At 33.9% G+C, this 115,343-nt stretch carries 117 protein-coding genes (2 of these 117 running past the window's edge); 36 read left to right on the top strand and 81 right to left on the bottom strand.

Going from position 1 to position 115,343, the window contains the following annotated elements; genetic code table 11:
- The 14 genes from A8975_RS07910 to A8975_RS07845 form a co-directional block, all read right to left on the bottom strand.
- Positions 1 to 112, bottom strand: partial view of a glycoside hydrolase family 99-like domain-containing protein gene (locus A8975_RS07910; RefSeq protein ID WP_134199597.1) — the 5' portion only. It extends 968 nt beyond the left edge of the window; 112 of the gene's 1,080 nt are visible here — the first part of the coding sequence; the start codon lies at positions 110 to 112; its stop codon lies off the left edge, out of view.
- On the bottom strand, positions 109 to 690 hold the full coding sequence (locus tag A8975_RS07905; RefSeq protein ID WP_208325364.1) for a class I SAM-dependent methyltransferase: 582 nt from the start codon (positions 688 to 690) through the stop codon (positions 109 to 111). Before A8975_RS07905 ends, A8975_RS07910 begins: the two co-directional genes overlap by 4 nt.
- A gap of 204 nt (positions 691 to 894) precedes the next feature.
- Positions 895 to 1,575 carry a sulfotransferase family 2 domain-containing protein gene (locus A8975_RS07900; RefSeq protein WP_134199593.1) on the bottom strand — a complete coding sequence of 227 codons (681 nt, stop codon included), beginning with the start codon at positions 1,573 to 1,575 and terminating at the stop codon, positions 895 to 897.
- Positions 1,572 to 3,695, bottom strand: a complete 2,124-nt coding sequence (locus A8975_RS07895; protein WP_134199591.1) for a class I SAM-dependent methyltransferase — start codon at positions 3,693 to 3,695, stop codon at positions 1,572 to 1,574. Before A8975_RS07895 ends, A8975_RS07900 begins: the two co-directional genes overlap by 4 nt.
- The gene (locus A8975_RS07890) at positions 3,688 to 4,383 is read right to left on the bottom strand and encodes a sulfotransferase domain-containing protein (RefSeq protein ID WP_134199589.1); all 696 of its coding nucleotides are present in this window, start codon (positions 4,381 to 4,383) and stop codon (positions 3,688 to 3,690) included. The genes A8975_RS07895 and A8975_RS07890 overlap by 8 nt, the downstream gene beginning before the upstream one ends.
- Positions 4,380 to 5,618, bottom strand: coding sequence for an ABC transporter ATP-binding protein (locus tag A8975_RS07885; protein WP_134199587.1), 1,239 nt, complete (start codon positions 5,616 to 5,618; stop codon positions 4,380 to 4,382). The genes A8975_RS07890 and A8975_RS07885 overlap by 4 nt, the downstream gene beginning before the upstream one ends.
- A 203-nt stretch (positions 5,619 to 5,821) precedes the next feature.
- Positions 5,822 to 6,172, bottom strand: coding sequence for a four helix bundle protein (locus A8975_RS07880; RefSeq protein ID WP_134199585.1), 351 nt, complete (start codon positions 6,170 to 6,172; stop codon positions 5,822 to 5,824).
- 231 nt (positions 6,173 to 6,403) lie between these two features.
- Positions 6,404 to 7,249: an ABC transporter permease gene (locus A8975_RS07875; protein ID WP_134199583.1), complete on the bottom strand. Its 846-nt coding sequence runs from the start codon at positions 7,247 to 7,249 to the stop codon at positions 6,404 to 6,406.
- 83 nt (positions 7,250 to 7,332) lie between these two features.
- The gene (locus tag A8975_RS07870) at positions 7,333 to 8,259 is read right to left on the bottom strand and encodes an NAD-dependent epimerase/dehydratase family protein (RefSeq protein WP_134199581.1); all 927 of its coding nucleotides are present in this window, start codon (positions 8,257 to 8,259) and stop codon (positions 7,333 to 7,335) included.
- 136 nt (positions 8,260 to 8,395) lie between these two features.
- On the bottom strand, positions 8,396 to 9,376 hold the full coding sequence (locus tag A8975_RS07865) for an SDR family oxidoreductase (RefSeq protein ID WP_134199579.1): 981 nt from the start codon (positions 9,374 to 9,376) through the stop codon (positions 8,396 to 8,398).
- Between the two features lie 135 nt (positions 9,377 to 9,511).
- Complete coding sequence (locus A8975_RS07860; protein WP_134199577.1) at positions 9,512 to 10,804, bottom strand: nucleotide sugar dehydrogenase; 1,293 nt, start codon at positions 10,802 to 10,804, stop codon at positions 9,512 to 9,514.
- Positions 10,804 to 11,394, bottom strand: a complete 591-nt coding sequence (locus A8975_RS07855) for a sugar transferase (protein ID WP_243832961.1) — start codon at positions 11,392 to 11,394, stop codon at positions 10,804 to 10,806. The genes A8975_RS07860 and A8975_RS07855 overlap by 1 nt, the downstream gene beginning before the upstream one ends.
- 1 nt (position 11,395) lies before the next feature.
- Entirely contained in the window at positions 11,396 to 13,873 is a 2,478-nt protein-coding gene (locus A8975_RS07850; protein ID WP_131508229.1) for a polysaccharide biosynthesis tyrosine autokinase, read from the bottom strand.
- A 2-nt stretch (positions 13,874 to 13,875) separates the two neighbouring features.
- On the bottom strand, positions 13,876 to 14,673 hold the full coding sequence (locus A8975_RS07845; RefSeq protein WP_131508228.1) for a polysaccharide biosynthesis/export family protein: 798 nt from the start codon (positions 14,671 to 14,673) through the stop codon (positions 13,876 to 13,878).
- A gap of 104 nt (positions 14,674 to 14,777) precedes the next feature.
- On the opposite strand from A8975_RS07845, the gene A8975_RS07840 reads away from it, so the two are divergent.
- The 9 genes from A8975_RS07840 (at position 14,778) to A8975_RS07800 (ending at position 25,532) form a co-directional block, all read left to right on the top strand.
- Complete coding sequence (locus A8975_RS07840) at positions 14,778 to 16,640, top strand: ABC-F family ATP-binding cassette domain-containing protein (RefSeq protein ID WP_131508226.1); 1,863 nt, start codon at positions 14,778 to 14,780, stop codon at positions 16,638 to 16,640.
- Between the two features lie 14 nt (positions 16,641 to 16,654).
- Positions 16,655 to 17,419 (top strand): O-methyltransferase, encoded by a 765-nt coding sequence (locus A8975_RS07835; RefSeq protein WP_134199575.1) that lies wholly within the window; start codon positions 16,655 to 16,657, stop codon positions 17,417 to 17,419.
- Positions 17,420 to 17,498: 79 nt separating this feature from the next.
- Positions 17,499 to 18,182 (top strand): ABC transporter ATP-binding protein, encoded by a 684-nt coding sequence (locus A8975_RS07830; RefSeq protein ID WP_129761373.1) that lies wholly within the window; start codon positions 17,499 to 17,501, stop codon positions 18,180 to 18,182.
- A gap of 251 nt (positions 18,183 to 18,433) precedes the next feature.
- On the top strand, positions 18,434 to 19,009 hold the full coding sequence (locus A8975_RS07825) for a cob(I)yrinic acid a,c-diamide adenosyltransferase (RefSeq protein WP_129761374.1): 576 nt from the start codon (positions 18,434 to 18,436) through the stop codon (positions 19,007 to 19,009).
- A gap of 230 nt (positions 19,010 to 19,239) precedes the next feature.
- On the top strand, positions 19,240 to 19,461 hold the full coding sequence (locus tag A8975_RS07820; RefSeq protein WP_010177336.1) for a DUF2795 domain-containing protein: 222 nt from the start codon (positions 19,240 to 19,242) through the stop codon (positions 19,459 to 19,461).
- A 172-nt stretch (positions 19,462 to 19,633) separates the two neighbouring features.
- A complete protein-coding gene (secA, locus tag A8975_RS07815; RefSeq protein WP_134199573.1) occupies positions 19,634 to 22,987 on the top strand; it encodes a preprotein translocase subunit SecA in 3,354 nt (1,117 codons plus the stop codon).
- Between the two features lie 145 nt (positions 22,988 to 23,132).
- A complete protein-coding gene (locus A8975_RS07810; protein ID WP_134199571.1) occupies positions 23,133 to 24,116 on the top strand; it encodes an SMP-30/gluconolactonase/LRE family protein in 984 nt (327 codons plus the stop codon).
- Between the two features lie 96 nt (positions 24,117 to 24,212).
- A complete protein-coding gene (locus A8975_RS07805; RefSeq protein WP_243832960.1) occupies positions 24,213 to 24,935 on the top strand; it encodes a thioredoxin family protein in 723 nt (240 codons plus the stop codon).
- Positions 24,936 to 25,043: 108 nt separating this feature from the next.
- Positions 25,044 to 25,532, top strand: coding sequence for a hypothetical protein (locus A8975_RS07800; protein WP_134199569.1), 489 nt, complete (start codon positions 25,044 to 25,046; stop codon positions 25,530 to 25,532).
- A 154-nt stretch (positions 25,533 to 25,686) separates the two neighbouring features.
- Here A8975_RS07800 and A8975_RS07795 read toward each other — a convergent pair whose 3' ends face one another.
- The 4 genes from A8975_RS07795 to A8975_RS07780 form a co-directional block, all read right to left on the bottom strand.
- A complete protein-coding gene (locus tag A8975_RS07795; protein ID WP_134199567.1) occupies positions 25,687 to 26,379 on the bottom strand; it encodes a peptidoglycan DD-metalloendopeptidase family protein in 693 nt (230 codons plus the stop codon).
- Positions 26,380 to 26,468: 89 nt separating this feature from the next.
- A complete protein-coding gene (locus tag A8975_RS07790; RefSeq protein WP_134199565.1) occupies positions 26,469 to 28,049 on the bottom strand; it encodes a hypothetical protein in 1,581 nt (526 codons plus the stop codon).
- 18 nt (positions 28,050 to 28,067) lie between these two features.
- A complete protein-coding gene (locus tag A8975_RS07785) occupies positions 28,068 to 28,640 on the bottom strand; it encodes a hypothetical protein (protein ID WP_134199563.1) in 573 nt (190 codons plus the stop codon).
- A complete protein-coding gene (locus tag A8975_RS07780) occupies positions 28,621 to 29,172 on the bottom strand; it encodes an RNA polymerase sigma factor (protein ID WP_129761381.1) in 552 nt (183 codons plus the stop codon). The genes A8975_RS07785 and A8975_RS07780 overlap by 20 nt, the downstream gene beginning before the upstream one ends.
- Positions 29,173 to 29,359: 187 nt before the next feature.
- Here A8975_RS07780 and A8975_RS07775 point away from each other — a divergent pair, with 187 nt between their 5' ends.
- The gene (locus A8975_RS07775) at positions 29,360 to 29,935 is read left to right on the top strand and encodes a DUF2911 domain-containing protein (protein ID WP_129761382.1); all 576 of its coding nucleotides are present in this window, start codon (positions 29,360 to 29,362) and stop codon (positions 29,933 to 29,935) included.
- A gap of 17 nt (positions 29,936 to 29,952) precedes the next feature.
- On the top strand, positions 29,953 to 31,029 hold the full coding sequence (gene meaB / locus A8975_RS07770; RefSeq protein WP_134199561.1) for a methylmalonyl Co-A mutase-associated GTPase MeaB: 1,077 nt from the start codon (positions 29,953 to 29,955) through the stop codon (positions 31,027 to 31,029).
- Here meaB and A8975_RS07765 read toward each other — a convergent pair.
- A complete protein-coding gene (locus tag A8975_RS07765) occupies positions 31,024 to 31,965 on the bottom strand; it encodes an NAD-dependent epimerase/dehydratase family protein (protein WP_134199559.1) in 942 nt (313 codons plus the stop codon). The two genes, meaB and A8975_RS07765, sit on opposite strands and share 6 nt — an antisense overlap.
- 101 nt (positions 31,966 to 32,066) lie before the next feature.
- On the opposite strand from A8975_RS07765, the gene A8975_RS07760 reads away from it, so the two are divergent.
- The 3 genes from A8975_RS07760 to A8975_RS07750 are packed head-to-tail and all read left to right on the top strand — an operon-like array spanning position 32,067 to position 35,030.
- Positions 32,067 to 32,780, top strand: coding sequence for a glycosyltransferase family 2 protein (locus tag A8975_RS07760; RefSeq protein ID WP_129761385.1), 714 nt, complete (start codon positions 32,067 to 32,069; stop codon positions 32,778 to 32,780).
- Complete coding sequence (locus tag A8975_RS07755) at positions 32,780 to 33,418, top strand: lipid-A-disaccharide synthase N-terminal domain-containing protein (protein ID WP_131508202.1); 639 nt, start codon at positions 32,780 to 32,782, stop codon at positions 33,416 to 33,418. The genes A8975_RS07760 and A8975_RS07755 overlap by 1 nt, the downstream gene beginning before the upstream one ends.
- On the top strand, positions 33,396 to 35,030 hold the full coding sequence (locus A8975_RS07750) for an ArnT family glycosyltransferase (protein WP_134199557.1): 1,635 nt from the start codon (positions 33,396 to 33,398) through the stop codon (positions 35,028 to 35,030). Before A8975_RS07755 ends, A8975_RS07750 begins: the two co-directional genes overlap by 23 nt.
- Here A8975_RS07750 and A8975_RS07745 read toward each other — a convergent pair.
- The 3 genes from A8975_RS07745 to A8975_RS07735 are packed head-to-tail and all read right to left on the bottom strand — an operon-like array spanning position 35,020 to position 37,193.
- Complete coding sequence (locus A8975_RS07745; RefSeq protein WP_129761388.1) at positions 35,020 to 35,589, bottom strand: phosphatase PAP2 family protein; 570 nt, start codon at positions 35,587 to 35,589, stop codon at positions 35,020 to 35,022. The two genes, A8975_RS07750 and A8975_RS07745, sit on opposite strands and share 11 nt — an antisense overlap.
- Positions 35,590 to 35,817, bottom strand: coding sequence for a hypothetical protein (locus A8975_RS07740; RefSeq protein WP_129761389.1), 228 nt, complete (start codon positions 35,815 to 35,817; stop codon positions 35,590 to 35,592). It abuts the gene before it with no gap.
- Between the two features lie 2 nt (positions 35,818 to 35,819).
- The gene (locus A8975_RS07735) at positions 35,820 to 37,193 is read right to left on the bottom strand and encodes an MATE family efflux transporter (protein ID WP_134199555.1); all 1,374 of its coding nucleotides are present in this window, start codon (positions 37,191 to 37,193) and stop codon (positions 35,820 to 35,822) included.
- A gap of 408 nt (positions 37,194 to 37,601) precedes the next feature.
- Here A8975_RS07735 and A8975_RS07730 point away from each other — a divergent pair, with 408 nt between their 5' ends.
- Positions 37,602 to 38,549, top strand: a complete 948-nt coding sequence (locus tag A8975_RS07730; RefSeq protein ID WP_131508194.1) for a PD40 domain-containing protein — start codon at positions 37,602 to 37,604, stop codon at positions 38,547 to 38,549.
- A 181-nt stretch (positions 38,550 to 38,730) separates the two neighbouring features.
- Here the strand turns inward: A8975_RS07730 and A8975_RS07725 are convergent, their stop codons facing one another.
- The 4 genes from A8975_RS07725 to A8975_RS07710 all read right to left on the bottom strand — a co-directional run bounded on the left by A8975_RS07725 (position 38,731) and on the right by A8975_RS07710 (position 43,328).
- Positions 38,731 to 39,678, bottom strand: a complete 948-nt coding sequence (locus A8975_RS07725; RefSeq protein WP_134199553.1) for an NAD(P)H-dependent flavin oxidoreductase — start codon at positions 39,676 to 39,678, stop codon at positions 38,731 to 38,733.
- Positions 39,679 to 41,298 carry a S8 family serine peptidase gene (locus A8975_RS07720; RefSeq protein ID WP_134199551.1) on the bottom strand — a complete coding sequence of 540 codons (1,620 nt, stop codon included), beginning with the start codon at positions 41,296 to 41,298 and terminating at the stop codon, positions 39,679 to 39,681. It lies immediately after the preceding gene.
- A 32-nt stretch (positions 41,299 to 41,330) separates the two neighbouring features.
- Positions 41,331 to 42,518: a tRNA 2-thiouridine(34) synthase MnmA gene (gene mnmA / locus A8975_RS07715; RefSeq protein ID WP_134199549.1), complete on the bottom strand. Its 1,188-nt coding sequence runs from the start codon at positions 42,516 to 42,518 to the stop codon at positions 41,331 to 41,333.
- Between the two features lie 99 nt (positions 42,519 to 42,617).
- Positions 42,618 to 43,328, bottom strand: a complete 711-nt coding sequence (locus A8975_RS07710) for a toxin-antitoxin system YwqK family antitoxin (protein WP_134199547.1) — start codon at positions 43,326 to 43,328, stop codon at positions 42,618 to 42,620.
- A gap of 59 nt (positions 43,329 to 43,387) precedes the next feature.
- On the opposite strand from A8975_RS07710, the gene A8975_RS07705 reads away from it, so the two are divergent.
- On the top strand, positions 43,388 to 44,380 hold the full coding sequence (locus A8975_RS07705) for a fasciclin domain-containing protein (RefSeq protein ID WP_134199545.1): 993 nt from the start codon (positions 43,388 to 43,390) through the stop codon (positions 44,378 to 44,380).
- A 100-nt stretch (positions 44,381 to 44,480) separates the two neighbouring features.
- Here A8975_RS07705 and yidC read toward each other — a convergent pair whose 3' ends face one another.
- The 3 genes from yidC to argS all read right to left on the bottom strand — a co-directional run bounded on the left by yidC (position 44,481) and on the right by argS (position 49,958).
- Complete coding sequence (gene yidC, locus A8975_RS07700) at positions 44,481 to 46,382, bottom strand: membrane protein insertase YidC (RefSeq protein WP_134199542.1); 1,902 nt, start codon at positions 46,380 to 46,382, stop codon at positions 44,481 to 44,483.
- A gap of 68 nt (positions 46,383 to 46,450) precedes the next feature.
- Positions 46,451 to 48,091: a CTP synthase gene (locus tag A8975_RS07695; RefSeq protein WP_134199539.1), complete on the bottom strand. Its 1,641-nt coding sequence runs from the start codon at positions 48,089 to 48,091 to the stop codon at positions 46,451 to 46,453.
- Between the two features lie 91 nt (positions 48,092 to 48,182).
- The gene (gene argS, locus A8975_RS07690; protein WP_134199537.1) at positions 48,183 to 49,958 is read right to left on the bottom strand and encodes an arginine--tRNA ligase; all 1,776 of its coding nucleotides are present in this window, start codon (positions 49,956 to 49,958) and stop codon (positions 48,183 to 48,185) included.
- A gap of 634 nt (positions 49,959 to 50,592) precedes the next feature.
- Between argS and A8975_RS07685 the strand changes: the two genes are divergently transcribed.
- Both A8975_RS07685 and A8975_RS07680 read left to right on the top strand, forming a co-directional pair.
- Positions 50,593 to 52,677, top strand: coding sequence for a tetratricopeptide repeat-containing sensor histidine kinase (locus tag A8975_RS07685; protein ID WP_134199535.1), 2,085 nt, complete (start codon positions 50,593 to 50,595; stop codon positions 52,675 to 52,677).
- Between the two features lie 43 nt (positions 52,678 to 52,720).
- Positions 52,721 to 53,353: a chromophore lyase CpcT/CpeT gene (locus A8975_RS07680; protein WP_134199533.1), complete on the top strand. Its 633-nt coding sequence runs from the start codon at positions 52,721 to 52,723 to the stop codon at positions 53,351 to 53,353.
- On the opposite strand, the gene ctlX is transcribed toward A8975_RS07680, so the two are convergent.
- Together ctlX and A8975_RS07670 are read right to left on the bottom strand one after the other, a co-directional pair.
- On the bottom strand, positions 53,350 to 54,282 hold the full coding sequence (ctlX, locus tag A8975_RS07675; protein ID WP_134199531.1) for a citrulline utilization hydrolase CtlX: 933 nt from the start codon (positions 54,280 to 54,282) through the stop codon (positions 53,350 to 53,352). The two genes, A8975_RS07680 and ctlX, sit on opposite strands and share 4 nt — an antisense overlap.
- 81 nt (positions 54,283 to 54,363) lie before the next feature.
- Positions 54,364 to 54,762, bottom strand: a complete 399-nt coding sequence (locus A8975_RS07670; RefSeq protein ID WP_129761402.1) for a hypothetical protein — start codon at positions 54,760 to 54,762, stop codon at positions 54,364 to 54,366.
- 157 nt (positions 54,763 to 54,919) lie between these two features.
- Between A8975_RS07670 and A8975_RS07665 the strand changes: the two genes are divergently transcribed.
- Positions 54,920 to 56,659 (top strand): M14 family metallopeptidase, encoded by a 1,740-nt coding sequence (locus A8975_RS07665; protein WP_134199529.1) that lies wholly within the window; start codon positions 54,920 to 54,922, stop codon positions 56,657 to 56,659.
- Here the strand turns inward: A8975_RS07665 and A8975_RS07660 are convergent.
- Positions 56,656 to 57,237 (bottom strand): NUDIX hydrolase, encoded by a 582-nt coding sequence (locus tag A8975_RS07660; protein ID WP_129761404.1) that lies wholly within the window; start codon positions 57,235 to 57,237, stop codon positions 56,656 to 56,658. The genes A8975_RS07665 and A8975_RS07660 overlap by 4 nt on opposite strands.
- Positions 57,238 to 57,363: 126 nt before the next feature.
- Between A8975_RS07660 and pyrE the strand changes: the two genes are divergently transcribed.
- Both pyrE and A8975_RS07650 read left to right on the top strand, forming a co-directional pair.
- Positions 57,364 to 58,008: an orotate phosphoribosyltransferase gene (gene pyrE / locus A8975_RS07655; RefSeq protein WP_134199527.1), complete on the top strand. Its 645-nt coding sequence runs from the start codon at positions 57,364 to 57,366 to the stop codon at positions 58,006 to 58,008.
- 27 nt (positions 58,009 to 58,035) lie between these two features.
- On the top strand, positions 58,036 to 58,431 hold the full coding sequence (locus A8975_RS07650) for an SRPBCC family protein (protein ID WP_134199525.1): 396 nt from the start codon (positions 58,036 to 58,038) through the stop codon (positions 58,429 to 58,431).
- Here A8975_RS07650 and A8975_RS07645 read toward each other — a convergent pair.
- Positions 58,428 to 59,159, bottom strand: a complete 732-nt coding sequence (locus tag A8975_RS07645) for a biotin--[acetyl-CoA-carboxylase] ligase (RefSeq protein WP_134199523.1) — start codon at positions 59,157 to 59,159, stop codon at positions 58,428 to 58,430. The two genes, A8975_RS07650 and A8975_RS07645, sit on opposite strands and share 4 nt — an antisense overlap.
- A 96-nt stretch (positions 59,160 to 59,255) precedes the next feature.
- Between A8975_RS07645 and rsfS the strand changes: the two genes are divergently transcribed.
- The 6 genes from rsfS to A8975_RS07615 all read left to right on the top strand — a co-directional run bounded on the left by rsfS (position 59,256) and on the right by A8975_RS07615 (position 64,018).
- Complete coding sequence (rsfS, locus tag A8975_RS07640; protein ID WP_134199521.1) at positions 59,256 to 59,627, top strand: ribosome silencing factor; 372 nt, start codon at positions 59,256 to 59,258, stop codon at positions 59,625 to 59,627.
- A gap of 10 nt (positions 59,628 to 59,637) precedes the next feature.
- Positions 59,638 to 61,566 carry an ATP-dependent zinc metalloprotease FtsH gene (ftsH, locus tag A8975_RS07635; RefSeq protein ID WP_134199519.1) on the top strand — a complete coding sequence of 643 codons (1,929 nt, stop codon included), beginning with the start codon at positions 59,638 to 59,640 and terminating at the stop codon, positions 61,564 to 61,566.
- Positions 61,567 to 61,679: 113 nt separating this feature from the next.
- The gene (locus A8975_RS07630) at positions 61,680 to 62,288 is read left to right on the top strand and encodes an LUD domain-containing protein (RefSeq protein ID WP_129761410.1); all 609 of its coding nucleotides are present in this window, start codon (positions 61,680 to 61,682) and stop codon (positions 62,286 to 62,288) included.
- The gene (locus tag A8975_RS07625) at positions 62,289 to 63,110 is read left to right on the top strand and encodes a phosphatidate cytidylyltransferase (protein ID WP_134199517.1); all 822 of its coding nucleotides are present in this window, start codon (positions 62,289 to 62,291) and stop codon (positions 63,108 to 63,110) included.
- Positions 63,100 to 63,750: a phosphatidylserine decarboxylase family protein gene (locus tag A8975_RS07620; protein WP_134199514.1), complete on the top strand. Its 651-nt coding sequence runs from the start codon at positions 63,100 to 63,102 to the stop codon at positions 63,748 to 63,750. Before A8975_RS07625 ends, A8975_RS07620 begins: the two co-directional genes overlap by 11 nt.
- 1 nt (position 63,751) lies before the next feature.
- The gene (locus A8975_RS07615) at positions 63,752 to 64,018 is read left to right on the top strand and encodes an acyl-CoA-binding protein (RefSeq protein WP_129761413.1); all 267 of its coding nucleotides are present in this window, start codon (positions 63,752 to 63,754) and stop codon (positions 64,016 to 64,018) included.
- A 1-nt stretch (position 64,019) separates the two neighbouring features.
- Here the strand turns inward: A8975_RS07615 and A8975_RS07610 are convergent, their stop codons facing one another.
- The 37 genes from A8975_RS07610 to rpsL all read right to left on the bottom strand — a co-directional run bounded on the left by A8975_RS07610 (position 64,020) and on the right by rpsL (position 88,062).
- Positions 64,020 to 64,934, bottom strand: a complete 915-nt coding sequence (locus A8975_RS07610; RefSeq protein ID WP_131508162.1) for a dimethylarginine dimethylaminohydrolase family protein — start codon at positions 64,932 to 64,934, stop codon at positions 64,020 to 64,022.
- 68 nt (positions 64,935 to 65,002) lie between these two features.
- On the bottom strand, positions 65,003 to 66,289 hold the full coding sequence (locus A8975_RS07605; RefSeq protein ID WP_131508160.1) for a citrate synthase: 1,287 nt from the start codon (positions 66,287 to 66,289) through the stop codon (positions 65,003 to 65,005).
- A gap of 173 nt (positions 66,290 to 66,462) precedes the next feature.
- Complete coding sequence (locus A8975_RS07600) at positions 66,463 to 68,007, bottom strand: glycogen synthase (RefSeq protein ID WP_134199512.1); 1,545 nt, start codon at positions 68,005 to 68,007, stop codon at positions 66,463 to 66,465.
- 141 nt (positions 68,008 to 68,148) lie between these two features.
- Positions 68,149 to 69,438, bottom strand: a complete 1,290-nt coding sequence (gene eno / locus A8975_RS07595) for a phosphopyruvate hydratase (RefSeq protein WP_131508157.1) — start codon at positions 69,436 to 69,438, stop codon at positions 68,149 to 68,151.
- A 155-nt stretch (positions 69,439 to 69,593) separates the two neighbouring features.
- Positions 69,594 to 70,697, bottom strand: a complete 1,104-nt coding sequence (carA, locus tag A8975_RS07590; protein WP_131508155.1) for a glutamine-hydrolyzing carbamoyl-phosphate synthase small subunit — start codon at positions 70,695 to 70,697, stop codon at positions 69,594 to 69,596.
- Between the two features lie 85 nt (positions 70,698 to 70,782).
- Positions 70,783 to 71,256 carry a 50S ribosomal protein L17 gene (gene rplQ, locus A8975_RS07585; protein WP_129761419.1) on the bottom strand — a complete coding sequence of 158 codons (474 nt, stop codon included), beginning with the start codon at positions 71,254 to 71,256 and terminating at the stop codon, positions 70,783 to 70,785.
- Positions 71,257 to 71,319: 63 nt separating this feature from the next.
- Positions 71,320 to 72,312 carry a DNA-directed RNA polymerase subunit alpha gene (locus A8975_RS07580; protein WP_129761420.1) on the bottom strand — a complete coding sequence of 331 codons (993 nt, stop codon included), beginning with the start codon at positions 72,310 to 72,312 and terminating at the stop codon, positions 71,320 to 71,322.
- 95 nt (positions 72,313 to 72,407) lie between these two features.
- Positions 72,408 to 73,013, bottom strand: coding sequence for a 30S ribosomal protein S4 (gene rpsD, locus A8975_RS07575; protein ID WP_129761421.1), 606 nt, complete (start codon positions 73,011 to 73,013; stop codon positions 72,408 to 72,410).
- 170 nt (positions 73,014 to 73,183) lie between these two features.
- Entirely contained in the window at positions 73,184 to 73,567 is a 384-nt protein-coding gene (gene rpsK / locus A8975_RS07570) for a 30S ribosomal protein S11 (protein WP_129761422.1), read from the bottom strand.
- Between the two features lie 105 nt (positions 73,568 to 73,672).
- Positions 73,673 to 74,047: a 30S ribosomal protein S13 gene (rpsM, locus tag A8975_RS07565; protein ID WP_129761423.1), complete on the bottom strand. Its 375-nt coding sequence runs from the start codon at positions 74,045 to 74,047 to the stop codon at positions 73,673 to 73,675.
- Between the two features lie 2 nt (positions 74,048 to 74,049).
- Entirely contained in the window at positions 74,050 to 74,166 is a 117-nt protein-coding gene (gene ykgO, locus A8975_RS07560; protein ID WP_008269159.1) for a type B 50S ribosomal protein L36, read from the bottom strand.
- Positions 74,167 to 74,170: 4 nt separating this feature from the next.
- Positions 74,171 to 74,386, bottom strand: coding sequence for a translation initiation factor IF-1 (gene infA, locus A8975_RS07555; RefSeq protein WP_007094967.1), 216 nt, complete (start codon positions 74,384 to 74,386; stop codon positions 74,171 to 74,173).
- Between the two features lie 11 nt (positions 74,387 to 74,397).
- Positions 74,398 to 75,756 (bottom strand): preprotein translocase subunit SecY, encoded by a 1,359-nt coding sequence (gene secY / locus A8975_RS07550; RefSeq protein WP_131508153.1) that lies wholly within the window; start codon positions 75,754 to 75,756, stop codon positions 74,398 to 74,400.
- Positions 75,757 to 75,769: 13 nt separating this feature from the next.
- On the bottom strand, positions 75,770 to 76,222 hold the full coding sequence (gene rplO, locus A8975_RS07545; protein WP_129761425.1) for a 50S ribosomal protein L15: 453 nt from the start codon (positions 76,220 to 76,222) through the stop codon (positions 75,770 to 75,772).
- Between the two features lie 12 nt (positions 76,223 to 76,234).
- A complete protein-coding gene (rpmD, locus tag A8975_RS07540; RefSeq protein ID WP_129761426.1) occupies positions 76,235 to 76,417 on the bottom strand; it encodes a 50S ribosomal protein L30 in 183 nt (60 codons plus the stop codon).
- Positions 76,418 to 76,428: 11 nt separating this feature from the next.
- Positions 76,429 to 76,953, bottom strand: a complete 525-nt coding sequence (rpsE, locus tag A8975_RS07535) for a 30S ribosomal protein S5 (RefSeq protein ID WP_129761427.1) — start codon at positions 76,951 to 76,953, stop codon at positions 76,429 to 76,431.
- Positions 76,954 to 76,959: 6 nt separating this feature from the next.
- Entirely contained in the window at positions 76,960 to 77,316 is a 357-nt protein-coding gene (gene rplR, locus A8975_RS07530; protein WP_129761428.1) for a 50S ribosomal protein L18, read from the bottom strand.
- A 10-nt stretch (positions 77,317 to 77,326) separates the two neighbouring features.
- Positions 77,327 to 77,869, bottom strand: a complete 543-nt coding sequence (rplF, locus tag A8975_RS07525; protein ID WP_131508151.1) for a 50S ribosomal protein L6 — start codon at positions 77,867 to 77,869, stop codon at positions 77,327 to 77,329.
- Positions 77,870 to 77,886: 17 nt separating this feature from the next.
- The gene (rpsH, locus tag A8975_RS07520; protein ID WP_129761430.1) at positions 77,887 to 78,285 is read right to left on the bottom strand and encodes a 30S ribosomal protein S8; all 399 of its coding nucleotides are present in this window, start codon (positions 78,283 to 78,285) and stop codon (positions 77,887 to 77,889) included.
- A gap of 70 nt (positions 78,286 to 78,355) precedes the next feature.
- Entirely contained in the window at positions 78,356 to 78,625 is a 270-nt protein-coding gene (gene rpsN, locus A8975_RS07515) for a 30S ribosomal protein S14 (protein ID WP_129761431.1), read from the bottom strand.
- A 3-nt stretch (positions 78,626 to 78,628) separates the two neighbouring features.
- Positions 78,629 to 79,180, bottom strand: a complete 552-nt coding sequence (gene rplE, locus A8975_RS07510) for a 50S ribosomal protein L5 (protein WP_129761432.1) — start codon at positions 79,178 to 79,180, stop codon at positions 78,629 to 78,631.
- A gap of 2 nt (positions 79,181 to 79,182) precedes the next feature.
- The gene (gene rplX, locus A8975_RS07505; RefSeq protein ID WP_134199510.1) at positions 79,183 to 79,494 is read right to left on the bottom strand and encodes a 50S ribosomal protein L24; all 312 of its coding nucleotides are present in this window, start codon (positions 79,492 to 79,494) and stop codon (positions 79,183 to 79,185) included.
- Positions 79,495 to 79,506: 12 nt separating this feature from the next.
- Positions 79,507 to 79,875 (bottom strand): 50S ribosomal protein L14, encoded by a 369-nt coding sequence (gene rplN, locus A8975_RS07500; protein WP_129761434.1) that lies wholly within the window; start codon positions 79,873 to 79,875, stop codon positions 79,507 to 79,509.
- A gap of 2 nt (positions 79,876 to 79,877) precedes the next feature.
- Positions 79,878 to 80,135 carry a 30S ribosomal protein S17 gene (rpsQ, locus tag A8975_RS07495; RefSeq protein ID WP_073085362.1) on the bottom strand — a complete coding sequence of 86 codons (258 nt, stop codon included), beginning with the start codon at positions 80,133 to 80,135 and terminating at the stop codon, positions 79,878 to 79,880.
- Positions 80,136 to 80,152: 17 nt separating this feature from the next.
- A complete protein-coding gene (gene rpmC / locus A8975_RS07490) occupies positions 80,153 to 80,344 on the bottom strand; it encodes a 50S ribosomal protein L29 (RefSeq protein ID WP_129761435.1) in 192 nt (63 codons plus the stop codon).
- A gap of 10 nt (positions 80,345 to 80,354) precedes the next feature.
- Positions 80,355 to 80,774 carry a 50S ribosomal protein L16 gene (rplP, locus tag A8975_RS07485; RefSeq protein WP_129761436.1) on the bottom strand — a complete coding sequence of 140 codons (420 nt, stop codon included), beginning with the start codon at positions 80,772 to 80,774 and terminating at the stop codon, positions 80,355 to 80,357.
- 18 nt (positions 80,775 to 80,792) lie between these two features.
- On the bottom strand, positions 80,793 to 81,512 hold the full coding sequence (gene rpsC, locus A8975_RS07480; RefSeq protein ID WP_129761437.1) for a 30S ribosomal protein S3: 720 nt from the start codon (positions 81,510 to 81,512) through the stop codon (positions 80,793 to 80,795).
- Positions 81,513 to 81,521: 9 nt separating this feature from the next.
- Positions 81,522 to 81,929: a 50S ribosomal protein L22 gene (gene rplV / locus A8975_RS07475; protein WP_129761438.1), complete on the bottom strand. Its 408-nt coding sequence runs from the start codon at positions 81,927 to 81,929 to the stop codon at positions 81,522 to 81,524.
- A gap of 8 nt (positions 81,930 to 81,937) precedes the next feature.
- Positions 81,938 to 82,216 (bottom strand): 30S ribosomal protein S19, encoded by a 279-nt coding sequence (gene rpsS, locus A8975_RS07470; RefSeq protein ID WP_008269180.1) that lies wholly within the window; start codon positions 82,214 to 82,216, stop codon positions 81,938 to 81,940.
- 10 nt (positions 82,217 to 82,226) lie between these two features.
- Entirely contained in the window at positions 82,227 to 83,054 is an 828-nt protein-coding gene (gene rplB / locus A8975_RS07465; RefSeq protein WP_134199508.1) for a 50S ribosomal protein L2, read from the bottom strand.
- A 10-nt stretch (positions 83,055 to 83,064) separates the two neighbouring features.
- On the bottom strand, positions 83,065 to 83,355 hold the full coding sequence (rplW, locus tag A8975_RS07460; RefSeq protein WP_129761440.1) for a 50S ribosomal protein L23: 291 nt from the start codon (positions 83,353 to 83,355) through the stop codon (positions 83,065 to 83,067).
- Positions 83,356 to 83,362: 7 nt separating this feature from the next.
- Complete coding sequence (gene rplD, locus A8975_RS07455) at positions 83,363 to 83,992, bottom strand: 50S ribosomal protein L4 (RefSeq protein ID WP_131508147.1); 630 nt, start codon at positions 83,990 to 83,992, stop codon at positions 83,363 to 83,365.
- Entirely contained in the window at positions 83,992 to 84,609 is a 618-nt protein-coding gene (rplC, locus tag A8975_RS07450; RefSeq protein ID WP_129761442.1) for a 50S ribosomal protein L3, read from the bottom strand. The genes rplD and rplC overlap by 1 nt, the downstream gene beginning before the upstream one ends.
- A gap of 127 nt (positions 84,610 to 84,736) precedes the next feature.
- A complete protein-coding gene (gene rpsJ / locus A8975_RS07445; protein WP_007650482.1) occupies positions 84,737 to 85,042 on the bottom strand; it encodes a 30S ribosomal protein S10 in 306 nt (101 codons plus the stop codon).
- Positions 85,043 to 85,054: 12 nt separating this feature from the next.
- Positions 85,055 to 87,181, bottom strand: coding sequence for an elongation factor G (gene fusA, locus A8975_RS07440; protein ID WP_131508145.1), 2,127 nt, complete (start codon positions 87,179 to 87,181; stop codon positions 85,055 to 85,057).
- A gap of 5 nt (positions 87,182 to 87,186) precedes the next feature.
- A complete protein-coding gene (gene rpsG, locus A8975_RS07435; RefSeq protein WP_131508143.1) occupies positions 87,187 to 87,663 on the bottom strand; it encodes a 30S ribosomal protein S7 in 477 nt (158 codons plus the stop codon).
- A 24-nt stretch (positions 87,664 to 87,687) separates the two neighbouring features.
- Entirely contained in the window at positions 87,688 to 88,062 is a 375-nt protein-coding gene (rpsL, locus tag A8975_RS07430) for a 30S ribosomal protein S12 (protein WP_019386263.1), read from the bottom strand.
- Between the two features lie 171 nt (positions 88,063 to 88,233).
- Here rpsL and A8975_RS07425 point away from each other — a divergent pair, with 171 nt between their 5' ends.
- The 5 genes from A8975_RS07425 to rlmB all read left to right on the top strand — a co-directional run bounded on the left by A8975_RS07425 (position 88,234) and on the right by rlmB (position 97,324).
- On the top strand, positions 88,234 to 89,922 hold the full coding sequence (locus A8975_RS07425; protein ID WP_134199506.1) for a POTRA domain-containing protein: 1,689 nt from the start codon (positions 88,234 to 88,236) through the stop codon (positions 89,920 to 89,922).
- A gap of 100 nt (positions 89,923 to 90,022) precedes the next feature.
- The gene (locus A8975_RS07420) at positions 90,023 to 93,280 is read left to right on the top strand and encodes a SusC/RagA family TonB-linked outer membrane protein (RefSeq protein WP_134199504.1); all 3,258 of its coding nucleotides are present in this window, start codon (positions 90,023 to 90,025) and stop codon (positions 93,278 to 93,280) included.
- A 12-nt stretch (positions 93,281 to 93,292) separates the two neighbouring features.
- Positions 93,293 to 94,714 carry a SusD/RagB family nutrient-binding outer membrane lipoprotein gene (locus A8975_RS07415; protein WP_134199502.1) on the top strand — a complete coding sequence of 474 codons (1,422 nt, stop codon included), beginning with the start codon at positions 93,293 to 93,295 and terminating at the stop codon, positions 94,712 to 94,714.
- A 174-nt stretch (positions 94,715 to 94,888) separates the two neighbouring features.
- Positions 94,889 to 96,529 carry an aryl-sulfate sulfotransferase gene (locus tag A8975_RS07410; RefSeq protein WP_134199500.1) on the top strand — a complete coding sequence of 547 codons (1,641 nt, stop codon included), beginning with the start codon at positions 94,889 to 94,891 and terminating at the stop codon, positions 96,527 to 96,529.
- 60 nt (positions 96,530 to 96,589) lie between these two features.
- Positions 96,590 to 97,324, top strand: coding sequence for a 23S rRNA (guanosine(2251)-2'-O)-methyltransferase RlmB (rlmB, locus tag A8975_RS07405; RefSeq protein WP_131508133.1), 735 nt, complete (start codon positions 96,590 to 96,592; stop codon positions 97,322 to 97,324).
- Here rlmB and A8975_RS07400 read toward each other — a convergent pair.
- A complete protein-coding gene (locus A8975_RS07400) occupies positions 97,321 to 98,079 on the bottom strand; it encodes a rhomboid family intramembrane serine protease (protein ID WP_134199498.1) in 759 nt (252 codons plus the stop codon). The genes rlmB and A8975_RS07400 overlap by 4 nt on opposite strands.
- Before the next feature lie 88 nt (positions 98,080 to 98,167).
- Between A8975_RS07400 and A8975_RS07395 the strand changes: the two genes are divergently transcribed.
- On the top strand, positions 98,168 to 99,448 hold the full coding sequence (locus A8975_RS07395; protein WP_134199496.1) for a replication-associated recombination protein A: 1,281 nt from the start codon (positions 98,168 to 98,170) through the stop codon (positions 99,446 to 99,448).
- On the opposite strand, the gene A8975_RS07390 is transcribed toward A8975_RS07395, so the two are convergent.
- Genes A8975_RS07390 through radC form a run of 4 tightly spaced genes read right to left on the bottom strand, consistent with a single transcriptional unit; the run spans position 99,445 to position 103,030 of the window.
- The gene (locus A8975_RS07390) at positions 99,445 to 100,317 is read right to left on the bottom strand and encodes a hypothetical protein (RefSeq protein ID WP_134199494.1); all 873 of its coding nucleotides are present in this window, start codon (positions 100,315 to 100,317) and stop codon (positions 99,445 to 99,447) included. The genes A8975_RS07395 and A8975_RS07390 overlap by 4 nt on opposite strands.
- 36 nt (positions 100,318 to 100,353) lie before the next feature.
- Entirely contained in the window at positions 100,354 to 101,040 is a 687-nt protein-coding gene (locus A8975_RS07385; RefSeq protein WP_129761453.1) for a YjjG family noncanonical pyrimidine nucleotidase, read from the bottom strand.
- Positions 101,030 to 102,331 carry a polysaccharide deacetylase family protein gene (locus tag A8975_RS07380; RefSeq protein WP_134199492.1) on the bottom strand — a complete coding sequence of 434 codons (1,302 nt, stop codon included), beginning with the start codon at positions 102,329 to 102,331 and terminating at the stop codon, positions 101,030 to 101,032. Before A8975_RS07380 ends, A8975_RS07385 begins: the two co-directional genes overlap by 11 nt.
- The gene (gene radC / locus A8975_RS07375; RefSeq protein ID WP_134199490.1) at positions 102,332 to 103,030 is read right to left on the bottom strand and encodes a RadC family protein; all 699 of its coding nucleotides are present in this window, start codon (positions 103,028 to 103,030) and stop codon (positions 102,332 to 102,334) included. It lies immediately after the preceding gene.
- A 68-nt stretch (positions 103,031 to 103,098) separates the two neighbouring features.
- Here radC and A8975_RS07370 point away from each other — a divergent pair, with 68 nt between their 5' ends.
- A complete protein-coding gene (locus A8975_RS07370; RefSeq protein WP_134199488.1) occupies positions 103,099 to 103,548 on the top strand; it encodes a DUF1569 domain-containing protein in 450 nt (149 codons plus the stop codon).
- A complete protein-coding gene (locus A8975_RS07365) occupies positions 103,548 to 104,135 on the top strand; it encodes an FMN-binding negative transcriptional regulator (protein ID WP_134199486.1) in 588 nt (195 codons plus the stop codon). Before A8975_RS07370 ends, A8975_RS07365 begins: the two co-directional genes overlap by 1 nt.
- Positions 104,136 to 104,143: 8 nt before the next feature.
- On the opposite strand, the gene A8975_RS07360 is transcribed toward A8975_RS07365, so the two are convergent.
- From A8975_RS07360 to A8975_RS07350, 3 genes are all read right to left on the bottom strand, one after another.
- Entirely contained in the window at positions 104,144 to 104,800 is a 657-nt protein-coding gene (locus A8975_RS07360; protein ID WP_134199484.1) for a hypothetical protein, read from the bottom strand.
- A 163-nt stretch (positions 104,801 to 104,963) separates the two neighbouring features.
- A complete protein-coding gene (locus A8975_RS07355) occupies positions 104,964 to 106,319 on the bottom strand; it encodes a UDP-N-acetylmuramate--L-alanine ligase (RefSeq protein ID WP_134199482.1) in 1,356 nt (451 codons plus the stop codon).
- Between the two features lie 135 nt (positions 106,320 to 106,454).
- Complete coding sequence (locus tag A8975_RS07350) at positions 106,455 to 107,195, bottom strand: tetratricopeptide repeat protein (protein ID WP_134199480.1); 741 nt, start codon at positions 107,193 to 107,195, stop codon at positions 106,455 to 106,457.
- 181 nt (positions 107,196 to 107,376) lie between these two features.
- On the opposite strand from A8975_RS07350, the gene A8975_RS07345 reads away from it, so the two are divergent.
- A complete protein-coding gene (locus tag A8975_RS07345) occupies positions 107,377 to 113,475 on the top strand; it encodes an alpha-2-macroglobulin family protein (RefSeq protein ID WP_134199478.1) in 6,099 nt (2,032 codons plus the stop codon).
- A gap of 35 nt (positions 113,476 to 113,510) precedes the next feature.
- Here A8975_RS07345 and A8975_RS07340 read toward each other — a convergent pair whose 3' ends face one another.
- The 3 genes in view from A8975_RS07340 to obgE are tightly spaced (at most 29 nt apart) and all read right to left on the bottom strand, a layout consistent with a single transcriptional unit that may run on beyond the window.
- Positions 113,511 to 114,230 (bottom strand): SDR family oxidoreductase, encoded by a 720-nt coding sequence (locus A8975_RS07340; protein WP_134199476.1) that lies wholly within the window; start codon positions 114,228 to 114,230, stop codon positions 113,511 to 113,513.
- Positions 114,231 to 114,237: 7 nt separating this feature from the next.
- Positions 114,238 to 114,756: a DUF4136 domain-containing protein gene (locus tag A8975_RS07335; protein WP_134199474.1), complete on the bottom strand. Its 519-nt coding sequence runs from the start codon at positions 114,754 to 114,756 to the stop codon at positions 114,238 to 114,240.
- Between the two features lie 29 nt (positions 114,757 to 114,785).
- Positions 114,786 to 115,343, bottom strand: the 3' portion of a protein-coding gene (obgE, locus tag A8975_RS07330) for a GTPase ObgE (protein WP_134199472.1). 456 nt of this gene lie beyond the right edge of the window; 558 of the gene's 1,014 nt are visible here — the last part of the coding sequence; its start codon lies off the right edge, out of view; the stop codon is at positions 114,786 to 114,788.

Genomic DNA, 115,343 nt, shown 5'->3' with positions numbered 1-115,343 from the left:
TAGTAACATTAGTCCACTCAGTAAAACCCTTTCCCCACCAAGCATCATTTTCTGGTATAGGATGAAACTGAGGCAACACAAAAGCAATTGCACGCAATTTTTTATCTATCATAATGGTTTCTTCATTACTATAATTTCTATATACTCTGCTCGAATACCGTACTTCAAATCATCAATATAAACAATTTCACAGTCAGCACCTGTATGTGTTTCTATAAAGTCTTTAATATCATAACCCCAATGAAAAGTTACTGGTGATCCTTTTTTATCTACCGGGTTACCATGCCATTCAGGTTCAAATAAAAACTCCGGACTTCCATCTGGATTTTTGGTAGCCCAACGCTGTGTTTTTTTATGCTTATTAATAATGGGTACTGAAAAAATATGTGCACCTCCTGGTTTTAAGGTTCTATAAATCTCTTGAAATGCTTTTTTTGGTTCGTAAATATGTTCCATAACATCAGAAGTAACTACCAAATCAAATGCTTCGTCATCAAAAGTTTGCTGCTCTAAATCTTCATGACGTACACCATTTACATAACTTCCTAAAGAGGCTTCTGGAAAAAATTGAGTTTCAACATAGTGTTTTGCTTTAGCTTGTAACAACACACTATGCCCTCTTTTTCCTGGTGAAGACTCGTGGATGAACAACTCACTCCAATTAGGGTAATAATTTTTAATAGTTTGCATTAAAGCTCGCTCTCTAGGTATACATCCACAATTACTACATTTAAAATGGTCTCGTAACCATGAGTTCCTCGCTACAAACAAAACATCCTGCTCACAACAAGGGCAAAAACCAGACTGCTTAAAAAAGAAGGCGCCTATACGGTTTTCGTAAAGAACAGATAATTTTAACCTAATATGCTTTTTTATTTTTTTAAACATTCTCTATCACATTAGTTTTTTCAAAACATAAAGTCCTTTTCTGTTATCCTCAAAACTATACCCAAACTGAAGTATATCTTCTTTATACAATTGTGATACTAATGCCTTTTCTGAATTTGTATAAAACAATGAATAATCTTTTTTTCGTTCGCTTTTATTTTGAAAGACATTAAATTCTTTACTTATATCAAGAGAAGACAACACTTTTTTTATATCCATAGAAAAATTTTCAAACCGCCCAATATAGTCAGGCTTGTATACTCCGTGTGTTTCAAAAAAATTAGTCTGCGGCAATAAATGATCTCCTAAATAATTACTATTAGAAGAATTATTTAAAATATCATGAAACGCACTTGCTTTATTTAAAAAATCCTTAAAACTACCTTGTACTCCAGAAAACTTCTGTACAAAATTATAATCTGAATATGCCCTATCCCAAGGGTTTCTAACAAACACAAACTTAAAATAGTTACTCCATTGTTCTTCTGTAACTAATTCTGTTTCCAAAAGCTGTTTTGCTGTAGCATGTTGCATATGAAGCTTACGCTTAGGACACCAACCAAAAAGTCTTTCATAATCTGGATTATTGAAATGAAACTTTACTTTTGGGTAAAAAAAAGAATTAATACTAGTTCCTGCTGTTTTTGGAATATGGATAAAAATACATTTGTGTTTATGTGATATCATAAAAAACCTTTCTTAATTAAAACACTTTTCACATACCAAACATCAGTTCTCGAATCATAAATATCTCTCTGTATGTGCTCTGAAACAATTTTAAAACCAAACGCACTCAATTCAGCTTTAAAGCTCTGAATTGTGCCATGTTCTTCTTTGCTCTCTACTTGTTTACCCTCAGAGAAATTCCATAGATCATTTGTATTAGGCGCAATATCAATAGTCAAAAGAAACTCACCTCCCTTTTTTAGTAACTTTGCTGCCTTTTTTAACATCTTTAAACGTGTCTCTCTTGGCATATGTTCTATAACCGATATTGAATAAATACAATCATATCGTTTGTAAGTTCTATACTTAGTAAAATCTTTATGTTTAGATACAATATTCTTTTCAAAATAACTGTAGTCCAAATAACCCCATTCATTCCAATTTTCCTTATCCTTTAAATGTCGTACAGTTGGGTGTAAATCTACTGTAGTGACTTGCATTCCCATGTCATTAAGACATATTGGCACTGGACAAACACCAGCGCCTATATCTAAAACCTTTAGATTAACTTTATGCTCTAGCTGCTCTAATATCCATGTATATTCAAAAACTCTTGGATAATGCGCAGTATAAAAGCTAAAATGATGCCTTGACACATCTACAAGATACTGCAACAAATCAGGTCGTTCAACTTCTTTATATGCTTTGTTTAAATATAAAGACCCTATATCTCGTTGATGACTATATTCATTAACAGTACCTACCAAGACAGAAACATCCCTATATTTTTTTACAATTGCTAGTTCATCAAACTTATTGTAATTAGAAACCTCATTTATAATCGCATTGTGAAAATGTGTAATAGTAGACGTATATCCTGAAACTTCGTTGTATGCTCCAATAACTATTCTCGAATTTGCCTTTTCCACTATCCCTTTTACAATTTCCTTAAATACATTAGGGTCACTTTGATGTATTAAAACATCAAAACAAAAAACAATATTTGCATCTTCTATTAAATCATCTGAAATAGAAGCAACCTCAAACCTCCAATCTGGCCTTTTATTTCTTCCAATCATTACAGCCTCTTTAGAAACATCTAATCCTATATAATTCTTAAAAGGCATGTCTTTCATTAGCTCTAAATCGCCACATCCTACATCTACTATATTCTGTGATGTTTTACCATAGGTCAATCGCTTAATTAATGTTTTTTTTAACTCCAGCACCTCACCTCTAGACCCAACTCCACTCCCTAAGCTTGGACATATTTTATATCTATAATCCCAAAACAAAGAATTACTTAATCCTTTTTCTAAATCTTTATTTATCCGTGAGTTAATTAATGCTATTGCTTCTTTAACTTCACTCTTATTTTTAGGTTTTACCTGCATATGTTCATCTACTTCTTGATGAAAATGCACTATCTTAGGTTGAACATTATGTACATTAGGTATATGAATTGGGTAATTCCATTCTATACCTAGATGAGTCACCTGCTTCTTTAAACTACTCATTGCCAAAGCAAAACCAACTTGGTCAGCATGTTTACTATATGCATCGGTAAACAAACTCTCTTGCTCAATACAAAGACTAGCATAATTAATCCATTGTGGAGCTAATTGCTTTAAAAACTCTTTTTTAATTATATACAAACCACCGTTGCAATTATTCCAATCAGTTAATTGCTCCCCGTCCAAGGGAAAACTGCTTTCTATCTGGGTAATTGGCAATTCATTTTTATCAAAAATGGCTTGTAAGATTTCTAGAGGTGGATTGGGAAAATCTACAACCTTGGCATAAACGTCATCTACAAAACCAATGCCACTTATGTCTATAACCGCTGTATCGCAATCCGTTAAAAACACATAATCATAATCATCTTCCTTTACAAAAGTTTCTAATTGCACTAATTTATTACAATACTTATTTTTAGGATCAAAAGCAGCCTTATATATTAGATGTACACCTAAAGACTCTAAATAAGAAGTATAATCCTTCGGCAACTCCGAAACAATATGTATGTATATACTCTTTGGTTCAATTCCTACAGCAAGCAAGTTAACTAGCCATATATAATTTTGTACAGCCATTAATGGCGTATAATCCAATACACAAGAGAAAAAAAACTTTCTATTCATTTTTAAACAAATAATCTTTATTAGTAAGTTGAGAATAAAAGAAATCTAAATCATCCCTACTGAAAAGAGATTCCCAACTATTAATTTTTGCTGCGTTAGGTTTTAAACCAACTTTACTCTTAATTGGGTCTATTTTTGTATTTCCAAAAACTTTTTCTTTATAATATTTAATTGGGAAAAACTTTTTATTAATCTGGTTATAAACTTTGTGCGGATTATTTTTTAAATCTTCAAAACTTAAATAGAAAATATTTCTATTATTTAATTCAAGCCAACTATCTATATGCTTTTCCCAATGTTGTATAATATTCATTTTAGGATACATTTTTTGTCCTGTACCTCCAAACCAATCAATATCTTTTCTTAAATAATCACTAAAAGAAATACCTTTCCAATCAGTATTATAAAACCCTGAATTCCATAGCGAGGCAATTACTGCTCTACCATCTCTATATATATAAATTGTCTTTTCAGATATTTCAGTCTTATCAGGAAAAAAATGAGACCCAAACAGCTTATGATAAGGCTCTCCTTCCTCTAATAATATTTTATTTGACCAATGTCCGTAATAAATAGAACCCTCCGAAGATAAGTCGTGATTTTGGTAGAAGTTTTTTGCCAAAAAAGCTTCTAAAAAATGAGTCCCACTTCTTGGGTGAGAATATATTTTAATATAATTATTCTTCATATTTTATTTAAATCCCAATCTCCATAAAATTGTATTGGTGAATGCCCTGTCGGCACTCCTACTACATTAATTGACTTTATATTAGAATCATAATAATAGATATCACCTCTTGCCCCATTTGTCTTAATCTCATTTATTGCAACTCCAATAGTATAAGTTCCTTGTCCCAATATTAGATTATCTATTTTAGCTGTAATATCAACTATTCCTTTTTCATTAAATATATTATTTGAAATAACCGAATAAAAATTAGCAACTTGCTTAGCGTCTTTATCAATAAATGAGAAATTAACAAAGTAATCCCTAGTTTCATGACTCACATTAAGTTTTAATCTTAAAACATATGACTTATTAAATTCAAGGCTAACAAACTTTTCATTATTATTTAGCGCTCTATTATCTTTATAAATGTTGAATTCTTTTAGCTTAATCAAACCATTTCCGCCAATGATTTTGTCAGTATTTTGAAACTCATTATAATACTTTTCAATCCCACTAGAAACATTAACACTATTTTCTATTGATTCACCATGCTTCAGTAGAATAATTTTATTAGCTATTCTTGCAACTTGAGGCATAGTATGGGATACAAAAATCACAGCAGTAGTTTTTAGCAATTCTCCAATTCTAGTTAAACATTTCATTCTAAACCCAACATCACCCACAGCCAATACCTCATCAATAATCAATACATCAGGTTCCATTTGGGCTGCTACTGCAAAGCCCAAGCGCACTTTCATCCCACTACTGTAATGCTGCACTGGCATATCTATAAACTCATCAAGCTCTGCAAAAGCAATAATAGCCTCCAACTTGCTGTCAATCTCTTTTCGGCTAAACCCTAAAACAGCACCATTGTTATAAATGTTTTCACGCCCAGTAAGTATAGGGTTAAACCCTGCACCCAACTCAATCAATGCGCCCACGCGCCCTCTTATGGTAACTTTACCAGCATCAGGGTTAATAAGCCCATTCAATATCTTTAGCAACGTACTTTTACCAGCTCCATTATGCCCAATTAAGCCCAAACACTCTCCGCGTCGCAACTCAAAATTAATATCCTTAACCGCCCAAAACTCCTTAGCTCGCAATTGGCTCTCCTCTTGCGATCCTCGTATCCCACTCAACAAGTCCTTAACACCATACCACAAGCTCGTCTTTAGGTCCTTGCAAAACTTTTTGCTCAAACCCTCAACCTTAACAAGAACCTCGTTATTATGTTGTATGTTACTCATTAGTTATTTAATTTAAAATCGTTTAGTCGTGAATCGGATAGTCGTGAATCGGATAGTCGTGAATCGTGAATCGGATAGTCGTTTCACTACTCACTACTCACTTTTCACGCCTCCACGTCTCACTACTCACTTTTCACGTCTCACTACTCACTTTTCACGTCTCACTACTCACTTTTCACGTCTCACTACTCACCACTCACTCCTCACGTCTTCCTCCTCACATAATTCCTATATCCCAACAATAGTTGTTTCACATCAATCAACAAATCATTTAAAATAGTATTAGGCTCTGAAAACTTCAAACGCAATACAATTAAATACTGTGTTTCCAATTCAGCAACAGAACCTAAAGCAATATTTATAAATTGCAACAACTCCTTATCGCTTTTTCTAGCACTCCCTTCAGCAATATTGGAAGGAATAGAAACAGCAGCTCTACGCATTTGCGAAATCAAACCATATTTTTCTTCATCAGGAAACAATGTCGTCCAGTCATAAACCTCAACCACTAGGTCCATGCTTTTCTTCCACACATCTAAATCCTTATGATTCATATCTTTATTTTCTTTAATATTTTATCGTGAATCGCATAATCGTGAATCGAAAATCGCATAGTCGTGAATCGTGAATCGGATAGTCGTTTCACTACTCACTTTTCACGTCTCACTTCTCACTCCTCACATCTCACTTTTCACGTCTCACTCCTCACGTCTCACTACTCACTTTTCACTACTCACTTTTCACTACTCACGTCTCACTCCTCACTACTCACTCCTCACGTCTCCCTACGCACTCAACCGCTCCACAATAATTGGAATCGCAATACGATACATCACCAACCCCAAAAACAATAAAGGCACACAAGCAGCAATAACCACTATAAAGTAGCTTAAAAACTCTGGCGAAAACCCAACTACCAAATCGCGCGTGGTTAAAATAATAGGCGTTATAGGATTATACATCATAACCGTTCTCATAAGTCCAGCATCAGGAATAGCATACACTACAGGAGTAGCATACATTAAAAACTGCATACCAAACGTAATAATCTTACCAATATCTTTATACAGTAGCCCCAAAGGCGTTAAAAACAACCCTACGGTAGTCCCAAAAAGAACAGCTGCCAAAATAGCAAAAGGCACTAGCAGTAAGCTCCAATGAAACCCAACCCCAAAGGCAAACACAAAAAACACTAAAAGCAAAAGCTTAATAAAGCTATCAAACAACAGTTTATAAACCCCTGAAAGCAACAAGGCTTCTTTAGGGAAGTTAATCTTGGTAAGTATTCCTTTTGCAGCATTTGTATTTTGCATTGGCGAATTAATTGCTGCCACCATAATAGACCATATCAATGTACCTGAAAAGGCATACACAGGATAAGGCACACCTGTATCCGACAAGCGAACAGTACCACTATTGTTTAAAAAAATCCATACCAAAGCAGTACCTATAGGCATTACAAAAGCCCAAATAATTCCAAGGTAAGATTGTCGGTACTGGGCTTTAATGTCACGTTCTGCCAATTGTCTCGCTAAAAAACGCGAGCGCAACATATCTCCCAAACTCGCTTTAAGTAAAGCACCAAATTTTATAGTACGTTCTTTTTGATAAACTCTTGTTTCTAAAGCCATTAATGCAAAGCGTAGTTATACTGTTCTTGTTTGAAGCTAATATACTAAAACACCTATTAAACTTAAGGGAATTACGTAATTTATTACAAACTCCTGTAATAATTAATCATCACTTGTAAGCCTTCGTCTATAGATACCAACTCCCTGTTTAGTACTGCTTTCATCTTGGTAATATCAGGACACCGACGTTTCATATCGCCTTCCTTTAAAGCAGGCAAGTGCACAATCTCTGAGGACGACCCTGACAACTGAACAATACGTTTAGCAAGATCTATAATACTAATCTCTAAATCGTTACCAATATTTAAAACGTCATTCACATATAGATTCTCTTCAAAAGCTTTAATACAAGTGTCTACATTGTCATCTATAAAACAAAACGAACGGGTTTGGTCACCAGGACCATTAATACATATCGGTTTATTCTTAAGAGCTAACTTCACAAAACGCGGAATCACAAAATCCTGACTTTGTTGAGGGCCATAAGTATTAAAGAAACGAAAAATAGTATAGTCTAAATGATATTCTCTAGCATAGGCTTTCATAAAGGCTTCACCCACATTCTTTACTATAGCATAAGGCAGTCTAGAGTTTAAAGGTGTTGTTTGTTCATTCTGCGGAATCTCAAATGGCTCTCCATACACTTCAGAAGAACTGGAATAAAACACGCGTTTCACACCTGAGTTTTTGGACAAGGACAGTATATTTTTTATTCCTTCTATATCATCCAAAACATCTATAGGATGCTCCAAAGTACGTTCAACCCCTACTACTGCTGCATAATGAAATACATAGTCAAAATCAAAACGTCCAAAAATGGGCACAATATCTTCATAGGTATTAATATCTGCTTTTATAAACTTAACGTTATCGGTTTTGGGTACTTTTTCTAATTTTCCTGTTGAAAGATTATCTACACATAAAATAAAATGTTCAGGGTGTTGTGCCAATTTAGAAGCCAAAGCGCTTCCTAACTGACCTGCCCCTCCAGTAATTAATAGTTTTGCCATGTATGCGTTTCAGTAAGTATGATTAATAGCTTTCCAGTTCGTAACAGTCTATTAACAGATTGTCAACGAATACTTTAGACGAATATAACAAAAATATTGAAAGAAAAAACCTATACTACTGATTGATAACACAATACTAACCCATAAACCAGTCTAAAGTAACCTTTAGACCTTCTCTAACGGTAAACTGTGGAGCATAACCTAATAAATTTTGGGCTTTACTAATGTCAGCCAAGGAGTCTCTTACATCACCTAATCGTGGCGGTCCATAAATAGCCTCCACATCAGATTGGGCTGAAGTTTTTAAGGCACCCCACAAGTAGTTTAAATCAATACGTTCACCGCAAGCTACATTAAACACTTGGTTCTTGGCAGCTTCTGAAGCAAAAAAACCTCGCACATTGGCTTGCACTGCATTGTCCACAAAAGTAAAATCGCGTGTTTGCTTACCATCACCATTGATGGTTGGTGACTTTTGATCTTTAATGGCCTGCATAAACAAAGGAATTACTGCAGCATAAGCACCATTGGGACTTTGCTTGGGCCCAAAGACATTAAAATAACGCAACCCGATAACATCAGTACCATAGGTAGTACCAAACACATTAGCATACAACTCATTAACATACTTAGTCACTGCATAAGGTGACAAGGGATTACCGATAATACCTTCTACTTTAGGTAGGTTCTTACTATCTCCGTAAGTCGAACTAGAGGCTGCATATACCATGCGCTTAACGGTAGTGCTTTCTTTAAGTGCTATCATCATATTTAAAAACCCAGTAATATTTACCGCATTGGTTGTAGCAGGATCATTAATTGATCGTGGCACTGAGCCTAAAGCTGCCTGATGGCTCACATAATCTATACCATTCATAGCCCGTTTACAGGTATCCAAATCTCTAATATCTCCTTCAATAAGTTCAAAAGCAGAGTGAGACACAAACTCACTTAAATTCTCTTTATACCCATTGGAAAAATTATCTAGTACCCTAACGGTTTTAGCATTGTATTTTAGTAAATATTCCACCAGATTAGAGCCTATAAAACCTCCGCCTCCGGTAACTAAAAAAGACAGTTTAGATAAATCTTGGGTATGATATGCGTTTTCGTACATGTTTTTGTATTGTTTACTGCATTGTTATGTTCTATACTTATTGTCAGTCGAGCCTATCGAAGCCCTCCAAACTTTCCACTCCTCACTACTCACTATTCACTCCTCACGTCTCACTTCTCACGTCTCATTCCTCACTTACAACCTCGCATCAACTAATACCTTAGGCAACAAGGACTTTACATCAAACACAACCCCAATATCTGATTTCAATTGACTAATATCCAAACTTAAAAATGAATTATGAGACACTGCTAATATAATCGCCTCATAAGCATCAGACAGTTCAGCTTCAGAACACAACAAATCTAATCCATATTCATGCTTTACTTCACTTTTGGATGCCCAAGGATCATACACATCTACATCAACTTGATACGATTGAAACTCTCGTATAATATCAATAACACGTGAGTTTCTAATATCAGGACAATTCTCTTTAAAGGTAATACCTAACACCAAAGCTCTAGACCCCTTAATGGTTGCTCCTTTTTTAATCATCATCTTCACTGTTTCTGAAGCCACATAGCTACCCATGCTGTCATTCATTTTTCGTCCTGCCAATATAATCTCAGGAGTGTAACCACTCTCAATAGCTTTTTGCGCCAAATAATAAGGGTCAACACCTATACAATGACCTCCAACCAAACCTGGAGTGAATTTTAAAAAGTTCCATTTGGTTCCTGCAGCCTCCAACACTGCTTGCGTGTCAATATCTAAGAGTCTGAATATTTTTGAGAGTTCATTCACAAAGGCGATATTAATATCTCTTTGGGAGTTTTCAATCACTTTTGCTGCTTCTGCCACCTTAATAGAAGGCGCCAAATGTGTTCCTGCAGTAATAATAGACTTATACAAATCATCTACTCGCTTAGCGATTTCAGGAGTAGACCCTGAAGTCACTTTTAATATTTTAGTTACTGTATGAGTTTTATCCCCTGGGTTAATTCGCTCTGGAGAATATCCAGCAAAAAAACTTGTATTAAACACTAGCCCTGATTCACGCTCTAGTATAGGCACGCAAATATCTTCAGTCACACCTGGATATACAGTAGATTCATAAATTACAATATCGTCTTGCTTTAGTACAGCGCCAACAGTTTCGCTGGCTTTAACCAAAGGTGTGAATATAGGCTTGTTTAAAGCATCAGTAGGTGTTGGCACAGTAACAATATAAATGTTAGACCCTGCAATCATATCCTTATCAGATGTTACAAACAATCCTTTTTCAGCATGCTCATCATAAGTAAGTACCGCTTTTAATTCATCCGTTTCTACTTCTAAGGTTTGATCGTTCCCTTCTTTTAGTTCAGCAATTCTAGCAGCATTAATATCAAAACCTACAACATGATATTGCTTAGCAAATTCAACTGCTAATGGTAAACCTACATAACCAAGTCCTATAATGGTTATTCTATCTGTTTTGGGCATCATTTAAGTTTTATTGATTGTAAAATATATCTCAAATCTAAAGAAAAACTCCAATTCTGCACGTATTTTTTATTGATTTCAACCTTATCTACCCAAATAATCGTTCTATTGTAAGTTTCTGGGTCAGACTGCATTGCCAAAAGCACATCTTCATCTTTATACTTTATTGTAGCGGGTCCTGTAATACCTGGTTTAACTTTTAAAATAACTCTATCCTCTCCTATTAACTCATCAGCAAATCCTTGAACATCTGGTCGCGGCCCCACAAAACTCATATGACCAAAGAGCACATTAAACAGCTGCGGCAACTCATCTAACTTACTGTTTCGTAAAAAGCCACCAAACGTTGTAGCACTTTGATGCAAACGCCCTAAGTAATGAGGCTCTTTCTTTAAAGTCCTAATTTTATATATTTTAAAAAGCTTACCGTTTTGACCAACACGTTTTTGAGAAAACACGCCCCATTGCTGAGTATCTATACTAGATATTAAAATCAAGACCAAAATAGGCACAATCAAAAAAGGGAAAATCAGGATGCTTAAAAGAAAGTCAAAACATCGTTTTATTCTAAGCTGAGGTTTAGTAATCAAACTAAATGCGTTTTAAAAACATTTTAAACTTAGTCCAGACAGAAGCATTATCACTTTCATGATAAGCATTACCATAAACTCCATATCCATAACCGTAGCCATAACCGTAGCCATAACCATAGTTGTGATTGGTTTTATGCTTATAGAAGTTAAGCACAAAACTTATGTTTTTAAGTTCGCCTGCTCTATGCTTTGCATTTACAAGTTGCAACATTCCTTTTTTAGTATAATCCAATCGAATCATAAATATTGTTGCATCAGCAAATGAACTTAATTGCAGCGCATCTGTAACTAAACCTAAAGGAGGTGTATCAAGAACAATAAGATCATAGTCTTCGCGTAAAGAGGTTATTAAATTACTAAGCTTAGAACTCATTAATAACTCTGAAGGGTTTGGTGGTATAGGTCCCGAAGGGATAATCTCCAAATTAGGAATTTCAGTCTTAAACTTTACATCCTCTAATGTAGCTTCATCAATAATATAATTAACAATACCCTTATCATTCGCAATATTAAAATCACCAAATATCTTTGGTTTACGCAAGTCTAAACCTAACAAAACGGTCTTTTTACCACTTAAGGCATAGGCTGTTGACATATTAATGGAGCAAAACGTTTTTCCCTCTCCACTAACTGAAGACGTAACCATTAAGGTACGTCCATTACCCCCTTTTTGTTTGCTATAAATAAATTGCAAGCTAGACCGTATGGCTCTAAAAGACTCCGCTACTGCAGACTTAGGTTTTTCAAAAACAACTAAATTGTTCTTATAATTATACTTTCCAATCAGTCCTAAAATTGGAATTTTAGAAAGCTGTACAACCTCATCCGACCCATGAATGGTGTTATCTAATAAAAAGAGTACAAAAATTAAAAACATCGGAATGAAGAACCCAAGCATTAAAGCCATCATATAATTAAGACTCTTATTTGGACCTATTAGCCCTCCTCCAATATCTTTAGCTTCATCAATAACTGAAATATCCGAAACACTAGCTGCTTTAACAATAGCAGCTTCTCCTCGCTTAGCTAAATATACATCATAGGCCTGTTGACTTAAATTAAGCTTACGCTCAATCTTTAAGTACTCTTGTTGGTCTTCAGGGAGTTTGCTAAGCTCAGCTTCTAGGGCATATATCTCTCTATTTATTGTATTGATGTTAGAGCTAATGGTGTATTTAGTAGCATCAATAGCTTCTAACAACACATTCTTTTCAGAGTCTATTTTTCGATCAATATCATTAAATAACACATTACCTTCTTTAGCTACATACTCAAGATTTTGACGCTCAACAGATAACGCAATAATTTTACTCACTCCTGACACGATATTACCTTCCAAAATACCTACAGAGCTTGGTGCTGCTATTTTACTGTAGTCACCAGTTTTAGTTCTTAAATAAGTTTCAAGCGCATCTAAATAGTTCAATTTAGTTTCTTCTGCTTCCTTTGCGGTATCATACCCTCTTAGCTTGCTAAGGGTTTCTGTCATTTCACGATTAACATCAAACACCTTATTTTTCTTCCTAAAGTCGTTCATCTCATCTGTAACGTCTTTAAGATCAATATTTACCGCATTTAAACTACTATCAATAAACTTAATGGTATTAGTGGCATATTGGTTTTTTCGCTCTAATTCAGTACGCTTTAATATTGCTGTTGTGGTATTTAAATAGTCTACTATTTTACTTTTATTAAAACCACTCATAGCTAACTTCAATACTGATGAGGATTCTTTAGAATAAGGCGATATATCTACTGCATTTTTATAACTATTTACAACACTATCAAAATTCAAAAACTGAATATAAAACTCTGTTCCTGGCAGTGTGCGTTTATTGGGACGTAGTGTTAATGTTGCATTTAGAAATGGCAACTTAACTGGTTCTCCTAATTTAAATTGTTGTTTAAACTCTCCTACTGGAACATCAACCGAATACTTTGCTTTATCAAGGTAACGCTGCACTTGTCGTCTACCAGACTCAAAATTCATCACTACCTCATATTCTGTTTCAGTAAGAAATCGAATTAGAATAGGTTGTCCAAGGATTTGCCCTCTACTTTGATCTATATTAACAACAAAAGGAGCATCTTTATAGATATCTACTTTTCGGTACTTCCCTTCAACAAGGTAATTTAAATAAAACTGCAAGGAATCAACAACTAACTCATTGTGTCGCCTCGTATTAATGGTTGTCATTATTTTACCTACTTTTCCTGAGACACCTCCCCAATTAAAGGAGATACTTGTATTGGCTGTAAAAAAAGGATTCTGTTCGTTTTCAACCGAAATTAACGACTCTAATTTATATACATTTTGTTTTCTAACATTAATCCAGTAGGCCACAATGAGACCAATACCAATAGATAAAACAATTAGCTTCCAAAGATTTAAGGCTTTAAACAAAAACCCTTTAAAATCAAAACTTAAGCCTTTTTCTACGGTGTCGTCTATATCGTAATATTCCTCACTCGACATTTCTAGAGTCTGTTAATTAATAAAATAGTGGTTGTAACAAGAGACATTACCGCTACAATAGAAGCTAAAGTTTCACGACCTGTAGTTCCTGTTCCCCAAGATTTTTGCTTAAGGGGTTTTACATAAATCATATCATTAGGCATAATGTAGTAGTATGGTGAATCCATTACCTTAATATCAGTAAGATCTACATGATGGATTTCTTGACCATGAGGATATTGACGTATAATCAAAACATCCTTTTTATCACCTGTAACTGGTATTTCCCCTGAACTAGCAATAGCCTCAAAAATATTTACTTTATCTTTAAAGATAACCTGCACACCTGTATTACCAATTTCTCCCATAGTTGTATATCGCAACCCTGCTAACTTTACACTCACAAAAATATTTGCGGTTTCTTTAAACTGTTCTTTTAAAAGCAATTCTTCAATCATACCTTGTATCTCTTCAAGCGTATACCCCAAAACATTTAATTTTCCTAGTTGTGGAAAACGTATATTCCCATGATCATCTACTGTAAAGCCATCAAAATACGCACGCTCTTCACTTGTAGCTTGTAACACACCTGCTTCACTTATAGGATTAAAAATAGAGGCATTATTTTGATCAAGCACCTTTATTCGAATGTTTAACACATCGTTAATTTGCACCCTGTAAGGTTTAGGTTGTTCCTTAGCCAATTGAAGTGTATCAGAAGACGACTCATCTTTAGTTTGTAAATACAGTGTATCTTTATGTGGAATACAAGAGGTAAAACCAATTGCCATGAGTAACACTAGCAGTAAACATCTATTCATAGTTGCGTAACTTGTTGCCTCACAAATATAATCCATCAACAGGAATATCAAAACTATTCCTTCTTTTTTTAAGGATTATCCCGTTATTTGCAAAAAAATGACTTTTGAATTACTTAACCGTTGAACATATCTCAAAATCTTATGGAGTACTGGAACTCTTCAGTGACATTTCTTTTAGTATCCATAAAGATCAAAAAATAGCTTTCGTTGCTAAAAATGGCAGCGGAAAAACCTCTATCCTTAATATCATCTCAGGGGCAGACAGCCCTGATTCGGGTCAGGTGATTATGCGTAATGGGTTACGGGTTTCCTTCTTGTCGCAAACCCCAAACTTTGGGGACAGCAAAACTATTGAAGAGGCCATTTTTAATGCAGACCTACCCATACTCAACATCATATCCAATTATGAAAAGGCCTTACAAAACCCTGAGGACACTGAAGCCTACCAAAAAGCCTTTGAACAAATGGACATCCATAATGCCTGGGAGTTTGATGTGCAGTACAAACAAATTCTGTTTCAGTTAAAGCTAGAAGATATCCATCAAAGCATCAGCAAACTATCTGGTGGTCAAAAAAAGCGTTTAGCTCTTGCAAAAGTGCTTATCAATACACCTGATTTACTTATTCTAGATGAGCCAACCAACCACTTAGACCTTGAAATGATTGAGTGGCTAGAGCAGTATTTTGCAAAAGCGCAAATGACACTGTTTATGGTCACACACGACCGCTACTTTTTGGAGCGCGTTTGTAATGAAATTATTGAACTAGATCATGGCAAACTCTACACCTACAAAGGCAACTACTCCTACTATTTAGAACAAAAGGAAGCTCGAATTGCTTCTGAAGAAGTTGAAACAGGAAAAGCCAAACAACAGTACAAAAAGGAGTTAGAATGGATGCGCAGACAACCTAAAGCGCGTACCACGAAATCAAAATCTAGAATTGACGACTTCTTCGATATAAAATCCAAAGCGCACCAACGCCGAAAAGACCACCAAGTGCAATTGGAACTCAACATGGAACGCCTTGGTAGTAAGATTGTGGAACTACACAAAGTTTCAAAAGCCTATGAAAACAAAACTATTCTTAACGGCTTTGACTATGTCTTTAAAAAAGGTGAACGTGTAGGTATTATTGGAAAAAATGGTACCGGAAAATCCACATTCCTTAACATGCTAACCAAAACCATAGCTCCCGACTCAGGTAAAGTTGTTATTGGTGACACCGTAAAGTTTGGGTATTACACGCAATCAGGGATTAAAATAAAACCTGAACAAAAAGTCATTGATGTTATTAGGGAATTTGGTGAGTACATCCCGTTAAAAAAAGGACGTCAAATTAGTGCACAGCAACTCTTGGAGCGTTTTCTATTTGATAGAAAGAAGCAATACGACTTTGTTGAAAAACTTAGTGGTGGTGAACAAAAGCGTCTGTACTTATGTACTGTACTTATTCAAAATCCTAATTTTTTAATTCTGGATGAGCCAACTAATGACTTGGATATTGTGACTTTAAATGTGTTGGAAGACTTTTTGCTTGACTTTCCAGGATGTTTAATTGTGGTTTCTCACGACCGTTACTTTATGGATAAAATTGTAGACCACCTTTTTGTGTTTAATGGCGATGGTACCATTACTGATTTCCCAGGAAATTATACCGATTATAGGGTTTACGAAAGCTCTACTCCTCCTGAAACTTCACCTAAGGAAACTACTAAAGTTACAGAAAGCCAAAAGCAAAACGAGGCACAAAAACTTTCATACAACGAGCAAAAAGAACTCAAAAACCTTGAAAGTAAGATTCGTTCTTTAGAACTTGATAAAAAAGCACTTGAAGCTAAGTTTAACGACACAAGCTTATCTCAAGATAAAATCAATGCGTTATCGCAATCGCTTCAAGACATTATTGATGAGATTGCTACCAAAGAAAGCAGGTGGTTTGAACTCTCAGAAAAACTAGAATCCTAAGACGCAAGACTCGTATGCATCAAGTGATTCAATATATAAAATTCTTATTTAAATCCACCAACCAACATGGTGTACACTCGCCTTTTGTATTTGACTTGGTTACTAAATGTTTTTACGACACTACTAACTATCCTGACTACGAAAAGCTTAAATCCTACAGACAAAGTCTACTGAGAAATGACAGTTTAGTTTCAGTAACCGATTTAGGTTCTGGATCTAAACGCACAACATCTAATACTCGACAAATATGTGCCATTGCAAAAACATCAGGCACTACTTACAAACGTGCTAAACTGCTTTACAGGTTATCGCATTATTTTAAATTTAAGTCTATACTTGAACTTGGAACATCGGTTGGCATAGCAACCCATGCATTACATCTTGGAAATCCTAATGCAACACTTACAAGCATTGAAGGTTGCCCTAACCTAGCGCTACTTTCAAAAACAAGATTTACCAACCAACCAAATATTACTATCATTTATGGAGCATTCGACGAGCAGATTCCGCTTTTAAAAACTTCAAACTACGATTGTATTTTCTTTGACGGCAACCATACTAAAGATGCAACATTGCACTATTTTGAAGCCTTACTACCAAAAGCTACAAACGATACTGTCTTTATTTTTGATGATATCTATTGGTCTAGAGGTATGACTGAAGCTTGGGAAACTATAAAGCAACATCCTAAAGTCACAGTAACTATTGACACCTTTTTTTGGGGCTTTGTGTTTTTTAGAAAAGAGCAAGCCAAAGAACATTTTACCATAAGACTGTAACAAGATTGTTGTTTTAGCGTCATATTAATCGCAAATATGTATCTTGCATAGCAACTATAGTTCAACTAAAAAAGTGATAATGGGTAACGTTATAGAAATACGTGATATTGTTAGAGATTTTCAATTAGGTCAGGAAACCGTACATGTTCTTAAAGGCATCGACCTAGACATTGAACGCGGAGATTATGTCGCTATAATGGGACCTTCTGGATCAGGAAAATCCACGCTTATGAACTTATTAGGCTGTTTAGACACACCAACATCAGGTTCTTACAACCTTAACGGAAAAGATGTAAGCAAAATGAGTGATGACGAACTTGCTGATATTAGAAACAAAGAAATTGGTTTTGTCTTTCAAACTTTTAACCTCTTACCACGTACCACAGCATTAGACAATGTAGCATTACCTATGGTGTATGCTGGTGCTTCTAAAAAAGAACGTGTTGCAAGAGCCGAAGAAGTACTAAACGATGTAGGTCTTGCTGACCGAATGGACCACAGACCTAATCAGCTTTCTGGTGGTCAACGTCAACGTGTTGCTGTAGGTAGAGCTTTGGTTAACAAGCCTTCTATAATACTTGCTGATGAGCCAACAGGTAATCTAGATTCTAAAACCGGATACGAAATCATGAATCTTTTTGATGAGATACACAAAGCAGGAAATACCGTTATAATGGTTACTCACGAAGAAGATATTGCTGCTCATGCAAAACGCGTTATTCGTTTACGTGATGGTATTATTGAAAGTGATACTAGAAACTAATTGTCATGCTTTGGATACTTTTAATTTTAGTTGGTGCTTTTATTCTTGTTAAAACTATTTTCACAAACAATCAACGCTTAAGGGAACGTCGTAATAAAGACACTATGTTTAATAAACGTCGGTTTAGACGTTAAAACATCCTTTACAATTTTCCAATAGAACTTTTAAATCTTACCTTGCATTTGCAAATTCCAAGATTCGGTTTAGCACACCTACCTCTTGTAATTCAGTAAACCCTGAAAGTTTAAAATATGAAAGTATACACAAAAACCGGAGACAAAGGCACAACAGCTCTGTTTGGTGGTACACGAGTACCAAAACACCATATAAGAATTGAAAGCTATGGCACTGTTGATGAGTTAAACTCCTACATTGGCCTGCTTAGAGACCAAGACATCAATACACACTACAAAAACGTATTAATACAAATACAAGATCGCTTATTTACTGTTGGCGCTATTTTGGCTACCGACCCTGAGAAGGCTATTTTAAAAAACGGAAAGTCTCGATTAAACATTCCTAAAATTTCTGAAGAAGATATTACTACTCTAGAGCAAGAAATGGACACCATGGATGCTGCGTTACCACAAATGACACACTTTGTATTACCAGGAGGTCACCAAACCGTGTCATTCTGTCACATTGCACGCTGTGTGTGCCGTAGAGCCGAACGTTTAGCGTCTGCACTTAATGACTTAGAACCTTTTCAATCGGAAACTTTAATGTATTTAAACCGCTTATCTGACTACCTTTTTGTGTTGGCACGAAAGTTGACTTATGACTTGCAAGCCGAAGAAGTAAAATGGATTCCGAAAAAAGAATCGTAACATTTTTTGGGTATTTAAAAAACTTTGCTTTATTGATACTATCAAGTTCAAGAATTAGCAAATAGTTATACGCTCTTTGATTAATGACAATGTACTATTTAAACTGTAAAAAAAGCACTACAAAACACTTTGTAACGTACTCAGTTTAAACAAAACATTAAATAATTCATTTTTTTCTTGACTTTTTGAACTAAAAATTTATTTTTGCAAAAAATTAAAACGCATAAGAAATGTATTGGACACTAGAACTAGCATCTTATTTAAGTGATGCACCTTGGCCAGCAACTAAAGACGAATTAATAGATTACGCCATCCGTACAGGAGCGCCTCTGGAAGTAGTTGAAAACTTGCAGGCTATTGAGGATGAAGGTGATTCTTATGATTCTATTGAAGAAATCTGGTCAGACTATCCTACGGATGAGGACTACCTCTGGAACGAGGACGAATATTAAACAAAATCAAAAAGAATAGTTAAAAAGTCTCATAATGAGACTTTTTTTGTGGACTATCCTTTTAAAAAACATAACACAAACCCTATCTTTGTAAGCCTTACTAAAGCAAACCAAAGATTACAATAACAACTTAAGACCGTATTACTTCGGTCTCATAAAAAATAGACTACATATGAGTTTTTTAGATTCAGTTTTAAAAGTATTTGTAGGTGATAAATCTAAACAAGATGTAAAATCCATTACACCTATTGTTGATAAGATTAAAACCTTTGCAAGTGCTCTTGAACAATTATCACACGATGAATTAAGAGCCAAAACCGATGCTTTTAAAGCTAAAATAGCAGAAGCGAGACAACCACTTCTAGAAAAAAAGGAACAACTCCTTAAACAAGCCGAAACTACTGAAGATATTGACGAGAGAGAAGACATCTACGTTGAAGCCGATAAAATAGAAGACGACATCTACCAAGTTACTGAAGATGTACTTAACGACATACTACCTGAAGCCTTTGCTGTAGTTAAGGAAACCGCTAAGCGTTTTGTAAGCAATACTGAAATTACTGTAACTGCAAGTACGTTTGACAGAGAACTTTCAGGAAGTAAAGAATACATTACTTTAGAAGACGATAAAGCAATTTGGTCAAACTCTTGGGATGCTGCTGGCAAAGCCATCACTTGGGATATGGTACATTACGATGTACAGCTTATTGGTGGTGTAGCAATGCACCAAGGTAAAATTGCCGAAATGCAAACTGGTGAAGGTAAAACTCTTGTTGCAACCCTACCTGTTTACCTTAACGCATTAGCAGGAAAAGGTGTTCATCTAGTTACTGTAAACGACTATCTAGCAAAACGTGATAGCGCGTGGATGGCTCCAATTTTTGAGTTCCATGGTTTAAGTGTTGACTGTATAGACTATCACCAACCTAACTCAGCTGCTCGTAAAAAAGCTTACATGGCAGACATTACTTATGGTACAAACAACGAGTTTGGTTTTGATTACCTAAGAGATAATATGGCACACTCACCAGACGACTTGGTACAGCGTCCGCATCACTACGCTATTGTGGATGAGGTGGATTCGGTATTGGTTGATGATGCACGTACACCTTTAATTATTTCTGGTCCAATTCCGCAAGGAGACAGACATGAGTTTACTGAGTTAAAACCAAAAGTTGATAATATTGCTGGTGTACAACGTAAAATGCTAACTGGTGTTCTTGCCGAAGCAAAAAAATTAATTGCTGAAGGCGACACTAAAGAAGGTGGCTTCTTATTGTTGAGAGTGTACAGAGGTATGCCAAAAAACAAAGCATTAATTAAGTTTTTAAGTGAAGAAGGGATTAAACAACTCCTTCAAAAAACTGAAAACTACTACATGCAGGATAACAATAGAGAAATGCCAAAAATTGATGCTGAGCTTTACTATGTTATCGATGAAAAAAACAATCAGGTTGAATTAACTGATAAAGGTGTTGAATTCCTTTCAGGTGAAGATGATCCAAACTTTTTTGTGATGCCTGAAATAGGTGTTGAAATTGCTAAAATTGAAGCCCAAGGTCTTTCAAAAGAAGAAGAAGCTGAAGCTAAAGAAGATCTCTTTAGAGATTTTGGTGTAAAATCTGAACGTATTCATACGCTTAACCAATTACTTAAAGCGTACGCTTTGTTTGAAAAAGACATTCAATATGTTGTTATGGACAACAAAGTAATGATTGTTGATGAGCAAACAGGTCGTATTATGGATGGTCGTCGTTATAGCGACGGACTTCACCAAGCTATTGAAGCCAAAGAAAATGTAAAAATTGAAGACGCAACTCAAACTTTTGCAACGGTTACACTTCAAAATTACTTTAGAATGTACCGCAAACTTTCTGGTATGACAGGTACAGCTGTTACCGAAGCTGGTGAGTTTTGGGAAATCTATAAATTGGACGTGGTTGAAATCCCAACCAACAAACCTATTGCAAGAGATGATAGAGAAGATTTGGTTTACAAAACCAAACGTGAAAAATACAATGCTGTAATTGATGAAGTTACCGCCTTATCGCAAGCTGGTCGTCCAGTACTAATTGGTACCACATCAGTAGAAATTAGTGAGCTTTTAGGAAAAATGTTATCCATTAGAAAAGTACCTCACAATGTCCTGAATGCAAAATTGCATAAAAAGGAAGCTGATATTGTTGCTGAAGCTGGTAAAGCAGGACAAGTAACCATTGCCACCAATATGGCTGGTCGTGGTACTGACATTAAGTTAAGCGAAGACGTAAAAGCTGCTGGTGGATTAGCTATTGTTGGTACTGAGCGTCATGACTCGCGTCGTGTAGACAGACAGTTACGTGGTCGTGCAGGTCGACAAGGAGATCCAGGAAGTTCGCAATTTTACGTGTCTCTTGAAGATAACTTAATGCGTTTATTTGGTAGTGAGCGTATTGCGAAAATGATGGATAGAATGGGATTACAAGAAGGTGAAGTAATTCAGCATTCTATGATTTCAAAATCTATTGAGCGTGCTCAGAAAAAAGTAGAAGAAAACAACTTTGGTGTTCGTAAACGTTTATTAGAATATGATGACGTAATGAATGCACAACGTGAAGTGGTTTACAAACGTCGTCACCACGCATTATTTGGTGAGCGCTTAAGAGTGGATTTGGCAAACATGATTTACGATACTTCAGAAGGTATTGCACAAACCAACAAAGACGCTAACGACTTTAAAAACTTCGAGTTTGAGCTTATTAGATACTTCTCAATGAGTTCGCCAATTACTGAAGCAGAGTTTTCTAAACTTTCAACTCAAGACATTGCAGGGAAAATCTATAAAGCGGCATTTGAACATTATCGTGAAAAAATGGAGCGTAATGCAGAAATTGCATTCCCTGTAATTAAAAATGTATACGAAAACCAACGTGATAAATTTAAGCGTATCGTTGTTCCTTTTACTGATGGTGTAAAGAACTTACAAGTAGTTACCGATTTAGAAAAAGCTTACGAAACCAACGGTAAGCAACTTATCAACGATTTTGAAAAAAATATTACTTTGGCTATTGTTGATGATTCTTGGAAAACGCACTTACGTAAAATGGATGAGCTTAAACAGTCTGTACAATTAGCTGTTCATGAGCAAAAAGATCCTTTATTAATCTATAAGTTTGAAGCTTTTGAATTGTTTAAGCAAATGCTAGACCAAGTTAATAAGGATGTGATTTCATTCTTGTTTAAAGGTGAATTACCTACAGAAACGCAAAACACCATTCAGGAAGCTAGAGCTAGAAGAAAAGAAAATCTTGAAACTTCTAAAGAAGAAATTCCAAATATGGATGAGCGTTCTGCGCAAAACAGAGCTGCAGGTAACACACAACGTCAACCAGAAGTTATTGAAACTATTGTTCGTGATAAACCAAAAATTGGTCGTAACGATAAAGTCACTATAAAACACGTTATGAGTGGTGAAAATAAAACTGTAAAATACAAACAAGCAGAACCCTTAATTGCTAAAGGTGAATGGGTTTTGATTGAAGAGTAAAACCTTATAAATAGTTTATCATAGTCCTGATACATTTATGTGTCAGGACTTTTTATTTGTATAAATATAGTACAAGGGATTGCGCATTTACTAGTAATCAAAACCACGGTTTTTGAGTATTTTTATCACCAAAACAAACTTGAAAATGCAGATTAAAACCATAACAACTTCTCTACTCTTTTGTATCGCCTTATCAATAATCAGTTGTAAAGAAGCTACAACAACAGCTTTAAACACTAGTAACACATTAAAACACAAAGCTGTTTTAGAATACCAAATACGATCAAAATTAGGAGAAGGCTCGTTTTGGAACTACAACACCCAAGAACTCTATTGGGTAGATATTCAAGGTAAAACATTACATATTTACAACCCTAAAACCAAAACCAATAAAAGCTTATCTATGCCTTCCATGATTGGGACAGTTGTTCCTTCAACTCAAAGCAACAAAGCCATTACAGCTTTACAAGATGGGATTTACAGTATTGACACGAACACAGGAGATTTACAACTACTTTCAGATGTAGAACAAGCTATAACTACCAATCGTTTTAATGATGGAAAATGTGACCCAAGTGGTCGTTTTTGGGTAGGTTCTATTGCCTTTGATGAAACTCCACACGCTGCAAAACTGTATATGTTGGACAACAACCAAAATGCCATTTTAAAAAAAGATAGTGTTACTATATCCAACGGAATTGTTTGGACCAAAGACAAAACCACTATGTATTATATCGATACGCCAACAAGCGAAATAAAAGCTTACGATTATAATGATGCTACAGGAGCTATATCAAATGAACGTGTTGCAGTAAAAGTGAGTGATACACTTGGTTATCCTGACGGAATGACCATTGATGAACACGATAACCTTTGGGTTGGTTTATGGAATGGAAGTGCTGTTGGGTGCTTTAACCCTAAAACTGGTAATTTGATTACAAAAATTGAAGTTCCTGCGCTTAATGTAACATCTTGTGCCTTTGGTGGTAAAAACCTAGACACGCTTTACATTACCACAGCAACCAAAGATATGGGTACTGAACAACTAAAACAGTTTCCATTAGCTGGTTCAGTATTTAAAGCTGTTCCTGGAGTAAAAGGTGTAAAAGGACATTTTTACAAAGAGTAACTCTTTGATAATTTGTTTTTTAAAAAAAATAAACGATATTCGTTCCGCTAAATAATCATTTTTTTTAAAGACAATAACTCTAACCAAATCAAAACCATGAAAAAAACTGCCTCTATTTTAATGATGCTATTAAGCATCACGATGTCATTTGCTCAAACAGAACTTACTGATGATGACGCTGAAGCAAAGCTTCTTGTTAATAACGACAGATTAATTGTACTAGACTTTTATGCTACTTGGTGTGGACCATGTAAGCGCATGGAACCTATCATTAAAGAGTTAGAAGCAAAATATAAAGATAAAGTTGACTTTTATAAAGTTGATGTTGATAAAAACAAAGTAGATGATGCGTTAAATGTTACAGCAATGCCTACGTATTTTTTCCTTAAAAACAGCTCTAATTTAGAAGTTGTTGAAGGCGCAATGAGTAAAGCTGAAATGGAAGACTTGATTCTAAAACATATGGGTGGCGCTGTTGCTTCTAGTTCATCAAACACTATTGATCTTGACGACTTTAGTCAATCCAATATTGACAAATATTGGAACTCCTCTAACAGCTTAAACAGTTTAGCTTGGAATGCCTACGAAAATTATAGTGACATCAAAATTCTATTAAAAGCTATTAAAGCTGTAGAACGTTCAATTGAACTAGACCGAAATTCCCATAATACTGATACATACGCTGCGTTGTTATACAAAACTGGAAATTACACCAAAGCTTTAAAAATGGCAAAGGAATCTATTGACATTGCTAAATCAAGTGGAGAAAACTATCAAATAACCACTGAACTTATTGAAAAAATTATTGATGAGATGTAAAGCTTAAAGGCCATTCATTAAACATATAACTTATCAAAAGCTTAACCTTTTTTATAAAAATAGTCGACCTTCGTTTAACTGTCCATATCTTTATTATTTGTAAAACATTTGAAAAAAGCGTTCCAAATACTAATTATTGTAATGATTTCAGTTTCTTGTTCCAATTCAAAAAAAGGAATTATAACTGAAAACAGAACTCTTTATGTGTTCGACTTTGATTCTCTAAAAAGAACAGAAAACTACAAACTGACAATTGAAATTAGAGATACTATAACCAAATACAAATATCAAAATTTGACTGACGAAAGTAAAAATATGGATGTGTTTTACATTCCGAAAACTAAAATATTAAAATTTGCAATGTGGAAATACATTCCAAAAAATAGCGAGAATTTTAAAGGACTTTCGCTTTCCAAAACTGAATTCGTGAATTACGAAATGCAAGAACCAGAAACCGACGGAACTGGACCTATTTTGTTCAATCCTGAATACGGCATTTTAGGAATTGGCAATGTAATGGCGCCGAATTTTGTTTATTTAAAAAATCAATCGGATTCAAAAATTTTAGATAATATAATTGAAAAATTAACTGAATAAAAAAACGTTTTACAACACCGTGTATAATTAATGGCTAGTTCGAGCTTGCTTACGAAAATCCTCGCGGATTTTCTATTCGGTTTGTATTTGCTAAATTAGGTGCTTAAACACGCCAGTAATCATACACAAACCGTTAAACGAACCCTTCAAAAAATTACTCCAGTTTCAACAACACATTTGGGTTTGGGCAATTACTTAAATAATACTCTAAATCTTGTTTTGAGCTTACTCCTGGATAATCACCTAGATACTCACCAATATCTTTTATAATTTGAAAATGCAAGTGCGGAGGATAATCGCCATTTACGGTAGCATCGCCAAGTGTTGCTAATTGTTCTCCTTGTTTAAACTGTTGTCCTACACTTAACTGTTCAATTGACGTAGTACTTAAATGTCCATATAAAGTATAAAAAACCTTTCCATCGATGGCGTGTTTTAAAATGATAGTTGGTCCATAATCTCCAAAATTGGTGTTGTTTTTAAAACTATGCACTACTCCATCTAAAGGCGAAAGAATTTCTGTACCAGCAGCAATCCAAAGGTCAATTCCTAAATGAATGTTGCGTTCGGTTAGTGGATTTTGTTCGTTAAAATGTGTACTACGCTGGTAAATGTTTCGCACTTCGTTATAACCTCCAAAGGCAACCAACCCATTATGCTTGCTTATATGCGTATTGACAAATGCTTCAAGCTTTGAAGATGAAGATACATCAACCGATTGCAGTAAGGTATTGTGTTTAGAAAGATCTAAAGGAATGTACTGTGAATTTGAAATTGAAGCATCTAGTACTCGAAGTGGTTTTGTACTAATGCGTTCTAAAAAATCGTGGAATGTGTTTGAGGGCATTTCAAAAAAATATTTCTATAAAAATACACTTTTTTGAAACGTATAGCCTTTATTCAACTGTAAGATTTCTGTTCATACAGAAAGCTTGATTATTGCATTATAACATGGCTAAATTTAGCATTAACCACAATTGTTTTATTACTATTTGGACTATTGGTAGAAAACGACGATGTATTTTTAGCATCTTGCTTTTCTGGATGAGTAAAACGTGTTCGATCTCCTTTATACTGCAAGTTGAATGCTGTTTTTGGTAAACTTATAAGCGCATCGCTATTTTCTAACACCAAATTGATATTATTAAACGAATCGTTGATTTTTGAAATGGTTAAATCTCCAAAACTACCATCAATAATTGCATTGCCATTTAAATTGTCGAGACTAATGTTTGATGAGTTAGAATTTAATACAATTCTGTTTACTTGCTTTACATGTGCTTTATCCACATAATTTAGTTTTAACTCACCTTGACTCCAAGTGTCAATTAACACAGGTGAATAAGATACATTGATGGAAGTCTCGCTTCCATCAATGTGATTTGCTACTAATGTAGAGTGTGAAATATCTGCTCTTAAGTTTTTAATAACCGAAGTAAACTTCAACTCACCATGTCTTACGTTTAGGTTTAGTTTAGCATCTTTAGGCATTTTTATTTTAATGGTCTTTTTTACCTTACCACTTCTTGCCTCAAGTGTTCTAGACAGTTCAACACGACGCTTTTCGTTGCGTTCCATACGCTCTTCAAGACGTTCAGCTAAATGAGCTTGTCTTTCAGCGTGAGCTTTTTGGCGCTCTTCAAAACGTTTTGCAATTTCTGCACTACGCTCTTCCATTTGTTTAGCACGTTCTTCCATTTGCTTACCGTGTTTTGCTTCCCACTCTTCCATACGTTTAGCATACTCTTTTCCCCATTGTTTGTCAAACTTCTTGCTCCACTCTTTTAGTTTCACTTCATAATCTTCACCAAACTGCTTACCATACTCTTCTCCCCATTTTTGCATTTCCTTTTCGTAGTTATCAAAATCAACTTTAGAAAATTCTTTTGCCCAAGCTTTCATTTTATCCTTGTACTCTTTTCCATACTTTTCCTCATACTCTTTACTCCATTTTTCAAGGTATTTTTCACCATCTTTTTTGTAGGCTTCGGTATCAAAATGTACTGAATGAATCCCTTTTGGTAATTCAGGTAATTTTGGAAGCTTAGGAAGTTTTGGCAATTCCATTTCTGGCATTTCAGGTAGCTCAGGTATTTCGGGTAACTCTGGCATTTCAGGTAATTCAGCCAATTCAAATTCAAGCTCTCGTAAGGCATCAAATTCGAAATTGTTGTCAAACTCAAATTCAAACCCTTCCATGTTAAAGTTTCCCCATACATTTCGGCTTCCTTTAGAGCTTATACTTACATTTTTTCCTGAACCTTCAACGCTTATATTCCAGTTTTCAAGTGCTTTTTTAAGCTCTTCCTTTGAAAGTTTATCGCTTTCTATATATGCTTCAACCTCAACAAGATCTTTATTCCATGTATCGATTTCAATTTGCACATAGCTAGTGTTTAAATCTATGGTAACGTCTTTATCTACTTTTATAGATTGAGATATTTTATTTAACTGTTGCTGTGCAGTAACACTAATGGTAGCACACAACATAAACAACATTAATTGTATTGTTTTCATTTGTTCGTTTTTATTGCTTTAAGCATTATCCTGACTCATTTCTGAGTCGTTTAAATCTTTTAACTGTTCTTTTAAGCGATACAATAAATTAAGTCTTAATTTTAAGTTATCTATCAAGGCACTTACAGTAAGCTCGTTTGGTCCATTTTCGGTTAGTTCAACCGAAAGTCTATCGTACTCTTTATTGAGTTCTTCAAGACGTAGCACGTAGCTATCAAACAATTCTTTATTTTCTGAAGTGAGCTTTACGTTGGATAATTCTAAGTTAATATTAGCCAGATAGTAGTCTTCAACCTTTTTTAAATCGGGTGAAATATCACCAAGCGACTTTAAATTGGATACCACTTCTTCCTTACCATTTAAAGGCTCAATTGGAGGTACATTATAAAATTTATATGCTCCAAAACCCATCCCAATAAGAATAACAACACTTGCCGCTATTTGCATTATACTGAAACGTTTTTTGATTGTTTTTTGCGGTTGTGCGTCATCTAGCTTCTTTAAAAAACGGGCTTCATGTCCTTTAGGCATTTTTTGATTGGAAACCTTTGGTTCGTCTTTAAAGAGTTCTCTAATATCTTGTTGTGCCATTACTTGTTAGTGTTAACAGTTCTTTTAATTTTACTTTTCCTCTAGACAGTTGCGTTCGAGAAGCGACTTCGCTAATACTTAAAATTTCAGATATTTCCTGATGGTCGTATCCTTCAACCAAATACAGCATAACTACGTATTTATACTTTTCTGGCAGCTTTTTTATAGCTTCTTTTACTTCGTCTAGTGTTATTGTATCTTCAACAAACCAGTTGTCATCATTATCATCAACTACCTTTAGGTGCACCTCTTCCAACTGCAACAAATGCTGTTTTTTGGATTTAAGTAAATCGATACTTTTATTGATAACAATACGTTTTAACCAAGCTCCAAAAGTAACCTCTGCTTTGTATTGATGTAGTTTAGCAAAAGCTTTTATAAAGGCTTCCTGAACGATATCTTCAGCTTCCATAGAGTCCTTTACAAATCGCATTGCCACAGCATACATACCATCACAATACTGATTGTAAATTTGTAGTTGTGCAGCACGATTATTTTGCTTGCATTTTTCAATAATTTCAACTTGAAACATGCGTTAGTTGATCTTTTGGTTATTGGTTTAGTTCTCTATAAAGACGATACAAAACATACAGTGTTGCAAAATTTACCTCTTTTTTTTAAAATGACACCAAATTATTATAAATGAACGTTAAATAGATAGTCTTTAGTTGTTTTTGATATATCTTTAGCACTTAATTTTAAAATTCGAATTTTTAGGTATGAACACGTTTTTAAAACGAATCCTTATTGTTTTAACTTTAGTCGCTGTAGGACTATTTTTATACTCTTATTTTGTTGAAAATATTTTTTCTAAACGCTTGAGTCCAAAAGATAATGTAGAATACAAACTCAACGATTTACAAGTTGAAGTGTTTTACAACAGACCTTCAAAAAAAGGAAGGGAAATTTTTGGCGGACTTGTACCTTATAACCAAGTATGGCGAACAGGAGCCAATGAAGCGACAACTTTTGAAACCAACAAATCGCTTTATGTAAAAGGAATTGCTATACCTAAAGGCATTTACACGCTTTGGACAGTACCAAAAGACAGCTCTTGGCAAGTCATTTTTAATAAAAAACTATATCCATGGGGAGTTGATGAGCAAATGAAGCCAATGAGAGAACCTCAACACGATATACTTGAAATTGAAGTTCCTACTGAAGAGCTCAACACTACTGTTGAACAATTTACCATTGGTTTTGATAATACTACAGGTGACCTTCACCTTACAATGGCTTGGGATAAAACAAAAATTGCCGTACCTTTAACTGTAATCAAAGATTCAATTGAATAAAGGTAAGACATTATAACTTGGCTAAGAACACTAAATCATCGTCTGCTTTACACGAAAAGAAAGGAGTTTCAGAGTCTGAAATTACAAACAAGGATTCTATTGAAACCATAAAAAAGCGAAGGCGTCATCAACCTTCTGCCGAAGCATTGGCTCAAGGTATTATAAAAGGTGACATTACGTATTTAAGCAGAGCCATAACTTTGGTAGAGAGCTCTAACCCTTTACATTTAGAAAAAGCCAATACTATTATAAAACACTGTTTGCCTTATGCCAACAAATCAGTAAGAATAGGTATAACAGGAGTTCCTGGAGTTGGTAAAAGCACGTTTATTGAAGCTTTTGGTTCGCAACTCACAACAAATGGTAAAAAAGTAGCTGTTTTGGCAGTTGACCCTAGTAGTAGCTTAACCAAAGGCAGCATTTTGGGAGACAAAACTCGAATGGAAGATTTGGTAAAAGACCCAAATGCTTTTATACGACCTTCTCCTTCTGGTTCCTCGTTAGGTGGTGTTGCCAGAAAAACTAGAGAAACTATTATTTTATGTGAAGCAGCAGGTTTTGACACCATTATTATTGAAACGGTTGGTGTTGGTCAAAGTGAAACTGCTGTTCATAGTATGGTAGACTTTTTTCTACTGTTAAAACTTGCAGGAGCTGGTGATGAACTTCAAGGTATTAAACGTGGTATTATTGAAATGGCAGATACCATTGTTATTAATAAAGCAGATGGAGACAACCTAAAAGCTGCTAAAATTGCCAAAGTAGAATTTAATAGAGCATTGCATTTATATCCTGCTAAAGCTTCTGGTTGGCAACCAAAAGTCACACTATGTAGTGCTTTACAACAAGAAGGTATTGACACTATTTGGGATATTATAAATGACTATGTTGAAGCAACCCAAAAGAACAATTATTTTGAACATCATAGAAACGAACAAAATAAATTTTGGCTACTACAAACAATTGAAGACCGTTTAAAATCTGATTTCTTTGGAGATTCAAAAATAAAAGAAGCACTCAAATCTCAGCTTGAACTTATAGAAAATGGTAAAACCACTCCATTTGCTGCTGCAGAATATATATTGAGTTTATGAAAAATTGGCTTTAAACCATTCTACTTGAGCTTTTACAGCTTCTAACAATGTAGTTTGCGGATTGTAGTTCAACAACTTTCTTGCTTTATCGATATTTGCTTTAGTACGCAATTGGTCTCCAGGACGCTTAGGGATGACATTAATTTTTATAGACTTACCTAAAACAGCTTCAACAGCTTCAATACCTTCTTGAGTGGTGTGTTCTACCTCAGTTCCTAGATTAATGATTTCACCATTGACCTTATCTTCATTACCAATTACACTCACTACACCATCTACAATGTCGCCTACGTAAGTAAAACTTCTAAGGTGTTTATCACTGCCTTCATACAACGGAAACGCTTCGTCCTTCAACCCTAAATCTATGAGTTTTGTGTACATTTTTTCAGGACGCTCTCTTGGACCAATAACAGAATACAACCTTAATGAGCATGATTTTAATTGCTTTTCTCTACTTTTTTGAAGTACTAACTGCTCAGCAGCTAATTTAGTAACACCATAGTGAGATGCTGGTTTTGGCGCAATACTTTCAGGGAAAGTCGCTTCTAAACCATAAATTGAAGAGGTTCCAATATTTACAAATAATTTAAGGTTGTTACACTGTAAAGCGTAATCCATTAAATTTTTAGTCGCTATTATATTATTGCTAAAATAGTCTTCAAACGTAGAAGTTGATGAAATACCTGGTTGAGCAGCATAGTGAAAAATATAGTCGATGTCTTTAGGTAACACTTCAGCAAGGTCAGAATCTCTTAAATCTTTTTTCAAGATTGAAATGCCTTTTTGGGTTAAAGCATCAGCATTTAATTGCTTTAATTCCAGACTGTAATAATCATTAAAATTATCAATTCCTAAAACATCATGCCCTAAAGCTTTAAGTCTTTCAGCTGTGTGAGAGCCAATAAAACCGACAGCTCCTGTAACAAGTATTTTCATTTTATTAGTTTAGAGATTGCAAATTAACAATTATTCCATTAAAAAGAATAATTTCAGTTTAGTTAAAAAACAATACTTTTGTAGCAACTAACTTTTAACAGATGAATTACAAATTCACTATCATAGTTCCTGTTTATAATGAAGAAGATAATTTAGAGAGAGTTGAAAAGGAACTACTAGCTTACACGAAAATCGCTTCCTTACCTACAAAAATTTTATTTGTAAATGATGGCTCAAAAGATAGCAGTCAGCAACTTATTGAAGATATTTGCAATAGAAACGCTGCTTTCAACTACATTTTGTTTGAAGCTAATAGAGGTTTAAGTGCTGCTATAAAAGCTGGGTTTGATTATGCTGACACTGAACTTGTAGGTTATATAGATTCTGATTTACAAACTGCTCCTGAAGATTTTAATTTACTTTTAAAACATATTGACACTTACGATTTAGTAACTGGTGTAAGAGCAGACCGAAAAGATAGTTTTGTAAAAAACATGTCGTCTAAAATTGCTAATGGTATTAGAAGAGCTTTTACCAAAGACGGAATGGATGATACTGGTTGTCCTTTAAAAGTTATTAAAACCGAATATGCTAAGCGTATTCCTATGTTTAAGGGTTTACATCGTTTTTTACCAGCAATGATATTATTGCAAAACGGTAAGGTTACCCAAATTCCTGTACGTCATTTTCCAAGAATTGCTGGTACTGCAAAATTTGGTTTATGGAACCGATTACTTGGACCACTTATGGATTGTTTTGCTTACTTATGGATGAAAAAAAAGTACATCAACTATACAGTTTCTAAACAAGGTTAATGAACGATTGGTTGATATATTGCATAGGTTTTATCGCTCAGATTTTATTCTCTTCGCGCTTAATAATACAATGGATAACTTCTGAGAAACACCAAAAAGTAATAACTCCAACCTTATTTTGGACCTTAAGCTTAATTGCCTCTTTTTTACTCTTTATATATGGCTACCTTAGAGATGATTTTGCCATTATGCTAGGACAAGGGTTAACCTATTTTATTTATATACGCAATTTGCAATTACAAGGCGAATGGGAGAAATTCCCAAGAGTAATGCAATACATTTTACTTGGTGCTCCTACTCTAATTGCCATATATTACTTTAACAACAATGTTATTGATAGAGATGTTTTATTCAAAAATGAAGCTATTCCAACCTGGTTGTTAACCTTAGGTATTGTATCTCAAATTATTTTCACGTTTAGGTTTATTTACCAATGGATTTATTCTGAACGCAAAAAGCAATCGTCTCTTCCTTTTGGATTTTGGATGTTGAGCTTAATAGGTTCTTTGCTAATTCTTATTTATGCCGTTTACAGAAGAGATCCTGTGTTATTTATAGGTCATGGTCTTGGTTTAATGATCTATGCCAGAAATTTATTCTTAATAAAAAAATCAAATGCTAAAGAAACTACAGCATAACCCTATACTTACCATAACAATTCTTGTCCTAATAATGTTAGCGTTTGGTGTGCAATATCTTTCAGTAAGCATTATGGAAGCACGTAATTTTATCACTGCCAGAGAAATGCTAACAGATGGTAATTGGCTCCTTACAACCATGAATGGTGAAGCCAGATATGAAAAGCCTCCTTTACCAACTTGGTTAGTTGCTTTTTTTGGGATGATTTTTGGAATAAAAAACCTACTAGCTATTCGCTTTCCTGCTATTATATTTATAGCAATCACAGGTGTTTTTACCTACTTACTTTCTAATAAACTTTTAAATAATAAAAACCACAGTTTAATTAATGCTTTAATTGTAGTGACTTCCTTTTATGTTATTGGAATTAGTATTGAAGCTCCATGGGATATTTTTACTCATGGGTTTATGTTAATGGCTATTTATTTTCTATTTCAATACTTACAAGGCACTCCAAACAATTTCAAAGCAATTCTTTTAGCTGGTTTGTTTTTAGGATGCTCAATACTTTGTAAAGGTCCAGTTTCTTTTTATGCCTTATTACTGCCTTTTTTAATTGCTTATGGAATGGCTTTTAAATTCACTGCTATAAAAAAACAGATATTACCATTATTAGCTTTTTTAATCATTGGACTCATAGTTGGCGGTTGGTGGTACTTGTATGTAAGAGTTAACGATCCTGCAACCTTTACTGCGATTGCTGAACGAGAAACAGGAAATTGGTCTAGTTACAATATAAGACCATTTTACTATTACTGGAGCTTTTTTACACAAAGCGGAATTTGGACTACCCCTGCTTTTATTAGCTTATTATATCCCTATTTAAAGCGAAGAGTGAGTAATACTAAAGCCTATAGGTTTAGTTTTATTTGGACCATTGCTGCTGTTATTTTGCTTTCATTAATTCCTGAGAAAAAATCAAGATACCTAATGCCTGTTTTAATTCCTTTAGCTATTAACACTGGTTTTTATATTGAATATCTCATAAGATGCTTTAAAGGTTTAAAGGACAAGCGCGAAACTATACCTGTGTATTTTAATTTTGGACTTATAGCCTTAATTGGTTTAGCGTTTCCTATTGTAGGTTATTTATTTTTAGGCGAAAAGCTTTCGGGTTATATGTTTCCTTTTGCCATAGCTTCCATAACCTTAGTTTTATTAAGTGTACTAATTTTTGTTCAGTTGAAACTAAAAAACATGGAAAAGGTATTTTACCTCACTATTTTCTTTTTTGCTGCATTATTAATATCTGGTTTACCGCTTTCAACAGCTTTAATAGACAATAATTACAAACCTATTTCAAACTTAAAAGAAGACACTAAAAAAGAAGCTATAAACGTGTATGGTTTTAATTATATCTCACCTGAAATGATTTGGCAGTTTGGTGATAAAATCCCAAATATAACTCAAGAAGATGGCACAATAAATTTTCCTGACGAACCAGTGTTTGGGATGCTTGCTAATGGTATAAGCCCTGAACATCAAGAACTCTTACTCGCTAAATACCACATTGAAAAAGTTGCTACTTATGACCTCAACACTTCAGCTAAAGACAGTAAAAGTTATAGAGGACGATTGGTAAACACCTATTATATTCTTACTAAGAAGTAAAGCGTTTAGCTAAGTACTTATTGAGTTTATAAAACCCAAAACCTGATAGCGCGCCAAAAATCATTCCGCAGAAAATATCCAACGGAAAATGCACTCCTATATACACTCTACTGTAAGCCATTGCTGCTGCCCAAAATAGCATTAAAAAGATAAGATACTTGTATTTATGTTTTAACATTAAACCTGTAAATACAGCTACAGCCATTGAGTTAGAGGCATGACCTGAGAAAAAACCATATCTACCACCACAAGAAGGTTTTACCAATCGCATTAATGAATTTACGGTCTCGTCATGGCAAGGTCTAAAACGTTCAAAGCCATATTTAAATAAGTTGGTAACTTGGTCAGTAAAAGACACCATAAGTGCTACAACCAAAATAGTTATTAAAAACGTTTTTCGATCGTGGTTTTTAAACATTAAGTATAGTAAAATGGCATAAAGAGGAATCCAGTAAAATTTTGTGGTATAAAACATCCAAAATCCATCCCAAGACTCAACGCCTAAATTGTTTAAAAACAGGAATAATTCTTTATCGTATTCTATTAATTGGTCTATCATCTAATCGTTGTATTGTTCTATTTCGCTATCGTAAAAATCGGTAGCTGCCTGAATTAAGTTTTCAATTTCAGACTCTAATTCTCTTTGATCGTGTTCATCAAATTCTTCTAACCATTCTACCTCATCATTTTCTAAATTAATAATAAACCTAGGAAAATCGGTATGAATAATATATATAGCATTAGGAAATTGGGTATTGTCTCCAAGTATAAATTTAGGCAGTTCCATAATTATGCTGTTTTAATGAGTTTGTTAGTTAAATAATTAAATCGAATATACAATAAAATTGCTGCAGTTGTTAAACCTGCTAAAAGCCCTAGCCAAATACCAAAACTCCCATAGACTTCTTCTTTCCCTAAAAAATAGCTTATAGGAAATCCAATAACCCAATACGAAATAAAGGTAATTATAGTTGGTATTTTTACATCTTGCAAACCTCTTAAAGCACCTAAAACAACAACTTGAACACTATCACTTATTTGAAAAATTGCTGCTGCAATTAAAAGCGTTGACGCGATACTAACCACTTCGGTATTATCAACAAGGTTTACAGCATCGTCATAATCTACATACAGTTTTGGTAGATGATTGTGAAACAAAAAGAAGCAAATACCAAAGCAAATAGCAAGTATTGTTGCCAATAAAAATATAGAAATGGCGATTCTGCGTAGTTCTAAAAAGTTATTCAAGCCTTTTTGGTTTCCTACTCTCACCATTGCAGCAACACTAAGTCCCATTGCTACCATAAATGTCATTGACGATAAGTTAAGTGCAATTTGGTTTGCCGCTTGTGGGTTTTTACCTAGTAAACCACTCAACCATATAGCTGCTGTAAAAATGGCTACTTCAAAAAACATTTGCATTGCGCTAGGTGTTCCTAAATTAATCAGTTTGTTAAGCATTAGTTTATCTAATACAAAAAACTTGATATTAGTTACAAAAGCTTTAGATTTTTCTTTTTTACTCAATAATATCCAAATAAACGCCACCATTACAAATCGCGAAATCAATGTTCCATAAGCAGCTCCTACAATACCCAACTCAGGAAAACCAAATTTCCCAAAAATGAGCAAATAGTTAAAAACAACATTTACAATATTAGCTATCAATGTAGCATACATAGGATATTTTGTCATTGACAAACCATCACTAAACTGCTTAAATGCTTGAAAAACTACTAACGGAATTAAAGAAAAGGCAACCAAATTTAGATATGGAATTGCCAACTCAACTACCTCAATAGGTTGCTTCATTAAATACAAAAGCGGTTTAGCGAAAAACACCATTAAAAACAATGAAATACCTAGTATTGTACATAAAAACAATCCATGTTTAAAAGCCGATTTTCCATTTTTAAAATCATTGGCTGCATCAGCTTCAGCTACAAGAGGTGTAATGGCTGTTGAAAACCCAATACCTAAAGACATAGCAATAAACATAAAGCTATTACCAAGTGAAACTGCAGCCAACTCAGCAGTTCCTAATTGGCCAACCATAATGTTATCAATAAAACTTACAAAAGTATGTCCAAGCATGCCCAACATTACAGGAGCAGCAAGTTTCCAGTTGTATTTGAATTCTTTAGTATAATTAGATAAAACCACCTATGCTTTTTTGAGGTTTCAAAGGTATGCCATAGAAAACTATATAAGAATTTTCCACTGAATATTTTTCAAAAAACCTTTATGAATATTGAATATCAAGCAATTATATAATCAGATTGTTAATAAGTTACTTTAGTATAATTTCTATAAATCAGTTAAAAGCAATATTTTTATCAAAGTTATTTTCAATGTAAATTATCAATGTTTACTTAGTATATATTGAAAATAAAGAAACTTTTTTAGCTATTATTTTAGAGGGATTTAAAAAATTAATGACGTTAAAAAACGTTTCAATAAAAAGAGGGTATTTCTACCCTCTTTTTTTATGGCTTTAGCCTTGTTATAAATTAACATATTTTTAAAATCTGCCAATGCTAAGGTTTTGTAAATTGCTTAAAAGCACAAACAATGAAACACATTACCCTTAGTATCATTTTTCTTTACAGCTTATTTTCGTTTTCTCAATCATCAACTGAAGATGTTATAGAGCCTTTTTTAGAAGACATCGTATCTCAGTTTCCTAATGTTAGAGATTTAGCCATTTCTCCCAACGGAAAAGAAGCAGTATTTTCTGCACAAAGTTTTATGGGAGACATTTCAGCATTGATGATTGTTAGTAAAACTGATACCAAATGGAGTAACCCTGAAATCATCTCATTTTCTGGACAGTATAATGACATCGAACCTTTTTTCTCAAATGATGGTCTTAAGTTATTTTTTGCATCGAACAGACCTATGGACAACACATCTACAACTGTAAAAGATTTTGATATTTGGTATGTTGAACGTGCTTCTACTGAAGCTTCTTGGTCTGCACCTATTAATTTAGGCGCTCCTGTAAATACTGAAATGGACGAGTTTTATCCTGTGGTTACAAATTCAAACAACCTATATTTTACATTAGATAATCCTTCTCTTAAAAGAAAAGACGACATATACATTAGCGAATTTAAAAATGGAGCATATACACAACCTAAACCTTTAAGTGACTCCATTAATTCTGAAGGTTATGAGTTTAATGCTTTTATAGCTCCTGATGAATCTTTTATAATCTATACTTGCTATAATCGTGATGATGGTTATGGTAGTGGTGATTTATATGTAAGCTACAAGCAGGAAAATGGCGAATGGAGTATTTCTAAAAACATGGGACAAAAAGTCAACTCCAACAAAATGGAATATTGCCCATTTGTTGATACTCAAAATGGCATTTTATACTTTACAAGTAAACGATTAAAAATGACTAGCTTTGAAGAAAAACAAAGCATTGAAGATTTAAAAACTATTTTTTACAGCTATGAAAATGGTTTAAGTAGATTGTATAAAATCTCTATTACAAACCTTATCAAGAAATAATTTAATCTATTGATTTTTCTTTTAGGTTTATACTTGCTCACAAATGTCAGTTCGAGTGATTTTTTTGATAAAAAATCGTATCGAGAACCTTTTTAAGCATTAAATTCTTATTCTCGATATAAATTTTACTCATTTTCAATCGTAAAATTCACTCGAATCGACAGAATTTTTAATGAATAACCTAAAACATCTCGTTTTTGATATTTTCTTTGGCTTCTCTGTATTCTTCAACAATATCAGTTACAATTTCAGCTACAGGTTTTATATCATGAATTAAGCCGGAAATTTGCCCAATTTCGAGTTCACCTTCAATAAGGTCGCCTTCAAACATACCTTTTTTTGCTCTTGCTCTACCTAATAAGGTTTTCAACTCTTCAACCGTTGGTCCTTTTTTGTATAATTCCTGAACGTCGTTATAAAACTTATTTTTAACTAATCGTACAGGAGCCAACTCTTTTAAAGTTAATTGCGTGTCACCTTCTTTAGCGTCAACAACAACATTTTTAAAGGCAGCATGTGCCGATGATTCTTCACTAGCTACAAATCGTGTTCCTATTTGAACACCATCAGCACCTAAAACCATAGCTGCAAGCATCGCTTTTCCTGTGGCAATACCACCTGCTGCTATTAATGGAATTTGCAATTGCTCTTTTACCATAGGTATTAAAGTAAGTGTAGTTGTTTCATCTCTTCCATTATGACCTCCAGCCTCAAATCCTTCAGCAACAATTGCATCTACTCCTGCATCTTGTGCCTTTAAAGCAAATTTTACACTACTCACCACATGCACAACAGTTATCCCTCTTTCTTGTAACCAAGAGGTCCAAGTTTTTGGATTTCCTGCTGAAGTGAATACAATCTTCACACCTTCTTCAACAATAATATCCATAATCTCTTCAATATTTGGATACAACATTGGCACATTAACACCAAATGGTTTATCAGTTGCTTTTTTACATTTTTGAATATGCTCACGTAATACTTCAGGATACATTGAACCTGCTCCTAAAAGCCCTAAAATACCTGAGTTACTAGCAGCTGAAGCTAACCTCCAACCACTATTCCAAATCATTCCTGCCTGAACAATAGGATATTGAATATTGAACAGTTTGGTAATTCTGTTTGTCATTTATGATTTAATAAGTTTAAACGTTTTTGATGAGTCTCCAGATTGAAGCACTAACACATACACACCTGAAGCAATTTCAGAACAATCCATTTGTTCGACTGAATTAGATAGTGTCTGTTCCAAGATTACATTCCCAACCATATCATACATTAAAAAATTAGTAGATTCAAATTGACTAGGAATATGGATATTTAAAAGGTCATTTACTGGATTTGGAAAAAGTTTAAATTCAACAATTTCCTGTTCTTGCATAGACAATGCTATGTTATAAGCTAAGGCTAAATCTGGAATTCCGTAGCCTAAAAAATTGTCTGGTGTGGCATATTGTGAAGCAGACATCCTTATGTACTGCATAATTTCGGCATTTGAAGCATTAGGTAATGCTTGCCACAAACATACAGCTCCTCCAGCTAGAATTGGCGAACTTAATGACGTGCCATTATTAGTGATAATTTCATCATTTTCATTAACCACATAAGCTCCTAAACCTTGAGCTGCCACATCAGGTTTTTGTGTGGGTTGGATAGCACTTCCTTGAGAGCTAAAAAACGCATAATCTTCGTTACTATCAACTGCTCCAATAGATAATACGTTTGGCGAATCGGCAGGAGCACCAACGATTACCCAAGCATTACCTCCAGAATTTCCAGCCGATGTAATTACCAACATTCCTTTTTCTGAAGCAATAGTTGCGCCTCTTGTAATAAATGCGGTTTGACCATCCATATCTTCGTTAGTGTAGCTGTAATTAGGATTATCATAAGTTGTATATCCTAAAGAAGTGTTTATAACATCAACACCTAAACTGTCTGCACGTTCAGCAGCTTCAACCCAATAACTTTCTTCAACAGGGTTTTCGCTTCCAGCATCTTCAGTTCTAAATAAATAATACGATGCATCTGGAGCAGTACCAACATACTCGTCTTGCACATAAGCTGCCATTGTACTCAACACTCTTGTACCATGAGTATTTGCTGTATAGGCATATACATTTTCTGTTCTGTCTACAAAATCATAACCATCCAATAAATCGCCATTATCTCTCAAGCGTTGAAAAGCTGACATGGTATTAACATTTGTAAAGCCTGCATCTAAAACCGCAACCAGCATACCTTCGCCAGTAAAATCATCTAAATGCAAATCATCTGCACTTATCATTTGTACTTGGTTTTGGGTATTTCCGTAGGTGAAATCGGTTAGTGTTTCTTCAATTTCAAATTTATCTTCATTTTCTGAAAATCTTCCACTTTCAGCATTCAAGATTTTATCAGCAAAATCGATATTAACTACAAACTCTAAACCTAAAAGCATATTGATGTTTTCAACCGTTCCTCTAACATGAACAGCATTAAGCCATTTAGACTTTGCCATAACCGTAATTCCTGGTTGTGCTTTTAATGTGGTAACATGATTTTCGTTTACAGGAACATCTCTAGCATCTATAATAACACCATGAGCGTTCTTTCGGTCTATTGCTCTTTGTGTAAGAATCGTTAACGGATTGCTTATTGCAGTTTCAACATTTTCCTTTTCTTCCAAATACACCCAAGCGTCTTCATCTTGCGCATATAACTGAAAGGCAAAAACTATAAAAAGAAGTAAAAGTATTTTGTGTTTCATGCGTTGGCATTTGGGAGTATTGCAACTGCAATTTAAGAAATTACTCCTGAACCAACTAATTCATCATTTAAATACCATGCTACAAATTGACCTTCGGTAATTGCAGATTGTGCAGCTTCGAACTCAACGTAAAGTCCGCCATCAACTTTATGTAAAATTGCTTCTTGTAAAGGTTGACGGTATCTAATACGCGCTTTCACCTTCATTGTTTCATCAACATTTAAAGCTAAATCTTCACGAATCCAATGCAATTCATCGTTATTGACAAAAAGTGCTTTTTTTAATAAACCAGGATGCGATTTTCCTTGACCTGTGTAAATGATATTGTCATCAACATTAGTGTCAATTACAAATAATGGTTCAGCAGTACCACCAACAGCTAATCCTTTTCGTTGACCTTTAGTAAAATAATGTGCTCCTTGATGCTTCCCCACAACTTTTCCATCAGTAATAGAATACTCAATTTTTCGTGATAAATATTGTAGTTTTTCTTCTTCAGAATTAAACTCAGGAGTTTCTTGCTTATACACATCAATAGCTTGTGGTATCTCAACAATAACACCTTCTTTCGGTTTTAATTTTTGCTGAAGAAACTCAGGCAGTCTTACTTTACCAATAAAACATAATCCTTGAGAATCTTTTTTCTCAGCTGTTACCAAGTCGAGTTTTGTTGCTATTTCCCTAACTTGTGGTTTTGTTAATTCACCTATAGGAAATAATGCTTTTGACAGCTGCTCTTGCGACAACTGACATAAGAAATAAGATTGGTCTTTATTACCATCAACACCAGCCAATAACTGATAAACTTCTTTACCATCTTTTTGAAGCGTTCCTTTTCTGCAATAATGACCAGTTGCCACATAATCTGCTCCTAAATCGAGAGCAATTTTCATGAAGACATCAAATTTTATCTCTCGGTTGCAGAGTACGTCAGGATTTGGCGTGCGTCCTTTTTGGTATTCATCAAACATATAGTCTACAATGCGCTCTTTATATTGCTCACTTAAATCTACTGTTTGAAAAGGTATACCTAATTTATCTGCTACCAACATAGCGTCATTACTATCATCTAGCCAAGGACATTCATCAGAAATAGTTACTGAATCATCATGCCAGTTTTTCATAAACAAGCCAATAACCTCATAACCTTGCTCCTTTAATAAATAAGCCGCAACGCTAGAATCAACACCACCTGAAAGTCCTACTATAACTCGTTTCACGATTTTCCTTTAAAATTTGATTTTGCAAAATTACAAAATAAAAAATGGCAACTATACAAAGTTACCATTATAAAAAATTATGCTCTTTATAGTTTATAACTATTGTTGTTTAGGGTTTTTACTCGTTTTTGTAAAATTCTTTTCCTCAGTCAGTTTCCCATTAGTATAATACTTCCAAATACCATGCTTTTTACCACGCTTGTATTCCCCTTGAGCTAATAACTGTCCATCTGCATTATAGTATTTAGACAAGCCGTGTAATTCATCATTTTCATAACTAAATTCTTTTACTACAACCCCTTTTTCAGAATACCAAGTTGAAATGCCTTCTATTTTCCCGTTGACGTAGTTTGTTTTTTCTGCTATTTGTCCATTATCATATAGTACTTGCTTTTCGCCATGTAACTCGCCTTTATCATTATAATGTTCAATAGACATGACAGCATCACTTTTATTATGGTAAAATACCCACTTACCTATAAAGAGTTTTCCGTTCATTTTGCCTTCACTAATAAGTTTACCTGTTGAAGCAAAAAATTTAACCTCAGCAATATTGTTGTTAGGGTTAAATGTTTTGGTAGCACTCAATACACTCTTTTTTTGTTTAAGCGTATAGTATTTAAAAACACCTACTTCCTTTCCATGCTCAAACTGTCCTTCATAACGAGGCTCGTTGGTTTTGTCAAAGTTCTTTTTCCAAACACCATGACGTTTCCCGTTATTATCGTATTGATTTATAGAATTTTGCGCAGATAAATTTGCATAAAAAAATGTTAAAATTATAACTGCTATAATATTTTGTTTAAACATTTTGTAAATTTGTTAAACAAACTGACGTTTGTATATGTTGAACATTAAAACTCAAAAAAATGAAAATTATTTCAAACATTTCAAAATTTGCCCTAATACTTTCAGTAGTATTTGCATTTCAATCTTGCAGTAGTGATGACGATAACAATGATGGAGGAACTCCTGAAGAGTTAAACATTGTTGAAACTGCGTTAACAACACCAAACTTAAGTAGTCTTGTTGCTGCATTACAAGCTGCTGATGGTAACCTAGATGTAGTACTTTCTGGTAATGGACCATATACAGTGCTTGCTCCAACAAACGATGCTTTTGCAACCTTTTTATCAGATAATGGTTTTGCAAGCTTAGACGAAGTACCTACTGATGTTTTATCACAAATTTTATTGAATCATGTTATTTCAGCTGAAGTAACTTCTACAGATCTGACAACTATGGGTTCTGGTTACACTTCAACAAATGCAGATGGTGTTGGAGGCAACAAGCTTAGTTTATATTTCAACACTTCTAGTGGTGTAACATTTAATGGTATATCTACAGTTACAACTCCAGATATTGACGCTTCAAACGGAACAGTACATATTGTTGATGCTGTTATAGGACTACCAGATGTAGTTACTTTTGCAACAGCAGATCCAAATTTTTCAACTTTAGTTACTGCTTTAACAAGAGATGATTTAACATTTGACTACGTTACAACATTATCAACAGCTAACGGAACAGCTCCTGCTCCTTTTACTGTGTTTGCACCAACAAACGACGCCTTTGGTGACTTATTAACCGAATTATCATTAAATAGCTTATCTGATATAGATGAACCAACTTTAAAAGCAACATTAGATCACCATGCAGTAGCTGGAGCTAATGTAAGATCAACAGCTTTAATGGACGATATGACAGTTAGCACTTTAGGTGGAGATATTACAGCAAATGTTACTGGTGGAGCGACATTAACTGATATGAATGATAGAGTTAGCAACATAATTGCTGTAGATGTTCAAGCAACAAATGGAGTAATTCATGCCATAGATAAAGTAATATTACCTCCTCTATAATTAATAGTGATTGTATTAATTGATTAGTTTTAGTTAGCCAAAAAGCCTTTAAACAAAAATGTTTAAAGGCTTTTTTAGTTATTAATTAGATAATCTTAATTTACTTTCTTCCTTGTTGTTGGCGTTTTTGTTGTTCAGCTTGCTCCATCATTTCTTTCATTTTTCGCTGAAAACGACTTTCCTTTTTAGGTTGTTTCTTTTTCTCTTGAATTTTAGCCAACACTTTATCTTCATCAATGATAAAGTTTTTAATCACTAACATAATACCTATACTAATTAAGTTTGAAATAAAGTAATACAAACTCAATCCTGAAGCGTATTGGTTAAAGAATATCAGCATTAATAATGGTGAAAAATAAATCATGTATTTCATCATCTTTTGCATATCAGGCATACCTTCTTGAGTAGGTTGAGCTGCTACTTGCTGACCTGTAGTCATACGCATGTAGAAGAAAATTGCAATAGCTGCCAATATTGGGAACAAACTTACGTGATCACCATATAATGGGATATTAAAAGGAAGTTCAGCAATGATATCATAAGACGATAAATCATCAACCCAAAGGAATTTTTTCTGACGCAAATCAAAAGCTGTTGGGAAAAACATAAACAACGCATAAAACACAGGAATTTGCATTAAACCAGGTAAACAGCCACTCAATGGACTTGCTCCTGCTCTTGTTTGCAAGCTCATAGTTTCTTGTTGTGCTTTTAATTTATTGTCTTTGTACTTTTCTCTTATTGCGTCTAATTCTGGCTTAAGAATTTTCATTTTTGCTTGTGACAAAAACTGCTTGTATTGTACAAACGACAATAAAATTTTAACCAAAATAGTCATCACAATAATAGCAATACCATAAGGTAAAAAGCTACTTAAAAATCCAAATAGAGGAATAAATACCGACTTGTTAATCCATCCAAAAATTCCCCATCCAAAAGGAATACTTTCTTCAAGATTTTGGTCGTAAGTCTTTAATACTTTACTATCAGTTGGTCCATAATAAAAACTCATGTTTTCATTAAGCTCTCCACCTTTTACTTGTAACGGTAACTTTGAAGCAAATGATTTTGTAAACAAGGTATCTACATCTTCATCTTCAACTAAATTCTTAGACGTTAATTTTACTGTTTTAAAAGGTGCATCAGATACTAAAATAGAACTGAAAAAGTGCTGTCTGTATGATAACCAGCTTACATCTTCAACATCTTCTTCGTCATCACCAGTTTGCGCCAACTTGTCTATTTTTTTACCATCATGCTGATAAGTTAATCGTGTATAACGGTTTTCATACTGAATACTTCTATCATGTCTGTATCCATCTAGTTGCCAGTTTAAATCTATATTTTGAGAACCATTGATAACATCATTTAAGCCTTGAGATTTAATGGTAAACCCAATCATATAATCATCAGGTTTAAGCTCATAACGATATTCTAAAAACTTAGTTTCAGACACTTTTAATTTCATAGAAACTATAGTGTTTTCACCATTTTTAGTAACCGATGGTTGAAAATAAAGCTCTTTAGTATTTAGGGTTCTATTATCTGTTGTTCCAAAATTGATATTAAAATCAACATTATTCTTTTTTATTAAATGAATAGGAACAGAATCGTAATCGACAAAGTTTTTCAGCTTAACTTCTGACAAGTATCCTCCTTTATTACTAAACTTTAAAGAAAACACATCAGTTTCAACAGCAGTTTCTCCATCAGTTGCTGAAGGCAATGTTGCTGCATAAGCAAAAGCGCCTAATTTTAATTTTAATGCCTCTAATTGTGTAGAGTCTTTTACTGAACTGTTTGAGTAGTCTTGAGCAGTTGTAGTTAATGTTGCCTCTTGTGCTTGTTGCTTTTTCTCAGCTTCAATTTGCTCTTGTTTTGCTTTTTCTTGTTCGGCTAACTCTTCTTCAGTTGGTTGGTTTTGCCAAAGCATGAATAATAATATTCCGAAAATAAGTATAAACCCAATAACGGAATTAACGTCTAATTTTTTTTCTTCCATAAGTATTTAGTTTCCCCAATTAAAGTTAGGAGTGGATGTCTTTTGGTGTATCAAAAAACTGTCCAATATTATTTTTGTGTCATACTGACACTTTTCTCGTCTTTTTTAAAGTTTAAAGTAGCTTTTACAAATGCTACAAATAAAGGATGCGGATTTGCAACAGTACTCTTATATTCAGGATGGTACTGCACACCAACAAACCAGCTATGTGAAGGAATTTCAACAATTTCAACCAAACCAGTTTCAGGATTAAACCCTGTAGCTTTCATACCTGCGTCTTCAATTTGCGTTTTAAATGCGTTATTAAATTCATAACGATGTCTATGACGCTCTTTTACAGCATTTGAACCATACACTTGTTGTACAATACTACCATTTATTAGTTCGCAATCCCAAGCACCTAAACGCATAGTCCCACCTTTATCAGTAATATCTTTTTGAGATTCCATAAGGTCAATAACAGGATATTGCGTATGCTCATCCATTTCGGTTGAATTGGCATCTTTTAATCCTAGTACGTTTCTAGAATACTCAATAACTGCCATTTGCATACCTAAGCAAATCCCTAGAAACGGAATATTATGCTCTCTCACATACCTAACCGCTTCAATTTTTCCTTCTATACCACGCTCTCCAAAACCAGGAGCAACTAATACTCCATCTAAATGTTGAAGTTTACCAGCAGCATTTTTTGGTGTTAAAAATTCTGAATGAACAGATTCTACATTTACTTTTACTTCATTTTCAGCTCCTGCATGAATAAAAGCTTCTAGTATTGATTTGTATGAATCTTGGAGTTCAACATATTTTCCAATAAGTCCAATAGTAACTTCTCCTTTTGGGTTTTTATGTCGGTTTAAAAACTGATTCCATTGTGTTAAATCTGGAGTATCACTTTCTAAATTTAATTTTTTAAGCACTACTTTATCCAAACCTTGTTCTAACATTAAGTTAGGCACATCGTAAATTGTTGATGCATCTATAGATTGAATAACAGCCTCTTCACGAACATTACAGAATAAGGCTAGTTTTCGCCTTAAATCTTCAGGTAACTCGTGTTCTGTTCTGCAAACTAAAATATCTGCTTGAACTCCACTTTCCATTAAGGTTTTTACACTATGCTGAGTAGGTTTTGTCTTTAACTCGCCTGCTGCCGATAAAAATGGAATTAATGTTAAGTGAATAACGATAGCGTTGTCTTGACCTAAATCCCAACGTAATTGACGCACAGCTTCAATGTAAGGTAAGGATTCAATATCACCAACGGTTCCTCCAATTTCGGTAATAACAATATCGTAATCTCCTGATTTTCCTAAGATTTGAATACGTTCTTTAATCTCGTCAGTAATATGAGGAATAACCTGAACCGTTTTACCTAAAAACTCACCTCTACGTTCCTTTTCAATAACACTTTGATAAATTCTTCCAGTAGTAACGTTGTTTGACTGACTTGTAGGCACGTTTAAAAAACGCTCATAGTGACCCAAATCTAAATCGGTTTCGGCACCATCATCGGTAACATAACATTCACCATGCTCATAAGGATTAAGAGTTCCTGGGTCAACGTTAATGTAAGGGTCTAATTTTTGGATTGTGGTTCTGTAACCTTGAGCCTGAAGTAATTTTGCCAATGAAGCAGCTATAATTCCTTTTCCTAAGGAAGAACTTACGCCTCCAGTTACAAAGATGTATTTTGTGTTTGTTGTCATGTTGCGCTTTTAAACGCAGGCAAATTTACAAAATTTTAATAGTTATTAGGTAGTGTTTTGGGTTTTAATTGCTATTAAAAATACAATATTATTACATACGTTCAGGAACATTAATTCCTAATAGCCCAAACGCATTTTTAATGGTGTTACCAACTACCTTAGATAACTGTACTCTAAACTGTTTTTCGTTGTCATTATCAGCACCAAGTATAGATACATTTTGATAAAATGAATTGAACTCTTTCACTAAATCATAAGTGTAATTAGCAATTAATGCAGGACTGTGTTGTTCTGCTGCGTTTTGAACCACTTCAGGAAACAGTTGAATTTGCTTTAGCAATTCTTTTTCCTTTTCGTGTAAATCAACTGTAACTTTTGCAGACGTATCTACATCAGACTTTCTTAAAATAGACTGAATTCTTGCATACGTATATTGAATGAATGGTCCTGTATTTCCTTGAAAATCGATAGATTCTTTAGGATCGAAAAGAATTCGCTTTTTTGGATCTACTTTAAGGATGTAATATTTTAAAGCACCAAGACCAATGGTTTTGTAAAGTTCTTGTTTTTCTTCTTGGGTATAACCGTCTAACTTACCGAGTTCTTCAGAAATCTCTTCGGCAGTTTTAGCCATGTCTTCTACTAAATCGTCAGCGTCTACAACAGTACCTTCTCTACTTTTCATTTTTCCTGAAGGCAAATCGACCATACCATAGCTTAAATGGTATAAGTTTTTAGCCCAATCAAAACCTAATTTTTTGAGGATTAAAAACAGTACTTTAAAATGATAATCTTGCTCGTTACCTACAGTGTAAACCATTCCGCCAACATCAGGAAAATCTTTAATACGTTGAATAGCTGTACCAATATCTTGTGTCATATATACTGCTGTACCATCACTACGAAGCACGATTTTTTCATCAAGTCCTTCATCAGTAAGGTCGCACCACACTGAGCCATCTTCTTTTTTAAAGAAAACTCCTGTTTTCAATCCTTCGGCAACAAATTCTTTTCCTAATAAATAGGTTTGACTTTCATAATACAGTTTGTCAAAATCAACACCTAAGTTTTTATACGTAACATCAAAACCCTCATAAACCCAACCGTTCATTTTTTCCCAAAGCGCAACCGTCTCAGGGTCTCCAGACTCCCATTTTTGGAGCATTTGTTGAGCTTCTACCAAAATAGGAGCTTGTTTTTTTGCATCTTCTTCAGTCTTTCCTTCTTCTACTAATTGCTGAATTTCGTTTTTATACTCTCGGTCAAACTTCACATAATAATTACCTACCAGCTTATCGCCTTTTAAGCCTGTGCTTTCAGGAGTTTCATCATTACCATAACGTTTCCAAGCCAACATACTTTTACAAATATGAATACCTCTATCGTTTATAATTTGAGTCTTATACACCTTTTTTCCAGATGCTTTTAAAATTTCAGCAACGCTATATCCTAACAAGTTATTTCTAATATGACCAAGGTGTAATGGTTTATTAGTATTTGGTGAAGAATACTCTACCATTATTGCATTGTCGCCTTCTTTTGGTGTTACCAATCCATAAGTGGCTTGATTAGAAATTTCGTTAAAGAAATTCAGGTAGTAAGCATCATTAATTTCAACATTCAAAAAACCTTTAACTACATTAAACGCTTTTACCTCATCAACCTTTTCAACAAGATATTGACCTACAGCTTCTCCTATTTGTACAGGATTACCTTTTACAACACGCAACATAGGAAAAACAACAATTGTTATATCTCCAGCAAATTCCTTACGAGTAGCTTGGAATTCAACCGATTCTAAATTAGCGTTATACAATGAAGTTATAGCTTCTTGTACGTGTTTTGTCAATATATCTTGAAGACTCATTTGTAGTTAATTTTTAAGTGTGCAAAGATAGCATTTTTATTAAAATTTTAAGACCGAATGCCGCTTAAATACTTAATTTTAAAGCACAATACCGAAATCTAAATTTATATGGAATGTAAAAAGAGCGATTGACAATTTGCCATTGAAGTCTGCTTTTTAAAATATACTCTTGTTTGAAAAAAATAACAGTCTTAAATTAAGAATGGTAATTTAATTAGGTTTTGTGAAGTTATAGCGTAGCGTTATCAAATTACTTCAAAATTCATTTTTAATACTAAAATTCTGACAATCAATGTTTTAAATAAAAATTTGTTAATAACTTTAATTAACGTGCATTTCGTCGATAAAAGTGTAGTTTTTCTATGATTTTTTACCGTTCATCGAGTAGGAAAATTTTTAAAATTAAATAATATTCCTTTTATCTAATTTTTTGGTAGTAAAACCTAGAAATTAGCTTTTTATAACCCTTTTAAAGATTTTTGGAAAGCTATTAATCAAAGTCCCAATCGTTGATGATACCTATTTTTCAACCTTTAACAGGATTGTTATTGTGTTTTGTGTTTTTACTTTTCCTATCCCTCAAGGCAAGTTGGCGTCAAAGCAGTATTGCAATTTATAACACTAATTGTAGAAGATGAAACAGTTAATAACTTTAGCTGCTTTTTTTTCTGTGCTCTCTACTTTTGCTCAAAAAATAGAGAAGGATAGTCTTTTTATTCAATCAGAGATTGAACACCTAACTATTCAATTAGCTTACCAACCTCAGGATTCTGCAAAGGTTGAAACCTCCCTTTTATTAATTGAAAAGCTATACACTGTAAAAGACTACAAAAAAGCGTTATTGTTTATTGACCAAACTGAAAGGTTATCTGAAACTTTAAAATATAAAAGAGCAATTGCCGAAGCCAAATATTTTAAAGCCCTTATTTATTCAACAAAAAATGATTACTACAACGCAATTGATAGTTACAATAAGTCCAAGAGACTATTTAAAGAACTTGACGACACACTAGGTTATGCTAGAGTTAGTAATGGCATTGGTCATATTGAAATTAAACGTGGAAACTATGCTGAAGGTCTTGAAAATGCTTTATTAGCTATTCAGGTTTTTGAACGCATGAACTTGAGAGAAGAACTTAGTTTAGCCTACAATAGTTTAGCCGAAGCTTACTACAATACAAACCAAATAGATAAAGCGCTTGAGTTTAATTATAAGGCATTAAACGTTAGAACCCAACTACAAGACAATGCTGGAATTAAAAACTCAACCAAAAACATTGCTTTACTTTATTCTGAAAGAAAAGAACACAGAAAAGCTATTGAATATTTTGAAAAAGTTTTAAATCTTTTAGATACTGAAAATGATAATGACTTAAGAGGAGAAATTTTACCTCGAATTGGTGAAGAATATTTGCAGTTTAGAGAATATGAAAAAGCTGCAGAGTATTTACTTGAAGGATTAAAATACAACAGAAGCACACAAAATGAAGATGGATTACTTAGGTCATTAAACTCCATAGGTCATCTCAATTTAAAACAAAACAAGTTAAAACTTGCCCAAGCGCAATTAGACGAAGCCTACAGTATTGCAAAAAATGGAGTTAACAAACATGAGCTTTTAAAAAACTACAAACTCCACAAAGAGCTAGACTCCATACAAAAGCAATATCAAAATGCATTTTTCTGGCAAGGAAAATATTATGACTTAAAAACTGAACTTGATAAAGAGAGTCAACCCAAAATACCTGTAATTACTACTCCTGTTACTGAAACCAATATTGACGAAGCGTTTACAAACGAGGTGAGTATTGAAAATGAAGCAATAAATAAAGAGAATGAAAAATCTATTAAACGATTAAAACTGCTAAGTTACGTCTTAGCTTTTGCTATTTTAATATCCTTACTTGTTTTAGTTATTTCTCACCTAAAACATAGAAAACGCTTAGAATACGCTAGAGAACTTGAAGAAAAAAACAAACAGATAGAGTTACAAAACGAAGCTATATTAGAGCAAACACACCATTTAGAAGAGGTTAACAAAGTAAAAGATCGTTTGTTTTCTATAGTATCTCACGATTTAAAAGATTCAATTTCGTCCATTAAAGGATTTATTGATTTGCTTCGCGAAGACAGCCTTACCAAAGAAGAATTTTATGAGCTTATCCCTGAATTAAGCGAGAATGCTGACAATGCTTCTTTATTACTTTTTAACCTATTAAACTGGTCTAAATCCCAAATGCAAAACTTAGAGTCTAACCCTGAGTTATTCAACATCCAAGATGTATTCCACAATAAAATGGGATTAATAGAACAAAAGGTTGAACAAAAACGAATTGTTTTAATTGACGAGTCGCAAAGAGATTTTGTTTATGCTGATAAAAGCATGATAGAAATTGTAATCCAAAATCTACTAACAAATGCTGTTAAGTTTAGTAGAATTGGTGATGCTATAACTGTTTCAAACAGAGACCAAAATGGTAAGTCCTTAATATGCGTAGAAGATACCGGAGTTGGTATTTCTCCAGAGAATCTAAACAAGCTATTTAAAAACAATACATTTACTACAATAGGCACCAAAAACGAAAAAGGTACAGGATTAGGATTAACTATTTGCAAAGAACTAGTTGAACTTAATGATGGTAGAATTTGGGTTGAAAGTGTTCAAAATGTGGGGACTAAATTTTTTGTTGAACTCCCAAAAACAAAGTCTTCTTCTTAAATAACATTTTTGTTTATCTTAGCGCAAAAGCCATAACACTAAGATGAAACAATTTATACTTTCACTTGCTATACTAGCATCATTTTATAGCTGTAAAGATTCTCAAAAAACAACTGAAAGCACAAAAACTCCTAATCACCTTGAAGAGTTATTTACAATAATGCAAGGTTCATACAATTCTGAAGCTCAAGCAAAAGTTGACTCAACTTATTTTAATATTTCGCTTCACATGTACCCTATTTGGAAAGACAAAGGTAATTACCTTTATGTAGAGCAAGCTTTAAACGCACGACAAAACAATCCTTACAGACAACGTATATACGAAGTAACTAAATTAAATGATAGTGTTTATAGTTCTGCTATTTACACAATTGAAAACGACTCGTTATGGATAGGAAAATGGAAAACACCTCAAGCTTTTGACTCGCTATCAATACATCAAGTTTCTAAAAAAGAAGGATGCGAAGTACTCCTTAAACGTTTAGACTCTAATCATTTTAAAGGTGAAACAGGAGAAAAAACCTGCGAAAGCACGCTATATGGAGCTTCATACGCAACTAGCGAAGTTGAAATTTTCCAAGACAAAATCATCTCATGGGATAGAGGATTTGACGATAAAGGAGAACATATTTGGGGAGCCGAAAAAGGCGGTTACATCTTTAACAAGCTAGATTAGTTTTTTGGTAAAAACACCTCAGCCATCATACAACGAGCACTTCCGCCTCCACAAGTTTCTATAGTTTCTAAAGAGCTAGAAATTATCTCACAATGCTTTTCAATTTTTGAGATTTGTGATGCTGTCAAACTATCATGAGCAGCTTTACTCATTATCAAATAAGGTGTATTGTTTGCTCCTTTTAATTGAAGCATGTTACCAGCAAACTGATGCATTTGAGACTCAGTAATTTCTATAATTTCTTTACCATCCGATTTTAGATGCTGAATAACATTTTTGCGTTCTTTTTTATCATCAATAGTATCCAAGCAAATCACAGCAAAGTTTTCAGCTAAACACATCATTACATTAGTATGGTAAATTGGTAATCGCTTACCACCTACAGTTTGGTTAGCGGTAAATACTACAGGAAAATAGTCGAAATCTTCACAAAACTCAATAAACAACTCTTCGTCTGCTCTAGGTGATAACGCACAATAGGCTTTACCATTAGCTCTATCTAACAATAAACTTCCTGTTCCTTCAAGAAAAATACCTTCATCTTCTGCACTTGTATAGTCAATAATATTTTCAATTTTGAAGCCTTCGTTTTCAAGCCTAACAAATATCTCTTCGCGTCTTTCTTTTCTTCTGTTTTCGGCAAACATTGGATAAATTGCAACATCACCATTCTCATGAAAACTCACCCAGTTATTAGGAAAAATAGAGTCTGGAGTATCTGCTAACACATCATCTTGCTCAACAATTACATTAATGCCAACTTGCCTTAACTTTGCAACAAAAGCGTCAAACTCTTCTTGAGCTTTGGCATTAAGCTCAGCGTTTTCAACATCTATAGTTTCTTGAAAATAATTGTTGACAGCTGTCTGTTCGTTCATCCTAAAGTTTATTGGACGAATCATTAAAATAGTATTCGTAATCTGTTGCATTATTGGTAAAAATTCTGCTGCAAAATTACTATTTTAAAATGTATTTTTCTCTAAAGACATCAATGAAGTATGTGTTAAAATTTACATTGAAATTCTTTTATTTTTCTCTTCATTAAGCCATATCAAAGCTTCTTCTCTTAGATAAAACATTTTCATTGTCCAGTTTTCATCATTATTCAAACTCAATATTGTTTTAGTAGCCATTTTACTACCAATTGAGTTCACAACAACTGCTACAGCAAAAACTTCTTTCAATTTTGAAATCTTACGTTGAACATCAAAAGTATAAGAGTAAGAATGAAGTTTGTTTACTAAAAGTGAAAATGGAGGTGTTAAATTTTCGAGTAAAAAATTATGATATTCTTCCATTAGTTTTTTGTCCATTTCAACACCTTCGTCAATAATTACCTCAGCTAAATGCTCATTGAGAATAATAATAGTGCCAAATGACAATTTGTGAGAAAGCTCTCTTTCTTGCATATTATTTTAGTTAATAAGGGATAGTTAAAAATAAAAAAAATCCTTGATTTTGCTAAGGTTTTGACAAAATAAATCCACGATATTCTAACATAAAACGATAACAATCTTAAAATCAATTACTATTTTAAGTAAGTTTGAAATATCAAAAATCATACACATGAAAAAATTTGCGCTACTTTTTATAATACTGTGTTCTTGCTCCCAAAACAACCCCAAAAAAACTTATGATTTCACTACTGTTTTTGAAAAAAGTGAAGGCAAGGAAACTGCCACTTATGAGGAAACCATACTCTATTATAAAAACTTAGCCCAAGCTTACCCTGAAATTTCGATAGACTCAATTGGTGAGACAGATTCTGGCAAGCCGCTTCATCTTGTAACATTAAACCCTGACAAAGTTTTTGATTTTTCGCAAATAAGAGCCAACAATAAGCGCATACTCCTTATCAACAATGGTATTCATCCTGGTGAAAGCGATGGTATAGATGCCACAATGCTGCTTTACAGAGATATTGCTCAAGGTACTATTGAAATACCTAAACACACTGTTTTAGCAACTATACCAATATATAACATTGGAGGTAGCTTAAATAGAAATTCTACAACAAGAACAAACCAGAATGGACCTGTATCGTATGGTTTTAGAGGAAATGCTCAAAACTATGACCTTAACAGAGATTTTATAAAATGCGACACCAAAAACGCACGTGCTTTTACTGAGATTTACCATTTAGTAAACCCTGATGTATTTATTGATAATCATGTAAGCAATGGTGCAGACTACCAATATACGCTCACTCATTTATTCACGCAACACAATAAACTAGGAGGCGATTTAGGCAATTATATCCATACCGAAATGATGCCTAAACTAGAAGAAAAACTAGCCGCAAAAGATTGGGATATTACACCTTACGTCAATGTATTTAACAGAACTCCAGAGACTGGTTTTAATCAGTTTATGGACTACCCAAGATACTCTACTGGTTACACAACACTATTTAACACTTTAGGTATGATGGTTGAAACTCACATGCTAAAACCCTACAAACAACGTGTTGAAGGTACTTATGAACTTATGAAAAGTATGATTGATATTATTGAGGAAGATTATCAAAAAATACAATGGAAACAAATTAGCAAAGAAGAACATATTCGTGATTATGCTGAGACCTATACTCTAGATTGGAAAATCGATACTAGCAAAACCTCTACATTAAGTTTTAAAGGGTTTGAAGGTAATAGAATACCAAGCGAGGTTACTGGAGCGCAACGCTTAAAATACGATCGCACAAAACCATTTACAAAAGATGTGGTTTACAACAACTATTTTGAACCAAGCATTGAAGTAAGTGTACCAAGTGCTTACATTATTCCACAAGGTTGGTGGAAAGTAATAGAGCTTTTAAAGCTCAATCAAGTAGAAATGCGCCAGTTTAAAAATGACACTACTATAACTGTAGAATCCTATGAGGTTGAGAGTTATGAGAGCAGAAAAATGCCTTATGAAGGCCATTATCAGCATTACAATACAAAAGTTGTTAAAACAGAAAAAGAAGTAACATTTTTGAAAGGCGATTATATTATTAACACACATCAAAATGCGTTTAGGTATTTAATGGAAACATTAGAACCTGAAGCACCAGACTCATTCTTTAACTGGAACTTTTTTGATACAATTCTGCAACAAAAAGAAGGTTTTTCACCTTATGTATGGGAAGATATTGCTAAAGCATTATTAGATAAAAACCCTGATTTAAAAACAGAATTTGAACAGAAAAAACAAACAGATACTAATTTTTACAATAACTGGTATGCGCAATTAGATTGGCTACACAAACAAAGTGACTATTACGAAAAAGCTCACCTACAATATCCTGTGTACAGATTGCACTAAACCAAAATTTTAATATTAGCATAAGAGTTTGTCATAGCTTCTTGACGTTGCGTTTCGTTGAGCCATTCTACCTTGGTAATACCTTCTTTCTCTTCTGGTTCAAGTTTGCCTGAGTAAGTTGTTTTCATCTCAAACCAGTAAGTTACTTTTATCTTGTGCTTACCATTTCGCTTAAAAATATGATAAGTAGTATCAAGCGGTTTTACAATTTCAAGACCTTTAACACCTGTCTCCTCTTCCACTTCTCTAATTGAGGTTTCTTCTATCGATTCTTTAGCTTCAGCTTTTCCTTTTGGTAAGTCCCATTTTTTATTTCGGTAGATAAAAAGTGTTTCTCCTTTTTCATTAATAACCTTACCACCTCCTGCAACTACATTTGGTAATTTCTTTAAAAATTTTTTAAGGAGTTTATCTGGGTTTTTGTGTATTAACCTCACCTCTTCCAAACTGGTAGAATTAAGTTCTTTTATAACTTTACCAATATTAACTGTATCTAATAAATAGTTTTTAAAGTTAGTTTCTTCACTAACAATAGTCGTTAATATAATTGGTTTGTCACCTACAAAAACTTTATACATAATATTTGGGCAAATAGGTTTTCAATGGTAAAAATATAACTTTTAAGCACATATTACCATTTTCAAAAATTAATTTTATTTTAAGTTTTGAAATTTAAATTTAACAAAATTGTGTAGTTTTGCGCTATGATTTTTAACAAACATACCGCTAAAAAAACTGCTGAAGTTTTATTGCAAGTAAATGCGATAAAACTTAGCCCTGAAGAGCCTTTTACTTGGGCTTCTGGCTGGAAATCGCCAATATATTGTGATAACAGAATTGTGTTATCTTATCCGCAAATTCGCAACTACATTAGAGAAACCATGGCTAAGCAAATTGAAAAACAATATGGCAAGCCTGATGTTATTGCTGGTGTTGCTACAGGAGCTATTGGTATTGGGATTTTAGTTGCTGAGTATTTAGGACTTCCGTTTGTTTATGTAAGACCTGAAGCAAAATCGCATGGTCGCAAAAACCAAATTGAAGGTCATCTAGAACATGGACAAAATGTGGTAGTTGTTGAAGACTTAATAAGTACTGGAAAAAGTAGTTTAAATGCTGTAGCTGCTCTTAAAGAAGCTGGTGCCAATGTAAAAGGAATGATTGCCATTTTTACTTACGGTTTCAATGTTTCTAAAGACAGTTTTGATGCTGAAGACCTTACTTTACATACTTTAAGTAACTATGAAAGCTTGTTGGACCAAGCACTAGAAACTAACTATATCACTAAAAAACAACAGGACCTTTTGGCACAATGGAACGCTAACCCAAGCGAATGGAACGCTAATTGATACACCTTTAGAAAAAAACTTATATACATGAATTTAGAATCGCCAAAGGTAACCCTTAATAAATCAGCTCAAGAGACTTTTGATTTTTTATCTGATGTGAAAAATTTTGAAGCTTTAATGCCTGAAAACATCAGCAAATTTGAAGTTTTAGAAAACGACAAATTTTTGTTCGCTTTAAAAGGAATGCCTGAAATAGTGCTTAAGAAAAAAGAAGCTACGCCTCCTAATAAAATTGTACTTGGTGCTGCTGGTGGAAAACTAGACTTTTCACTTACTGGAAACATCTCTGAAGTAGATGCTAATACTAGTGAAGTTCAATTAACTTTTGAAGGCGAGTTTAATGCAATGATGGCTATGATGATTAAAGGCCCAATCAGCAAGTTTATTGAAACTCTAGCAACAAATATGACTACTGCTGTTTAGTACAACAGAGTTATTTCTTTTAAATCAAATTCTTTAATAATTTCATCTTCAAGCAACACTTGAAGATTACCAGAATTTGACACACCTTTTATATAACCTGAAAACATATCACCTTCCATATCTTTAAATGTGGAAGGTTTATTTTTTCTAAAAAGATGCTCTTCATACTGAGCTTTAAGTGTAGAAAAGCTATTATTCTGTAGTAACTCGAAAAAATATTCAAGCTTCTGTAATACAGTAATCATTATCTCATCCAATTCAAAAAAGCGTCCAGACATTAATTGTAAAGACGAAGCTTTAGGTAAATTTTCAAATTCTGTTTGGTTAACGTTAATCCCAATGCCTATAATAGAAGCTTGTAATCTATTTTGCTTTATGACATTTTCAATTAAAATTCCAGCTATTTTTTTATTTTCTGACAAAATGTCGTTAGGCCATTTAATGCTTAGTTTTTCAACGTTAAGGCTTTTTAAAGCTTCAAAAACCGCTAAAGACACAGCTATACTAATATAAAAATTACGTTCTACATCAACACCTGTAATGTCTTTAAACACGCTCATAGTAAGATTTTTAGCATCCTGAACGTTCCATTGGGTTCCCATTTGTCCTCTGCCTTTTGTTTGATGTTTAGCAACAACAACCGTAAAATCCTCAATAGCCTTACTAGCACTTAATTGTCTTAAATAAGTATTAGTTGAGTCAATGGCATTAAGTTTGATTATATGCATAAAAGCAGCAAATGTTAATTTATAATTTTCTTAAGAAGAATTAAAGTTCAAAAGAACTAAAAAAATAATAACTTTGCACAAAACTAAATCAATTTAATGGCGAAAAAAAATAGTAATGTCGACCAATTAATAACTACCATATTAGCTGGTATTGAAGATGTAAAAGGGAAAGAAATAACAATCCTTGATTTAAGAGAAATTGAAAACACAGTTTGTGATTATTTTATTGTTTGCGAAGGTACTTCAAATACGCAAGTAAACGCCATAGTAAATTCAATTCAAAAAAAGGTTAGCAAAGAACTTAAAGACAGCCCTTGGCATGTTGAAGGTGTTGAAAATGCTGAATGGGTTTTGATAGATTATGTTAATATTGTTGTACATGTTTTTCAAAAACACATTAGACAGTATTACGACATTGAAAGTCTTTGGGGAGATGCAAAAACAACTGTTATAGAAACTAGTTACTAAAAAAGAATTAATGGCAAACGAAAATAAAAATACAAATAAGAAACCAAAACTGAATCCATATTGGATTTATGGAATAGCAATTTTTGCTATTATCGCTTTTCAGTTATTTTCAGGTGGATTTGGATCGCAAAATGTGGCGACCACAACTCCTTCTCAATTTTTAGAATATTTAAAAAATGGTGATGTTTCTAAAATTGAAATCATAAACCGAAGAGAAGCAAAAGTTTATCTTACCGAAGAAGCTCAAGATAAAGAAATACACAAAAAGACTAAACCTAGTAGTATTTTCCCTGCAATGACTCCTGCTCCAAACTATTCGTTTGAGTTTGGTGATTTGCAAAACTTTGAAAAAGACATCAACAAAACCCTTGAGGATAACAACTTAAATACTGAGCTAAAGTATAAAACCGAAGAAAATCTTTGGGGTAACTTTTTAATCTCCTTATTACCGTTTATCCTAATCATAGGTGTTTGGATTTTTATAATGAGACGTATGTCATCAGGTGCTGGTGGAGGCGCTGGAGGACAAATTTTCAACATCGGAAAATCTAAAGCAAAACTTTTTGATGAAAAGACTGACATTAAAACTTCATTCAAAGATGTAGCAGGTTTAGAAGGTGCAAAAGAAGAGGTTCAAGAAATTGTAGACTTCCTTAAAAACCCTGAAAAATACACTTCACTTGGTGGAAAAATCCCTAAAGGAGCTTTACTGGTAGGACAACCTGGAACAGGAAAAACCTTATTAGCAAAAGCTGTTGCTGGTGAAGCACAAGTACCTTTCTTTTCACTATCTGGTTCTGACTTTGTAGAAATGTTTGTAGGTGTTGGAGCATCGAGAGTACGAGATTTATTTAAACAAGCAAAAGAAAAATCGCCTTCAATTATATTTATTGACGAAATTGATGCAATTGGTAGAGCTAGAGGAAAAAACAATTTTTCAGGATCTAATGACGAACGTGAAAATACCTTAAACCAATTATTAACTGAAATGGATGGTTTTGGCACTAACACCAATGTTATTGTATTAGCTGCTACAAACAGAGCCGACGTATTAGATAAAGCTCTTATGCGTGCTGGACGTTTTGATCGTCAAATTTTTGTTGACTTACCAGATGTAAGAGAGCGTAAAGAGATTTTTGAAGTTCACCTAAGACCTATCAAAAAAGCAGAGGATTTAGATATCGATTTTCTTTCAAAACAAACACCTGGTTTCTCTGGTGCTGATATTGCCAATGTATGTAATGAAGCTGCACTTATTGCTGCTAGACAAGGTAAAAAAGCAGTAACAAAACAAGATTTCCTTGATGCTGTTGATAGAATTGTTGGTGGATTAGAGAAGAAGAACAAAATCATTACACCAGAAGAAAAACGTGCCATTGCTTTCCACGAAGCTGGACACGCAACTGTAAGCTGGATGCTAGAGCACGCTGCTCCATTAGTAAAAGTAACTATTGTTCCTCGTGGACAATCGTTAGGAGCTGCTTGGTATTTACCAGAAGAACGCTTAATTGTTAGACCAGAGCAAATGTTAGACGAAATGTGTGCTGCATTAGGTGGTAGAGCTGCTGAAAAAGTTATTTTCAATAAAATATCAACTGGTGCTTTAAGTGACTTAGAAAAAGTAACCAAACAAGCTCGTGCCATGGTTACAATCTATGGATTGAGTGATAAAGTAGGAAACTTAACCTACTACGACTCTTCAGGTCAGTCTGAGTATGGGTTCACAAAACCTTACAGCGAAGAAACTGCTGAGTTGATTGATAAAGAAATTTCTAATATTATCGAAACACAGTACCAAAGAGCTGTAGCTCTTCTTGAAGAAAACAAAGATAAGCTTACTGAACTTGCAGAAGTTTTATTGGAAAAAGAAGTTATTTTTAAAGATAATTTAGAGAAGATTTTTGGTAAGCGTCCTTTTGGAAAAGACGAAGAAGAATAAAAGCCAAAAACATAATATTATTATAAAAAGCTTAAATTAATCACGTGTTAATTTAAGTTTTTTTATATTTGAAATAATACGCAAATTAAAACCTAGGTAATAGCAACCCATACATGAGTCTATTTCGTAAAATCTTCGGTCTAAAATCTGATAGTGAAGAAGATAACATAAAAAGCGAAGAGAGAGGCAAATATATGCCTGAAATTAAATTGCCCGCTGACGAGAGATTTACCATAAATTTTAAAGCCAATGGCGGAAAGTTTTTGTATTGCGAAAATTTAAACGAAGTCAAGGATAATTTATCGCAAATTCTTAGTGAAAATGAATGGGAAGACAAAAACGCTTTACTCTTTGATGATAGACTTTCTGAATTATTTAAAGATTTTCATTTAAATCCAACTAAAAAAGTTTCAGAAAGCACGTATTTTTTATCCACTTGTGAATACCTTATTTCAGATGATGGTTCGCTACTAATTTCTTCAAATCAAATTGCTGAGAAGAAACTAAAAGAACTGCCTACCAATTTTATAATATATGCAACAACAAGTCAGTTTGTTGAAAATATAGGTGAAGGACTTAGAGGTATTAAAGGTAAAAACAGAGAAAAAATCCCAACTAACATTACTACGATAAAGCATTTTAAAACTGTTGAGGATAAAGATTTTCTAACTTATGGAAGTAGCTCAAAAAACCTATATTTGCTTCTTCTAGAAGACCTATAGATGAAAGAAGCCGTTACCAGAGCATTATCCGGAGCAATATACATCACATTACTAATCTTGTCACTGTATTGGCAACATGCATTGGCTGCATTATTTTTTGTGTTTGGTATTATTTGTCTAGCTGAGTTTAAAAAACTTATCAACTTAAAAGATTTTTATCCGTTTATAATCTTCACGATTTTATATTTTGTGTTTGGATATTGGTCTACTATTATAACCACTACACATGGTTTTGATGAGGCTATTCAAATACTTCATGTAATTACAATTTTTGTTCAGTTGTTTTTAATTAAAGATTTATTTTCTGAGAAAACCATACCGCTTTTCAGCTCTAAAAGATATCTAATCACTACTTTTTATTTAAGTAGTGCGTTTGTGTTTTTAATTTTAATAGCAAACTTTAAGCATGAGTTTACGCCATTGTTGCTTTTAGGTACTTTTATTCTAATATGGATCAATGACACATTTGCTTACTTAGTTGGAAAAAACTTTGGAAAACAAAAGCTGTTTCCTAGTATTTCGCCTAAAAAAACAGTTGAAGGATTTTTAGGTGGTTTGTTTTTTTCGTGTGTTGCTAGTTATTTTATTGCTAAATTTACAAATACGTTAGATTCTACTTATTGGTTAATTTTAGCAATTATAGTTAGTGTTTTTGGTACACTTGGAGATTTGATAGAATCTAAATTTAAACGACAAGCTAAAGTAAAGGATAGTGGTGTAATCATGCCTGGTCATGGTGGCTTATTAGACAGACTAGATAGTATAATATTTGCTGCTCCTTTTATTTATTTATTTTTAAGAATAGTAACTTATGTTTCATAAAGAAGGCCATAAAATTATATTTATTTCACTAGTTATAGTAGTTGGAGCTGTTTTGATCATTGATTATTTTGTACAACTACCTTGGTTAAGAACTTCACTAATGCTACTTTTTGTAGTGTTCTTGGTTTTAATTCTTCAATTTTTTAGAAACCCTAAACGAAACACCATTTTAAATGAAAAACAAGCCGTTTCGCCTGTTGATGGTAAGGTTGTAGTTATTGAAGAAGTTTTTGAAAAAGAATATTTTAACGACAAGCGCATACAGGTATCTGTTTTTATGTCGCCAATTAACGTTCATGTTACACGTTATCCTATAAGTGGAAATGTATTGTACAGCAAATACCATCCTGGGAAATATTTAGTTGCATGGCATCCAAAAGCCAGTGAAGAAAACGAGCGCACGACTATTGTTGTAGAAAACAATTCGTTTGGAAAAATACTATATAGACAAATTGCTGGAGCACTAGCAAAACGTATTGTTAACTATGCTAAGGTTGATGACAAAGCAATACAAGGCGCTGATGCTGGGTTTATAAAATTTGGGTCGAGAGTAGATTTATTTTTACCTTTAGATGCAGACGTTAAAGTAACCTTGAACCAAGTTGTAAAAGGAGGCGAAAGTATTATTGCTGAAATTTAAAATGACACCTGAAGAACTAGACATAGAGTTTAGAGACGCTGTAGAGCGTATAAACAATCATACCGAACCTTTTCCGGCTGATTTTTTACTTCGCCTTTATGCTTACTACAAAAAGGCTACAAACAACTATGGTAGACCAAGTAGCCGAAAGCCTATAATTAACGCGTTTAAAACAAATGCATTATTTCAGGTTAAAGATGTTTCGCCAGATGAAGCTAAACGTATTTATATTGATTTGGTAAACAATTATTTTTTATACCGAAAATAAGTTAATCCCTTATCAAAGGCATTGTAGAGCAACGTAGTAAACCTTCTTGTTTAGCTATTTCTGCATAAGGAACTTCTTCAACAGTAAATCCATTTTTTCTTAACCAAGTATTTAATCTTGTAAAGTTTTTTTCTGAGATAATCACGTCTTCAGATATTGAAAAAATATTACTGTTCATATCATACATTTCGTCTTTTGTAATGACAAAACAATTTTCTTCTCCAAAGAAATTAAGCAACCACTCATACTCTTCTTCAACTAAAAACCCTTCTTTATGTAAGATTGCTTTATTTGTTCCTATTGGTTGAAAGCAGCAATCTAAATGTAAAGCATTGTCTCTAGGGTTTACTTGAGATTTTTTAAGGTCGAAACTTTTTATGGTTTTATGCGGAAATTTTTCAGTAATGTAATCTACACCTAATTGGTTTGTACGAGCCACAATATAATCAGAATAATCAGCTCCTCGGTAAGTTCCAATAAAGATATGGTCATTCCATACAATCACATCTCCTCCTTCAATGTGAGCTTCTTCAGGAGGTCTAATTACTTTTTTAGGGTCAATTTGATCAATAACATATTGAATGGCTTCTAGCTCTTCTTCTCGATCTGGTAATATATTGGCTTTTACAAACACATCATCAATTACGAAAGCTATATCTCTGGCAAAAATTTGATTACAGTCCTCAATAATATTAGGTCTGTACACTTTTACATCATACTTTTCAAAAACTTTAGCTACTGCTTCCATTTCATTAACCATATCGGCTTCTAAGGGATATGTCCCTGCTTTTATGTGCTCAAGAGATTTTGGGTCGTATGCGTCCTCTATTTTAGGAGTTGGACCATTACTTTTAGCTGTTCCTAAAACCACTGCTCTAAGACGAGAGGTTTCATTTTTAACATTCAATTTCAGCATAATATAAATTATAAAAAAAGCTTCATTAAAATAAATAATGAAGCTTATATGATGTAATAAGCCTAAGCTTAACGCTCGTTAATTCCTTTAAACGATCTTAATGTTTCACCTGTATATACTTGTCTTGGACGACCTATTGGCTCTTTATTTAAGCGCATTTCTCTCCATTGAGCAATCCAACCAGGTAAACGCCCTAGTGCAAACATTACTGTAAACATTTCAACAGGAATATTCATTGATCTATAAATAATTCCTGAGTAGAAATCTACGTTAGGATATAGTTTTCTTTTTACGAAGTAATCATCTTCTAAAGCTTCTTTTTCTAATCCTTTTGCAATATCTAAAATAGGATCTTCAACACCTAAATCACCTAAAACGTCATCGGCTGCTTTTTTGATTATTCTAGCTCTTGGGTCAAAGTTCTTGTATACACGATGTCCGAATCCCATTAAACGGAAAGGGTCTTCTTTGTCTTTTGCTTTACCCATATATTTTTTAGTATCTCCTCCATCTTCTTTGATAGCTTCAAGCATTTCTAAAACTGCTTGATTTGCTCCACCATGTAAAGGTCCCCAAAGTGCAGAAATACCTGCAGATAAAGAAGCAAATAAACCTGCATGCGAAGAACCTACAATTCTTACTGTAGAAGTTGAACAGTTTTGCTCATGATCAGCATGTAAAATTAAAAGCTTGTCTAAAGCATTTACTAAAATTGGGTTTTGCTCATAGTTTTCATCTGGTCTTTTGAACATCATTTGTAAAATGTTCTCAACATAGCCTAATGATGAGCTTCCGTAATCTAATGGTAATCCCATTTTCTTACGCATTGTCCACGCTACTAAGATTGGGAACTTACCTAAAATTCTAACAATAGCATTGTACATTTCTTCTTCAGAATCTACATTTACTGACGAAGGATTAAACGCTGTTAATGCACTTGTAAGCGAAGACAAAACTCCCATTGGATGTGCTGACTTAGGGAAAGCATCTAAAATTTTCTTTACATCGTCGTCAACAACAGAATGCTTTTTTATGTCTGAATGAAATTTATCTAATTGCTCTTGTGTTGGCAATTCTCCAAAAATCAAAAGATAAGCTACTTCAAGGAAATCTGCTTTTTCAGCTAGTTCTTCAATTGAATATCCTCTATACCTCAATATTCCTTTTTCTCCATCAAGAAATGTAATGGCACTTACACAAGATCCTGTATTTTTATAACCTGGATCAATTGTAGTAACGCCTCCTGTTACACTTCTTAAGGCCTTAATATCTATTGCAACCTCATTTTCGGTTCCTGTAATTAAAGGAAATTCATGTTTTTGACCGTTAATTTCTAATGTAGCTTTATCTGACATTTTTATGTTTATATTTTTTTAAAGTTTTATTGTTAAAAAGATTGTACGAAAATACGAAATATCTTAGGATTTTTAAAGCTTCTCCATAAAGGATTTATCTATTGTGATATTACGAAAATTGATGCTTGGATGTAACTCATAATTGAAAATACAAGCGCACATAAACTACAGCATTATTTGACATTTATTTTATACAATTTCTTGTAATATTCTTTTACTGAAGATTGCCAAGTAAACTTTTGTGATTTAGCATTGAGGCAAATAGTATCCCATTGACTTTTGTCTTCAAAAAAGATTTTTAATGCTTGAGAAAATACCGATAAAAAGTTAGCATTCTTTTCATCAATTGTTTTTCCGTTGAATGAAAATCCTGTTTTTAAATGTTCAACAGTATCTTTCAATCCACCTGTATGGTGTACTAGACATGGTTGAGCATTTCGCATTGCTAACATTTGACTGATTCCGCATGGTTCAAAAAGACTGGGCATTAAGTATAAATTAGATTCGGTATAAATCGAATCAATAACCTCTTCGGACTGTCCATTAAAAAACACAAAGTTGTCATATTCATAGCTTATGTTTTGTAATAACTGCTCATACTCTGGTGCACCAGTTCCAAGTACTACATAAATACCATTTACTGCTTTTAGTTTTTCTAAAATTGATTTTAATAATTCTGGTGAATTTTTAAAAAAGAAAAACTTCTGCTCAGTTAGTCTCGCAACACTGGCACAAACAAATTTTGCTGGTTCTTTTATGAGTCTTACAATTTTTTCTCCTGTATGAATTAAAAAATCAGCTTTATATTCTTTTTCGGGTTCTTGCAACCACTCAAAAATCGCTTGAATAGCATTAACATAAAACGCACCATGTTGTACTAAGTTTATGTTTTGATAATTACAACCGTTTAAAATTCCTACTAGGCGGTTTTCTTTATTAGCCTCTTTTAAATAGTTTTCCAAACCTTCTCCACCTATAAAATCTGGAAAATTACTAGATTTCATTATATCTTCTTTATAGGAAGGAGACACTGTGTGCACAACATCGGCAAGTTTAATTCCTACAGCCATAAGATTTATACAATCTTGATATCTTGGATCTTTTAAATTCTCATAATCTATATCTAACTCAGGATAAAAAGCATGTAACGAAGAGTAATTATCTTTAAATGGTCTAATACCTTGAATAGCCAAATTATGAATTGAATATACAAACCTTATATTTTGCAATACTTTATAAGAAGGATGGTATTCTTTTAAAAACAACAATAAACTAGTATGCCAATCGTGTAAGTGTACAACATCTAATTTCCCAAAACTATTTTGTGTTATACTCTCTGCTACTGCACTACAGAATAAGGAGAACATACAAGCATCAGTATAAAATGGTTGTTCTGGGTCATTAAAATAAATATGGGCAATATTACCTGACTTTATATCAGGATGATGAATAACATAATGTGTAATGTTTTCAATTTCTTTCTTTGGAGCTACTTGGTAAATAATTGCTTTTGCAGTTTCTCCTCTATAAGAAAACTCAACCTCTTTAATCTTTTTTTGCCCTATGTGCAATCGTCCATAAGCAGGAGTTATAACACTAACTTTATCACCTAAAGCTGCTATTTGCCTAGGAACGTCTCTAACAACATCTCCCATGCCACCAGCTTTACATTTTTTGATGGCATCGTTTTCAGCAGAAACAAAAAGGAAATTTGACATTAAGTACTGAGTTTTAATAATGAAGTATAAATTACTTAAAATAAATTTACTTAAAAAACTAATACACATTAATTAGTTGTTAAAAGTAAAAAAGGCTTCTGTAATTAAACAGAAGCCTTTTTTAATACCATATTTTAAATATTACTTTACTTTAAAAGCCTTTTCTTGAGGATAGTAAGCAACGTTACTTAATTCTTCTTCAATTCTTAATAACTGATTGTACTTTGCCATTCTATCACTACGAGATGCAGAACCTGTTTTAATTTGACCAGTGTTTAATGCTACTGCTAAATCAGCAATAGTATTATCTTCAGTTTCACCAGAACGATGAGACATCACTGACGTATAACCTGCATTATGAGCCATATTAACAGCTGCAATAGTCTCAGTTAAAGTACCAATTTGGTTTACTTTAATTAATATTGAGTTAGCAATACCATTTTCAATACCTCTTGATAAACGCTCTACATTTGTTACAAATAAATCGTCACCTACTAGTTGTACTTTATCTCCAACTTTTTCGGTTAAGTATTTCCAACCTTCCCAATCGTTTTCATCCATTCCATCTTCAATAGAAATAATAGGATATTTAGCAGCTAATTCAGCTAAGTAATCTGCTTGCTCTTGACTAGTTCTTACTTGACCTTTGTCTCCTTCAAACTTAGTATAGTCATATTTTCCATCTACATAAAATTCGGCCGAAGCACAATCTAAAGCAATCATTACTTCATCACCTAATTTATAACCTGCTTTTTCAACAGCTTTGGCAATTGTATCAAGTGCATCCTCTGTACCATCTAATGTTGGAGCAAAACCTCCCTCATCACCTACAGCAGTACTAAGACCTCTATCGTGTAATACTTTTTTAAGGTTGTGGAAAATTTCTGTACCCATTTGCATAGCATGAGTAAAGTTTTTTGCTTTTACAGGCATTACCATAAACTCTTGAAATGCTATTGGCGCATCACTATGAGAACCTCCATTAATGATATTCATCATTGGTACTGGTAACGTGTTTGCTGAAACACCTCCAACATATCTATATAAAGGCATTCCTAACTCGTTTGCAGCGGCTTTAGCAGCAGCTAAAGACACTCCTAAAATAGCATTAGCCCCTAATTTTGATTTATTTGGTGTACCATCTAATTCAATCATTAATTGATCGATAGCATTTTGTTCAAACACTGAAACACCTAACAACTCTTGAGCAATTATAGTATTGACATTTTCTACTGCTTTTGTAACTCCTTTTCCCATATAGGCATTTCCACCATCTCTAAGTTCAACTGCTTCATGTTCTCCTGTTGACGCTCCTGATGGCACTGCAGCTCTACCTACAACTCCATTTTCTGTAGTAACATCAACCTCTACAGTTGGATTACCACGTGAATCTAAAATTTGTCTTGCATGAATATTAATTATAATGCTCATATGTTTCTATTTAATGTTGTTTAATTGTATGTCAAATTTACAAAATTGTTAATCTAAAAGGTATTTACCTATTCATTATTACATTTTAATTTTACTAAAATGTTTTCGTAAATAAAAAACCTCAATGAAAATCGATTTTCTTTGAGGTTTGTTCATTATTTATTTTTAATGTTTTCTATAAATTGGTCAAATAGATACGACGAATCGTGAGGTCCAGGACTTGCTTCAGGATGATATTGAACTGAAAAACAGTTTTTACTCTTCATTTTAATACCTGCTACAGTATCGTCATTTAAATGCAAATGAGTAATCTCAATATCTGGATGATTTTCAGTTTCCTCTCTATTGATAGCAAAACCATGGTTTTGTGAAGTAATTTCTCCTTTACCTGTAATAAGGTTCTTTACAGGATGATTAATACCTCTATGTCCATGGTGCATTTTATAAGTAGAAATTCCGTTTGCTAACGCGATTACTTGGTGTCCTAAACAAATACCAAATAGCGGAAGGTTACGTTTAATGATTTCTTTAGCCAAATTTTGTGCTTCAACCAAAGGTTCAGGATCTCCTGGTCCATTAGATAAGAAATAGCCATCTGGTTTAAATGCTTCTAACTCTTCAAAAGTCGAATTGTAAGGAAACACCTTAATGTAGGCATCTCTTTTAGCTAAATTTCTAAGGATATTAGTTTTAATTCCAATATCTAAAGCTGCTATTTTATACGTAGCATTTTCGTTACCAAAATAATATGGTTCTTTAGTAGATACTTTAGAAGCCAACTCTAAACCATTCATATTTGGCACATCTGCTAGTTGTTTTTTAAGGTCTTCAATATTATCAACCTCAGTAGAAATTACAGCATTCATAGCTCCATTATCTCTGATATAGCTTACAAGAGCTCTTGTATCTACATCAGATATAGCCAATACATTATTCTTCTCAAAGAAATTTTCGAGAGAATCATCTGCTGCTGGTCTTGAATAATTAAAACTGAAATTTTTACAAATTAGACCTGATATTTTAATGGAATTAGACTCCACTTCTTCAGAAAGTGTTCCATAATTACCAATGTGCGCATTGGTAGTCACCATTAATTGTCCGAAATAAGATGGATCGGTAAATATTTCTTGGTAGCCTGTAGTACCAGTGTTAAAGCAAACCTCTCCAAATGCAGTACCTTTTTTTCCTATTGATTTTCCATAGAATATGGTTCCGTCTGCTAGTAATATTAGTGCTTTTTCTCTTTTATTATACTTCATAGATTCTAAAAGTTTCGCAAAATTGCATAAAAAAAAGGATAAACTAAAATGTTTATCCTTTAATATTTCAAATGCTTATTAACATTTATTCTTCTTCGTTAGTTGCCTTAGTTTCTGCAACAGGAGCTGCAGCTGCTTTGCTACCACCTCTTCTACTTCTACGAGTAGATTTTTTCTTAGGCTTATCAGCATTGTAGATTTCGTTGTAGTCAACTAATTCTATCATTGCCATATCAGCGTTATCACCAAGACGGTTACCAAGCTTAATAATTCTTGTGTATCCTCCTGGACGATCTCCTACCTTAGCAGCAACATCTCTAAATAATTCTGCCACAGCTTCTTTTTGTCTTAATCTAGAAAACACAATACGTCTGTTATGAGTAGTATCTTCTTTAGATTTTGTTACTAAAGGCTCAACAAATTGTTTTAACGCTTTAGCTTTAGCTACTGTAGTGTTAATACGCTTGTGCTCTATTAAAGAACATGCCATATTAGCTAACATTGCTTTTCTGTGGGCAGTTTTTCTACCTAAATGATTAAATTTCTTTCCGTGTCTCATGACTTTTGTTTTATCATCTTGCTACCAAATCCAAAGAGTAAGTCTAAGGAGAGCAAAATATGATTAATCTTTATCTAATTTGTATTTGCTTAAGTCCATTCCGAAGTTAAGACCTTTAACATTTACTAATTCTTCTAGCTCAGTTAAAGATTTTTTACCGAAGTTACGGAACTTCATTAAATCATTTTTGTTGAATGATACTAAATCTCCTAATGTATCAACCTCTGCAGCTTTTAAACAGTTTAAGGCACGTACAGAAAGATCCATATCAACTAATTTGGTTTTTAATAACTGTCTCATGTGAAGTGATTCTTCATCATAAGTTTCAGTTTGAGCAATTTCGTCAGCCTCAAGAGTTATACGCTCATCAGAGAATAACATGAAGTGGTGAATTAATATCTTAGCCGCTTCAGTTAAAGCATCTTTAGGATGAATAGAACCGTCTGTGATGATTTCAAAAACTAATTTTTCGTAATCGGTTTTTTGCTCAACACGGAAGTTTTCTATACTGTACTTCACGTTTTTTATTGGCGTATATATTGAGTCAGTAAAAATAGTTCCAATAGGTGCAGAAGCTTTTTTGTTTTCTTCAGCAGGAACATATCCTCTACCTTTTTCAATAGTGATTTCCATATTGATGCTTACTTTAGGATCTAAGTTACAAATCACTAAGTCTTTGTTTAGTACTTGGAAACCTGAAATAAATTTTTGGAAATCTCCAGCTGTTATTTGCTCTTGACCAGAAATTGAGATTGAAACAGACTCGTTATCGATTTCATCTATTTGACGCTTAAAGTTTACTTGCTTTAAGTTCAAAATCATTTCTGTTACATCTTCAACTACACCTGCAATTGTAGAAAACTCGTGATCTACACCTTCTATTCTTACAGATGTGATTGCGAAACCTTCTAAAGAAGATAATAAAACTCTTCTTAAAGCGTTTCCTACTGTTAGTCCATAACCTGGTTCTAGTGGTCTGAATTCGAATTTGCCTTCAAAATCAGTAGAATCGATCATGATTACTTTGTCAGGCTTTTGAAAATTTAATATTGCCATAGTGTTCTTCGTTTTAATTGTTATTTAGTTGCGCGATTTAAAAGCTTGAAGACGTCTAATAAATCCTTTGGCTAAATACCAATATGTTTAATTTATTATTTAGAATATAATTCGACGATGAATTGCTCGTTGATGTTCTCAGGAATTTGAACTCTTGCAGGAACAGATACGAATGTTCCTTGCTTAGTGTCGTTATTCCATGTAATCCACTCATAAACATGACTAGAGTTTGTTAATGAATTTTGGATTGCTTCTAAAGATTTTGATTTTTCTCTTACTGCCACAACATCTCCTGCTTTTAATTGGTAAGAAGGAATGTTTACGATGTTTCCGTTAACAGTAATGTGTCTGTGAGATACTAATTGTCTAGCTCCACTACGTGAAGGAGACATTCCCATTCTGTAAACCACGTTGTCTAAACGAGACTCACAAAGTTGTAACAACACCTCACCAGTAATTCCTGGAGCAGCAGTTGCTTTTTTGAACATGTTTCTGAATTGCTTTTCTAAAATACCGTAAGTGTATTTTGCTTTTTGCTTCTCCATTAATTGGACAGCGTATTCAGATTTTTTTCCACGACGCTTGTTTGCACCATGTTGACCTGGAGGATAATTTCTTTTTTCAAAAGCTTTATCATCTCCAAAAATAGCTTCACCAAATTTACGAGCTATTTTAGTTTTAGGACCAGTATATCTTGCCATTTTTAAATTAAATTATGAGAGTGTTTATGAATTAAGGTCTTAATCTTATCCTTCGATAAACGTGAATCTCTCGTTGATACTTGTTTAAAATTTTTCAGTTTGCAAATTTACATATAAAAAATTAATATCAACTATAAAAAACAGTTGATATTAATTCTTCAAAATATAAATTAAACTCTTCTACGTTTTGGTGGACGACATCCATTATGTGGTAATGGAGTAACATCTACGATTTCTGATACTTCAATACCAGAGTTGTGAATAGATCTAATTGCAGATTCTCTACCATTTCCAGGACCTTTAACAAACACTTTCACTTTCTTTAATCCAGCTTCTTTTGCTACTCCTGCAGCATCTTCAGCAGCTAATTGTGCAGCGTAAGGAGTGTTCTTTTTAGAACCTCTGAATCCCATTTTACCTGCAGATGACCATGAAATTACGTCACCTTTTTTGTTTGTTAAAGAGATAATGATGTTATTGAAAGATGCAGCAATGTGCGCTTCTCCAATTGCATCTACTATTACTTTACGTTTTTTAGTACTTGACTTTGCCATATTTTTTAGTTTCTAGTTGTTAGCTTTTAGTTGTTAGAATCCTAAACCTTTCGATTTCGAACAGATTCATCTAACGTCTAATTACTAATGACTACTGTCTTGTTATTATTTAGTTGCTTTTTTCTTGTTAGCAACGGTTTTTCTTCTACCTTTTCTAGTTCTAGAGTTGTTCTTTGTACGTTGACCTCTTAATGGAAGCCCAGATCTGTGACGAATACCTCTGTAACATCCAATATCCATTAATCGCTTAATGTTTAATTGAGTTTCAGAACGCAATTCACCTTCTATAGTATAAGTTCCAACAGCGTCACGGATTGCTCCAATTTGATCATCTGTCCAATCTTGTACTTTTGTGCTTTCATCAACTTTAGCCGTTGCCAAAATTTCTTTTGCTCTACTTTTACCTACTCCGTAGATATAAGTTAAAGAGATTACTCCTCTTTTCTGTTTTGGTATGTCTACACCTGCAATTCTTGCCATAATTATCCTTGTCTTTGTTTGAATCTAGGATTCTTTTTGTTAATTACGTAAAGTCTACCTTTTCTACGCACTAATTTACAATCAGCGCTTCTTTTTTTAACTGATGCTCTTACTTTCATCGTATTAGTATCTATAGGTTATACGAGCCTTTGTTAAATCGTAAGGACTCATTTCTAATTTTACTTTGTCTCCTGGTAACAACTTAATATAATGCATACGCATTTTACCAGATATATGTGCAGTCACAATATGACCATTTTCTAATTCAACACGAAACATCGCATTAGATAATGCTTCTATGATTGTTCCGTCTTGTTCTATTGCTGCTTGTTTTGCCATAGTATATAGTTTTAAGCTACTGCTTTTCTATTTTTACCTGTTTTCATCAAGCCATCATAGTGTTTATTCAACAAGTAAGAATTTACTTGTTGCATGGTATCAATTGCAACTCCTACCATAATCAACAATGACGTTCCTCCAAAAAACAATGCCCAACCAGCTTGTACGTCCATAAGCTTTACAATAATTGCTGGGAACACAGCTATTAATGCTAAGAATAATGATCCTGGTAAAGTTATTTGAGACATTATTTTATCTAAATACTCAGAAGTTTCAGTTCCTGGTCTAATACCTGGAATAAAACCACCGCTTCGTTTTAAGTCGTCAGCCATTTTGTTTGTTGGTACTGTAATAGCTGTATAAAAATATGTAAACACTATAATTAAGAGTGCAAATACTAGGTTGTACCAAAATCCGAAAATATCAGAAAACTGTGTTTGCATCCATGTACCTACTTCTCCTGATCCAAATGATTTACCAATTAAACTTGGCACAAACATGATAGCTTGAGCAAAGATGATTGGCATAACTCCTGAAGCGTTTAACTTTAATGGTAAAAACTGTCTAGAGCCAAATGCATTTTTTTCGTATCCACCTGTAGCTGTACGTCTTGCATATTGCACTGCGATTTTACGTACTGCCATAACTAGCATTACTGAACCTAGTATAATTAACAACCAAATAACAAGCTCAATTAAAATCATAATTAAACCTCCATTAGATTGTGTTACTCTAGCAGCATACTCTTGTAAAAATGATTGTGGTAAAGTAGCTATAATACCTACCATAATTAATAATGAAATACCATTACCAATACCTTTATCAGTAATTTTTTCACCTAACCACATTGCAAAAATACATCCAGTAACTAATATTATTACTGAAGAAATCATAAATGTAGTTGGAGAAAAACCATTAACTAAAAGTGCACTTGTTGAGTTAACTCCTGTTAATGATGGTAAGCTTGCTAAATATCCTGGTGCTTGAACCAAACAGATACCTATTGTTAACCAACGGGTTATTTGAGTGATTTTCTTTTGACCACTTGCTCCTTCTTTTTGAAGTTTTTGTAAATAAGGAATTGCTATTCCCATTAACTGCACTACAATAGAAGCAGAGATATAAGGCATAATACCTAGGGCAAATACTGATGCGTTAGAAAAACCTCCACCAGTAAACGCATTGATTAACCAAATTAATCCACCTTCGGCAGCATCTCCTTGTAATCCTGATAATTTAGTAAAGTCAATACCTGGAAGCACTATTTGTGCACCAAAACGGTAAACTAAAAGCAAACCAAGTGTTAACATGATTCGGTCTTTTAGTTCCGTTATTTTCCAAACATTTTTTATAGTGTCTATAAATTTCATACTTATAATAATCTTATAAAGTTACAGCTTCTCCTCCTGCAGCTTCAATAGCAGCTTTTGCTGAAGCAGTAAATTTATGAGCAGATACTTTTAATTTAGATTTTAATTCTCCACGACCTAATATTTTTACTAAATCGTTTTTACCAGCCAAACGTAATTGTACTAGCGTTTCAAAATCTATAGTATCCTTTATCTTCTTATCGTCAACCAATTGTTGTAATGTATCAAGATTTACACCTTGGTATTCTACACGGTTGATGTTAGTAAATCCGAATTTAGGCACACGTCTTTGAAGTGGCATTTGTCCACCTTCAAAACCAAGTTTTTTAGAATATCCAGAACGAGACTTTGCTCCTTTGTGACCACGTGTTGCAGTACCACCTTTTCCAGAACCTTGTCCTCTACCTACTCTTTTTCCTTGATTTTTAACTGAGCCTTCAGCTGGTTTTAAATTACTTAAGTCCATTTTTATGTCTTATTATTTTGTTTCTTCAACAGAAACTAAATGTTTAACTTTATTAACCATACCAACGATATTTGGAGTGGCATCATGTTCTACAACCTGACCGATTCTTTTTAAACCTAAAGCCTCTAAAGTTCTCTTTTGGGTTTGAGTACGATTGATTGTACTTTTTACTTTTGTTACTTTGATCTTTGCCATCTTCCTTAAGATTAACCGTTAAATACTTTTTCTAATGATATTCCTCTATCCTTAGCAACTGTGTCAGCACTTCTTAATTGTAATAAAGCATCAAAAGTAGCTTTAACAACGTTGTGAGGGTTAGAAGATCCTTGAGATTTAGATAATACATCATGTACACCTACTGCTTCAAGAACTGTTCTTACAGCTCCACCAGCAATTACTCCTGTACCAGGAGCAGCAGGAATGATGTTTACTCTAGCTCCACCAAATTTACCTTTTTGCTCGTGTGGCAAAGTTTTTTTGATGATTGGTATTCTAACCAAGTTTTTCTTTGCGTCTTCAACTGCTTTTGCAATTGCGGTAGCAACATCTTTAGATTTTCCTAAACCATGTCCTACTACACCTGCTTCATCACCTACTACTACGATAGCTGAAAAACCAAATGCTCTACCACCTTTAGTTACTTTTGTAACTCTTTGTACACCAACTAAACGATCTTTAAGATCTAATCCACCTGGTTTTACTAATTCTGCGTTTTTATATTTTTGATACATAATGTCTTAAAATTTTAGTCCGCCTTCTCTAGCACCTTCTGCTAACGATTTTACTCTTCCGTGATATTGATATCCACCTCTGTCAAAAGAGATAGTTTCTACACCTGCTTTTAATGCTTTTTCAGCTACTGCTTTACCAACTAAGGCTGCAATTTCTGTTTTAGTACCTTTTGCAGAACTAATGTCTTTGTCTCTTGAAGATGCAGCACTGATAGTTTTACCTGTTACATCATCCACAACTTGAGCATAAATTTCTTTATTACTTCTAAATACAGCTAAACGTGGTCTAGATTCAGTTCCTGAAACTACCTTACGAATTCTGCTTTTTATTCTTAATCTTTTTTGATTCTTTGTTAATGCCATAACTAAACTATTAAGCTGATTTACCTGCTTTTCTTCTTAATACTTCTCCTACAAACTTAATTCCTTTTCCTTTGTAAGGTTCTGGTTTTCTAAATGCACGAATTTTCGCTGCTACTTGTCCTACCAATTGTTTGTCGTGAGATGTTAATTTTACGATTGGGTTTTTTCCTTTTTCAGAGATTGTCTCTACTTTTACTTCTGGAGCTAAATCCAAAATAATGTTGTGAGAAAATCCTAAAGCTAAATCCAATTTTTGTCCTTGGTTAGATGCTCTATAACCTACACCTACCAATTCTAGTTCTTTTGTCCATCCTTCAGATACACCTTTAATCATGTTGTTGATTAAAGCTCTGTAAAGACCATGTTTTGCTCTTTGGTCTTTTTTATCTGTTGAACGCGTTACTTGTACGCTTCCTTCTTCAACAGCTATATCTACGTCTGAAAATTCTTGAGTTAATTCACCTAATTTACCTTTTACAGTAATTACATTGTCTTTAACTTCTACTGTAACTCCTTGTGGGATAGTTACTGGGTTATTACCTATTCTTGACATGTTCTTTCTGTTTTAAATTAGTAAACGTAACACAATAATTCTCCACCAACGTTTTCTCTTTGCGCTTGTTTTCCTGTTAATACACCGTGAGATGTTGAAACAATTGCAATTCCAAGACCGTTAAGGATTCTTGGCATTTCGTTAGCACTTGCGTATTTACGTAAACCTGGTTTACTTATTCTTTGAATTTTCTTAATTACAGGTTCTTTAGTCTCTTTATTGTACTTAAGAGCTATTTTAATAGTTCCTTGTACTGTAGAGTCATCAAACTTGTAACTTAAAATATATCCTTGATCGAATAATATTTTAGTAATTTCTTTTTTTAGATTAGATGCAGGTATCTCAACCACTCTGTGGTTAGCTTTTACTGCATTTCTAACTCTCGTTAGATAATCTGCGATTGGATCTGTATACATTTATATTAATTTGCGGTTTTGGTTTTCGAAAATTAGTTTTCGAACTTCAAACCAATTTATAATTCTTTGTTTACCAACTTGCTTTTTTAACTCCTGGTATTAAGCCTTTGTTAGCCATTTCGCGTAACATTACACGAGAAATTCCAAATGTACGTACGTATCCTTTTGGTCTTCCTGTTAATTTACAACGGTTGTGCATACGTACAGGTGATGCATTTCTTGGTAACTTTTGTAATGCTTCGTAGTCTCCAGCTTCTTTTAAAGCTTTACGTTTTTCAGCATATTTTGCTACCGTTTTTGCTCTTTTCACCTCACGGGCTTTCATTGATTCTTTAGCCATATCTTAGTTCTTTTGAAAAGGTAATCCTAATTCAGTTAATAACGATTGTGCTTCTTTATCTGTGTCTGCAGATGTTACGAAAGTAATATCCATACCAGAAATTCTGTTGATCTTGTCAATATCAATTTCAGGGAAAATGATTTGCTCAGTAACTCCTAAGTTGTAGTTACCTCTACCATCAAATCCTGTAGCTTTAATACCATCAAAGTCTCTAACTCGTGGTAAAGCTGAAGTAATCAAACGGTCTAAAAACTCATACATTTGCTCACCTCTAAGTGTTACTTTAGCACCTATTGGCATTCCTTTACGTAATTTGAATGATGCAACGTCTTTTTTAGATAAAGTTGCAACAGCTTTTTGACCAGATATTTTTGTTAATTCTTCAACAGCGTGATCAATTAATTTTTTATCTGCTACTGCTGCTCCAACACCTTTAGAGATTACAATCTTTTTAAGTTTTGGAACTTGCATTACATTTTTATAACCGAATTCTTCTGTAAGAGCAGAAACTATTTTGTCCTTGTACTCTTGTTTTAATCTTGGAATGTAAGCCATAATTATATTACTTCATTAGATTTTGTAGAAAATCTTACTTTCTTATCACCTTCCATTTGATATCCTACTCTTGTTGGTTCACCTTTACTTGTTAAAAGTGACAAGTTAGAGATATGAATTGGTGCTTCTTTTTCTACGATACCACCTTGAGGGTTTTGTGCACTTGGTTTAGTGTGTTTCTTTACCATGTTTATACCTTCTACGATGGCCTTGTTTTTATCGATAAATACTTTAAGTACTTTCCCTTCAGATCCTTTGTGGTCTCCAGCGATTACTTGTACTGTATCTCCTGATTTTATTTTAAGCTTTGTCATCTTGTTTATCAATTAAAGCACTTCTGGTGCTAATGATACAATTTTCATGAATTGTTTATCACGAAGTTCTCTAGCAACAGGTCCAAAAACACGTGTTCCTCTCATTTCTCCTTGCGGATTTAAAAGTACACAAGCGTTATCGTCAAATCTGATATAAGATCCGTCTGGACGTCTTACTTCTTTTACTGTACGCACAACAACAGCTGTTGATACTGCTCCTTTTTTAATGTTTCCGTTAGGAGTTGCGTCTTTTACTGAAACTACTATTTTGTCACCAATAGAAGCATATCTTCTTTTGGTTCCACCTAGAACACGTATTGTTAATACTTCTTTTGCTCCAGTGTTATCAGCTACTTTTAATCTTGATTCTTGTTGTACCATAATTACTTCGCTCTTTCAATTATTTCTACTAATCTCCAACATTTAGATTTACTTAAAGGTCTTGTTTCCATGATCTTTACTGTATCTCCAATGTTACAGTCGTTTGTCTCATCGTGTGCAACGTATTTTTTCGTTTTTAACACGAATTTTCCATACATAGGATGTTTTACTTTTTTAACCTCAGATACCACAATTGATTTCTGCATTTTGTTACTTGTAACAACTCCTATACGTTCTTTTCTTAAGTTTCTTTTTTCCATCTTTCAGCGGAATACAATTATTGTATTTCTCTTTTAGTTAATTCAGTTGCGATTCTAGCTACTGAACGTCTTACGTTTCGTAACTGGATTGGATTCTCTAAAGGAGATACTGCGTGAGCCATTTTTAGGTCAGCATAACTCTTTTGTGTCTCACCAAGTTTTTCTTGTAACTCAGCCGTTGATAGCTGTTTAATTTCTGATTGCTTCATAATACTACTATTAAGCCTCGTAATCTCGAGCTATTATAAACTTTGTTTTAACTGGTAACTTTTGAGCTGCTAAACGTAATGCTTCTTTAGCAGTTTCTAAAGGCACACCTCCAACTTCAAATAAAACTCTTCCTGGTTTTACCACAGCTACCCAATATTCTACAGAACCTTTACCTTTACCCATACGTACTTCAAGAGGTTTCTTTGTTATAGGCTTGTCTGGAAATATTTTAATCCAAAGTTGCCCTTCTCTTTTCATGTAACGTGTTGCGGCAATACGAGCTGCTTCTATTTGACGTGATGTTAAGAAATTCGAATCGAGTGATTTTATACCAAACATTCCATTAGATAACTGGTGTCCTCTTCCGGAATTTCCTTTCATACGTCCTTTTTGGACTTTACGAAATTTTGTTTTTTTCGGTTGTAACATTTTCTTTTACTTTAAAAATTACTTTCTGCGACGAGATTTATTGTTCCCACCACGTCCTCCACCAGACTTACCTTGTTTTTTAGACAACCCTACAAGTGGAGAAAGTTCTCTTTTACCATATACTTCACCTTTCATGATCCATACTTTAATTCCCAATCTACCGTAAGTAGTATGAGCTTCAACTAAAGCATAGTCAATATCGGCTCTAAATGTTGATAATGGAATTCTACCTTCTTTGTAGTGCTCGCTACGTGCCATTTCAGCTCCGTTTAAACGACCACTAATTTGAATCTTGATTCCTTCAGCATTCATACGCATAGCAGCAGCAATAGCCATTTTTATTGCACGACGGTAAGAAATACGATTTTCAATTTGACGTGCAATGCTTGATCCTACTAAGAATGCATCTAATTCAGGTCTCTTAATTTCGAAGATGTTCAATTGAACTTCCTTATCTGTAATTTTCTTAAGCTCTTCTTTTAACTTGTCTACCTCTTGACCACCTTTCCCGATAATAATACCAGGTCTTGCAGTAGTGATAGTAACGGTTACAAGTTTAAGTGTACGCTCAATAATTACTCTAGACACACTAGCTTTTGATAAACGTGCATGGATGTACTTTCTGATTTTGTCGTCTTCAGCAAGTTTGTCTCCATAATCGTTTCCACCATACCAGTTAGATTCCCATCCTCTGATGATTCCTAAGCGATTTCCGATTGGATTTGTTTTTTGTCCCATACCTCTATCTTAGCTTTGTGTGTTATTTAATGCTCCAATCACAACTGTTACGTGATTCGAACGTTTTCTAATTCTGTGTGCACGACCTTGAGGCGCTGGACGTAATCTTTTTAACATAGATCCTCCATCAACTCTGATCTCTTTTACAAATAGGTTTGCGTCCTCAATACTTGCATCTTCGTTTTTTGCTTGCCAGTTAGCTATTGCAGATAACAATAACTTCTCTAAGCGACGAGATGCTTCTTTTGAACTAAACCTTAAAATTTGAAGAGCTTTCTCAGCTTTTTGACCTCTAACCAAGTCTGCAACTAAACGCATTTTTCTTGGTGAGGTTGGACAGTTGTTCAACTTTGCAAAAGCAACTTGTTTTCTGTCTTCCTTTATAGCATCTGCCATTTGTTTTTTACGACTTCCCATAGCTCTACTTATTTTTTACCTTTATTTTTTGCACCTGCATGTCCTCTAAACGAACGTGTTGGTGAAAATTCTCCTAATTTATGACCTACCATATTTTCAGTTACATAAACTGGTACAAATTGACGACCGTTGTGTACAGCTATAGTCTGCCCTACGAAATCTGGTGAAATCATTGATGCTCTAGACCAAGTTTTAATAACAGTCTTTTTATTTGAAGCTACGTTTTCTGCAACTTTCTTTTCTAATTTATAATGGATGTAAGGTCCTTTTTTTAATGAACGTGCCATATTATCTCAATTATTTCTTTCTACGTTCTACAATATACTTGTTACTCGCTTTGGTTTTAGAACGTGTTCTATAACCTTTAGCTGGAATACCATTTCTAGATCTTGGGTGTCCACCAGACGAACGTCCTTCTCCACCACCCATTGGGTGATCAACTGGGTTCATTACTACTGGTCTCACTCTAGGTCTTCTTCCTAACCAACGTGTTCTACCTGCTTTACCAGATACTAACAACTGGTGGTCAGAGTTTGATATAACACCTATTGTTGCCATACAATCTGCAAGCACTAAACGTGTTTCACCTGATGGTAATTTAATAGTTGCAAATTTTCCGTCTCTTGCCATTAATTGAGCAAACGCTCCTGCGCTTCTTGCCATAACTGCTCCTTGACCTGGACGTAACTCTATACAAGAGATAATAGTACCAAGAGGAATTTGGCTTAAAGGCATTGCATTACCAATTTCAGGAGCGATACCTTCTTTACCCGAAACAATGTTTTGTCCAACTTGTATACCGTTTTGAGCAATAATGTATCTTTTTTCTCCGTCTTGGTAGTTCAATAACGCGATAAAAGCTGTTCTGTTTGGATCGTATTCAATTGTTTTAACTTCAGCTGGAATTCCAGTTTTGTTACGCTTAAAATCAATGATACGATACTTCTTCTTATGACCTCCACCAATATGGCGCATGGTCATTTTTCCTTGACTGTTTCTACCACCAGATCTTTTGTTCGGAGCAAGTAAACTTTTCTCCGGCTTATCAGTAGTGATGGCGTCAAATCCATTTACTACTCTAAAACGCTGAGCTGATGTGATCGGTTTTAATTTTCTTACTGACATTTTCGTCTAATTACATGTTACTGTATAAATCAATAGTCTCACCTTCCGCCAGTTGTACAATTGCTTTTTTAATAGCATTTGTTTTACCATGTTGAATACCTGTTTTTGTGTAACGGGTTCTTCTATCTGGACGGACATTTATAGTACGAACTTTTTCAACAGAAACTCCATAAGCAGCTTCAACTGCTTTTTTGATTTCTACCTTGTTCGCCTTTGTATTCACTTGGAAACTAAAGCAGTTGTTTAACTCACTATTAGTTGTCGCTTTTTCAGTGATAATAGGTTTAATTAAGATACTCATGGTTTTCTTATTTACTTAAATTCGACTCAATTTCTTCTAGAGAACTCTCTAAAAGAACTAATTTATTTGCGTTTAAAATTTTATAAGTGTTTAGTTCTGAGTTAGTTACAACTTCAGACCCTTTAAAATTTCGTGATGACAAATATACATTATTATTTGAAGCACCCAACACAAACAACGATTTTTTGTCTTGTATGTCTAATGCTTTCAGTACTGCTGTAAAGTTTTTCGTCTTTGGAGCATCAAAATTGAAGTCTTCCAAAACAACGATATCTTTATCATTAGCTTTCATTGTTAAAGCAGATTTTCTTGCTAAACGCTTCAAGTTTTTATTTAATTTGAAGCTGTAGTTTCTTGGTCTTGGTCCGAACATACGTCCACCACCTTTAAATACACCAGACTTGATACTACCTGCTCTTGCAGTACCAGTACCTTTTTGTTTTTTAATCTTACGTGTACTTCCTGCAATTTCTGCTCTTTCTTTAGCCTTGTGCGTTCCTTGACGTTGGTTAGCAAGATATTGCTTAACGTCTAAGTAAACAGCATGGTTGTTAGGCTCAATAGCGAACACATCTTTAGAAAGCTCTGCTTTTCTACCTGTGTCTTTTCCGTTTATATCTAAAACTGCTACTTTCATTATTTCTCAATGATTACATAAGAGTTTTTGTGTCCAGGAACACATCCTTTTACAACTAGTAAGTTCTTTTCAGGAACTACTTTGTATACTCTTAAATTTTCAACTTTCACTTTTTCGCCACCCATTCTTCCGGCCATCTTCATTCCTTTGAATACTCTCGCAGGATAAGAAGCTGCACCAATAGAACCTGGAGCTCTTAAACGGTTGTGCTGACCATGCGTTGCTTGACCAACTCCACCAAAACCATGACGTTTTACAACACCTTGGAATCCTTTTCCTTTAGATGTACCAGCAATATCTACAAACTCACCTTCAATGAAGTGCTCTACAGTAATTGCATCACCTAATTTGTAATCTCCTTCAAATCCTTGGAATTCTACGACTTTAGTTTTAACAGAAGTACCAGCTTTCTTAGCATGACCTAATTCAGCTTTAGTAGCACTTTTATCTGTCTTGTCATCGAAACCAAGTTGAAGGGCATTGTACCCGTCAACCTCTTCGGTTCTGACTTGGGTAACGATACATGGACCTGCTTCAATTACTGTACAAGGAATGTTTTTCCCGTTTTCATCAAAGATGCTGGTCATACCGATTTTTTTTCCTATTAACCCAGACATATTTATTAATTATTAATTATTACTATTCTATTTATTAAAACTCAAGGCTGAAAAATACGTTTCAGCCTTGAATTGTATTTTTAACCGTTTTTCCCTCGCTCGCAGCTCAGGACATGTTTGTGTTCACTTACACTTTTATCTCAACTTCAACTCCACTTGGTAATTCAAGCTTCATTAAAGCATCAATTGTTTTTGAAGATGAAGAGTAAATATCCAATAATCTCTTGTAAGAACTTAATTGGAATTGTTCTCTTGACTTCTTGTTTACGTGTGGTGAACGTAACACAGTGAAAATCTTTTTATGTGTTGGTAACGGAATTGGTCCTGTTACAACAGCTCCAGTACTTTTTACTGTTTTTACAATCTTATCAGCAGACTTGTCAACTAAATTGTGATCGTAAGACTTTAATTTTATTCTAATTTTCTGACTCATTTTCTTTTAGTTTTAAGCTTCTACGCCTTTAGCTGCTTTGATTACTTCTTCTGAAATGTTTGAAGGAGTTTCAGCATAGTGTGAAAATTCCATTGTTGATGTCGCACGTCCTGAAGACAATGTTCTTAATGTTGTTACATATCCAAACATTTCTGATAAAGGCACAACAGCTTTTACTGTTTTAGCTCCTGCTCTGTCTCCCATATCACTTACTTGTCCTCTACGACGGTTAAGGTCACCTACGATATCACCCATGTTTTCTTCTGGAGTGATAACTTCTAATTTCATCATAGGCTCCATAATCACAGCTTTTGCAGCTTTTGCAGCAGCTTTGAATCCTAATTTAGCAGCTAATTCGAATGATAGCTGATCAGAATCTACATCGTGGTAAGAACCATCAGTTAAAGTTACTTTCATAGCATCAACTTCATATCCTGCTAAAGGACCGTTTTGCATTGCCATTGTGAATCCTTTCTCAATTGAAGGGATAAATTCCTTAGGAACGTTACCACCTTTAATTTCAGAGATAAATTCTAAACCTTCCTTACCTTCTTCAGCTGGCTCAAGAGTAAATACAATATCTGCGAATTTACCACGTCCACCAGATTGTTTCTTATAAACTTCTCTGTGTTCTGCACGTTGAGTAATAGCTTCTTTGTACTCTACTTGTGGCTGACCTTGGCTAACCTCTACCTTAAACTCACGTTTAAGACGGTCAACAATAATATCTAAGTGAAGCTCACCCATTCCAGAAATAATAGTCTGTCCTGAAGCTTCGTCAGTTCTTACTGTAAACGTAGGATCTTCCTCAGCAAGTTTACCTAATGCTAAACCTAGTTTATCAACATCAGCTTTAGTTTTTGGCTCAACTGCTATACCAATTACTGGATCTGGGAAATCCATAGATTCCAATACTATTGGGTGTTTTTCATCAGACATAGTATCACCAGTCTTGATGTCTTTAAACCCTACTGCTGCTCCAATATCTCCTGCTTCGATATATTCAATAGCATTTTGTTTATTAGAGTGCATTTGGTAAATACGAGAGATACGCTCTTTTTTACCTGAACGGTTGTTCAAGATATAAGAACCTGCATCTAAACGACCTGAATATGCTCTAAAGAATGCTAAACGACCTACGAAAGGATCAGTAGCGATTTTAAATGCTAAAGCAGAAAAAGGTTCTTTTGCATCTGGTTTACGTACTTCATCAGCACCTGTATCTGGATTTGTTCCTACAATATTATCTCTATCTAATGGAGATGGTAAGTAACGACATACAGCGTCTAATAAGAACTGTACACCTTTATTTTTAAACGAAGAACCACAAATCATTGGAATGATAGCCATATCCATTACAGCAGCTCTAAGTGCAGCGTGCACTTCTTCTTCTGTAATAGAATCTTCATCTTCCATGAATTTTTCTAATAAGTTCTCATCGTAAGTAGCTACTTCTTCAATAAGAAGTGCTCTATATTTACGAGCTTCTTCTTTTAAGTCATCTGGAATCTCAATTACATCAAAAGTTGCTCCTTGAGTTTCTTCGTGCCAAACAATAGCTCTGTTTTTTACTAAATCAACAATACCTTTAAAGTCTGCCTCATCACCAATGTTTAATACAATTGGCACAGCGTTTGACTTCAACATATCTTTAACCTGTTGACAAACAGCCATAAAGTTAGATCCTTGACGGTCCATTTTGTTAACGAAACCTATACGAGGCACTTTATAGTTATCAGCAAGTCTCCAGTTAGTTTCTGACTGTGGCTCTACACCATCAACTGCACTAAACAAGAACACCAACCCATCAAGCACACGTAAAGAACGGTTTACCTCAACCGTAAAATCAACGTGACCTGGAGTATCAATAATGTTAAAGTGATATCCTTTAGTTTCTGGAGTTGGTTGCGCGTTTTCTAATGGAAACTGCCAAGTACAAGTTGTAGCAGCAGAAGTAATTGTAATACCTCTTTCTTGCTCTTGCTCCATCCAGTCCATAGTAGCAGCACCATCATGTACTTCACCAATTTTGTGAGATACACCAGTGTAATAAAGGATACGCTCTGTAGTTGTTGTTTTTCCTGCGTCAATATGCGCAGCAATTCCTATGTTTCTAGTATATTTTAAATCTCTTGCCATTTTAATTAAAATCTAAAGTGTGAGAATGCTTTGTTTGCTTCTGCCATTTTGTGAGTATCAACTCTTTTCTTAACAGCAGCTCCTTCTTCTTTAGCAGCAGCTAAAATTTCAGCAGCTAATTTTTGTGACATAGATTTTTCATTTCTCTTACGAGCATAACCTATAAGCCATTTCATTGCTGTTGAAACTTTACGATCTGGACGTATTTGCATTGGAATTTGGAATGTTGCTCCACCAACACGACGACTACGCACTTCTACGTGAGGCATAACGTTAGATAATGCATCTTTCCAAGTTTCTAAAGCTGTTTTTTCTTCATCTGTTTTTTTCGATTCTACAATATCAATTGCATCATAGAATACTTTAAAAGCTACTGACTTTTTACCGTCCCACATCATCATGTTAACGAAACGAGTTACTAACTGATCGTTAAAACGTGGATCTGGTAAAAGCGGTCTTTTTTTCGCTTGTCTTTTTCTCATGTCTTCTTCTTAAAGTTTTTTTAATTACTTCTTAGGGCGTTTTGCACCATACTTAGATCTACGTTGCGTTCTACCTGAAACACCTGCTGTGTCTAAAGCACCACGAACGATGTGATATCTAACACCTGGTAAATCTTTTACCCTTCCACCTCTAACCAATACTATCGAGTGCTCTTGTAAATTGTGACCTTCACCACCGATGTATGCGTTAACCTCGTTTCCGTTTGTTAAACGAACCCTTGCCACCTTACGCATTGCTGAGTTAGGTTTCTTAGGAGTTGTCGTGTAAACACGAGTACACACACCACGTCTTTGTGGACACGAATCTAAAGCAGCCGATTTACTCTTCTTGGTTATTTTGGCTCTTCCTTTTCGTACTAATTGTGAAATTGTTGGCATATATTACTATATAATTTTTATTAAACCCTTGTTTAAAGGGCTGCAAAGGTAGAAATAAATATTAATTTTTCAAACGTAAATCAATTAATTTTAAATTAGTTGCCTATTTATTTTTAGCTAAACATATTTTTAGTGATAAAAATCCGTTAGCTTTGGGTAATCTTTTTATTTATGCCTGAAAAAAAATTGCTGCTACAATTTGCGATTTGGTTGCTTTTTACAGCAAACCTTTTTTCGCAGTCGTTATATTTATCAGCGATTGGTGATAATGAAAATGAAACCGCTGTTATTGATTCATTATTATACAGGAAAACATTTAATGATTATCAAAGTTTATTACAGGAAGTAGACACATTAGAAGCTAAGTTAAACACTATTGGATATATTGAAAGTGAACTCAATAGTTTTAACAAGTCTAATGACTCAACCTACACTGCTCAGTTTTCTTTAAACAATAAATACGATTATATACATATATATTACAAAGATGTCATCGACAAAAAACTATTATCTTTAATTTCTAACTCTGTAACTGATGATTATTTTGAAGTTAACATCAGCAATCTAGAAACTTCATTAAAGATTCTAAATACTGAAATTTCTAATCAAGGTGATCCGTTTTCTTTTTTACAGTTAGATGAGATTTCTAAAAAAGACACTTCTACACTATCAGCAAACTTAGTACTATCAAGTAAAAGTCAAAGATTTATTGACAAGATCATTGTAAAAGGTTACGAAAAGTTTCCGAAGTCTTATTTACGACACTACCTTAATATTAAAAAAGGACAGACTTTTAATCTTTCAGACATAAAAAATAAATCTTCAGTAATTAACGATTTGAGGTTTGCGAATCAAATTAAAGATCCTGAGGTTTTATTCACAAAAGACTCTACCATATTATATGTATACATCGAAAAAGTAAAAAGCAACACTTTTGATGGCTTTTTGGGCTTTGGCACAAACACTGAAACCAATAAAATTGAATTTGACGGTTACTTAAATTTAAATCTTACAAACAACTTAAATTATGGAGAGTCTTTAAAACTACTTTACAAAAGTGATGAAAACGAGCAAAAAACTTTTGACATTAACACCACGTTTCCTTATATGTTTAGAACTCCTTTAGGCGTAGATTTAAATCTAAATATATTTAAACGAGATTCTTCATTTATTAATGTATCTCAAAAGGCGAAGCTTTTTTATCAGTTAAATCCAAACAATCAAGTATCATTAGGAATTAATTCTATAAAATCTGAAAACTTACTTAACCCAAACGTTACAACCATTACTGATTTTAAATCAGATTATTACACTGCCAACTACATCCACACAAGGCCACAAAACTACAACATATTATTTCCTACAAATTTTCTCTTCGACATTACATTAGGTTTGGGAAATAGAAATTCTGAAGGTGAAGATGAAAAGCAAACCAAAATAGAGTTAAACACCTTTAAAATTTTCAATTTAAACGATAAAAACAGTTTCTATTCACGATTAAATCTTGCCTATTTAGATTCTGACTCCTACTTAGAAAACGAATTATTTCGATTTGGTGGAATAAATTCAATTAGAGGATTTGAAGAAAACAGTCTTACAGCAAACCTATACACTGTTTTAAATACAGAATATCGCTACCAACTAAACAACACACTTTACGTAAACAGTGTTATTGACGCTGCATATTTTGAAGACAATTTCAATTCAATAAAAGAAAAACTTTTTGGTTTTGGGTTTGGCTTCGGACTACTTACAAACTCTGGTTTATTCAAACTAAACTATTCAGTTGGTAAAACCGAAAATCAAAAGTTTAAGTTTTCTAACTCAAAACTTCACATTAGCTTATCCGCAAACTTTTAGGGAAAACCATAATTTATTTTCAAAATTTTAATACAATATTATTGTTTTATTAACTTTTTATTAAGACTTTTGGCTTAGGCTAATTCAAATTAATTTAAATATGAAAACAAAGTTTAGTGGAATTCTAACGCTATTACTAGCGTTTGTCGTGCAATTAACTTTTGCACAAGAAAAAACAGTCTCAGGGACTGTGTCAGACGAATCTGGCTTACCTCTCCCTGGCGTTAATATCATTGTAAAAGGAACTACAAACGGGACTCAAACTGACTTTGATGGTAAATACTCCATCAATGCCAATGCGGGTGACGTGTTAACTTTTACATATGTAGGATTAAAAACCCAAGAAATTACAGTTGGATCATCTGACACAGTTAATGTAACTATGTTAGAAGACGCTGCAGTACTTGATGAAGTAGTAGTAACAGCATTAGGTATTGAAAGAGAAAAGAAATCTTTAGGTTATGCAACCCAAGAAGTTAAAGGGGATGCTGTATCTAAAATTAAAAGTTCAAACTTTGTTAATTCACTATCAGGTAAAGTTGCTGGTTTAGATATTAAATCTTCTGGTACTTTAGGTGGATCAACAAACGTTGTTATTAGAGGTAACAGTTCTATCGCTGGTAACAACCAAGCATTGTTTGTTGTTGATGGTATTCCTATTGACAACGGAAACACTAACTCAAGCGATCAAATAACAGGTCGTGGTGGTTACGATTATGGTAATGCCGCATCAGACATTAACCCTGACGACATTGAGTCTATCAACGTTTTAAAAGGTGCTGCTGCATCTGCCCTATACGGTTCTAGAGCTGCAAATGGTGTGATTATGATTACAACCAAAAAAGGCGCTAAAAAGAAAGGTTTAGGAATTACGATAAGCTCAAGTTTAACTTTAGGAAATGTTGATAAAGAAACATTACCTGTATACCAAAAAAGATATGGAGCTGGTTATGGACCATATTATGATGACCCTACTGGTTATTTTGGTTTAGCAGATATTGATGGAGATGGAATAGATGACCTTACTACAGTATTTACTGAAGATGCTTCTTATGGAGCTGAATTTGACCCTAACTTAATGATTTTTCAATGGAATTCAATTTTTCCACAGTTAGACACTTACCAACAAGCGTCTCCTTGGGTTGCAGGAGCTAATGACCCTAACTATGTATGGAAAACAGCATCAACAGCTGTTAATTCAGTATCAATTGATGGAGGTACAGACAAATCTGCTTTTAGATTAGGGTTTACCAACATGCTGCAAGAAGGTGGTTTACCTAACAGTAATATTAAAAGAAATACTATTAATTTTTCTGGTTCTCATGAGTTATCAGATAAATTAACTGCATCTGCAACAATGACCTATACCAAAACAAATGGTAAAGGTAGATATGGTACAGGTTATGACGCTAACAACGTAATGCAACAATTTAGACAATGGTGGCAAGTAAATGTTGATGTTAGAGAACAACAACAAGCTTACTTCGCAACTCGTGAGAATATCACTTGGAACACTAACTCTGCTACTGATTTAACTCCAATTTATTCTGACAACCCTTATTGGACGTTCTACGAAAACTATCAAACAGATGAGCGTAACAGATATTTCGGTAATGTTGCTTTAAACTACGAAATTAATGACTGGTTGAGTATTTTAGGACGATTTACATTTGACACCTACAGTGAGATTCAAGAAGAAAGAACAAACGTAGGAAGTGCTAATGTTTCTAAATATAGCAGATACAATAATAATGTAGCCGAATACAACTATGACTTCATCTTAAGTTTTAACAAAGACCTAAATGATAAATTAGACTTAGATGGTAACTTAGGTGCTAACTTAAGAAGAAATGAAAACAGCAGTATTTATGCTTCTACAAATGGAGGTTTAAACTTAGCTGGCCTTTATTCATTATCTAACAGTGTAAGCCCAATTAATGCTCCTGACGAATACGAAGCTGTACAAATGGTAGACGGTATTTATGCGCGTGCAGGTTTAGGTTATGACGATTTTGCATTTGTTGAAGGTACATATAGAATTGACCGTAACTCAAGCTTACCAAAAGCTGATAACACATACGATTATTGGTCAATAACAGGTAGTATGATTTTTACTCGCTACTTAAAAGCAGATTGGTTAAACTTTGGTAAGTTACGTGCTAACTATGGTATTGTTTCAAACGGAACTATTCCTTACAGAGTATTTAATACTTACGGAATTGGAACTCCATTTGGAGGTACTGGTATAGCATCTAACCAAGGCTCACTAAATAACGCAAACCTTAGACCAGAAGAGCAAAAAAACTGGGAAATAGGTTTAGAAATGCAGTTCTTAGACAGACGTTTAGGATTTGACGTAACCTATTACGATGCATTAAACGTTGATCAAATTACAGCTGTTCCAGTATCTAACTCAACTGGGTATACTTCTGTCTTACTTAATGCTGGTACTATATCAAACAAAGGATGGGAAGTACAATTAAATGGTACTCCTTTAAAGACTGAAGACTTTAGATGGGATGTAAACTTAAACTGGGCGAAAAACACTAGTTTAGTTGAAAGTTTAGCTGATGGTATTGATAACTTAGTACTTGGTTCTTTCCAAGGTGGTGTATCAATTAACGCTACTCCTGGACAACCTTACGGTACTATCAGAGGTACAGATTTAGTATACCATGAGAACGGTCAACCAATTGTTAACCAAACTGGTTCTGCTTCAAGAATTGGTACTTACATGGTATCTGACACAAACAACGAAGTTATTGGTGATATCAACCCTGAATGGACTGCTGGTTTATTCAACAGCTTCACTTACAAAAACTTCAATTTAAGCTTCTTAATAGACATGCAAAAAGGTGGAGACGTTTTCTCTCTTGATACATGGTATGGGTATGCAACAGGATTATATGATTTCTCAGCTGGAAACAACGAATTAGGAAACCCTATTAGAGATGCTGTTACTGGTACTCCTGGAAATTATGGTGCCGACAGTGGTGGTATAATACTACCTGGTGTTGCTCCAGATGGTTCTCCTAACGAAGTAAGAGCTAACGCAAATATTTATGCAAACCCTTGGGGTTATGCAAGAGCTGCTAATAAGCAACACGTTTATGATGCAGGATTTATTAAACTACGTGAAGCAAGTTTAACTTATAATTTAGATTCTAAAATTTTAGACAGACTTCCTTTTACAAGCGCTTCGGTTTCAATTATTGGTAGAAATTTATGGATAATTGATAAAGATGTTCCTTATGCTGACCCTGAAGCTGGTTTAAGTTCTGGTAATATCCAAGGATATCAATCTGGTTCTTACCCAACTATGAGAGAAATAGGAGCAAGTCTTAAATTACAATTTTAAAAAAGAAGAATTATGAAAAAAATATTTTTAACAGCTCTATCACTTGTAGTATTGGTGTCTTGTAAAACTGATGACCAATATGAAGATTACAATAGAGACCCAAAAAATCCAACTCAAGTAGCTGCTGAGTTTACTTATAACGCAGCTGTAAAAAGTTTGTTTGACCAAATGACTAGCACAAATGTTAACACTAACATATTTAGACTTTTAGGTCAACATTGGACAGAAACCACCTATACTGATGAGGCAAACTATGATTTTACAACGAGAAATATTCCTCAAAATCATTGGTCTGAAATGTATAGAGATGTATTACTAGATTTAAAAACTACTAAAGAAATCGTTGCTAGTGATACTGAATTGACAGATGCTGAAAAAACAGCAAGAACTGCTCAAGCTGAAATCTTAATGATATACACTTGGCAACAACTTGTGGACACATTTGGAGACATCCCTTATACTGATGCTTTAAGCGATGTGACATTACCAACATATGATGATGACACGATGATTTATGAAAATTTAATTGAAAGAATTAACGCTGCTATACCAGATATTTCAGCTTCTGGTTTTTCTGATGCTGATAAAATTTACGGTGGAGACTCTGCTGCTTGGAGTAAGTTCGCTAACTCTTTAAAGTTAAGGCTTGGTATTCGTTTAACCGATGTTAACCCAGGATTAGCTCAGTCAACAATTACTTCTGCGGTAAGCGCTGGTGTATTTACTTCAAATGCTGATAATGCACTATTACAGTATGAAGGTGCAACACCTAACACTAACCCTCTTTGGGTTGATTTAGTTCAATCAGGACGTTCTGACTTTATTGCTGCTAACACTTTAGTAGATATTATGAATGACTTAAGCGATCCTAGAAGAGAAGTTTACTTTGATCAAAACTTAGGAGCAGGTGTTTATGTTGGTGGCCCTTATGGAGAGAACAATAGTTTCCCTAATTACACTCATGTAGGAGCTGCAATGCACGAACCTACTACTCCAGGAGTTTTATTAGATTATGCTGAAGTTTCTTTTTACTTAGCTGAAGCTGCTGAGCGCTCAATTGTAGGAACTCCTGCAGACGCTGAGATGTACTACAACCAAGCTATTACTGCTTCTTTTGATTATTGGGGAGCGGACATCACTGGTTATTTAGCCAATCCTGATGTTGCTTATACAACTGCTGCTGGAGACTGGAGACAAAAAATTGGTACCCAAATGTGGTTAGCAATGTATAACAGAGGCTTTGAAGCTTGGACAGCATGGAGAAAATATGATGCTCCTGCATTAAATATTGCTGCAATTTCTGAGTTACCTGTACCTACTAGATATACTTATCCAGTAAACGAACAAAACCTTAACCAAGTTAATTACGAAGCAGCTTCTGCTGCTATAGGTGGTGATGATCAAACCACTAAAGTATTTTGGGATACAATGTAATTGTAAACCACTATATTAAACAACTAAAAAGCCCGAAAAGTTTAAACTTTTCGGGCTTTTTCATTACAACAACCACCTCCTTAATTTAACATATTTTAACGTTTTTAGTGCGCTTTTTTAAGATTTAATCATTTTTCAACCCTTATTTTTGTGAAAATTGTTAAAAAAAGAAAAATGCTATTGAAAAAACACTACTCAATTTTATTGATATGTCTTCTATTATCCATCATTACCAAAGCTCAAAATACAGTTGGCACTATATTAAATACTGAAGACTCATTTGGTGGATATACACTTTTTACAGCTCAAACTGAAACTTATTTAATAAACAACTGTGGAGAAGTTGTAAACCAATGGACTAGTCAGTACCCTCCTGGTAACTCTGTATATCTATTAGAAGACGGTTCTTTATTAAGAGCTTGTAATGTAGGTAATACACACATACAATTTGGTGGTACTGGTGGTAGAATTGAAAAATTTGATTGGGATGGAAATTTAACTTGGAGTTTTGATTATTCTAATACCACTATGTTACAGCATCATGATATTTTTCCTATGGATAATGGAAACATATTTGTTTTAGCCGCTACTGAAATGACTAGCGAAGAAGCTATTGAAGCTGGTAGAGACCCAAGTAAATTAGATAACGGAAGATTATTAAACGAGCAAGTTATTGAAATTGAACCATCCGGAACAAACTCAGCTACTATTGTATGGGAATGGAATATTAAAGACCACCTTGTTCAAGATTTTGATAGCACAAAAGACAATTACGGAGTAATTTCTGAAAACCCAAATAAACTTGACATTAACTATCTAGGTGGTTTAAGCGGAAACGAAAACTGGTTACACATAAACTCTATTCAGTATAATAAGAATTTAGACCAAATTGTATTATCGTCTAGACATATGAATGAAATTTACATCATAGATCACTCAACAACCACAGCTCAAGCAGCCTCTAGTACAGGAGGAGTTTATGGAAAAGGTGGTGATTTTCTTTACCGATGGGGAAACCCACAGGCTTACGACCATGGTACTGAAAGCGACAGAAAACTTTTTGGTCAGCATTACCCGCATTGGATTCCTGAGGGATTACCATACGCTGGAAAATTAATATTATTCAATAATGGATTTGGTAGAGTTCCTAGTTTTTCTGAAGTATTTATAATTACTCCACCAACTACTAGTCCAGGTGTTTATTCATATTCTCAAAATGTAGCATTTGGTCCTACTTCTACTGATTACACATATACTGACCCTAATAATGAAACGGAATTCTTTTCAAGAATTTTATCTGGAGCTCAAATGCTTCCTAACGGAAACATTTTAATTTGCGATGGAGATTCAGGATACTTTTTTGAAATAGATTCTAACGAGAACACTGTTTGGGAATACATAAACCCTTCAAGCTCTAATGGAATTTTATCACAAGGTGATAATCCTAATGAAAACCCCAATATAGTATTTAGAGCCACTAGATACTCTCCAAGTTATTCTGCCTTTACAGGAAGAGATTTAACACCTGGAAATCCTATAGAATTGAACCCTAATTTATCAGGATGTGAAGCTCTTAGCTTATCTGATGTTGAACAAAACTCTGTTAGCGTATATCCTAACCCAACAACAAACAGAATCAATATTAAAACCCAAGGTACTATTGACAGTATTGAAGTATATAACGTTATGGGTATGAGAGTAGCTCAAAACAAAAACACCAATGGTATTGATTTGAACAACTTAAAGTCTGGAGTATACTTTTTAAATATTACAGACAATGGTAAGCTAACTACAAAAAAAGTCATAAAGCAATAATTCATCAAATACCATTAACTCTTTTACTTTTAAAGGTTGGTTTTTTATACCTTTGACCCAATGGAAAAAGAGACCACAATTTTCGGCATAAGAGCTATTATAGAAGCTATTAAATCTGGTGAGAATATTGATAAAATATTTCTTCAAAAAGGTTTAAAAGGAGATTTATTTACAGAATTGGAACAACTTATAAGACAAGAACGATTGAACGCGTCTTATGTTCCTATTGAGAAATTAAACCGATTAAGCAAAAAGAACCATCAAGGAGCTGTAGCTCAAATAGCTCCAATTTCATTTTATGATATTGAAGACTTGGTACTAAATGTTATAGAGTCTGGTAAAACGCCATTATTCTTATTGTTAGACCAACTTAGCGATGTTAGAAATTTTGGTGCCATTATTAGAACTGCTGAATGTACTGGTGTTTCAGGAATTATTATCCAGAAAAAAGGCGGAGCTCCTGTAAATGGAGACACTGTAAAAACAAGTGCTGGAGCTATTTTTAAAATCCCAATTTGTAAAGTTGACCATATAAAAGATGCTGTTTTTCATATGCAAGCATCAGGAATTAAAGTTATTGCAGCCACAGAAAAAACTGATAATACGATTTATGATGTTTCGTTTAACGAACCTTGTGCTATCATCATGGGATCAGAAGGTAAGGGCATCAACCCTTCGGTGTTGAAAGTAGCTGATGAAAAAGCAAAACTTCCTATTCTTGGAGAAATTGAATCTTTAAACGTTTCAGTAGCTTGTGGTGCTTTTTTATATGAAGCTGTTAGGCAACGTCTTTAATCGTCACCTTCTTCTTTCTTCCTAAAGTCATACACAACCTTTATTGACCTTTGCTCTGAATCTACATTTGTTTCAGGTTCAATCTCAGGTTCTATATGTTCAATAAAATTACCATTTTCATCAAAATGCCTTAAAAAAGGATCATCCTCTTCGTTATACTCTGGTTGCTGCCAAACATACTTTTCAGGTTTAGCAATAGCTTTTCTAAAGATTAAAGCAAATACAAAACCAGTGATTAATCCTGCTAAGTGACCTTCCCAAGAAATGCCCTTTTCAACAGGAAATACATACCATATCATACTTCCGTATAAAAATATAATTAATAGTGATAATGCTACAAGCCTAAAATGTCTTGCAAAAACGCCTTTAAAAAATATAAAACTTACAAGCACATAAATTAAACCACTGGCTCCAATATGGTTTGCAGGTCTACCAATACACCAAGTGATTAATCCTGACAGTAAAATACCGTACAAAATCACTTTCCAAGAAATTTTTCGGTAGAAATAAAACAAAGCCATTGAAAGCACAAACAACGGAATAGAATTATTGTATAAGTGTTCAATATCTGAATGAATAAAAGGACTTAGTACAATTCCTTTTAGTCCTTTTAATGTTAATGGATATACACCTAAGCTTTTTATACCAGGAAAAAAGCGCACTTGCATCCAAAACACAAGCCATAGCAACATAACAAAAAAGACAGGATATGCTATCACTCCTGTAGAATACTTAAACTGTTGCTGATTGCTCATAGACTAAATTTAAAATTTTATATTCAAAATATTGACCATTTATAGGTTTTATGAAATATTGTCACCTACAATTTTGTAATTTTACTTTATGAATGAACCTTTAGCAGAACGTCTACGACCAAAACACTTAAAAGACTACCTTAGTCAAACGCATTTAGTTGGAAAAAACGGAGCGCTTTCACTGCAAATAAAGCAAGGTATAATCCCTTCCATGATATTTTGGGGACCTCCAGGAATAGGAAAAACTACACTTGCCAATATTATTGCTAATGAATCTGACAGACCGTTTTACACGCTAAGTGCTATAAATTCTGGTGTTAAAGACATTAGAGAGGTTATTGATAAAGCAAAACAAAGTGGTGGTTTATTTACTACCAAGAACCCTATTTTGTTTATTGATGAGATTCATAGGTTTAGTAAATCGCAGCAAGATTCATTATTGCAAGCGGTTGAAAAAGGTTGGGTTACGCTTGTAGGAGCAACTACTGAAAATCCAAGTTTTGAAGTAATACCTGCTCTCCTATCTCGTTGCCAAGTGTATGTGTTAAACTCGTTTAGTAAAGACGATTTAGAAGCACTTTTAAATCGTGCAATTACTGAAGATGAACAACTCTTAAAACGCAATATAGAGCTTAAAGAAACTGAAGCTTTAATACACCTTTCTGGTGGTGACGCTCGAAAACTGCTTAATATTTTTGAACTGATTGTAAATGCCTTTGATGCAGATAAAAAGCTAATTATCACTAATGATTTAGTGCAACAAAAAGTACAAAACAATACTGCCAGATATGACAAAACTGGTGAGCAACATTACGACATTATTTCGGCTTTTATAAAATCTATTAGAGGCAGCGACCCAAATGCAGCTGTGTACTGGTTGGCACGTATGATTGAAGGTGGCGAAGATGTAAAATTTATTGCGCGACGATTACTTATTCTTGCTAGTGAAGATATTGGAAACGCAAACCCAACTGCTTTGGTAATCGCCAACAATACATTTCAAGCGGTTTCAGTAATTGGAAATCCGGAATCTCGAATTATCTTAAGCCAGTGTGTTACTTATTTAGCCTCTTCTCCTAAGAGTAATGCTGCATATCAAGCTATCAACGATGCACAACAATTGGTAAAACAAACTGGAGATCTATCAGTGCCATTATCTATAAGAAACGCACCTACTAAACTTATGAAAGAGTTAGGTTATGGAGATAATTACCAATATGCTCACAACTACGAAAATAATTTTGCTGCTCATGAGTTTTTACCTGAAGAGATAAAAAATACTACTTTATATCAACCAGGTAATAATAGTAGAGAAAATGCGCAACGTGAATTTTTAAAATCGCGTTGGAAAGACAAATACGATTATTAAAACTTAATATTTAATGTTTTAATTGAAACTGTTTTTCCATCATTGCTTGAATAATACCAAAACCCATCTTCTTTATACACAATTGCGTTTTGATCTTTTACAATGAATACATCTTGCTTTTTGGTTTCTAAAAGCACCATAACAACACTAGGTTTCATATCAACAACCTGAAACCCATTAGCTATTGGTTGTGCATATAGTGCATCAACTTCAGTAAGTTCTGAAATTGTAGGTTCAGTGTGTTTAACAGCTTCAACTACTGGTTGCACTTTAACTTTTGGTTCTTTGGCCGCCTTTTCTTTGGCTTCTTTTAAATCATCAATTTCTTTTTGCAAACGTGCAATTTCAGCTTTTGACTGCTGTACTTCCTCAACAACAACAGCATCAGTAGATTGCGTTTTAGTTGAAATTGATGTAATTTTAGCATTAGGTTCATACTTATAATCAAGGTGTTGATACGTTTCAAAAGCATCTCTTAATGCTAAATTGTAAGCTTTATCAAACTCTTTTTCTCTAGTTTCACCAACTTTAGATTCATATACAATTCTTCCATTACAGTCTTTTAAGTCTATCTTAATCTTAGTCTTAAAAAGTCCTTTTTCATTTGACACATCAGCATACATTGCTAAACACCTATTAGACTGTAAATCATCAGGAAATTGGTCTTCATAAAAAAAAGCGGTGTAACCGTATTTATTAAACAAAAACTTGGTAAGCGAGTTCAATTGGTATTGATCTTTTTCTTTTAAGAAACTATATTCTGAAGGTATAATTACATACTTATAGCTATTAATAGATTCTTGCGAAAAAAGTTGTGATGGCAAACACACTATTGCCAATAACAGTAATATAGACTTATAAAATTTCATTCTTACGTAATGGTTTTCAATATTTATATACAATAGTTAAAGATAGTTTTTTAATTGTAATAATGTATCAACTTCTTTAATGTTTGCCTCTGGTTTTAGTTTGTGGATGTTATATAAAATGGCTTCTAACCCAACATCTAAAGCACCAAGAATATCGGCTTCATAGTTATCTCCTATCATAATACTTTCATTTGGTTTTGCCTTAGCTTGATCCAAAGCAAAATTGAAAATTAATGGGTTTGGTTTTTTTACACCTACCATTTCAGAGTTGGTAACGGTTTCAAAATAATGAAGAATATTAGATGCTTTCATCTTTTTTTCTTGAGCTTCTTGAAATCCGTTAGTGATAATATGTAATTTATACCTTGGTTTTAAATAGTTTAAAATATCTAAAGTATCATGAAACAAGTGGTTGAAAGAAGTTAAGTATTCAATATAATCCACTGATAGTTTATTGATAACTTCATCTTCAATAGTATGTTCAATACTATCAAAACTGTCCTTTAGTCTTTTATACCTTAGGTTTTCCTTATCTATTCGTTCTTCACGGTAAAGCTTCCAATAGCTTAAATTAATAGGCTCATACACTTTTAAAAAACGGTCAATTTCAACCTCAACATTGTGTATTTTAAAAATTTTTTCAAAAGTCAACGCTGAGTTTTTATCAAAGTCCCAAAGTGTATGGTCTAGGTCAAAAAATACATGTCGTATACTATTCATCATCTACTGAATCTAAAATTACACCAAATAAATCTCTAAATCCTTTCCAACGTACATCATCGCCAAAGGTATAATTATGAAATACAGGTGTAAAGGTTCCATTTACTTGCTTCACCTGTTGTATTAAACGTTCTAGTTCTTGCTTTTTATCTAAAAAAGACTGCCTTTTTAGCAACGCATAATCTATACAATGAAATGCATTGATTTGCAAAGGTGTTTGCACTTCGTAGTCTAAATCGTAAAACTGAAAAGGTGTACAAGTTCCTGCTCTAAAACCTAGTTCGTTAATATAACCCATTGTGAAATCCTGTTTTACCTCAAGCTCAATAAGGTTTCTGTAAGATTCTGGTAAGTTCAATTTAGAAAACGAATGTCTTGAAGCCTCTAAACCATAATTGACAATAGACTCCATTTTTTTCTTTTCCTTTTTCAACACTTCAATATCTTCCAAAGCAAAATAAGAGGCTTTGAGTCCTACTTTGCAATAATCAGAAACCGATTTTATCAACGATACAAACTGCTTTCTATTAACATTAATATTCTTGTCATAGGTTGAATAATCGCCTATCAAGAAAAAGACAACAAACTTAAACTTAGTTTGTTTTTGCTTAGTGATAATCCATTTAAACGTATCATAAGGATCTCTTTGAAATCCAAAAAGCACTAAATAGCGTTGGTAAAACTGCCTGAATTTAAACCTAAACAAATCGCCTAAAGTTCCGCCAATGGTTCGTAGCAATCCTTTTTGCCTAAAGTAGTATGCCATTGGAACATCAACAACTGGCTGAATGGAATACAACTTCTTTGGAAATTCAAAATCTGGAAATTGAGCTTGCAACACACTTTTAAATTTATATGCCCAAATATCAATTACAGGTTGGTGTAAAAATCCGTTTTTAAAGGCTAAACTTTCTTTTGCTAAAAAGCGTCCGTACTCATCTTTTACATGCGGCAAATATTCTTCATAGCGACTTAACAGGTAAAAAGTTGCTGCAAAAATATCATAAGGCAAACTACTTTTTTCTGAAGTACTAAAAAATGCTTTAGTAGTGTCCCAATCGTGCACGTGTATTTCTACATCGTTGAGTCCTTGTTCAAACAACAGCTCATGACTTCTTATAAAAATCTCATTGCTCAACGGTTGTTTAGCATACGAAATCTTTAAGCTTTCATGAGCTATAAACTCTTCAATAGTTGTGGTAAAACTTACTGGAACACCTAAAATTCTTGTGCATATATGCTTAAAAGCATAGCTTAACCTTGGTGTTATTTTATGGGTGAAAACTAATAGCACTTATAAGATATTTTCATCTGCAAAGCTAAAGTATGCTTTTTCGGTAATAATTAAGTGGTCTAACACTTTTATATCCAAACTCTCTCCTGCATATTTCAGTTTTTGGGTAAGTTGCTTGTCAGCTTCACTAGGTTTTAATGTTCCTGAGGGATGATTGTGTGCTAAAATAAGTCCTGTAGCACCAAGCTCTAATGCATTTTTCATCACTAAACGTACATCTACTAGAGTTCCTGTAATGCCTCCTTTACTTAATTGTTGCTTTTGAATTACTTTATTAGAATTGTTTAAATATACAATCCAAAATTCCTCATGTGGCAACTCGCCAATAACAGGTTGAATCAATTCAAATACCGAAATACTTGAGGTAATCTTCTTTCTTTCTAGCGCTTCTTCTCCTCTACGTCGTCGTCCCAATTCCATAGCAGCTGCAATAGTAATGGCTTTAGCTTCACCAATACCTTTAAAATCCATCAATTGTTTGAGTGATAGTTTTCCAAGTTCGTTTAAGTTATTGCCAACGCTTGCTAAAATACGTTTAGACAACTCTACAGCACTTTCTTCTTTATTTCCTGAACCTATCAATATAGCTACTAATTCGGCATCGCTTAACGTTGCTTTACCTTTATCGCGAAGCTTTTCTCTAGGTTGGTCGTCTTGACTCCAATGCTTTATAGAAAATGAAGTGGGTTTCTCCTGCATAGCATAAAGATAAATATTGTAACTTTCAGAAGCAATTTTTTATCCATTCAACCTTTTAAAAACTTATTATGAAATCATTGTTTTCAGAAGACGCAGTTACAGAAATAAAATCTCGTTTAGAACAACTATCACCAACTCACAAACCACAATGGGGAAAAATGAATGTCTCTCAAATGTTAACACACTGCCAGTTTCCGTTACAGGTTGCTGTAGGCGAGTTAAAACTTGAAAGACCAAATGCCTTTAAACGTGCGTTGTTTTCAATGTTTAAATCCTCATTATACAATGATAAACCTTGGAAACAAGGATTACCAACAGCTAAAGAATTTGTAGTTACGACTGATACTGAATTTGATCCTGAAAAATCAAAGTTACTCACTGAAATTGATAAGTTTCACGCTAAAAAAACGCAAACCCAGTGGCCTGAACATCCTATGTTTGGTAAGTTTAATTCAGAACAATGGGGACAAATGCAGTATAAGCATCTTGACCATCATTTAAAACAATTTGGTGTGTAATGTCCTATCCTCCAAAAATACATCAGGATGACAATAAAGCACACATGATTGCTGTGATACAACAGTATCCTTTGGCGACGCTTATTTCGGTGAAAAACAATGAACCTTTAGTAACGCATTTACCTTTAATTTACAAAAACGAAACCCTTATTGGCCATTTAGATATGTTTAATCCGCAAGCCGAACTACTTAAGAATAACCAAGCTGTAACGGTTATTTTTTCTGGACCTGAATGTTACATATCGCCAAGTATTTACAGTACCGAACAACTCCCAACATGGAATTATGTAAAAGTACATCTTAAAGGAACGGTTGCCGAAATTGATAATCCTGAAGCCATAAAGCAAAGCATGATTGCTATGACCGAGTTTCTTGAACCTGATAACGCGTATGTACTAGAACCTGACAACCCTAAAATGGATGCATACCTGCCTTATGTAAAGGGTTTTAAAATTACAATTACTGCTTGGGAAGGCAAGTTTAAACTATCCCAAAACCGAAATAAAAAAGATTTTGAATTAGCTAAAGACGAACTGATTAAACAAAACCAGAATAACATTAAAGCGTTTTTGGATAATATATTTTGATTTCTCAGTTACTGAAAAGAATAACTTTGTAATTTCCTGTAGTAACCAGCAGTTTCTGCTGAAAGAAAAACATGATCATCTTTAACCAACCCAATTCCATCAGAATAATAAACGCGATTTTTAGCAGGATAAATAAAGCCATCATCCCTTACAAAAGATACTATTAACTCAAGGCAATCAAAAGTACCTGCTTCGGTATCATACATAACGATTTCAGCTTGAGTTTCTGCAATACTATTTACTATTCCCGAATTCTCTTCATAAGAAGGATATATTATAAAAGAGTCATTAATATTGTTAGAAAATTTAATTCCTCCTTCACTATTAACTAAATACCCTAAGGAATCTCTATAATATTCAAAATGCTCTCCGTTTTCTGGCACAAAACCATAATTTCCATTAAAATTCCCAGTTATTGTTCGACTGAATTTATAATATAAATTGTCATTGATTTCCTCCATTCCTACAATTGAAATTGTTTCATGTAAATCCATTGGGTTTTCATTCCCCTCATTATCGATGCCATACCATCTATACTCCCATAAATTACCTACAGTTAAGGCGTAAAAATTGTTTTCGCTTTCAGACTGAGGTTGTGAACTATCACCTGAATTGCAAGAGAAGACCAATGTTAAAAAAGCTAGAAAGAAAATACTACGTTTCATTTTTGAAAAAATTAGTCGATTAATAACGTAGTTCTATTTTATAAAAAAGTATTGTTGGTTGATATACTCCTAGAACGAAAAGGGTTTTGGTTTATTATATTATTTGATTTAAAACCCAAAGAAACAAAATAGATTCCGCGCATCGTAGTGCGGAATGACAAACTTACCCAATCAATCCTTTAATGGCATCAAAATCCAATCCTCCATAATTCCCAGAACTCATTAACAACAAGACGTTGTCTTTAAAATCTTGAGAGAATAAGTAGTCTTTAAAATCGTCAGGATTGGTATAAATAATCAAGTCATCACGCTCAAACGCTTTCGCAATTTGCTCGTGTGTTACTGCATCTAGCTTTTTAATTTCCACTGCATGCGGACTATAAAACACCACTGCAACATCAGCAGCATCTAGAGCACCTTTGTATTCTTTTAAAAATTCAGCGTTTAAACTAGAATAGGTATGCAGTTCTAAACACGCAACTAACGTTCTGTTTTTGTACTGTTCTTTAACCGCTTTTGTTGTGGCTTCTACCTTACTTGGTGAGTGCGCAAAATCTTTGTAAGCAACACTGGTTTCGCTTTCAGCTATTTTCTCCAAACGTTTGCTCGCTCCTTTAAAGGTTGCAATAGCTTCGTAAAAATCGTCTTCGTCAATTCCCATGTGTTGGCAAATCCATTTGGCACCAGCGAGATTATTAAGGTTGTGCTTTCCAAATACTTCAATAGGTAAAGGACCTTCTGGAGTTTCTAATAGGGTTTCTCCATCTTCAACCGTATATTCTGGTGTGTAATATGGTAGCTTACGTATAGTATTTTCACTAGCTTCTACTACTCTAGCAACTTCAGTATCTTCAGCATTATACGTCACACTTCCACCGCGTACAATACTATCAACAAAAATGCTGAATTGCTCTACATAGTTTTCATAGGTTGGAAATACATTAATATGATCCCAAGCAATACCACTTAACAAGGCAATGTTAGGTTTGTACAAGTGAAACTTTGGTCGTCTGTCTATTGGTGAACTTAAATATTCATCACCTTCTAACACGATAAAATCGTTGTCATCTGTGAGTTTTACCATAACATCAAACCCTTCAAGTTGTGCACCAACCATATAATCGACATCACGATCGTGGTAATGCATCACGTGCAAAATCATAGACGTAATAGTGGTTTTACCATGGCTTCCACCAATAACAACACGCGTTTTTTCTTTTGACTGTTCGTACAAAAACTCTGGATAACTATAAATTTTCAAGCCTAATTCTTGTGCTTTAAGCAACTCCGGATTATCAGCTTTAGCATGCATACCTAAAACGACTGCATCTAAATCTGCTGTAATTTTTTCAGGAAACCAACCAAAAGCTTCTGGTAACAAACCTTTATTTTCTAATCGAGATTTTGAAGGATCAAAAATAGTATCGTCGCTTCCTGTTACTTGATAACCTTTGTTATGTAATGCAATGGCCAAATTGTGCATTGCTGCACCACCTATAGCTATAAAATGTACGTTCATAGTAAAAAATAATTCGAAATGTTACTTCGAGAAATTCCTGTTAACACAGGATTAAATTAAAAAGTAAATATACTAATTGATGCTGGAAGACCGAAGTTTGAAGTCACAAGTTTTTCTATATTTTTCAAGCTTGGGTTAAGGTCGCTTGCTTTCAAGTTTAGCTTTACGAGTTAACAAACTTTCATCTTTAAGACTCGCATAGGCTTCGTTAATAGTTTTTATTGCCAACTCATAATTTTCTCGCTTTTCATACAAATCAATTAAATGCGTGTAGCACTTTATAGAACCTCCTACTCTCACTGCATTTTTATAATTGCTTTCAGCTGGTCCATATTCTTTTTCGTCTTCATGCACATGACCCATTGCCAAATATCCATCAACTGGAGAAATGGCAAAGAGTTCCTTGGCATACTTCATTGCTTTTTTTGAACTTCCACCTATAATGCCAGGAACCTCTAGATAATAATACACCAAAGCCCAACGAGTGTCAATGTGGTTAGCGTCTAAATTTGCTGCTGTTAAAAATGCGTCTTCAACATCTCCAATTAAGCCTAACGCTCTAAACTTACTAACCGATTTAGCTTTCATACCAAGAGCACCTCCATACTTGTAATGATAATTAGCTACATTGGGTTTAGCTTCAACCAATTTTTCATAGTTCTCTATAGCATTGTCCCAATCTTTTTGGTGGCCATAAACATCACCCAAAACTTCAATAGCTTCGAGATTGTCTGGGTTTTCTTTATGATATTTAAGCGCTAAGGTTTTTGCTTGTTCAAGTTGATTATTGTCTAAAAGCGTATGAATCTGCTCTACAGTTTTTGACTGTCCAATCAGTACCAATGGAAATAAAAGAAAAGCAAAAAATAATTTCATACGTCTTTAATTACTATTACAAATCTAAACTTTCAAATTCAAATGTTATTGTTTTTATAACCTAATTCAGTTTCTTAGTCTCTTAAAAAATGGCTACTTTAACTCAACCAATACTATACTTTACTAATTCATCGTTTTTTGGAATACATTTTGAAGTTAGTTTTGAAGAAAACGCATATTTATGAAACAACTTATAGCACTTTTAATGATAATTCTTTTTGCAAACCACACACATGCTCAGTCCAATAATTATGACGACCTCTGGAAAAAGGTCAGTCAGTTTGAAACCGATGGTTTACCAAAATCGGCTTTAGAAGTTGTGGAGCAAATAAGAACACTTGCCAAAAAAGACAACAACGCACCACAAAATATTAAAACACTTATCTACAAAAGTAAATATGCTTTAACGCTAGAAGAAGATGCGCAGCTCAACATTATTAATGAGTTTAAAGCTGAAATTAGCACTAGCGAAACACCTGTTAAAAATGTATTGGAAAATATGCTTGCCACAATGTATTGGCAATATTTTCAGCAAAACAGATACCTTTTCTACAACCGTACGCATACTGAAACTAAAGTGGATAGTACCGATTTTAGGACTTGGGATTTACAAACCTTGTTTGACGACATTCATTTGCATTATCAAAATTCTTTAAAAAACGGACTCATACTTCAGCAAACACCTTTGGTAAACTATGATGATATTTTGCTTAAAGCAACTGAATCTAAACGTTACAGACCAACACTTTTTGACCTTTTAAATCACAATGCACTAGCGTTTTATAAAACCGACGAAAACAGCATTACCAAACCTGCTTATCAATTTGAAATTGACAATGCAAACTATTTAAGTGATGCCAAAACATTTGCTAACCTAAACATCACATCAAAAGATTCTACATCGTTACAATTGCATGCGCTCAAAATTTATCAAGACCTGATACAATTTCACGTAAAAGATAAAGAACCTTATGCATTAGTTGACGTAGATATTGACCGTTTACTGTTTGTATCTCAAAACAGCATTTTAGAAAACACTGAAAATCTTCTTCTAGATACCTTAAAAGCTTCACAAGAGCTTTGGAACACACATGAAACCTCAGCTTTATATAGTTACCACATTGCTTGGACACTTTATCAACAAGGCAATAAGTATGTACCTAAGACAAATGCGGATGTGAGATGGAAAACTAAAGAAGCCTTAGAACTTTGTAACGCAGTAATACAAAAATTTCCTGAAAGTAGAGGTGCTGAAAAATGTGAAGTTCTTAAAGGTATGATTTTGCAAAGTAACCTTCAAATTACTACTGAACGCTTTTTACAAATTCAGCAGTATGGCAAAGCTTTGGTAAAGTATAAAAACATTGACCAATTGCATTTTAAAGCTTATAAAGTAACTAGTTCAGAAGCTACAGCTTATAACAAATTATATGATGCTGAAGAACGCCTAAACTACATCAATAAACTAAAAGTTACTGAGCAATGGCAAGTAGAATTGAAAAATGAAAATGATTACCAATTGCACACTACCGAAGTCATTTTACCAAAATTAAACAATGGTCAGTATATCATAATGGCAAGTGTTGATAATGAAGACAAGACATTTGCAACCCAAATCCTTCAGGTCACTGATATGGCAGTTGTTGAAAAATCAGACAAAACCCATCATATTTACCAAATTATTGAAAGGGAAAATGGACAACCAATTGCTGGTTTGGACGTTAAAATTTCTTATAAAAAAGACTATAATCGCAGTTACATTACCGAAGAATTAACCACAAACCAAAACGGTGAATTCAAACTAAAAAAGCATAAAAATGATTTCTTCTATGACCTTAGTATTTATGCTGAACGCAAAGGCGAAATCGCTTTTTTTAACGGATTTTATTTAAGAAATTATGGTTGGAGTGATGATATCATAACCACTTACCGAGCATTTTTATTTACTGATAGAAGTATATACAGACCAGGACAAACCGTTTATTTTAAGAGCATAGCCATGAAAGCCAAAGATGGAAAATCTGAGGTTTTAACAAATGAAAAATTAAGCGTTGTACTGTATGATACCAACTATGAAGTTGTAAAAGAACTGGAACTCAAAACCAATGAGTTTGGTTCTGTTTCAGGAGAATTTATAATACCTAGTAACGGACTTACTGGTCATTATTCACTTGATTTAGAAGCTAGCAGCAACGATATTCATGCTTCAAGTTCAATTTCGGTTGAAGAATACAAACGTCCTAAGTTTGAAACCAAGTTTAATCCTGTTACCGAAACTTACAAAGTAAACGACTCGGTAACTGTAAAAGGAACTGCTTTAGCTTATGCAGGAAGCAACATTACTGATGCTAAAGTGGTTTATCGTGTACATCGAAAAGTACAATATCCTGATTGGTACTATTGGTATCGTCCTTGGTTTAATAGCGAACCTCAAGAAATAACACATGGTGAAAGTATAACCAACAGCAAAGGTGAATTTGAAATCACCTTTGAAGCACTTCCTGATGAAAGTGTTGATAAAAGTAGTTTACCTGTTTTCAATTATGAAATTACTGCTGATGTTACCGACTTAAATGGTGAAACTCGCAGTGCCACAACTATTGTTAATGTAGGCTACCATGCATTAATGGCTTCCATTTTGGTTGATGACACATTAGACAAGAACAAAAAAGACCACACTATTAGTATTGATACCAAAAACCTTAATGGTGAATTTGTTGCTGCTAAAGGAACACTTAAAGTATATAAATTAAATGCTCCTGACAGAGTTTTAAGACAGCGTACATGGGATGCACCTGATTATCAAGTAATTTCTAAAGAAGAATTTATAAGCAAGTTTCCACATGAAGCTTATAGTAACGAACATAATCCAGATAATTGGGAAAAAGGAACACTTGTGTTGACCAAATCATTTGATACCGAAACCTTAAAAGAGGTTAAACTGGGTACAATTAAAAGATGGGAATCTGGTCAATACATTATTGTTTTAGAAAGTGAAGACAAGTTTGGTCAATTGGTAAAAGACCAAGCTAAAACTACATTGTTTAGTGATAAAGACAAAACCCTGGCAGACAATCAGCTATTCAGTATTACAACAGACAAGTCAACTTATAATGCCAATCAAAATGTATTGGTCACTTTAGGTTCAGCTGCTGAAGATATAATTGTAACGCTTGAAGTTGAGAAAGACCAAGACATCATCAAGACATTTATTATTCCGTTAAGCAACACTAAAAAAACCGTTACTATTCCTGTAACTAGTGATGACATTGGTGGTTTTGCTATTCATTATAGTTTTGCGGCTTACAACAGTTTTGCGAGTTCAACATTGCCTATTGCTGTACCATATCCTAAAACCGATTTAGAGATAGAAACCCTAACCTTTAGAGATAAGCTACAACCTGGAGCTGATGAAACTTGGAGTTTTAAAATTAAAGGTTCTAAAGGTGAAAAAGTAAGTTCTGAGTTGTTGGCAAGCATGTACGATGCCTCTTTAGACCAATTTAAAGCTCACAACTGGACGTTTAACCCAATACAACAACCAATCTATTACTCCAACCATAACCGAAATGCGTCTCGTAGTTTTGGCTCACAAGGTTTTAGAGTGTTTAACCCTTCACTAATTCATAAACGTTTTGAGCAGCAACAGTACGACCAACTTAATTGGTTTGGGTTGTCTTTTGGAAGTAATTATCACATGTTACGAGGACGAGTTGCTGGTTTAGAGTTACGAGAAGAATCCATGAGAACTTTTTCTGCTGAAGAGATGGAATTAGATGAAGTTGTTACAATTGCTTATGGTTATGAAAAAAAATCAAACGTAACATCTTCAATTCAAACTATTACAGCTGAAGATATAGAACAAACACCAGATTCTTTAGGTCAAGTATTAGTAGGTAAAGCAGGTGATTTAGAAAAAACAGAAAGCCTTAATACTGATAATATTCAAATTAGAAAAAACCTTCAAGAAACCGCTTTTTTCTTTCCGCAGTTACAAACTGACGAAAACGGAAATGTGAGTTTTAATTTCACAACACCAGAAGCCTTAACCAAATGGAAATTGCAACTTTTAGCACATACCAAAACGCTTCATAGTGCTGTAAGTAGTTTTGAAACCGTAACTCAAAAAGAGTTAATGGTGTTACCAAATGCACCTCGCTTTTTACGTCAAGGTGATGTTATTACCATTAGCACCAAAATTGCTAATCTTACTGAACAAGCGCTTTCAGGACAAGCTAAATTAGAGTTAACAGATGCTATTTCTGGGAAAGATATCACACAAACACTTGTCAGGTCGAGCGCAGTCGAGACCTTTTCAGTAGATGCAAAAGGTAACACCCAAGTGTCATGGACGCTAAACATTCCAGATAATGTGAGTGCTATTCAATATAAAATTATAGCAAAATCTGGTGATTTTAGTGATGGTGAACAAAGTGCATTACCTGTGCTAACCAACAGAATGTTAGTCACCGAAACATTACCGATGTGGATAAAAAGTAACGAAACCAGAACGTTTACTTTAGACAAGCTTAAAAACAACGCATCTACATCCTTAAAACATCATAAGCTTACTTTAGAGATGACCTCTAATCCTGCGTGGTATGCTGTTCAAGCATTGCCTTACCTTATGGAATATCCGTATGATTGTAATGAGCAAACCTTTAGTCGTTACTACGCAAATGCGTTGGCAAGTCATATTGCAAACAGCAATCCTAGAATACAAGAGGTTTTCAATCAGTGGAAAAACACAGATGCATTAATCAGCAATCTTGAAAAAAATGAAGAATTAAAATCTATTCTTATTCAAGAAACGCCTTGGTTACGTGATGCGCTAAGTGAAACCGAACAAAAGAAACGTATCGCTTTGTTGTTTGACATGAATAAAATGAACAACGAATTGCAATCTGCCTTACGTAAACTACAACAAAACCAAATGAGCAATGGTGCTTGGTCTTGGTTTAAAGGCGGTCGCGAAAACCGTTACATTACGCAGCATATTATTACTGGTTTTGGGCATTTAAAACACTTAAATGTAAATTCTAGTTTTGAAGAGCAATCTATGATAGAACATGCTATAGAATATCTAGATACTGAATTTGTAAAAGAGTATAAAGACCTTAAAAAATACAACAGCAAAGTAGATTTAAGTAAAGACCATTTAAGCTTTACACAATTGCACTATTTGTATATGCGTAGCTTTTTCCCTGAAATTAAAACATCAAAAGAAGTTGATGACATTACCAAATATTACCACACACAAATACAAAAATATTGGTTGTCACGTTCGTTGTATGCTAAAGGATTAATGGCTTTAATTACACATAGAATGGAAGATGATAAAACAGCTTCTAAAATCTTAAAGTCATTGAAAGAAAACAGTATTACTTCAGAAGAATTAGGTATGTACTGGAAAGAAAACACAAGCTCTTGGTATTGGTATCAAGCTCCTATTGAAACACAAGCGTTGCTGATTGAAGCGTTTTCAGAGATTGAAAATGACACCAAAACTGTAGACAACCTAAAAATATGGTTACTTAAAAACAAGCAAACCAATCAGTGGAAAACCACAAAAGCAACTACCGAAGCAGTTTACGCATTGCTATTACAAGGCAGCGATTGGTTAAGCGTTACCGAAATGGTTGATGTTGTTTTAGGTAATAAATCTATTGAGCCTTCAAAATTAGAAACCGTAAAAGTTGAAGCAGGAACTGGTTATTATAAAACATCTTGGAACACTACCGAAATTAAACCTGAAATGGCAGAAGTAAAACTCACCAAAAAAGGAAACGGCATTGCTTGGGGAAGTTTATACTGGCAATATTTTGAAGATTTAGATAAGATTACTTCTGCTGAAACACCTTTAAAACTTCAGAAGAAATTATTTAAAAAGAACAATACTGATACTGGTGAAGAGCTTACAGAAATTACTTCTGAAACTCATTTAGAAGTTGGCGATTTGGTTCGTGTACGTATAGAATTACGTAGTGATCGCGCTATGGAATTTGTTCACATGAAAGATATGCGAGCAGCAGGATTAGAACCTGTTAATGTAATGTCGCAATACAAATGGCAAGATGGATTAGGTTACTATGAAGCAACCAAAGATGCAAGTACAAATTTCTTCTTTGATTACTTGCCAAAAGGAATTTATGTGTTTGAATACGACTTACGTGTAAACAATTCTGGAGATATGAGTAATGGTATTACAACCATTCAAAGTATGTATGCACCAGAGTTTAGTAGCCATAGTGAAGGCGTGAGAATTTCAGTTAATAATTAAATAAAAAAGGCTTCAAAAATTTGAAGCCTTTTTTATTATTTACTTGGTGGCGTTGTTGGCCTAACCTCTATTTTACTAGGTAAGGTTCTTGGATTCATTTTTAATAAATCAACAACCAATTCTCCAATATCTTCACTTTGAATCTTCCAAGCATCAGAAGCATCAGGTTCATTACCATTAAAATGTGTAGATACTGATCCTGGCATAATAGTACTTACTTTAATACCATACTTACGCAAATCTAACATAACCGCTTGTGTAAAACCTGTAACACCAAATTTACTGGCATTATAAGCAGAACCATTAGCAAAGAAATTGGTTCCTGCTAGACTTGAAATAGAAATATAGTAGCCTTGACTATTTTTTAAAGCATCAACACTTGCTTTAATGGTATAAAATGCTCCTGTAAGGTTAGTATCAATAGTATCTTGCCATTGCTGTAACGTAATATCTTCAATACTTGCAAAATGACCAACACCTGCATTAGCAATCACAACATCTAACTGTCCAAACTGAGAGACCACATCTTTTACAGCGTCTTGTTGACTTTTAAAATCAGTAACATCGGCTTTGAGTCCAATAGCTTTTGCGCCTGCTTTACTTGACGCGTTTAATTTACCTGCAATTTCATGTGACCTTGCACTACTTCTGCTGGTTATGGCAACATGAACACCTTGATCCATTAAACATTTAGCAATGCCATAGCCAATACCTTTTGTGCCTCCTGTAATGAGTGCAACTTTATTTTGTAACATATATATATTATTTTTTTGGTGGATAATTTTCTAAAATCTTTACCACAATAGCTTTAAACTTAGCTTCGCGTTTATCTGGTTTTGCATTTGGATTAAAACTGTCTTCACTTACAGCTTGCCAAAACAAACCAACACCGTTTTCATCAACAAAATCGATAATAATTTGACGATTGAGATTTGATTGTCCAACAGGAATTCCAATAGAAACGCCTCCTCCTACATTACGTCCTCCTCCACCTAGACCAACACCAACCGAACTTCGGTTTGCTTCTTGAAACTCATCGCTTTTAATATCTATAAAGAAGTCTGGTGTTTCAGACAAAGTAAGTCCTTTGCTTTGAAGCTCTTCGTCTAAAGCGTTCATTAAACGGTTAGTATCCAGTTCGCTTAACCCTGATTGGATATTTGCGTAATAATTATAGGTTTTATAAGTTGTAAAGTCGATTGCAGTTTCGTAGTCGTAATTCACTCTAATTGGAGCGCAAGACACCAAAAACAGTACAACTATTAATGATAAATATCTCATAACTTTTTTATTTAAAGTTACGAAATTAATTACTCATCAGCAGGTTTTGCGTTAAGCATTTGCCAAAGTTTATCTTTAAGCTCTTGAAGACCTTGTTGCGCTACTGAAGACATAAACATATAGTCTACTGGGAGTTCGTTATCTAATTCTTCTTTAAGCTCTGCTTTTAACTCGTCATCCAGCATATCACTTTTAGAGATAGCTATAAAACGTTCTTTATCTAAAATTTCAGGATTGTAGCGCTTTAATTCATCCAGTAAAATATCATACTGTTTTTTAATATCATCAGCATCCGCAGGAATTAAAAACAACAATACTGAGTTACGCTCAATATGACGAAGGAAATAATGTCCAAGTCCTTTTCCTTCTGCAGCACCTTCGATAATTCCAGGAATGTCAGCAATTACAAATGATTGATGATCTCTATACTCTACAATACCTAGGTTAGGTTTTAAGGTTGTAAACTCGTAATCGGCAATTTTAGGTTTAGCAGCTGTAACCACTGAAAGTAGTGTAGATTTTCCAGCATTAGGGAAACCCACTAAACCAACATCAGCTAAAATTTTAAGCTCAAGAATAATGTCACG

This window comes from Meridianimaribacter flavus, assembly GCF_004366715.1.
Lineage (GTDB): Bacteria > Bacteroidota > Bacteroidia > Flavobacteriales > Flavobacteriaceae > Gaetbulibacter_B > Gaetbulibacter_B jejuensis.
This window is presented reverse-complemented; position numbering and strand designations above follow the sequence as displayed.

Coding starts and splice junctions, on each gene's coding strand:
- A8975_RS07905 (WP_208325364.1), bottom strand. CDS start 690: ATGCAAACTATTAAAAATTATTACCCTAATTGGAGTGAGTTGTTCATC.
- A8975_RS07900 (WP_134199593.1), bottom strand. CDS start 1,575: ATGATATCACATAAACACAAATGTATTTTTATCCATATTCCAAAAACA.
- A8975_RS07895 (WP_134199591.1), bottom strand. CDS start 3,695: ATGAATAGAAAGTTTTTTTTCTCTTGTGTATTGGATTATACGCCATTA.
- A8975_RS07890 (WP_134199589.1), bottom strand. CDS start 4,383: ATGAAGAATAATTATATTAAAATATATTCTCACCCAAGAAGTGGGACT.
- A8975_RS07885 (WP_134199587.1), bottom strand. CDS start 5,618: ATGAGTAACATACAACATAATAACGAGGTTCTTGTTAAGGTTGAGGGT.
- A8975_RS07880 (WP_134199585.1), bottom strand. CDS start 6,172: ATGAATCATAAGGATTTAGATGTGTGGAAGAAAAGCATGGACCTAGTG.
- A8975_RS07875 (WP_134199583.1), bottom strand. CDS start 7,249: ATGGCTTTAGAAACAAGAGTTTATCAAAAAGAACGTACTATAAAATTT.
- A8975_RS07870 (WP_134199581.1), bottom strand. CDS start 8,259: ATGGCAAAACTATTAATTACTGGAGGGGCAGGTCAGTTAGGAAGCGCT.
- A8975_RS07865 (WP_134199579.1), bottom strand. CDS start 9,376: ATGTACGAAAACGCATATCATACCCAAGATTTATCTAAACTGTCTTTT.
- A8975_RS07860 (WP_134199577.1), bottom strand. CDS start 10,804: ATGCCCAAAACAGATAGAATAACCATTATAGGACTTGGTTATGTAGGT.
- A8975_RS07850 (WP_131508229.1), bottom strand. CDS start 13,873: ATGTCGAGTGAGGAATATTACGATATAGACGACACCGTAGAAAAAGGC.
- A8975_RS07845 (WP_131508228.1), bottom strand. CDS start 14,673: ATGAATAGATGTTTACTGCTAGTGTTACTCATGGCAATTGGTTTTACC.
- A8975_RS07835 (WP_134199575.1), top strand. CDS start 16,655: ATGCATCAAGTGATTCAATATATAAAATTCTTATTTAAATCCACCAAC.
- A8975_RS07830 (WP_129761373.1), top strand. CDS start 17,499: ATGGGTAACGTTATAGAAATACGTGATATTGTTAGAGATTTTCAATTA.
- A8975_RS07825 (WP_129761374.1), top strand. CDS start 18,434: ATGAAAGTATACACAAAAACCGGAGACAAAGGCACAACAGCTCTGTTT.
- A8975_RS07820 (WP_010177336.1), top strand. CDS start 19,240: ATGTATTGGACACTAGAACTAGCATCTTATTTAAGTGATGCACCTTGG.
- secA (WP_134199573.1), top strand. CDS start 19,634: ATGAGTTTTTTAGATTCAGTTTTAAAAGTATTTGTAGGTGATAAATCT.
- A8975_RS07810 (WP_134199571.1), top strand. CDS start 23,133: ATGCAGATTAAAACCATAACAACTTCTCTACTCTTTTGTATCGCCTTA.
- A8975_RS07805 (WP_243832960.1), top strand. CDS start 24,213: ATGAAAAAAACTGCCTCTATTTTAATGATGCTATTAAGCATCACGATG.
- A8975_RS07795 (WP_134199567.1), bottom strand. CDS start 26,379: ATGCCCTCAAACACATTCCACGATTTTTTAGAACGCATTAGTACAAAA.
- A8975_RS07790 (WP_134199565.1), bottom strand. CDS start 28,049: ATGAAAACAATACAATTAATGTTGTTTATGTTGTGTGCTACCATTAGT.
- A8975_RS07785 (WP_134199563.1), bottom strand. CDS start 28,640: ATGGCACAACAAGATATTAGAGAACTCTTTAAAGACGAACCAAAGGTT.
- A8975_RS07780 (WP_129761381.1), bottom strand. CDS start 29,172: ATGTTTCAAGTTGAAATTATTGAAAAATGCAAGCAAAATAATCGTGCT.
- A8975_RS07775 (WP_129761382.1), top strand. CDS start 29,360: ATGAACACGTTTTTAAAACGAATCCTTATTGTTTTAACTTTAGTCGCT.
- A8975_RS07765 (WP_134199559.1), bottom strand. CDS start 31,965: ATGAAAATACTTGTTACAGGAGCTGTCGGTTTTATTGGCTCTCACACA.
- A8975_RS07760 (WP_129761385.1), top strand. CDS start 32,067: ATGAATTACAAATTCACTATCATAGTTCCTGTTTATAATGAAGAAGAT.
- A8975_RS07755 (WP_131508202.1), top strand. CDS start 32,780: ATGAACGATTGGTTGATATATTGCATAGGTTTTATCGCTCAGATTTTA.
- A8975_RS07750 (WP_134199557.1), top strand. CDS start 33,396: ATGCTAAAGAAACTACAGCATAACCCTATACTTACCATAACAATTCTT.
- A8975_RS07745 (WP_129761388.1), bottom strand. CDS start 35,589: ATGATAGACCAATTAATAGAATACGATAAAGAATTATTCCTGTTTTTA.
- A8975_RS07740 (WP_129761389.1), bottom strand. CDS start 35,817: ATGGAACTGCCTAAATTTATACTTGGAGACAATACCCAATTTCCTAAT.
- A8975_RS07730 (WP_131508194.1), top strand. CDS start 37,602: ATGAAACACATTACCCTTAGTATCATTTTTCTTTACAGCTTATTTTCG.
- A8975_RS07725 (WP_134199553.1), bottom strand. CDS start 39,678: ATGACAAACAGAATTACCAAACTGTTCAATATTCAATATCCTATTGTT.
- A8975_RS07720 (WP_134199551.1), bottom strand. CDS start 41,298: ATGAAACACAAAATACTTTTACTTCTTTTTATAGTTTTTGCCTTTCAG.
- A8975_RS07710 (WP_134199547.1), bottom strand. CDS start 43,328: ATGTTTAAACAAAATATTATAGCAGTTATAATTTTAACATTTTTTTAT.
- A8975_RS07705 (WP_134199545.1), top strand. CDS start 43,388: ATGAAAATTATTTCAAACATTTCAAAATTTGCCCTAATACTTTCAGTA.
- yidC (WP_134199542.1), bottom strand. CDS start 46,382: ATGGAAGAAAAAAAATTAGACGTTAATTCCGTTATTGGGTTTATACTT.
- A8975_RS07695 (WP_134199539.1), bottom strand. CDS start 48,091: ATGACAACAAACACAAAATACATCTTTGTAACTGGAGGCGTAAGTTCT.
- argS (WP_134199537.1), bottom strand. CDS start 49,958: ATGAGTCTTCAAGATATATTGACAAAACACGTACAAGAAGCTATAACT.
- A8975_RS07685 (WP_134199535.1), top strand. CDS start 50,593: ATGAAACAGTTAATAACTTTAGCTGCTTTTTTTTCTGTGCTCTCTACT.
- A8975_RS07680 (WP_134199533.1), top strand. CDS start 52,721: ATGAAACAATTTATACTTTCACTTGCTATACTAGCATCATTTTATAGC.
- ctlX (WP_134199531.1), bottom strand. CDS start 54,282: ATGCAACAGATTACGAATACTATTTTAATGATTCGTCCAATAAACTTT.
- A8975_RS07670 (WP_129761402.1), bottom strand. CDS start 54,762: ATGCAAGAAAGAGAGCTTTCTCACAAATTGTCATTTGGCACTATTATT.
- A8975_RS07665 (WP_134199529.1), top strand. CDS start 54,920: ATGAAAAAATTTGCGCTACTTTTTATAATACTGTGTTCTTGCTCCCAA.
- A8975_RS07660 (WP_129761404.1), bottom strand. CDS start 57,237: ATGTATAAAGTTTTTGTAGGTGACAAACCAATTATATTAACGACTATT.
- pyrE (WP_134199527.1), top strand. CDS start 57,364: ATGATTTTTAACAAACATACCGCTAAAAAAACTGCTGAAGTTTTATTG.
- A8975_RS07650 (WP_134199525.1), top strand. CDS start 58,036: ATGAATTTAGAATCGCCAAAGGTAACCCTTAATAAATCAGCTCAAGAG.
- A8975_RS07645 (WP_134199523.1), bottom strand. CDS start 59,159: ATGCATATAATCAAACTTAATGCCATTGACTCAACTAATACTTATTTA.
- rsfS (WP_134199521.1), top strand. CDS start 59,256: ATGGCGAAAAAAAATAGTAATGTCGACCAATTAATAACTACCATATTA.
- ftsH (WP_134199519.1), top strand. CDS start 59,638: ATGGCAAACGAAAATAAAAATACAAATAAGAAACCAAAACTGAATCCA.
- A8975_RS07630 (WP_129761410.1), top strand. CDS start 61,680: ATGAGTCTATTTCGTAAAATCTTCGGTCTAAAATCTGATAGTGAAGAA.
- A8975_RS07625 (WP_134199517.1), top strand. CDS start 62,289: ATGAAAGAAGCCGTTACCAGAGCATTATCCGGAGCAATATACATCACA.
- A8975_RS07620 (WP_134199514.1), top strand. CDS start 63,100: ATGTTTCATAAAGAAGGCCATAAAATTATATTTATTTCACTAGTTATA.
- A8975_RS07615 (WP_129761413.1), top strand. CDS start 63,752: ATGACACCTGAAGAACTAGACATAGAGTTTAGAGACGCTGTAGAGCGT.
- A8975_RS07610 (WP_131508162.1), bottom strand. CDS start 64,934: ATGCTGAAATTGAATGTTAAAAATGAAACCTCTCGTCTTAGAGCAGTG.
- A8975_RS07605 (WP_131508160.1), bottom strand. CDS start 66,289: ATGTCAGATAAAGCTACATTAGAAATTAACGGTCAAAAACATGAATTT.
- A8975_RS07600 (WP_134199512.1), bottom strand. CDS start 68,007: ATGTCAAATTTCCTTTTTGTTTCTGCTGAAAACGATGCCATCAAAAAA.
- eno (WP_131508157.1), bottom strand. CDS start 69,438: ATGAGCATTATAATTAATATTCATGCAAGACAAATTTTAGATTCACGT.
- carA (WP_131508155.1), bottom strand. CDS start 70,697: ATGAAGTATAATAAAAGAGAAAAAGCACTAATATTACTAGCAGACGGA.
- rplQ (WP_129761419.1), bottom strand. CDS start 71,256: ATGAGACACGGAAAGAAATTTAATCATTTAGGTAGAAAAACTGCCCAC.
- A8975_RS07580 (WP_129761420.1), bottom strand. CDS start 72,312: ATGGCAATATTAAATTTTCAAAAGCCTGACAAAGTAATCATGATCGAT.
- rpsD (WP_129761421.1), bottom strand. CDS start 73,013: ATGGCAAGATATACTGGTCCTAAAACTAAAATAGCTCGTAAATTTGGT.
- rpsK (WP_129761422.1), bottom strand. CDS start 73,567: ATGGCAAAGTCAAGTACTAAAAAACGTAAAGTAATAGTAGATGCAATT.
- rpsM (WP_129761423.1), bottom strand. CDS start 74,047: ATGGCAAGAATTGCAGGTGTAGACATACCAAAACAGAAAAGAGGAGTA.
- ykgO (WP_008269159.1), bottom strand. CDS start 74,166: ATGAAAGTAAGAGCATCAGTTAAAAAAAGAAGCGCTGATTGTAAATTA.
- infA (WP_007094967.1), bottom strand. CDS start 74,386: ATGGCAAAACAAGCAGCAATAGAACAAGACGGAACAATCATAGAAGCA.
- secY (WP_131508153.1), bottom strand. CDS start 75,756: ATGAAATTTATAGACACTATAAAAAATGTTTGGAAAATAACGGAACTA.
- rplO (WP_129761425.1), bottom strand. CDS start 76,222: ATGGACTTAAGTAATTTAAAACCAGCTGAAGGCTCAGTTAAAAATCAA.
- rpmD (WP_129761426.1), bottom strand. CDS start 76,417: ATGGCAAAGATCAAAGTAACAAAAGTAAAAAGTACAATCAATCGTACT.
- rpsE (WP_129761427.1), bottom strand. CDS start 76,953: ATGTATCAAAAATATAAAAACGCAGAATTAGTAAAACCAGGTGGATTA.
- rplR (WP_129761428.1), bottom strand. CDS start 77,316: ATGGCATTAACAAAGAATCAAAAAAGATTAAGAATAAAAAGCAGAATT.
- rplF (WP_131508151.1), bottom strand. CDS start 77,869: ATGTCAAGAATAGGTAATAACCCAGTAACTATCCCACAAGGAGTTACA.
- rpsH (WP_129761430.1), bottom strand. CDS start 78,285: ATGTATACAGATCCAATCGCAGATTATCTAACGAGAGTTAGAAATGCA.
- rpsN (WP_129761431.1), bottom strand. CDS start 78,625: ATGGCTAAAGAATCAATGAAAGCCCGTGAGGTGAAAAGAGCAAAAACG.
- rplE (WP_129761432.1), bottom strand. CDS start 79,180: ATGGCTTACATTCCAAGATTAAAACAAGAGTACAAGGACAAAATAGTT.
- rplX (WP_134199510.1), bottom strand. CDS start 79,494: ATGACAAAGCTTAAAATAAAATCAGGAGATACAGTACAAGTAATCGCT.
- rplN (WP_129761434.1), bottom strand. CDS start 79,875: ATGGTACAACAAGAATCAAGATTAAAAGTAGCTGATAACACTGGAGCA.
- rpsQ (WP_073085362.1), bottom strand. CDS start 80,135: ATGGAAAAAAGAAACTTAAGAAAAGAACGTATAGGAGTTGTTACAAGT.
- rpmC (WP_129761435.1), bottom strand. CDS start 80,344: ATGAAGCAATCAGAAATTAAACAGCTATCAACGGCTGAGTTACAAGAA.
- rplP (WP_129761436.1), bottom strand. CDS start 80,774: ATGTTACAACCGAAAAAAACAAAATTTCGTAAAGTCCAAAAAGGACGT.
- rpsC (WP_129761437.1), bottom strand. CDS start 81,512: ATGGGACAAAAAACAAATCCAATCGGAAATCGCTTAGGAATCATCAGA.
- rplV (WP_129761438.1), bottom strand. CDS start 81,929: ATGGGAAGTCGTAAAAAACAAATGGCAGATGCTATAAAGGAAGACAGA.
- rpsS (WP_008269180.1), bottom strand. CDS start 82,216: ATGGCACGTTCATTAAAAAAAGGACCTTACATCCATTATAAATTAGAA.
- rplB (WP_134199508.1), bottom strand. CDS start 83,054: ATGTCAGTAAGAAAATTAAAACCGATCACATCAGCTCAGCGTTTTAGA.
- rplW (WP_129761440.1), bottom strand. CDS start 83,355: ATGAGTATCTTAATTAAACCTATTATCACTGAAAAAGCGACAACTAAT.
- rplD (WP_131508147.1), bottom strand. CDS start 83,992: ATGAAAGTAGCAGTTTTAGATATAAACGGAAAAGACACAGGTAGAAAA.
- rplC (WP_129761442.1), bottom strand. CDS start 84,609: ATGTCTGGGTTAATAGGAAAAAAAATCGGTATGACCAGCATCTTTGAT.
- rpsJ (WP_007650482.1), bottom strand. CDS start 85,042: ATGAGTCAGAAAATTAGAATAAAATTAAAGTCTTACGATCACAATTTA.
- fusA (WP_131508145.1), bottom strand. CDS start 87,181: ATGGCAAGAGATTTAAAATATACTAGAAACATAGGAATTGCTGCGCAT.
- rpsG (WP_131508143.1), bottom strand. CDS start 87,663: ATGAGAAAAAGACAAGCGAAAAAAAGACCGCTTTTACCAGATCCACGT.
- rpsL (WP_019386263.1), bottom strand. CDS start 88,062: ATGCCAACAATTTCACAATTAGTACGAAAAGGAAGAGCCAAAATAACC.
- A8975_RS07425 (WP_134199506.1), top strand. CDS start 88,234: ATGCCTGAAAAAAAATTGCTGCTACAATTTGCGATTTGGTTGCTTTTT.
- A8975_RS07420 (WP_134199504.1), top strand. CDS start 90,023: ATGAAAACAAAGTTTAGTGGAATTCTAACGCTATTACTAGCGTTTGTC.
- A8975_RS07415 (WP_134199502.1), top strand. CDS start 93,293: ATGAAAAAAATATTTTTAACAGCTCTATCACTTGTAGTATTGGTGTCT.
- A8975_RS07410 (WP_134199500.1), top strand. CDS start 94,889: ATGCTATTGAAAAAACACTACTCAATTTTATTGATATGTCTTCTATTA.
- rlmB (WP_131508133.1), top strand. CDS start 96,590: ATGGAAAAAGAGACCACAATTTTCGGCATAAGAGCTATTATAGAAGCT.
- A8975_RS07400 (WP_134199498.1), bottom strand. CDS start 98,079: ATGAGCAATCAGCAACAGTTTAAGTATTCTACAGGAGTGATAGCATAT.
- A8975_RS07395 (WP_134199496.1), top strand. CDS start 98,168: ATGAATGAACCTTTAGCAGAACGTCTACGACCAAAACACTTAAAAGAC.
- A8975_RS07390 (WP_134199494.1), bottom strand. CDS start 100,317: ATGAAATTTTATAAGTCTATATTACTGTTATTGGCAATAGTGTGTTTG.
- A8975_RS07385 (WP_129761453.1), bottom strand. CDS start 101,040: ATGATGAATAGTATACGACATGTATTTTTTGACCTAGACCATACACTT.
- radC (WP_134199490.1), bottom strand. CDS start 103,030: ATGCAGGAGAAACCCACTTCATTTTCTATAAAGCATTGGAGTCAAGAC.
- A8975_RS07370 (WP_134199488.1), top strand. CDS start 103,099: ATGAAATCATTGTTTTCAGAAGACGCAGTTACAGAAATAAAATCTCGT.
- A8975_RS07365 (WP_134199486.1), top strand. CDS start 103,548: ATGTCCTATCCTCCAAAAATACATCAGGATGACAATAAAGCACACATG.
- A8975_RS07360 (WP_134199484.1), bottom strand. CDS start 104,800: ATGAAACGTAGTATTTTCTTTCTAGCTTTTTTAACATTGGTCTTCTCT.
- A8975_RS07355 (WP_134199482.1), bottom strand. CDS start 106,319: ATGAACGTACATTTTATAGCTATAGGTGGTGCAGCAATGCACAATTTG.
- A8975_RS07350 (WP_134199480.1), bottom strand. CDS start 107,195: ATGAAATTATTTTTTGCTTTTCTTTTATTTCCATTGGTACTGATTGGA.
- A8975_RS07345 (WP_134199478.1), top strand. CDS start 107,377: ATGAAACAACTTATAGCACTTTTAATGATAATTCTTTTTGCAAACCAC.
- A8975_RS07340 (WP_134199476.1), bottom strand. CDS start 114,230: ATGTTACAAAATAAAGTTGCACTCATTACAGGAGGCACAAAAGGTATT.
- A8975_RS07335 (WP_134199474.1), bottom strand. CDS start 114,756: ATGAGATATTTATCATTAATAGTTGTACTGTTTTTGGTGTCTTGCGCT.